Annotated in this window: 97 protein-coding genes, 1 pseudogene and 1 riboswitch (2 of these 99 running past the window's edge); of the genes and pseudogenes, 60 read left to right on the forward strand and 38 right to left on the reverse strand. The window is 69.0% G+C overall.

Translation table 11 applies throughout. From position 1 onward, the window contains the following. The 10 genes from ACZ5PP_RS05735 to ACZ5PP_RS05780 all read right to left on the reverse strand — a co-directional run. On the reverse strand, positions 1-68 hold the 5' end (the start) of the coding sequence (locus ACZ5PP_RS05735) for a hypothetical protein (protein WP_004300505.1). The gene continues 184 nt to the left of window position 1, outside the view; only the first 68 of its 252 coding nucleotides appear in the window; its start codon is at positions 66-68; the stop codon falls past the left edge of the window. Positions 69-93: 25 nt separating this feature from the next. After that, positions 94-828, reverse strand: coding sequence for an ABC transporter ATP-binding protein (locus ACZ5PP_RS05740; protein ID WP_004300504.1), 735 nt, complete (start codon positions 826-828; stop codon positions 94-96). Positions 829-836: 8 nt separating this feature from the next. Continuing rightward, entirely contained in the window at positions 837-1,541 is a 705-nt protein-coding gene (locus ACZ5PP_RS05745) for an ABC transporter permease (protein WP_012585674.1), read from the reverse strand. 113 nt (positions 1,542-1,654) lie between these two features. Next, a complete protein-coding gene (locus ACZ5PP_RS05750) occupies positions 1,655-1,942 on the reverse strand; it encodes a DUF1330 domain-containing protein (RefSeq protein ID WP_004300502.1) in 288 nt (95 codons plus the stop codon). Between the two features lie 33 nt (positions 1,943-1,975). Continuing rightward, positions 1,976-2,284: a hypothetical protein gene (locus tag ACZ5PP_RS05755; RefSeq protein ID WP_004300501.1), complete on the reverse strand. Its 309-nt coding sequence runs from the start codon at positions 2,282-2,284 to the stop codon at positions 1,976-1,978. A gap of 3 nt (positions 2,285-2,287) precedes the next feature. Then, complete coding sequence (gene thiS / locus ACZ5PP_RS05760) at positions 2,288-2,545, reverse strand: sulfur carrier protein ThiS (RefSeq protein WP_004300500.1); 258 nt, start codon at positions 2,543-2,545, stop codon at positions 2,288-2,290. 22 nt (positions 2,546-2,567) lie between these two features. Continuing rightward, positions 2,568-3,857 carry an NAD(P)/FAD-dependent oxidoreductase gene (locus ACZ5PP_RS05765; RefSeq protein WP_464826860.1) on the reverse strand — a complete coding sequence of 430 codons (1,290 nt, stop codon included), beginning with the start codon at positions 3,855-3,857 and terminating at the stop codon, positions 2,568-2,570. 231 nt (positions 3,858-4,088) lie between these two features. Continuing rightward, a complete protein-coding gene (locus ACZ5PP_RS05770; protein ID WP_004300498.1) occupies positions 4,089-5,936 on the reverse strand; it encodes an aldehyde ferredoxin oxidoreductase family protein in 1,848 nt (615 codons plus the stop codon). A 12-nt stretch (positions 5,937-5,948) separates the two neighbouring features. Next, positions 5,949-6,428: a 4Fe-4S dicluster domain-containing protein gene (locus tag ACZ5PP_RS05775; RefSeq protein WP_004300497.1), complete on the reverse strand. Its 480-nt coding sequence runs from the start codon at positions 6,426-6,428 to the stop codon at positions 5,949-5,951. 130 nt (positions 6,429-6,558) lie between these two features. Further along, a complete protein-coding gene (locus tag ACZ5PP_RS05780) occupies positions 6,559-8,658 on the reverse strand; it encodes a sigma-54-dependent Fis family transcriptional regulator (RefSeq protein WP_464826861.1) in 2,100 nt (699 codons plus the stop codon). Positions 8,659-8,946: 288 nt separating this feature from the next. Here ACZ5PP_RS05780 and pedF point away from each other — a divergent pair, with 288 nt between their 5' ends. Then, complete coding sequence (gene pedF / locus ACZ5PP_RS05785; protein WP_012585679.1) at positions 8,947-9,396, forward strand: cytochrome c-550 PedF; 450 nt, start codon at positions 8,947-8,949, stop codon at positions 9,394-9,396. Continuing rightward, a complete protein-coding gene (locus ACZ5PP_RS05790; RefSeq protein ID WP_004324239.1) occupies positions 9,386-10,231 on the forward strand; it encodes a substrate-binding periplasmic protein in 846 nt (281 codons plus the stop codon). The genes pedF and ACZ5PP_RS05790 overlap by 11 nt, the downstream gene beginning before the upstream one ends. Before the next feature lie 164 nt (positions 10,232-10,395). Here the strand turns inward: ACZ5PP_RS05790 and ACZ5PP_RS05795 are convergent, their stop codons facing one another. Beyond that, positions 10,396-11,253, reverse strand: a complete 858-nt coding sequence (locus ACZ5PP_RS05795; RefSeq protein ID WP_004324241.1) for a cache domain-containing protein — start codon at positions 11,251-11,253, stop codon at positions 10,396-10,398. 166 nt (positions 11,254-11,419) lie between these two features. After that, the gene (locus tag ACZ5PP_RS05800; RefSeq protein WP_004324243.1) at positions 11,420-13,228 is read right to left on the reverse strand and encodes a methanol/ethanol family PQQ-dependent dehydrogenase; all 1,809 of its coding nucleotides are present in this window, start codon (positions 13,226-13,228) and stop codon (positions 11,420-11,422) included. 332 nt (positions 13,229-13,560) lie between these two features. On the opposite strand from ACZ5PP_RS05800, the gene ACZ5PP_RS05805 reads away from it, so the two are divergent. Next, positions 13,561-14,376, forward strand: coding sequence for a quinoprotein dehydrogenase-associated SoxYZ-like carrier (locus ACZ5PP_RS05805; protein WP_012585680.1), 816 nt, complete (start codon positions 13,561-13,563; stop codon positions 14,374-14,376). Next, positions 14,373-15,401: a quinoprotein relay system zinc metallohydrolase 1 gene (locus ACZ5PP_RS05810; RefSeq protein WP_012585681.1), complete on the forward strand. Its 1,029-nt coding sequence runs from the start codon at positions 14,373-14,375 to the stop codon at positions 15,399-15,401. The genes ACZ5PP_RS05805 and ACZ5PP_RS05810 overlap by 4 nt, the downstream gene beginning before the upstream one ends. Positions 15,402-15,492: 91 nt before the next feature. Here the strand turns inward: ACZ5PP_RS05810 and ACZ5PP_RS05815 are convergent, their stop codons facing one another. Beyond that, positions 15,493-15,966, reverse strand: coding sequence for a tetratricopeptide repeat protein (locus tag ACZ5PP_RS05815; protein WP_012585682.1), 474 nt, complete (start codon positions 15,964-15,966; stop codon positions 15,493-15,495). 155 nt (positions 15,967-16,121) lie between these two features. Here ACZ5PP_RS05815 and ACZ5PP_RS05820 point away from each other — a divergent pair, with 155 nt between their 5' ends. The 7 genes from ACZ5PP_RS05820 (at position 16,122) to ACZ5PP_RS05850 (ending at position 28,648) form a co-directional block, all read left to right on the forward strand. Further along, positions 16,122-16,616 carry a hypothetical protein gene (locus tag ACZ5PP_RS05820; protein WP_043746320.1) on the forward strand — a complete coding sequence of 165 codons (495 nt, stop codon included), beginning with the start codon at positions 16,122-16,124 and terminating at the stop codon, positions 16,614-16,616. Positions 16,617-16,649: 33 nt separating this feature from the next. Next, the gene (locus ACZ5PP_RS05825) at positions 16,650-18,401 is read left to right on the forward strand and encodes an NAD(P)H-dependent oxidoreductase subunit E (RefSeq protein ID WP_464826862.1); all 1,752 of its coding nucleotides are present in this window, start codon (positions 16,650-16,652) and stop codon (positions 18,399-18,401) included. Continuing rightward, positions 18,398-21,247: a formate dehydrogenase subunit alpha gene (gene fdhF / locus ACZ5PP_RS05830; RefSeq protein WP_464826863.1), complete on the forward strand. Its 2,850-nt coding sequence runs from the start codon at positions 18,398-18,400 to the stop codon at positions 21,245-21,247. Before ACZ5PP_RS05825 ends, fdhF begins: the two co-directional genes overlap by 4 nt. 177 nt (positions 21,248-21,424) lie before the next feature. Beyond that, on the forward strand, positions 21,425-25,153 hold the full coding sequence (locus ACZ5PP_RS05835) for a patatin-like phospholipase family protein (protein ID WP_464826864.1): 3,729 nt from the start codon (positions 21,425-21,427) through the stop codon (positions 25,151-25,153). A gap of 393 nt (positions 25,154-25,546) precedes the next feature. Then, positions 25,547-26,707 carry an efflux RND transporter periplasmic adaptor subunit gene (locus ACZ5PP_RS05840; protein ID WP_464826865.1) on the forward strand — a complete coding sequence of 387 codons (1,161 nt, stop codon included), beginning with the start codon at positions 25,547-25,549 and terminating at the stop codon, positions 26,705-26,707. An 8-nt stretch (positions 26,708-26,715) separates the two neighbouring features. Continuing rightward, entirely contained in the window at positions 26,716-27,924 is a 1,209-nt protein-coding gene (locus tag ACZ5PP_RS05845) for an ABC transporter permease (protein WP_051021759.1), read from the forward strand. Next, entirely contained in the window at positions 27,917-28,648 is a 732-nt protein-coding gene (locus ACZ5PP_RS05850) for an ABC transporter ATP-binding protein (protein ID WP_004319054.1), read from the forward strand. The genes ACZ5PP_RS05845 and ACZ5PP_RS05850 overlap by 8 nt, the downstream gene beginning before the upstream one ends. Before the next feature lie 20 nt (positions 28,649-28,668). Here ACZ5PP_RS05850 and ACZ5PP_RS05855 read toward each other — a convergent pair whose 3' ends face one another. The 5 genes from ACZ5PP_RS05855 to ACZ5PP_RS05875 all read right to left on the reverse strand — a co-directional run bounded on the left by ACZ5PP_RS05855 (position 28,669) and on the right by ACZ5PP_RS05875 (position 37,878). Beyond that, complete coding sequence (locus ACZ5PP_RS05855) at positions 28,669-29,421, reverse strand: SDR family NAD(P)-dependent oxidoreductase (RefSeq protein WP_004319055.1); 753 nt, start codon at positions 29,419-29,421, stop codon at positions 28,669-28,671. 170 nt (positions 29,422-29,591) lie between these two features. Then, entirely contained in the window at positions 29,592-30,323 is a 732-nt protein-coding gene (locus ACZ5PP_RS05860) for a PEP-CTERM sorting domain-containing protein (protein ID WP_464826866.1), read from the reverse strand. A 99-nt stretch (positions 30,324-30,422) separates the two neighbouring features. Continuing rightward, entirely contained in the window at positions 30,423-34,646 is a 4,224-nt protein-coding gene (locus ACZ5PP_RS05865; RefSeq protein WP_464826867.1) for a PAS domain S-box protein, read from the reverse strand. After that, entirely contained in the window at positions 34,643-36,784 is a 2,142-nt protein-coding gene (locus ACZ5PP_RS05870) for a PAS domain S-box protein (protein WP_287472242.1), read from the reverse strand. The genes ACZ5PP_RS05865 and ACZ5PP_RS05870 overlap by 4 nt, the downstream gene beginning before the upstream one ends. 5 nt (positions 36,785-36,789) lie before the next feature. Then, on the reverse strand, positions 36,790-37,878 hold the full coding sequence (locus ACZ5PP_RS05875) for a two-component system response regulator (RefSeq protein ID WP_287472241.1): 1,089 nt from the start codon (positions 37,876-37,878) through the stop codon (positions 36,790-36,792). A gap of 270 nt (positions 37,879-38,148) precedes the next feature. On the opposite strand from ACZ5PP_RS05875, the gene pqqA reads away from it, so the two are divergent. The 10 genes from pqqA (at position 38,149) to ACZ5PP_RS05925 (ending at position 45,337) form a co-directional block, all read left to right on the forward strand. Beyond that, complete coding sequence (gene pqqA / locus ACZ5PP_RS05880; RefSeq protein ID WP_464826868.1) at positions 38,149-38,292, forward strand: pyrroloquinoline quinone precursor peptide PqqA; 144 nt, start codon at positions 38,149-38,151, stop codon at positions 38,290-38,292. After that, the gene (locus ACZ5PP_RS05885; protein WP_004265463.1) at positions 38,289-39,326 is read left to right on the forward strand and encodes an IS5 family transposase; all 1,038 of its coding nucleotides are present in this window, start codon (positions 38,289-38,291) and stop codon (positions 39,324-39,326) included. Before pqqA ends, ACZ5PP_RS05885 begins: the two co-directional genes overlap by 4 nt. Positions 39,327-39,569: 243 nt before the next feature. After that, entirely contained in the window at positions 39,570-39,857 is a 288-nt protein-coding gene (gene pqqD / locus ACZ5PP_RS05890; protein WP_276659265.1) for a pyrroloquinoline quinone biosynthesis peptide chaperone PqqD, read from the forward strand. Beyond that, a complete protein-coding gene (locus tag ACZ5PP_RS05895) occupies positions 39,857-40,870 on the forward strand; it encodes an alpha/beta fold hydrolase (RefSeq protein WP_464826869.1) in 1,014 nt (337 codons plus the stop codon). Before pqqD ends, ACZ5PP_RS05895 begins: the two co-directional genes overlap by 1 nt. Before the next feature lie 92 nt (positions 40,871-40,962). Beyond that, positions 40,963-42,108, forward strand: coding sequence for a pyrroloquinoline quinone biosynthesis protein PqqE (gene pqqE / locus ACZ5PP_RS05900; protein WP_004326941.1), 1,146 nt, complete (start codon positions 40,963-40,965; stop codon positions 42,106-42,108). Positions 42,109-42,210: 102 nt separating this feature from the next. Further along, positions 42,211-42,711: a urate hydroxylase PuuD gene (locus ACZ5PP_RS05905; RefSeq protein ID WP_464826870.1), complete on the forward strand. Its 501-nt coding sequence runs from the start codon at positions 42,211-42,213 to the stop codon at positions 42,709-42,711. Between the two features lie 5 nt (positions 42,712-42,716). Continuing rightward, on the forward strand, positions 42,717-43,808 hold the full coding sequence (gene serC, locus ACZ5PP_RS05910) for a 3-phosphoserine/phosphohydroxythreonine transaminase (RefSeq protein ID WP_464826871.1): 1,092 nt from the start codon (positions 42,717-42,719) through the stop codon (positions 43,806-43,808). Beyond that, a complete protein-coding gene (locus tag ACZ5PP_RS05915) occupies positions 43,805-44,551 on the forward strand; it encodes a hypothetical protein (protein WP_464826872.1) in 747 nt (248 codons plus the stop codon). Before serC ends, ACZ5PP_RS05915 begins: the two co-directional genes overlap by 4 nt. 148 nt (positions 44,552-44,699) lie before the next feature. Further along, complete coding sequence (locus ACZ5PP_RS05920) at positions 44,700-44,945, forward strand: FitA-like ribbon-helix-helix domain-containing protein (RefSeq protein WP_004327583.1); 246 nt, start codon at positions 44,700-44,702, stop codon at positions 44,943-44,945. After that, positions 44,942-45,337 (forward strand): type II toxin-antitoxin system VapC family toxin, encoded by a 396-nt coding sequence (locus tag ACZ5PP_RS05925; protein WP_004327581.1) that lies wholly within the window; start codon positions 44,942-44,944, stop codon positions 45,335-45,337. Before ACZ5PP_RS05920 ends, ACZ5PP_RS05925 begins: the two co-directional genes overlap by 4 nt. Positions 45,338-45,450: 113 nt before the next feature. On the opposite strand, the gene ACZ5PP_RS05930 is transcribed toward ACZ5PP_RS05925, so the two are convergent. The 10 genes from ACZ5PP_RS05930 to ACZ5PP_RS05975 form a co-directional block, all read right to left on the reverse strand. Then, positions 45,451-45,966 (reverse strand): GNAT family N-acetyltransferase, encoded by a 516-nt coding sequence (locus ACZ5PP_RS05930; protein ID WP_004327579.1) that lies wholly within the window; start codon positions 45,964-45,966, stop codon positions 45,451-45,453. 157 nt (positions 45,967-46,123) lie between these two features. Next, positions 46,124-46,330: riboswitch (cobalamin riboswitch) on the reverse strand. Between the two features lie 106 nt (positions 46,331-46,436). Further along, positions 46,437-48,461: a chorismate-binding protein gene (locus ACZ5PP_RS05935; protein WP_464826873.1), complete on the reverse strand. Its 2,025-nt coding sequence runs from the start codon at positions 48,459-48,461 to the stop codon at positions 46,437-46,439. A 66-nt stretch (positions 48,462-48,527) separates the two neighbouring features. Continuing rightward, the gene (locus ACZ5PP_RS05940; protein ID WP_043746361.1) at positions 48,528-49,337 is read right to left on the reverse strand and encodes an ABC transporter permease; all 810 of its coding nucleotides are present in this window, start codon (positions 49,335-49,337) and stop codon (positions 48,528-48,530) included. Between the two features lie 57 nt (positions 49,338-49,394). Further along, the gene (locus ACZ5PP_RS05945) at positions 49,395-50,579 is read right to left on the reverse strand and encodes a type 1 periplasmic-binding domain-containing protein (RefSeq protein ID WP_464826874.1); all 1,185 of its coding nucleotides are present in this window, start codon (positions 50,577-50,579) and stop codon (positions 49,395-49,397) included. A gap of 54 nt (positions 50,580-50,633) precedes the next feature. Then, the gene (locus ACZ5PP_RS05950) at positions 50,634-51,362 is read right to left on the reverse strand and encodes a hypothetical protein (RefSeq protein WP_464826875.1); all 729 of its coding nucleotides are present in this window, start codon (positions 51,360-51,362) and stop codon (positions 50,634-50,636) included. 449 nt (positions 51,363-51,811) lie between these two features. Next, positions 51,812-52,801 (reverse strand): PQQ-dependent catabolism-associated beta-propeller protein, encoded by a 990-nt coding sequence (locus ACZ5PP_RS05955; protein WP_464826876.1) that lies wholly within the window; start codon positions 52,799-52,801, stop codon positions 51,812-51,814. 77 nt (positions 52,802-52,878) lie between these two features. Then, the gene (locus tag ACZ5PP_RS05960; protein ID WP_464826877.1) at positions 52,879-53,634 is read right to left on the reverse strand and encodes an ATP-binding cassette domain-containing protein; all 756 of its coding nucleotides are present in this window, start codon (positions 53,632-53,634) and stop codon (positions 52,879-52,881) included. Then, the gene (locus tag ACZ5PP_RS05965) at positions 53,627-54,394 is read right to left on the reverse strand and encodes an ABC transporter ATP-binding protein (protein WP_276660375.1); all 768 of its coding nucleotides are present in this window, start codon (positions 54,392-54,394) and stop codon (positions 53,627-53,629) included. Before ACZ5PP_RS05965 ends, ACZ5PP_RS05960 begins: the two co-directional genes overlap by 8 nt. Positions 54,395-54,397: 3 nt before the next feature. Next, positions 54,398-55,255 (reverse strand): ABC transporter permease, encoded by an 858-nt coding sequence (locus ACZ5PP_RS05970; RefSeq protein WP_464826878.1) that lies wholly within the window; start codon positions 55,253-55,255, stop codon positions 54,398-54,400. Next, complete coding sequence (locus tag ACZ5PP_RS05975; protein WP_464826879.1) at positions 55,252-56,241, reverse strand: ABC transporter substrate-binding protein; 990 nt, start codon at positions 56,239-56,241, stop codon at positions 55,252-55,254. Before ACZ5PP_RS05975 ends, ACZ5PP_RS05970 begins: the two co-directional genes overlap by 4 nt. A 312-nt stretch (positions 56,242-56,553) precedes the next feature. Between ACZ5PP_RS05975 and ACZ5PP_RS05980 the strand changes: the two genes are divergently transcribed. The 4 genes from ACZ5PP_RS05980 (at position 56,554) to ACZ5PP_RS05995 (ending at position 60,154) form a co-directional block, all read left to right on the forward strand. Then, positions 56,554-57,291: a Fis family transcriptional regulator gene (locus ACZ5PP_RS05980; RefSeq protein ID WP_464826880.1), complete on the forward strand. Its 738-nt coding sequence runs from the start codon at positions 56,554-56,556 to the stop codon at positions 57,289-57,291. Beyond that, entirely contained in the window at positions 57,288-58,694 is a 1,407-nt protein-coding gene (locus ACZ5PP_RS05985; protein ID WP_464826881.1) for an ATP-binding protein, read from the forward strand. Before ACZ5PP_RS05980 ends, ACZ5PP_RS05985 begins: the two co-directional genes overlap by 4 nt. Continuing rightward, positions 58,691-59,344: a response regulator gene (locus tag ACZ5PP_RS05990; protein ID WP_012585710.1), complete on the forward strand. Its 654-nt coding sequence runs from the start codon at positions 58,691-58,693 to the stop codon at positions 59,342-59,344. Before ACZ5PP_RS05985 ends, ACZ5PP_RS05990 begins: the two co-directional genes overlap by 4 nt. A gap of 129 nt (positions 59,345-59,473) precedes the next feature. Further along, a complete protein-coding gene (locus tag ACZ5PP_RS05995; RefSeq protein ID WP_004306447.1) occupies positions 59,474-60,154 on the forward strand; it encodes a transglutaminase-like domain-containing protein in 681 nt (226 codons plus the stop codon). 81 nt (positions 60,155-60,235) lie between these two features. On the opposite strand, the gene ACZ5PP_RS06000 is transcribed toward ACZ5PP_RS05995, so the two are convergent. After that, entirely contained in the window at positions 60,236-60,778 is a 543-nt protein-coding gene (locus ACZ5PP_RS06000; RefSeq protein ID WP_464826882.1) for a class I SAM-dependent methyltransferase, read from the reverse strand. A 111-nt stretch (positions 60,779-60,889) separates the two neighbouring features. Between ACZ5PP_RS06000 and ACZ5PP_RS06005 the strand changes: the two genes are divergently transcribed. From ACZ5PP_RS06005 to ACZ5PP_RS06020, 4 genes and pseudogenes are all read left to right on the forward strand, one after another. Further along, on the forward strand, positions 60,890-61,801 hold the full coding sequence (locus tag ACZ5PP_RS06005; RefSeq protein ID WP_464826883.1) for a DUF808 domain-containing protein: 912 nt from the start codon (positions 60,890-60,892) through the stop codon (positions 61,799-61,801). 488 nt (positions 61,802-62,289) lie between these two features. Further along, positions 62,290-62,484, forward strand: a pseudogene (locus ACZ5PP_RS06010) (AAA family ATPase); the annotation flags it as partial. A gap of 12 nt (positions 62,485-62,496) precedes the next feature. After that, positions 62,497-64,401 carry an ATP-dependent nuclease gene (locus ACZ5PP_RS06015; RefSeq protein WP_464827048.1) on the forward strand — a complete coding sequence of 635 codons (1,905 nt, stop codon included), beginning with the start codon at positions 62,497-62,499 and terminating at the stop codon, positions 64,399-64,401. 34 nt (positions 64,402-64,435) lie between these two features. Continuing rightward, complete coding sequence (locus ACZ5PP_RS06020) at positions 64,436-66,700, forward strand: nSTAND3 domain-containing NTPase (protein ID WP_464826884.1); 2,265 nt, start codon at positions 64,436-64,438, stop codon at positions 66,698-66,700. Positions 66,701-67,147: 447 nt separating this feature from the next. Here ACZ5PP_RS06020 and ACZ5PP_RS06025 read toward each other — a convergent pair whose 3' ends face one another. Continuing rightward, positions 67,148-67,705 carry an exopolysaccharide biosynthesis protein gene (locus ACZ5PP_RS06025; protein WP_464826885.1) on the reverse strand — a complete coding sequence of 186 codons (558 nt, stop codon included), beginning with the start codon at positions 67,703-67,705 and terminating at the stop codon, positions 67,148-67,150. Between the two features lie 386 nt (positions 67,706-68,091). Between ACZ5PP_RS06025 and ACZ5PP_RS06030 the strand changes: the two genes are divergently transcribed. The 3 genes from ACZ5PP_RS06030 to ACZ5PP_RS06040 all read left to right on the forward strand — a co-directional run bounded on the left by ACZ5PP_RS06030 (position 68,092) and on the right by ACZ5PP_RS06040 (position 72,334). Continuing rightward, on the forward strand, positions 68,092-69,123 hold the full coding sequence (locus ACZ5PP_RS06030) for a diacylglycerol/lipid kinase family protein (protein ID WP_464826886.1): 1,032 nt from the start codon (positions 68,092-68,094) through the stop codon (positions 69,121-69,123). A gap of 10 nt (positions 69,124-69,133) precedes the next feature. Next, entirely contained in the window at positions 69,134-69,967 is an 834-nt protein-coding gene (locus tag ACZ5PP_RS06035) for a metallophosphoesterase family protein (protein WP_464826887.1), read from the forward strand. A 147-nt stretch (positions 69,968-70,114) separates the two neighbouring features. Beyond that, the gene (locus tag ACZ5PP_RS06040) at positions 70,115-72,334 is read left to right on the forward strand and encodes a TonB-dependent receptor family protein (RefSeq protein ID WP_464826888.1); all 2,220 of its coding nucleotides are present in this window, start codon (positions 70,115-70,117) and stop codon (positions 72,332-72,334) included. Positions 72,335-72,738: 404 nt separating this feature from the next. Here ACZ5PP_RS06040 and ACZ5PP_RS06045 read toward each other — a convergent pair whose 3' ends face one another. The 4 genes from ACZ5PP_RS06045 to ACZ5PP_RS06060 all read right to left on the reverse strand — a co-directional run bounded on the left by ACZ5PP_RS06045 (position 72,739) and on the right by ACZ5PP_RS06060 (position 78,427). Next, positions 72,739-74,763: a sigma-54-dependent Fis family transcriptional regulator gene (locus ACZ5PP_RS06045; protein ID WP_464826889.1), complete on the reverse strand. Its 2,025-nt coding sequence runs from the start codon at positions 74,761-74,763 to the stop codon at positions 72,739-72,741. A gap of 186 nt (positions 74,764-74,949) precedes the next feature. Continuing rightward, complete coding sequence (locus tag ACZ5PP_RS06050) at positions 74,950-75,330, reverse strand: DUF779 domain-containing protein (protein WP_043746412.1); 381 nt, start codon at positions 75,328-75,330, stop codon at positions 74,950-74,952. 91 nt (positions 75,331-75,421) lie between these two features. Further along, a complete protein-coding gene (gene adh, locus ACZ5PP_RS06055; RefSeq protein WP_020687653.1) occupies positions 75,422-76,942 on the reverse strand; it encodes an aldehyde dehydrogenase in 1,521 nt (506 codons plus the stop codon). A gap of 285 nt (positions 76,943-77,227) precedes the next feature. Next, entirely contained in the window at positions 77,228-78,427 is a 1,200-nt protein-coding gene (locus ACZ5PP_RS06060) for a porin (protein ID WP_464826890.1), read from the reverse strand. A gap of 263 nt (positions 78,428-78,690) precedes the next feature. Here ACZ5PP_RS06060 and ACZ5PP_RS06065 point away from each other — a divergent pair, with 263 nt between their 5' ends. The 8 genes from ACZ5PP_RS06065 (at position 78,691) to ACZ5PP_RS06100 (ending at position 88,094) form a co-directional block, all read left to right on the forward strand. After that, positions 78,691-79,701 (forward strand): ketopantoate reductase family protein, encoded by a 1,011-nt coding sequence (locus ACZ5PP_RS06065; protein ID WP_464826891.1) that lies wholly within the window; start codon positions 78,691-78,693, stop codon positions 79,699-79,701. A gap of 198 nt (positions 79,702-79,899) precedes the next feature. Next, on the forward strand, positions 79,900-80,673 hold the full coding sequence (gene rfbF, locus ACZ5PP_RS06070) for a glucose-1-phosphate cytidylyltransferase (protein ID WP_004305667.1): 774 nt from the start codon (positions 79,900-79,902) through the stop codon (positions 80,671-80,673). Beyond that, positions 80,658-81,725 carry a CDP-glucose 4,6-dehydratase gene (rfbG, locus tag ACZ5PP_RS06075; protein WP_276658054.1) on the forward strand — a complete coding sequence of 356 codons (1,068 nt, stop codon included), beginning with the start codon at positions 80,658-80,660 and terminating at the stop codon, positions 81,723-81,725. Before rfbF ends, rfbG begins: the two co-directional genes overlap by 16 nt. Beyond that, positions 81,722-83,086 carry a lipopolysaccharide biosynthesis protein RfbH gene (rfbH, locus tag ACZ5PP_RS06080; protein ID WP_012585729.1) on the forward strand — a complete coding sequence of 455 codons (1,365 nt, stop codon included), beginning with the start codon at positions 81,722-81,724 and terminating at the stop codon, positions 83,084-83,086. Before rfbG ends, rfbH begins: the two co-directional genes overlap by 4 nt. Further along, the gene (locus tag ACZ5PP_RS06085) at positions 83,083-84,576 is read left to right on the forward strand and encodes an N-acetylneuraminate synthase family protein (RefSeq protein ID WP_464826892.1); all 1,494 of its coding nucleotides are present in this window, start codon (positions 83,083-83,085) and stop codon (positions 84,574-84,576) included. Before rfbH ends, ACZ5PP_RS06085 begins: the two co-directional genes overlap by 4 nt. 4 nt (positions 84,577-84,580) lie before the next feature. Then, the gene (locus ACZ5PP_RS06090; RefSeq protein WP_464826893.1) at positions 84,581-86,404 is read left to right on the forward strand and encodes a thiamine pyrophosphate-binding protein; all 1,824 of its coding nucleotides are present in this window, start codon (positions 84,581-84,583) and stop codon (positions 86,402-86,404) included. Positions 86,405-86,406: 2 nt separating this feature from the next. Next, positions 86,407-87,558: a class I SAM-dependent methyltransferase gene (locus ACZ5PP_RS06095; protein ID WP_273423345.1), complete on the forward strand. Its 1,152-nt coding sequence runs from the start codon at positions 86,407-86,409 to the stop codon at positions 87,556-87,558. Beyond that, entirely contained in the window at positions 87,555-88,094 is a 540-nt protein-coding gene (locus ACZ5PP_RS06100) for an NUDIX hydrolase (RefSeq protein WP_004305657.1), read from the forward strand. Before ACZ5PP_RS06095 ends, ACZ5PP_RS06100 begins: the two co-directional genes overlap by 4 nt. Here the strand turns inward: ACZ5PP_RS06100 and ACZ5PP_RS06105 are convergent. Then, positions 88,058-89,173, reverse strand: a complete 1,116-nt coding sequence (locus ACZ5PP_RS06105) for an NAD-dependent epimerase/dehydratase family protein (RefSeq protein WP_040828855.1) — start codon at positions 89,171-89,173, stop codon at positions 88,058-88,060. The genes ACZ5PP_RS06100 and ACZ5PP_RS06105 overlap by 37 nt on opposite strands. Positions 89,174-89,578: 405 nt before the next feature. On the opposite strand from ACZ5PP_RS06105, the gene ACZ5PP_RS06110 reads away from it, so the two are divergent. From ACZ5PP_RS06110 to ACZ5PP_RS06170, 13 genes are all read left to right on the forward strand, one after another. Further along, a complete protein-coding gene (locus tag ACZ5PP_RS06110; protein ID WP_464826894.1) occupies positions 89,579-90,508 on the forward strand; it encodes an FkbM family methyltransferase in 930 nt (309 codons plus the stop codon). A 17-nt stretch (positions 90,509-90,525) separates the two neighbouring features. Beyond that, the gene (locus tag ACZ5PP_RS06115; protein ID WP_004305652.1) at positions 90,526-91,638 is read left to right on the forward strand and encodes a radical SAM/SPASM domain-containing protein; all 1,113 of its coding nucleotides are present in this window, start codon (positions 90,526-90,528) and stop codon (positions 91,636-91,638) included. A 3-nt stretch (positions 91,639-91,641) separates the two neighbouring features. Beyond that, positions 91,642-92,433 (forward strand): hypothetical protein, encoded by a 792-nt coding sequence (locus ACZ5PP_RS06120; protein ID WP_004305651.1) that lies wholly within the window; start codon positions 91,642-91,644, stop codon positions 92,431-92,433. 40 nt (positions 92,434-92,473) lie between these two features. Beyond that, positions 92,474-96,115 (forward strand): glycosyltransferase, encoded by a 3,642-nt coding sequence (locus tag ACZ5PP_RS06125; protein ID WP_464826895.1) that lies wholly within the window; start codon positions 92,474-92,476, stop codon positions 96,113-96,115. A gap of 228 nt (positions 96,116-96,343) precedes the next feature. Continuing rightward, complete coding sequence (locus ACZ5PP_RS06130; protein WP_004305649.1) at positions 96,344-97,180, forward strand: flagellin N-terminal helical domain-containing protein; 837 nt, start codon at positions 96,344-96,346, stop codon at positions 97,178-97,180. A gap of 79 nt (positions 97,181-97,259) precedes the next feature. Continuing rightward, positions 97,260-97,670 (forward strand): flagellar protein FlaG, encoded by a 411-nt coding sequence (locus ACZ5PP_RS06135; protein ID WP_004305648.1) that lies wholly within the window; start codon positions 97,260-97,262, stop codon positions 97,668-97,670. Between the two features lie 19 nt (positions 97,671-97,689). Then, positions 97,690-99,033, forward strand: coding sequence for a flagellar filament capping protein FliD (gene fliD / locus ACZ5PP_RS06140; protein ID WP_012585736.1), 1,344 nt, complete (start codon positions 97,690-97,692; stop codon positions 99,031-99,033). 41 nt (positions 99,034-99,074) lie between these two features. Continuing rightward, positions 99,075-99,485 (forward strand): flagellar export chaperone FliS, encoded by a 411-nt coding sequence (gene fliS, locus ACZ5PP_RS06145; RefSeq protein WP_004305645.1) that lies wholly within the window; start codon positions 99,075-99,077, stop codon positions 99,483-99,485. Positions 99,486-99,746: 261 nt separating this feature from the next. Continuing rightward, positions 99,747-100,094, forward strand: a complete 348-nt coding sequence (locus ACZ5PP_RS06150; protein WP_464826896.1) for a flagellar protein FliT — start codon at positions 99,747-99,749, stop codon at positions 100,092-100,094. 43 nt (positions 100,095-100,137) lie between these two features. Then, entirely contained in the window at positions 100,138-101,409 is a 1,272-nt protein-coding gene (gene fliK, locus ACZ5PP_RS06155; RefSeq protein ID WP_464826897.1) for a flagellar hook-length control protein FliK, read from the forward strand. Between the two features lie 62 nt (positions 101,410-101,471). Continuing rightward, a complete protein-coding gene (locus ACZ5PP_RS06160; RefSeq protein ID WP_004321904.1) occupies positions 101,472-101,816 on the forward strand; it encodes an EscU/YscU/HrcU family type III secretion system export apparatus switch protein in 345 nt (114 codons plus the stop codon). A 277-nt stretch (positions 101,817-102,093) separates the two neighbouring features. Further along, the gene (locus ACZ5PP_RS06165; RefSeq protein ID WP_004321903.1) at positions 102,094-102,873 is read left to right on the forward strand and encodes a flagellar brake protein; all 780 of its coding nucleotides are present in this window, start codon (positions 102,094-102,096) and stop codon (positions 102,871-102,873) included. A 53-nt stretch (positions 102,874-102,926) separates the two neighbouring features. Beyond that, positions 102,927-103,718: a flagellar brake protein gene (locus ACZ5PP_RS06170; RefSeq protein ID WP_043746450.1), complete on the forward strand. Its 792-nt coding sequence runs from the start codon at positions 102,927-102,929 to the stop codon at positions 103,716-103,718. A gap of 178 nt (positions 103,719-103,896) precedes the next feature. Here the strand turns inward: ACZ5PP_RS06170 and fliE are convergent, their stop codons facing one another. From fliE to ACZ5PP_RS06185, 3 genes are all read right to left on the reverse strand, one after another. Then, positions 103,897-104,220: a flagellar hook-basal body complex protein FliE gene (fliE, locus tag ACZ5PP_RS06175; protein WP_004321899.1), complete on the reverse strand. Its 324-nt coding sequence runs from the start codon at positions 104,218-104,220 to the stop codon at positions 103,897-103,899. A gap of 318 nt (positions 104,221-104,538) precedes the next feature. Beyond that, positions 104,539-105,960: a sigma-54-dependent transcriptional regulator gene (locus ACZ5PP_RS06180; RefSeq protein ID WP_004321897.1), complete on the reverse strand. Its 1,422-nt coding sequence runs from the start codon at positions 105,958-105,960 to the stop codon at positions 104,539-104,541. Further along, the gene (locus ACZ5PP_RS06185; RefSeq protein ID WP_004321896.1) at positions 105,957-107,117 is read right to left on the reverse strand and encodes a sensor histidine kinase; all 1,161 of its coding nucleotides are present in this window, start codon (positions 107,115-107,117) and stop codon (positions 105,957-105,959) included. Before ACZ5PP_RS06185 ends, ACZ5PP_RS06180 begins: the two co-directional genes overlap by 4 nt. Before the next feature lie 203 nt (positions 107,118-107,320). Here ACZ5PP_RS06185 and fliF point away from each other — a divergent pair, with 203 nt between their 5' ends. From fliF to ACZ5PP_RS06220, 7 genes are all read left to right on the forward strand, one after another. Continuing rightward, positions 107,321-109,036 carry a flagellar basal-body MS-ring/collar protein FliF gene (fliF, locus tag ACZ5PP_RS06190; RefSeq protein WP_043746453.1) on the forward strand — a complete coding sequence of 572 codons (1,716 nt, stop codon included), beginning with the start codon at positions 107,321-107,323 and terminating at the stop codon, positions 109,034-109,036. Further along, a complete protein-coding gene (fliG, locus tag ACZ5PP_RS06195) occupies positions 109,033-110,034 on the forward strand; it encodes a flagellar motor switch protein FliG (protein ID WP_004321893.1) in 1,002 nt (333 codons plus the stop codon). The genes fliF and fliG overlap by 4 nt, the downstream gene beginning before the upstream one ends. Before the next feature lie 114 nt (positions 110,035-110,148). Then, positions 110,149-111,027 (forward strand): flagellar assembly protein FliH, encoded by an 879-nt coding sequence (locus tag ACZ5PP_RS06200; protein ID WP_043746455.1) that lies wholly within the window; start codon positions 110,149-110,151, stop codon positions 111,025-111,027. Beyond that, positions 111,024-112,418, forward strand: coding sequence for a flagellar protein export ATPase FliI (fliI, locus tag ACZ5PP_RS06205; protein WP_012585740.1), 1,395 nt, complete (start codon positions 111,024-111,026; stop codon positions 112,416-112,418). Before ACZ5PP_RS06200 ends, fliI begins: the two co-directional genes overlap by 4 nt. A 244-nt stretch (positions 112,419-112,662) precedes the next feature. Continuing rightward, positions 112,663-113,103 carry a flagellar export protein FliJ gene (fliJ, locus tag ACZ5PP_RS06210; protein WP_004328705.1) on the forward strand — a complete coding sequence of 147 codons (441 nt, stop codon included), beginning with the start codon at positions 112,663-112,665 and terminating at the stop codon, positions 113,101-113,103. A gap of 119 nt (positions 113,104-113,222) precedes the next feature. Further along, a complete protein-coding gene (locus tag ACZ5PP_RS06215; RefSeq protein WP_012585741.1) occupies positions 113,223-114,659 on the forward strand; it encodes a flagellar hook-length control protein FliK in 1,437 nt (478 codons plus the stop codon). A gap of 93 nt (positions 114,660-114,752) precedes the next feature. Then, positions 114,753-114,874, forward strand: partial view of a flagellar basal body-associated FliL family protein gene (locus ACZ5PP_RS06220; protein ID WP_004305560.1) — the 5' end (the start) only. Its footprint extends 451 nt past the window's final position; only the first 122 of its 573 coding nucleotides appear in the window; the start codon lies at positions 114,753-114,755; its stop codon lies off the right edge, out of view.

Here is a 114,874-nt window from a genome sequence, read left to right on the forward strand (position 1 = left end):
AGCGACACGGCTGCGAGCCCGAACAGGGCAAGCGCGACGAGCGGCAGACGGGCGGCCACCGGACTCATCGCGCCGCCTCCCGCAGCGTCGATCTCATGCTCCCTGAAAACGCATCCGCCATGGCAATTCTCCCTGGATGAAGAGGCGCGCCTCCTCCGAGCGCGGACGGGCGAAGAAGGCGCGCACCGGGGTGTGCTCGCACACCCGGCCGCCCGCCATGAAGACGATGTCGTCGCCCAGGCGAGTCGCCTGACCGAGGTTGTGAGTGACCATGAGGATGCGCGTGCCGTCGGTGCGGATCTCGCGGATGATGCGCTCGACCGCCGCGCTCGCCGAGGGGTCGAGGCTGGCGGTGGGCTCGTCGAGCAGCAGCAGGCGCGGCCTGGTCAGCCAGGCGCGCGCGAGCGCGAGACGCTGCTGCTCGCCGCCGGAGAGCTGGCGCGCACTGTCGCCGGCGCGGTCGGCGAGGCCGACCCGCTCCAGCATCTCCAGGCCGCGCCGGCGCCGCTCCGCCCCCGCCACGCCGAGCGGCTTGAGCCCGAGGACGACGTTGTCGAGCACGGCCATGCGCAGCATCATCGGGCGCTGGAAGACCATCATCACGCCCTGCTGCGGCCGCGTACCGCCGGCCCCGCCCCAGGCCATGCTGCCCGAGCTCGGCTCGATCAGCCCGCAGATCGTGCGCAGCAGCACGCTCTTGCCTGCGCCGTTGGGGCCGAGCACCAGGGTGATGCCCTCCTCGCTCAGTTCCAGATCCACGCCCGCGAGCACCTCCCGCCCGTTGGGCGCGAAGCGCAGGTCGTGGATGGAGAGGGGGAAGATGGGCATCGCGGACCTCACCCGAAGCGACGCATCGCCCACTGCCGCAGCACGTAGGCGAGCGCGTTGAGCGCGAGGATGATCACGATCAGCACCATGCCGAGCGCGATCGCCAGCGCCAGATCGCCCTTGCTGGTCTCGAGCGCGATCGCCGTGGTCATGACCCGGGTGGCGCCGTCGATGTTGCCGCCGACGATCATTACCGCGCCCACCTCGCTCATCGCCCGTCCGAGGCCCGCGAGCACCGCCACCACCAGCGAGTGGCGGCAGTCGTGCAGCAGCGTGGTGACGCTGTCCCACCACGAAAAGCGCATCACCTGCAGCTCCTCGGCGTAGCGCGCCCACACGTCCTCGACCACCTGGCGGGTGATCGCCGCCATCAACGGCACCACCAGCAGGGTCTGCGCCACCACCATCGCCGCCGGCGAATACAGCATGCCGAGCGCGCCGAAGGGCCCCGAGCGCGACAGGATCAGGTACACCACCACGCCCACCACCACCGAGGGCAGGCCCATCATGCCGTTGATCAGCACCGACAGCGTGGTCTTGCCCGGAAAGCGCCCGACCGCGATGCAGGCCCCGAGCGGCAGGCCGATCAGCGTGCCGAGCACCACCGCCGCGCCGCTGACCTGCAGCGACAGCGCGACGATCTCGAGCACCGTGTGGTCGAAATGGGCAAGCAGCGACAGCGCATCGGAGAAGGTGGCGGCGAAGGCGGACATCGGCGGGGAGGATAACCGAAAGCCGACGCCGGCCGGAACGCCGGGAGCGGCTTCAGCCGGGCGCCGCCGCGGCGCGCGCTGGTGTCGGAGGCCGGTGCGAAAGGCGCCCGCGGCTAGCTTTCGTAGGACAGCAGGAGCACGTCCGCCGCCTGCTCCCGGAGCGGGATCAGGGCCTGATAGGCTGGCGACGAGAACCAGTCGTTCACCGCCGCGACGCTGGGAAAGCGGATCACGACGATGTCCGGGTGGGGGCTTTCGCCCGCGAGCGCGGCCACCTGCCGGCCGCGAAACACCAGCTCCGCGCCCCAGGGGGCCAAGGTCTGCGGAACCTTGCTGCGGTATTCGGCCCACATCTCCGCGTTCTTCACCGTGATATGGCCGACGACGTATGCTTCACTCATGGACGGGCTTCCAGAAATCGATTGTGCTGCAGATCAACCGCCGCCCTTCTGCATCGCGCGATCGAGCCGCGCCAGCAAGGCGCGGCGCGCGGCTTCCTCGCCCGGACCGAAGCCGTAGCGCACGATCAGTTGCGGCAGCTCGAACAGACCCAGGCGGCGCACGCCGGCAGGCTCGATGTCGATGACCAGGCGCTGCGCGCCGTCCTGCAGGCGGAAGCGCAGGCTTGCCGCGCCGCCCTCCACCCCCGGCCAGGCCTGGCGCAGGTCGCGCTCGAACTCGCGCGCGGTGGCGGTGACCCGGCGCTCGAAGGACTCGGGCACCGGGCCATTGATGAACGCCACTGCTCAACCGCCCGCGATCGGCGGCCAGATGGCGAGCTCGTCGCCCTCGGCGAGGCGCTTGCGGGCGCGCTCCGAGGGCGGCACGAAGTGTCCGTTCACCAGCACCAGATGCGCGCTGCGCTCGGGCACGTTGTAGCGCCGGATCATCTCCGCCACCGTGGTGCCCTCGTCCACCTCGAGTTCGAGGCGGTTGCCACGGTGGCCGTCGGGCAGATAGTCCGACAGCGAGGCGAAGAGCTTGAAGGCGATGCGGATCGTCACGCGAGTCTCCAGGATCGTCCCCTCAGCGCGCCAGCGCCATCGGCTGCTGGCTGCGCGCGACGTAGGCATCGACGAAGGCGAGCGGGTTGGCGAGCAGGCGCTCCTTCCAGTCGCCCAGCTTCACCTGGCCGTGGATCAGCCCGCGCAGCGCGCCCACATGCTGGGTGAGCCCGATCGAGGTGGCGCCGACCAGCACGTCGTCCGTGAACTGCAGGCTCAGGTAGCGGTAGCGCGCCTCGTCCACCATCTCGACCCCGCTGCCGCCGGCCTCGGGCTTTTCGCCCCACCACTGGCCGAAGGACGAGGAGATCAAGCCGAGCGTGTCGAGCACATTGATGGCCAGCACGCCGTTGAGGCGCGACTCGTGGACGCGGTCGCGCGCCATGTTGGTGGCGGCGATGCGCGCCTGGTCGGCGGCGTTGGGCTGGATCGCCGACACCAGGTGCGCGCCGGTGAACAGGTCGGGCGCCTCGGCCACGTCGCCGGCCGCGAAGATGCCGGGCACGCTGGTCTCCATGTGGTCGTCGACCAGCACGCCCTTGGCCACATGCACCGGCGTCTCGTCGAGAAAGCCGACGTTGGGCGCCACGCCCGCGGCGACGATCACCAGGTCGCAGTCGAGGCGGTCGCCGGTGGACAGGCTCACCACCAGCGGCGCATCGGAACCGGCCTCGCTGCCGCGGTCGATGCGCTGCACGCCCGCCGAGGTGAGCACGCGGATGCCCTTCTCCTCGACCCAGCGCTTGATCATGCCGCCAGCCTTCGGCGTCATCATGCGTGGCACCATGCGGTCGCCCATCTCCACCACGGTGAGCTGCACGCCGCACTTGGCGAGCGCTTCCATGATGATGCAGCCGATGAAGCCGGCGCCCAGTTGCAGCACGCGCGCGCCGGGTCTGGCATGGGCGGCGATCGCGCGCGCGTCGGCGAGCGTCCAGCAGGTGTGCACCGAGGGCAGGTCCACGCCGGGGATGGGCGGGCGCACCGGATGCGAGCCGGTGGCGATCAGCAGGCGGTCGTAGTGCTCGAAGTGGCCGTCGTCGAACAGCACCTTGCGCTTGTCGGCGTCGAGCGCGACCGCGCGGCCGCGCAGCTGGCGGATGCGCAGGCGCTCGAAGTGGCCGGGGTCCTTGCGCAGCCAGGTGCCCGACTCGTCGATGTTGCCTTCGAGCAGGTAGGGAATCGCCATGCGCGAATACGGCGGCGCGTCCTCGTGGCCGACCATCAGGATGTCGTCGGCCGGCGCCACCTTGCGCAGGGTTTCGGCAGCAACGACGCCCGCGGGGCCGTTGCCGAGAATCAGGTGTTTCATTGCAGCGTCCTCTAGCGAACCGCGGCGTGGAAGACAGGCCGCGGCAAGGCGATCGCAGGTAATCCGGGTGATCCGGGCCCCGTAGGAGCGGCGCAAGCCGCGCGCCCTTCGGATCGGGCCGAGCGTGCGCGGCGCCAACCGCGCCCGTTCAAACCTCGCGGCTGGCTCCGCTCCTGCAGGGCAATCCAGCGCCATGGGCGCCCGCGGGGGCGTCCATGGGCGTTTGCTGAATCACAGGCCCAGGCGTGCCCGTGTCTCCGCGGTCGGCTCGCCACCCGGCGTCCATCCGCGCACCTGATAGTACTCGGGCAGCATCTTCGCTAGGCCGTTGACCAGGCCCTTGGCCGGGCCGGTCTTGGCCGGTTCCTGGGTGAGGCGCGGCGGCAGGTTGTCATCCTTGGCGGTGAAGCCGGCGGCGTTGTTGAACATGCGCTCCATGTTCCAGATGCGCTCGCCCACCTCGTTGAGCTTCTCCATGCTCCAGTCGCCCTCGCACGCGGCCGCGACCTGCGGCTGCACGTCGGCCAGGGTCCACGCGAAGCTGGTGAACACGCAGATCCCGGCGGAGTCGAACACCGCGGTGGCGTCCTGGAAGGCCTTCACCAGCTCGGGCTTGCCCTCGGTGGTGAGCGGGTCGGTCTTGACCGGGATGCCGAGCACCTCCGACGCCACGGTATAGCCGCGCAGGTGGCAGGCGCCGCGGTTGGAGGTGGCGTAGGCCAGGCCCATGCCCTGGATGCCGCGCGAGTCGTAGGCGGGGAATTCCTGCCCCTTCACGCTCATCGACAGCTCGGGGCGGCCGTACTTTTCGCACAGGCGCTTGCTGCCCAGGCCGAGCTCCTTGCCGAAACCCTCGCCGAGCGCGGTCATCTCGACCATCTTCGCCAGCGCCTCGGCCGAGCCGAAGGGCGCCGCCATGCCGATCTTCTCGTCGGTAAGGATCCCCAGCTCGTAGAGCTCCATCGCCGCACCGACGGTGGCGCCGAAGGAGATCGGGTCCATGCCCTGCTCGTTGCAGATCAGGTTGGCGTACTGCAGCGCCTCGAGGTCGCCCACCCCGTTGGCCGCGCCAAGCGCCCACGCCGCTTCGTACTCCAAACCGCCGGAGGCGCCCCAGTACTTCGGGCTGTTCTTGACCGTGAAGTGGGTCTTGTCGATCTCGGAGATGCGCCCGCAGGCGATCGTGCACCCGAAGCAGGCGGCGTTGGTGACGAGGTGGGTCTTGCCGTCGGACGCGCGCTTCTCGTGCATGGCCTCGGCGGAGATCTTCGAGGCGTCCTCGAACTGCACGTCGCGGTGGTTGCGCGTGGGCAGCGCGCCGATCTCGTTGATCACGTTCATCAGCACCTGGGTGCCGTACTTGGGCAGGCCCTGGCCGGTGACCGCGTTGTCGGCGAGCACTTTCTTGGCGTCGTTCGTGGCCTTCAGGAAGGCGCCGAAGTCCTTGATGCCGGAGACGCCCTTGGTGCCGCGGATCGCCACCGCCTTGAGGTTCTTCGAGCCCATCACCGCACCCACGCCGGAGCGCCCGGCGGCACGGTGCAGGTCATTGACGATGCAGGAATAGAGCACCTGGTTCTCGCCCGAGACGCCGATCGAGGAGATGCGCACCAGCGGGTCCTGGAGTTGCTCCTTGATCTTCTCCTCGGTTTCCCAGCAGCTCCTGCCCCACAGGCCGGAAGCGTCACGCAGCTCGGCCTTGTCGTTCTCGATGTAGAGCCATACCGGCTTGGCCGACTTGCCCTCGAAGATCACCATGTCCCAGCCGGCGAACTTCATCTCGGCGCCGAAGAAGCCGCCCGAGTTCGAGCACGCGATGGCGCCGGTCAGCGGCCCCTTGGTGACCACGGTGTAGCGGCCACCGGTCGAGGCCATGGTGCCGGTGAGCGGCCCGGTGGCCATGATCATCTTGTTGTCGGGCGACAGCGGGTCGACCCTGGGGTCGATCTCGGACACCAGGTACTTGGTGGCCAGCCCGCGCGAGCCGAGGTATTCGTCGGCCCACTGCATGTTCAGCGCTTCTTCGGTACAGGTCCCTGCGGTGAGGTTCACGCGCAGGACTTTGCGATTCCATCCCATGACGCATCCTCCTCAGGCAGCGGCCGAAGCCGGGGTGTTGGCCTTCGCGGCCCAGGCGCGCATCTTGTCGATGCCGGTCCAGTCGGCGTCCACATAGGTGATCGCCCCGGTCGGACAGGCGCTGGCGCAGGCGGGGTTGCCCTCGCACAGATCGCACTTCTGCACCTTGCCGCTGTCCTGGTTGTAGTTGATGGTGCCGAACGGACAGGCGATCGTGCACACCTTGCAGCCGACGCAGGTGTCCTCGAACACCATCTTGGCGCCGGTCGACAGGTCGATGCGGATCGCATCCACCGGACAGGAGTTCAGGCACCAGGCCTCGGTGCACTGCGTGCAGGTGTAGGGCACCTTGCGGCCCTCGTGCTCGAAGTTGAACACCTTGATGCGCGACTTGCTCGGATTGATGACCCCGGTGTGCTCGTAGGAACAGGCCATCTCGCATTGCAGACAGCCGGTGCACTTCGCGGGATCAATGTGCAGTGCTTTCCACATCGATCGTCTCCTTGTCGTTTATCGATTCCTGCGCTCGGTCACAGTGCTGCGGGCAGTACGCCCCACTGCTCACCTATGCAAGTACAAGCATAAGTCATACCTGCCCGCGGGCAAGGCGGGATTACCCCACTCAGGACACCCCGCCGGCGCGGCCGAGCTTGCGATAGAGGCGGTTGCGGCTGACCCCGAGCGTGCGCGCCGCCGCCGACAGGTTGCCGCCGACCTCGCGCATGACGCGCTCGATCAACTCGATCTCGAGCTGGTCCAGGCGTTTCGCGGCGGAAATCGGCGGCGCGTCGGCCGCCAGCGGCAGCGCGGCGCTCGCCGCCGCCACGAGCGGCCCCGCGTGGGCCGCCGGCGGCGTCTTGCCGCCGTCGACCGGATCGGCGAGGAAGAGGTCCTCGGGCAGATGCTCGGGCCGGATCTCGCGCTCGCCCTCGTCGAGCAGCGCGACCGCGACGCGGATCACGTTCTGCAGCTGGCGCACGTTCCCCGGCCAGCCGTGGCGCTCGACGAAGCGCATGACCTCGTCGCCGATCCATACGCCCTGCAGCCCGGCCTCGCGGCACTCCGCGGCCAGGATGCGCTCGACGATGCAGCGGATGTCGCTGCGCTCGCGCAGCGCGGGCAGGGTCACGGTGAGGCTGTTGACCCGGTAGTAGAGGTCCTCGCGAAACTCGCCGCGCGCTACCGCATCGCGCAGCACGCGGTGGGTCGCGCACACCAGCGAGATGTCGACCGGGATTGACTTGACCGAGCCCACCGGCGTCACGCAGCGCTCCTGCAGCACGCGCAGCAGGCGCGCCTGCATGCCGAGCGGCATGTCGCCGATCTCGTCGAGGAAGAGCGTGCCACCGTTGGCCTGCTGGATCTTGCCGAGCGCGCCTTCCTTGCGCGCGCCGGTGAAGGCGCCGCCGACGTAGCCGAAGAGCTCCGACTCGATCAGGGTCTCCGGCACCGCGGCGCAGTTGAGCGCGACGAAGGTCTTGTCGGCGCGCGGCCCGCTGTTGTGGAAGGCCTGGGCGAAGAGCTCCTTGCCCACGCCCGACTCGCCCTGGATCAGCAGCGGAATGTCCTTGCCCAGGATGCGCCGCGCACGATCGACCGCCCGCCCGATACCCGCGTCCCCGGTGGCGAGATCGTGGAGCGTGATCGGCCCGTGCGGCGCCGACACAGGCGCCGGCGCCGACACCGGGGGTGCGGAGCCGACCGCCGCCGGGCTGGATTCCGCGGCAAACGTGCGCATGCCCTCCCCGGCCTGGGCCGAGCCGAAGGCGGTGAAGCGCGGGCGCAGCGAGCGCAGCTGAACGTGGATCTCGGAACCATCGCGCAGTCCCAGCCGGATCAGCGCGTCGCTCGAACTCATCGCCCGGTCGACCACCTTTCCGAGCCCCTGGCGGAACAGCTCCGCGAACGAGGCCCCACCTCCGCACTCGACGCGACGCCCGATCCACTCGCGCGCGATCGAGTTGGCACCGGCCAGGTGGCCCTCAGGCGTCACCGCAACCAGTCCTTCCTGCAGGCTGCCGACGTACTCCGGGCGCTCGTGGAAGGCGACCAGGATGTGGTTGGCGAACTCGGCCTCGAAGAGGCGCTTCTCGATCAGCTGCACGGACAAGCGTACCAGTCCGAGCGAGTGACGCTGGTGCATGCGCTGCTCGCAGGACACGTCGAGCACGCCGGCGAGCGCGCCGCGCGGATCGCGGATCGGCGCGGCCGTGCAGGACAGGAAGCCGTTGCGGTCGAGGTAGTGCTCGCCGCCGAGCACCACGGTGGGGGCTTCGGTCACGATCGCCGTGCCGATGGCGTTGGTGCCGCGCGCCGCCTCGCTCCAGCACGCGCCCGGCTGCAGCGCCACCCGGCTCGCCCGATCGACGAACTCCGCGTCGCCCAGGCTGTGCAGGATCATGCCCTGCGGGTCGGACAGGATCACCAGGCTGCCCGAGGCACGGATCTGCTCGAACACGTGTTCCATGACCCCACTGGCGTAATCGAGCAGGCTGCGGTTGCCTTCGCGCGCCTCCGCCAGCTGCAGGCGACCCGCGTTCTCGGCCGCCACGCGGCTGGCGGTGTCCAGGCCCAAATCCCGGCAGCGCAGCCAGGACTCCAGGATGGCCGGCGACACGCCGGCCTCGGGCTGCCGCCCCTCGGCGAAGAACCGGCTGCGCGCCAGATCGATCGTCCGCTCTCCGACGGCCCGTGCCGCCGGTGCATTCTGCTTCGCTTCCATGTCTCCTCCGGGCCGCCGTGCAGGGTGTCGCCCTGCCGGCCGCCTCTTGTCGATCTCGAACTTCGATTCAAAACGTAGCAGCTGATGCGGATCGAAACAAATCCGTTGCTCCGTCGGCGGGGAAGTAAGCAGGAATCCTGCCAGCGCTTTCGCAAGGCCATGGCCGGAAGCCCGGGCCGATCGCCCCGGCGCAGGCGCGCAACGCATGGCACAGGGATTGCAGTAGGACTCCCATCCGGGGTGAACCGGAGCGGATCCAAACACCACCACATCGAAGAGGAAGACAAGGTGAACACTCGTACCATCAAGGAGAACCTGCGCAAGCGCCTGGCCATCACCGCGACCGGGATCGCCCTTGCAGCCGCCAGCGCGCTGGCCCATGCCCACGGCGACGTCACGCCGCAGGCGGTCGACACGTCCTCGCTCAAGCAGCTCGGCGGGACCTGGGTCACGGTGAACCCCTACCGCGGCAACAAGGAGGCGATCCGCATCGGCGACTCCGCCTTCAATCAGAACTGCGCGCGCTGCCACGGCCTCGGCGCGGTCTCCGGCGGCATCGCCCCCGACCTGCGCCTGCTCGACGTCGCCGACGACGGCACCGACGAGTTCTTCATCGGCAAGGTGCGCAACGGTGTCACCCGCAACGGCGCGGTCTATATGCCGCCCTTCGAGGGCATGCTGACCCAGGAGGCCATGTGGGCCATCCGCGCCTGGCTGGAGACCGTCCATGAAAACTGATCGCCGCCGTTTCCTGCTCGCCGCCGGCGCGCTCGCCGTCCTTGCCGCCAGCCCGGCGCGGGCGGCCGCGGCCGAACTCGAGCTGCAGCAGCCGGGCACGCTGCGCGTCGCGGTCTATGCCAACTTCGCGCCCTGGTCGACCGCCGGCAAGGGCATCGATATCGCACTCGGGCGCGCGCTCGCCGAGCGCCTCGGCCTGCAGCCGCAGGTCGTGGAGTTTCCCGCCGACGAGAACATGAACGACGACCTGCGCAACATGGTCTGGCGCGGCCACTACCTCGGCCACAAGCCGGGCGACGTCATGCTGCACGTGCCCGTCGACCCGCGCTTCGCAGCACTCAACAAGCAGGTGAAGATCTTCGGCCCCTACCACCTCGAGACCATCGCGCTCGCCCGCCTGCCCGAGCGCGTGCCCGCACCGGGGGGCTCGGCCGACGCCAGCTTCGCGGTGTTCGAGCAGGAACGCATCGGCGCCGAGCTCGACTCGCATGCGAGCGACTTCCTGCGCCACATCCTGGGCGGGCGCCTGCAGCCCAACGTCGCGCACTTCCGCAACGTGGGCGAGGCGGTGGCGGCGATGAAGCGCGGCGAGATCGCCGCGGTGATGGGCGCGCGCTCCGAGCTGGAGACGGCGATCGGCGGCGACGCCGCGATCGCGCTCGACACCCTGTCGATGCCCGAGCTGCGCGTCGCCTCCTGGCCGCTCGGCATGGCCGTCAAGGCGGAGCACAGCGGCCTGGAGCAGGCCTTGTCGGGGGCGATCGCCGAGCTGCAGCGCTCCGGCGAGCTGGGCAGGATCTTCGCCGCGCACGGGGTCAGACAGCGCACCCCCTGATCCTTCGGGGCAGCCGGGCTCGCACGCCCACGCCGCCCCAGCCGCGCAGATTCGCTCCGACAATCCACCCGCCAATGAAGAGGGCCCGCATCGCGGGCCCTTTTTTCTGCTCCATATTGCTCCACCACGGAGCATGTGCTCCATGGTGGAGCAACACCCTGCACTTACTCGAGATAGTGCCCCACGCCGACCAGGGACTTGCCCACCTTGCGGACGTAGGATCGCTTGTGCTCCACCGCGTTGGTGACCGGATTGCGCCACACGTAATCGACGGTGGCCTCGTCCGCCTGCTGCAGCCGGGCGATCATCTCGGCGATCAGGGGATTGCCGGCGGCGTCGCGCAGGCCGAGCGCGTCGGTGTCCGAGAGCGCGGGGTTCATGCCCATCGCCTCGAAGCGGCCGCTCTCCATGTTCACCATGAACACGTAGAGGTCGTCCTTGACGAAGTCGCCACGGCGGTCGTTGAAGCGCGCCGCGGCCCGCGCGCCACCCTCGCCGCGCGCCACCGCGACCGCACGCTCGAGCATCGCGCGCGCATCGTCCGCGCTCGCGCGTGGCGCCGAGTAGCCCACCCCGACCACGTACTGCCCGACCTTGCGCACATAGCTGACCTTGGGCTCGACCTTGTTGCTCGCGCGGTTCAGCCACACGTAGCGCACCGTCGCCTCCTGGCTGACGCGGGTGGCGTCGATCATCTCGCGGAACAGCGGATTGCCCGCCGCGTCGGTGGTGTCGAGCACCTTCAGCCCGACCAGCGCCTCGGGCGCCGCGCCGCTGGCTTGATACACACCCTTGTCGTCGATCGCGAAGACATAGAGGTCCTTGCGCACGAACCCGCCCTGGCGATCGTTGAAGGCCGCGAACGCGCGCTCGGGGCCGTTCTCCTCCATGTAGCGCACGGCCTGCTCGAACATCGTGCGCGCCTCGCGCGGTGTCGCGCGCTCAGCCGCATGCGCGGCCGTACCGACGCCGACCGCGAGTACGACCGCGGTGGCGAAGCTGGATAGCTGTAACTTTGTCATCGGAAATGCTCCATGTTGCCGAAAAACCTGCCTCTTTCTCGCGGCGCGACCGCAGCCACGCATGCGGCGTCCCGACACGACACGGCCCGGGCGCCATCGCGTCCGGGCCGCGGGGAGTGCGGCGCCGCGGCCTGCGGCCCCCCGGAGGGCGCCGCAGGCAACGCGATCAGCTCTTGTGCAGCTTGAACACCCACACGGTGCCGCCCTGCTCGAGGAAGTTCACCCGCTTGGCGACGTCGCCGCCCCACAGCGGTACCGCCCCGCCCCAGCCCGACACCACCGCGACGTACTGCTCGCCGTCGGCTTCCCAGGTCACCGGCGGCGCGATCACGCCCGAGCCGGTCTGGAATTTCCACGCCTCCTCGCCGGTCTTCGCGTTGACCGCCTTCAGGTAGCCCTCGGGCGTGCCATAGAACACCAGGTTGCCGGCGGTGCTGAGCACCCCGCCCCACAGCGGCGCGTTGTTCTTGACCTCCCAGACGATCTTGCCGCTCACCGGGTCGATCGCGCGCATCGCGCCGATGTAGTCCTCGTACAGCGGCTTGATGGTGAAGCCCGCGCCCAGGTAGGCCGCGCCGCGCTTGTAGCTCACCGGCTCGTTCCAGATGTCCATGCCCCACTCGTTGGCGGGCACGTAGAACAGGCCGGTGTCCGGGCTGTAGCCCATCGGCATCTGGTTCTTGCCGCCGAGGAAGGACGGCGCGGCGAACACCGGCTTGCCCTTGCCGCCCTCGCCGGCCGCGCCCTCGGCAAACGGATTGGGCGGACGCTTGTCGTCGTTGGTGATCGGACGACCGGTCTCGAGGTCGTAGCCCTTGGCCCAGTCGATGCGGGTCAGGAAGGGGTAGGCGGCGAGCAGCTTGCCGTTGGTCCGGTCATTGACGAAGAAGAAGCCGTTGCGGTCGGCCTTGGCGCCCGCCTTGACGAGCTTGCCGCTCTTCGGGTCCTTGTACTCGAAGGCGATGAATTCGTTCACCCCGTCGAAGTCCCAGCCGTCGTGCGGCGTGTTCTGGTAGTGCCAGACGATCTTGCCGGTGTCCGGGTCGACCGCGACCGTGGACGACGAGTACAGGTTGTCGCCCGGACGCAGCCAGGAGTTCCACGGCGCCGGGTTGCCGGTGCCCATGAAGATCAGGTTCACGTCCGGATCGTAGTAGGCGGTCTGCCAGGTCGCGGCGCCGCCGGTCTTCCACAGGTCGCCCGGCCAGGTGGCGTTGGTCGTGCCCGAGATGCCGTTCTCGATCTCCTTGCCGTCCTTGTCGTACTTGTAGCCCATGTGGCCTTCGACCACCGGGCGCACCCAGACCTTCTTGCCGGTCTTGGCGTCGCGCGCCTCGACGCGGCCGACGACGCCGAACTCGCCGCCCGACACCCCGGTGATCACCATGCCCTTGACGATCTGCGGCGCGGCGGTCATCGAGTAGCCGGCCTTGTAGTCGTCGATCTTCTCGCGCCACACCACCTTGCCGGTGTCGCGGTTGAGCGCGACGAGCTGCGCGTCCAGGGTGCCGAAGATCACCAGGTCGCCGTAGAGCGCGGCGCCGCGGTTGATCACGTCGCAGCACGGCATGATGCCCTCGGGCAGGCGGTGCTCGTACTTCCACAGCTTCTGGCCGGTCTTGGCGTCGAGCGCGTAGATGCGGCTGTAGGACGCGGTCACGAACATCTTGCCGTCGTGGATCAACGGCTGCGACTGCTGGCCGCGCTGCTTCTCGCCGCCGAAGGAGAAGGCCCACACCGGGACGAGGTCCTTCACGGTGTCGACATTGACCTTGGCGAGCGGGCTGTAGCGCTGACCCTTGGTGCCGAGGCCGTTGGTGACGACCTGATGCGTCGTCTCGGCATCCTTCAGGATGTCCTCGTCGCTCACGCTCGCGGCCTGCGCCGTGGCGCCCATGCCCGCCGCGGCCAGCGCGACCGTCAGGGCGGTCAGCATCGCCGGCAGGGTGCGCGCGCGTCTGTCGTTCTTCATCATCGACTCCTCCTTGGATTTCTTTCTAAGCTTTTCCGGGTGGTGTGACTTCCGGCACCAACTCGTGCCGGACCACGACCCCACCGCAAAGCCCGTGCCAGGGCCACGAACCCATGCGCTCGCGCCCGCGCTGCTCCAACGCGGGCGCATTGCGGACGGACACTGTGGCGGCGGAGCACAGGATGTTGCGGATCGGAACACCCGGGATCCGGGCGCAATGCTCCGCGGCTGCGCAGGTCCGCGTCCGTGGCCCGCTCGCGGAATTGGCATGTGGCTTGCATCCACGCTCCGGCACACGCAGGCGCACGCACCGCGCCCGGCCCACAGGAGCACCGATGAGACCGTCCGCCCGCCCCGCCCTCGCCTGGATCGCCGCGGCCCTGACCGCGCTGGCCAGCCCGGCAGCGCTCGCCGCAGCCCCCCGCACGGGCGCCCCCTCCCCCCCCGCCGCGCACACCGACCCGCTCGACTCGCCACGCTGGGAAGACATGCGCAAGAGCTTCTTCGCGGACGTCGCGGTGGTGTTCGACGAGCGCGTCAAGGTGAGCGGCCCGGCGGTCGCGGAGGATTCGCTCAACGTCCCGGTCAATGTCGATGCGAGCGCCCTCCCCGGGGTGGAGGAGCTGATCGTGTTCGCCGACTTCAACCCGATCGTCAAGGCGCTGCGCTTCGAGCCCGGCGCCGCCCAGCCGCGCCTGGGCTTCCGCATCAAGCTGCAGCAGTCCTCGCCGGTGCGCGCCGCCGCGCGCACGGCCGACGGCGTATGGCACGTCGGCGGCGCCTGGATCACGGCCACCGGCGGCGGCTGCACGCTGCCCTCGGTGGGCTCGGGCTCGCCGGAATGGCAGGAGCGCCTCAACGAGGTCAACGGCAAGCTGTGGCCCCGGGTCGACGGTGGCGAGCGCCTGCGCATGCGCATCATCCATCCGATGGACACCGGCCTGGCCGCCGGCATCCCCGCCTTCCACATCGAGGACATCGTGATCGCCGACGCCGAAGGCCGCACGCTGAGCCGCATCCAGCCCCTCGAGCCGGTCTCCGAGAACCCCAGCTTCACGCTCGACCTGCGCGCGGCCGCGCCCGGCGCGCGCCTGCACGTGGCCGGGCGCGACAACAACGGCAACCGCATCGACGCATGGGTGACCCGATGAGCCGACCCGCCTCTTGCGCTCCGGCGCTCCAGCGCCGTCCTGCCGCCCGCGCGCTGCGGACCCTGCTCGCGGGGCTGCTGGTCGCGCTGTGCGCCCTGCTCCTCACCGCCCTGCCGGCGCACGCCGAGGACTTCGCCGGGGACTTCAACTACCGCCTGCAGCCGCGCGAGCTCGCCCCCGGCGCCTGGGTCGTGGTCGGCCTGAAGGAGGACTTCTCCTTCGCCAACGGCGGCAACATCGTCAATACGGGCTTCATCGTCGGCCGCGAGGGGGTGATCGTCATCGACACCGGCTCGTCGAAGCGCTACGGCGAGCAGATGCTCGCCGCCATCCGCCGCGTCACTCCCTTGCCGATCGTGCTGACGGTGAACACCCACCACCACCCCGACCACTTCCTCGGCAACCAGGCCTTCCCGCGCGCGACGCTCGCCGCGCTGCCGGAGACCATCGCCGCGCTCCGCAGCGAGGGCGAAGGCTTCAACGCCAACATGTACCGCCTCAACGGCGACTGGATGCGCGACACCGAGGTCGTCGTCCCCGAGCGCGCACTCGCCGCCGGGCGCCAGCGCATCGGCGGGCGCGACGTGGAGCTGGTCGCGCTCGGCGGCCACACCGTCGCCGACCTGGTGGTGATCGACCACGACAGCGGCACCGTGTACGCCGCCGACCTGCTCTTCAACGGCCGCGCGCCCACCACGCCGCACGCGGACATCGCGCGCTGGCTCGCCGCGCTCGACACGCTGGAAGGCCTGCCCGCGCGGCGCTGGGTGCCCGGCCACGGCGAGCCCGCGACCGACCTCGCCCCGCTGCGCCAGACCCGCGACTATCTCGGCTGGCTGGCGCAGGCCATCCGCACCGGCGCCGAGTCGGGCCAGGACATGACCGAGCTGTTCCAGACGCCGATCCCGCAGCGCTTCGCCGGCCTGGCGCTGGTGGAGGCGGAGTTCCGCCGCTCGGTGGTGCACCTCTTCCCCGCGGCGGAGCAGGCCGTGCTCGAAGCCGCGCGCAACAAGGCGTCGCGCTGAGCGCGGCGCGATCACGCCGAGGGTGCGGCGGGACGGTCGCCGGCGCGGCCACGCGAGCGTCCCGCGCGCGGGTGCGCGCCGGCTTGCGCGCTCAGCGCGCGGCGGGGATCGACGCGGGCAACGTGGCGAGCCGGCGTGCGGCCTCCTCGTCGCCGTTGGCAGCGGCCACCGCCAGCCAGTAGCGCGCCTGCACCGGATCGGCCGGCACCAGGCGGCCCTCGAGATGGAGCAGGCCGAGCCGGTACTGCGCCTTGCTGGAGCCGGCCTCGCCGCCGCGGCGGTAGCGCTCCAGCGCCGCGGCGGCGTCGCGCGGCTCGCCCAGGCCATCCTCGGCGAGGATGCCGAGGTGGAACCAGGCCTCCGCCACGCCGGCCTGCGCGAGCGCGCTCCAGATCTCGCGCGCGCTGCCGTAGCGCGCCATCTTGAATTCGGCGTAGGCCTTGTAGAGGCCGATGCTGGGCCGCGCCACCAGCGCGTCGAGCTCCTCGGGTTCGAGCGCGTGCGCCGCGCCGGGCGCCTGTGCAATGATCCAGGCGGTCAACAATCGTGCAACGAGAGGGCGCATGGCGTTGCGGCTCCGGTCGAGGTGAGGACATGAACGAAGCAACAAGCGGGCCCGTAGCGCGACGCGACGTCGCACGCGGCCGCGCACGGACGGATCCGCGGCCGGCGCGCACAGCTACGCACACCAGCACGCCAGCGGCGTCCCCGGCCCACGCCGTGCCGCGACGACTGCTGCGCGCCCTGCGCCTGGCCGCGATCTGCTGTGCGCTCGCGCTCGCTCCGGCGACCAGCTCCAGCGCGCGGGCCGAAGGCATCGCGGTCGAGCACTTCCCCGGCGTGCCCTTCGCCGACCTGCGCGAGGCCCTCGCCGACGCGATCGCCGACGAGGGCCTGAGCGCGCCGGTGGTCAGCCGCTTCGGCGCCATGCTCGAACGCACCGCACCCGATCTCGGCCACGACCCCGCGCTCTACGGCGACGCCGAGGTACTCAGCTTCTGCAGTGCCGGCGTCGCCGCCCGTCTGGTCGCCGAGGCGCGCGAACACATCGCGCTGTGCCCGCTATCGATCGCGGTGTACAGTCTGCCGCACACCCCGCGCGACGCCACCCTCGCCTGGCGCCCGCCGACGCTCGACTCCCCCGGCGGAGACGCCGTGCGCGCGTTGATGGCGCGCATCGTGACCGGCGCCGCGCGGCTCGTCGGGCGACGCTGAGCCCGCGCCCGCAGCACCCCGGATCCGATCGCCATGCCTTCTCCCTCCCCCTCCCCCTCCGCCTCCCAAGCCGCAGGCCGGCACACCCGCCCCGGCCTGCGCGGACGCCAGACCGATCCCGCCGCGCTCGCCGAGATCGAGGCCCTGCTCGGCGCTGCCCGCCGCGAGCGCGACGAGCTGATCGAGCACCTGCATGCGCTGCAGGACCGCTTCGGCCACCTCTCGCTGCGCCACCTGCGCGCGCTCGCCGACTGGATGCGGATGCCGATGGCCGAGGTGTACGAGACCGCCACCTTCTACGCCCACTTCGACGTCGTGCGCGAGGACGAGCCGGTGCCACCCGCGCTCACCGTGCGCGTGTGCGACTCCCTGCCCTGCCAGCTCGCCGGTGCGCAGGCGCTGCGCGCGGCGCTCGACGCCGCGCTCGATCCGGCGCGCATCCGCGTGCTGCGCGCGCCCTGCATGGGACGCTGCGACCAGGCCCCGGTCGCCCAGCTCGGCCGCCGTCACCTGAGCCGCGCGACCCCGGCCGCGGTCCTGGCCGCACTCGCCCGCGGAGCGCTCGACCCCGAACCGATCGCCTGGCAGCGCCTCGCCGACTATCGCGCCGCAGGCGGCTACACCCTGCTGGAGCGCCTGCGGAGCGGCGAGACCGGCGTTGCCGCGCTCGAGGCCCGGCTCGCCGAAGCCGGCCTGCGCGGCCTCGGCGGTGCCGGCTTCCCGACCGCGCGCAAGTGGCAGGCGGTGCGCGCCGGCGCCGCGCCGCGCTACCTGGTCGTCAATGCCGACGAAGGCGAGCCGGGCACCTTCAAGGACCGCCACTACCTGGAAACGGCGCCGCACCGGGTGCTCGAGGGCGCGCTGGCGAGCGCGCTCGCGGTGGGCGCGGCGGCGATCTACGTCTACCTGCGCGACGAATACCCCGGCCTGCACGCGGTGCTGCGCGAGGCGATCGCCGAACTGGAGGCCGCCGGCCTCGTCGCACCCGGCTTCATCGTGTTGCGCCGCGGCGCCGGCGCCTACATCTGCGGCGAGGAGTCGGCGCTGATCGAATCGCTCGAAGGCAAGCCGGGCAAGCCGCGCCATCGCCCGCCCTTCGTCGCCGAGGCCGGGCTCTTCGGCCGGCCGACGCTGGTGAACAACGTCGAGACCCTGTACTGGATCCCGCTGCTTGCCGCCGGCGCCGCCTTCGCCGGCGAGGGGCGGCGCCGGCGCAGCGGCCTGCGCAGCTTCTCGGTGTCTGGCCGGGTGAACAAGCCGGGCGTGCACCTGGCCCCCGCCGGCATCACCCTGCGCGAGCTGGTGGACGAGCACTGCGGCGGCCTGCAGCCCGGCCACCGCCTGCTCGCCTACCTGCCCGGCGGCGCCTCGGGCGGCATCCTGCCCGCCGCGCTCGCCGACCTGCCGCTCGACTTCGACACCTTGCAGCCCCATGGCTGCTTCATCGGCTCGGCGGCGATCATCGTGCTCTCGGACCAGGACGATCTGCGCGCCGTCGCCGACAATCTGCTCGCCTTCTTCGCCGACGAATCCTGCGGCCAATGCACGCCCTGCCGCCTCGGCACCGAAAAGCTGCTCGCGCTGCTGCGCACGGACGACTGGGACGTGGCGCGCCTGCAGGCCCTCGCGCAGACCCTGCGCGACGCCTCGATCTGCGGCCTCGGCCAGGCCGCGCCCAACCCGGTGAGCAGCCTGCTGCGCTTCTTCCCGGCCGAGCTCGCGCGCGCCGGGGTGAGGCTGCATGCCGGGCCTCCTGCCCGCGATGCCGGGGAGCTGCAGCCATGAGCCGGCACGATCGCGAGGACCGCAGCCCCACGCCCCAGCCCCCCGGCCTGGCGACCGCGCCGGATCGTGCGGCAGCACACGACGCGCTCGACCAGCGTGCGGACGCTTTCGAGATCCTCCTCGACGGCGTCGCGGCGCAGGCTTTCCCCGGCGAGACGCTGTGGCAGGTCGCACTGCGCGCCGGCGAGCGCATCCCCCACCTGTGCTTCAAGGACGCTCCCGGCTACCGCGCCGACGGCAACTGCCGCGCCTGCATGGTCGAGATCGAGGGCGAGCGCGTGCTCGCCGCCTCCTGCATCCGCGCGGCGCAGCCGGGCATGGTGGTACGCAGCGCCAGCTCGACGCGGGCACGACAGGCGCGCGAGGGCGTGCTCGAACTGCTGCTCGAACAGCAGCCGGCACGCACGCACAGCCCCGACCGCTCCAGCCATTTCTGGGAGCTGGTCGAGCACATGCGTTTGCCCGCCGCCGACCGCGGCCCCGCAGCGCAGCAGCCGGACCGCACCCACCCCGCGATCCACGTGAACCTGGACGCCTGCATCACCTGCGGCCTGTGCGTGCGCGCCTGCCGCGAGGTGCAGGTGAACGAGGTCATCGGCCTCGCACACCGCGGTGCACGCGCGAAGATCGTCTTCGACTTCGACGATGCGCTCGGCGACAGCAGCTGCGTGGCCTGCGGCGAGTGCGTGCAGGCCTGTCCCACCGGCGCGCTGATGCCCGCCACCCTGGTCGATGCGCAGGGCCGCGGCGACTCGGCCTGCGCCGAGCGCAAGGTGGATTCGGTGTGCCCCTACTGCGGCGTGGGCTGCCAGCTCACCTACCACGTCCGGGACGAGCGCATCCTCTTCGTCGAGGGCCGCAACGGCCCGGCCAACGAGAACCGCCTGTGCGTGAAGGGCCGCTTCGGCTTCGATTACCCCAACCACCGCGGCCGCCTCACGACGCCGCTGATCCGCCGCGCGGGCGTGCCCAAGGGCGTGGATCCCGCCTTCGATCCGGCGAATCCGCTCAGCCACTTCCGCCCGGCGAGCTGGGACGAGGCGCTCGACTTCGCCGCCGCCGGCCTGCGCCGCCTGCTCGACGCCCACGGCCCCGGCGTGCTCGCCGGCTTCGGCAGCGCCAAGTGCTCGAACGAGGAGGCCTGGCTGTTCCAGAAGCTGGTGCGCACGGGCTTCGGCTCCAACAACGTGGACCACTGCACCCGGCTGTGCCACGCCAGCTCGGTCGCCGCGCTGATGGAGTGCATCGGCTCGGGCGCGGTCACGGCCTCCTTCATGCAGGCCGCGCACGCGGACGTGGTCATCCTCACCGGCTGCAACCCGACGGTGAACCACCCGGTCGCCGCCACGTACTTCAAGCAGGCCGCCAAGCGCGGCACCAGGCTGATCGTGCTCGACCCGCGCGGCCTGGTGCTCGGCCACCACGCCCACCGCATGGTGCGCTTCACGCCGGGCAGCGACGTCGCGCTCTTCAACGCCATGCTCAACGTCATCGTCGGCGAGGGCCTGTGCGACCGCGACTTCATCGCCGCGCGCACCGAGGGCTTCGAGGCGCTCGCCGCCCACGTCGCACCGCTCACGCCCGAGGCCATGGCGCCGCTGTGCGGGGTGGCGCCGGACGAGATTCGCGCCATCGCCCGCCTCTACGCCACCGCCGAGCGCGCGATGATCTTCTGGGGCATGGGCATCTCGCAGCATGTGCACGGCACCGACAACGCGCGCTGCCTGATCGCGCTCGCGCTCGCCACCGGCCATGTCGGCCGCCCCGGCACCGGCCTGCATCCGCTGCGCGGGCAGAACAACGTGCAGGGGGCGTCCGACGCCGGCCTCATCCCCATGGTGCTGCCCGACTACCGCCCGGTGGGCGACGCGCAGTACCGCGCCGCCTTCGAGGAACTGTGGGCGACGCCGCTCCCCGCCGAGCCCGGCCTCACGGTCGTCGAGACCATGGACGCGATCGCCGCAGGCCGGGTGCGCGGCATGTACATCCTCGGCGAGAACCCGGCGATGTCCGACCCCGACCTGCACCACACCCGCGCCGCGCTCGCCAGGCTCGAGCACCTCGTCGTGCAGGACCTCTTCGTCACCGAGACCGCGCAGTTCGCCGACGTGATCCTGCCCGCCTCGGCCTGGCCCGAGAAGGACGGCACCGTCACCAACACCAACCGCCAGATCCAGCTCGGCCGCGCCGCCGTGCCGCTGCCCGGCGAGGCGCGGCCCGACTGGTGGATCCTCCAGCAGCTCGCCCGCCGCCTCGGCCTCGACTGGCAGTACGCGCACCCGCGCGAAGTCTTCGCCGAGATGAAGCGGGCGATGCGCTCGCTCGACCACATCGACTGGGCGCGTCTGGAGCGCGAGGGAGCGGTCACAACCCCTTGCCCGGCCGAGGACGCCCCGGGCAAGGACGTGGTCTTCGACGACCGCTTCCCCACCGCGAGCGGACGCGCGCGCTTCCGCCCCACCGTGCCGCTGCCGCCCGACGAGCCGGTCGACGCCGCCTGGCCCACGGTGCTGATCACCGGCCGCCAGCTCGAACACTGGCACACCGGCGCGATGACGCGGCGCAGCGCGGTGCTCGACGCGCTCGAACCGGCCGCGGTGGCGACGCTGGCCCCGGCCGAACTCACCCGACTCGGCCTCGCCCCCGGCGCCGCGCTGAGCATCGAGACCCGCCGCGGCCGCATCACGCTCGCCGCCCGCGCCGATCCGCTGATGCCCGCGGGCATGGTTTTCGTGCCCTTCTGCTACGTCGAAGCCGCAGCCAACCTGCTCACCAACCCGGCCCTCGATCCGTACGGAAAGATTCCGGAGTTCAAGTACGCTGCGTGCCGGCTCGCGCCCGCATGAACCTGCCGGGCGGCGCACTCTGCGCGCGCCGCCGTCCCGAACGCGGGGCGCCGGGTCCGCGCGGCACCGCCGCGGCCGTCCTTGATGCTGTCATGCGCAGAGTTCGGGTGCTATAGAGACACTGTGCGCGCGAAACGGTGTTCGCGGCTTCGCACCAGCGGCGGGGAGGACGGTGCCATGAGCGAGAAGATCGACCAACTGGTGGGCGAACGGCGCGCGGCCCTCGGGCGCAAGGACGGCGTCGCGGACAAATGGGGCCTGGCCCTGTCGGGCGGCGGCATCCGCAGCGCGACCTTCTGCTTCGGCCTGCTCGGCGTGCTCGCGCGCAACCGCCTGCTTGAACGCTTCGACCTGCTGTCGACCGTGTCCGGCGGCGGCTACATCGGCGGCATGCTCGGCCGCCTGCTGCACGGCGCACGCTCCGCGGACGACACCCGCGCCATCTTCGCGGCCTTCGGCTCCCAGGAGCCACGCTGGTTTCGCTGGTGGCTGCGCGCCAACGGCCGCTACCTGGTGCCGCGCGGACCGGCCGACAAGACCTTCGCGCTCGCCGTCTTCCTGCGCAACCTGCTCGCGATCCACCTCGAGCTCGGCGCGCTGGCCCTCGCGCTCGGCGTGGTGCTGGCGGCGGTCGATGTGGGCGTGTGGGCGGCGATCGCGCACTGGGTGACGGACGGGTGGGTGACGGGCGAGCGCATAGAGGCCCTGCGCCGGCTGCCCCCCTGGCTGCCCACGCTGTGGCCGGTCGCGATCCCGGTGCTGGCCGTGCTCGGCGGCCTGGCGACCGCGGCGTACTGGGTCGTGCCCTGGGTGGCGTCGGCCGGGCGGCCGGGATGGCGGCCCGGCTTCGTCGCCGTGCAATGCGTGATCCTGACGATCGTCCTGGGCCTGTTGGTGCATTACGGCGACGCCATCATCGGTCCGCAGTGGCAGCCCGGTCATGCGATCCGGATGGCGCTGGCCTGGGGTGCGATCGGCCTGGCCGTCGCCTGGCTGATCGCGATCCCGTGGGCGCGCTTCCTGTTGCGCCACCTCTTCGACGAGACCGAGCGCGATGCGCTGCGGCTCCGCGAGGAGGCGGTGCGGCGTTGGCTGGCCGACTGGCAATCCCTGTGCATGAAGGCGATCGCGGTCGTGCTGCTGCTCGGACTGGTGGACCGGGTGGCGTGGTTCCTCGCCTTCGAGTTCAAGGCGCAGGCCAATACCGCGCTCGCCCTGGCGGTGGCCGCCGCCGTGCTGCGGGCGGCGATGCCGGCGCTGGGTGGCGGCCCCCAAGGCGGAATCAGCGGCAAGCTGCTGCTGAGCCTGGGCCAGCTCTCCGGCTACATACTCAGCTTCCTGCTGTGCGCGTGGTGGGTATCGCTTGTGCACGCGGCGGCGCTGGGGCCGATGTTCGCGACCGAGGGCACGGTGGACTTCGGCACGCCCTGGCTCCGGCTGCTCGCGATCGGTACTGCGGCCGGCGGCTACGTGCTCGCCACCGGGCGGAATTTCGAGTTCCTCAACCTGTCCTCGCTGCACACCTTCTACCGCGCGCGCCTGGTGCGCAGCTACCTGGGCGCGGCCAATCCGGCCCGCTTCGGCCAGCAGGACACACTCGGGCCGACCGCCGTCGTGTCCGAGCGCGGCGCCGCACACCTCGCCCACAAGAGCGTGTTCGACCCCGACCCCGACGATGACCTCGCGCTGGAAGCCTACGCGCCGCATCGGCAAGGCGGCCCGGTGCATCTGATCGGGGTCTGCATCAATCAGACGCACGACCCGCGCGGCGGACTGTTCAACCGCGACCGCCGCGGCCTGCCGCTGACGGTGGGCCCCGAAGGCTGGGTGCGGGTGGGCCAGGAACCGTGGTTCCAGGTGACCGGTGCGGGCGCCCTCGGCCTGGGTTCGTGGGTGGCGATCTCGGGCGCCGCGGTGTCGCCCGGCCTGGGCAGCCAGACGCGCGGCGGCATCTCGGCGCTGCTGGCCTTCGCCGGCATTCGCCTCGGCTACTGGTGGACGCGCGCTGCACGGGAGAACCTGCAGCGCCCGAAACGCCGCCTCGCGGCCAAGTCACGCGGCCTGCTCAGCGAGGTGTTCTGCAACTTCAAGGGCAGCAGCGGACCCGACTGGTTCCTCAGCGATGGCGGCCACTTCGAGAACACGGCCGCCTACGCCCTGCTCGCCGAACGCTGCCGCATGATCGTGCTCGCCGACTGCGGCGCCGACCCGGACTACCGCTTCGGCGACCTGGAGAACCTGGTGCGCAAGGCGCGCATCGACCTCGGCGCGGAGATCGAATTCCTGCGCCCGCGTCCCCGCGCAGCGGGCGAGAACGATCGACCGCCCGGGGTCGAGCTGTTCGGCTCGCTCAACGATCTGGCCTCGCGCAAGAGCAACGCCTGCCTCGCGCTCGCCCGTGTGCGCTACGTCGGCGCGACCGAGCCGGGCTGGCTGGTGCTGGTCAAGCCCAACATCAGCGCCGGGCTGCCGGTCGACCTGATCAACTTCGCCGCCAGCAACCCGGCCTTCCCGCAGCAGACCACCGCCGACCAGTTCTTCGACGAGGCGCAGTGGGAGAGCTACTACCAGCTCGGCTTCAATCTCGGCGACGTGCTCGACAGCGACTTGCTGGAGGCGCTGCGCAGTCGCCATGCGACGCTGTTCGAGTCCGACACCGGCGCCCTCACCGCCGCGACGCCCCGGGCCTCCGTTACCCCGGCGACGGTGCCGGCGGGCGCGGGCGCGGCCGCCGCGGCCGCCGCCGAGGCCGCGGCCAGCCGGCTGCCCGAGCGCATCCGCAACAGCGCGGTGAGCGCCTCGATCGGCATCGGCGCGGTGGCCACCGTGCTGGTGTCCTCATGGCAGGCGATCGACGGCGCGATCGGCGCCCTGGCCGAGGAACGCAAGACCGAACGCGCCGCGATCCTGAAGATCACCGAGGACTGGGCCGCCCTGCCCGGACGCGACCGCTGCTCGACGACACTCATGAGCGAGGAGCATCCGAAGCTCACCGCGCTGGCAGGCAGCTTCCTGCACCATGCGGACGCGTTGTGCGCCCGACGGGAGGCCGACTGGCTCGCGGAATCCAGCCTGGTGCAGGAGATCTTCGACGAGGTTGCCGAGCGCTGCGGCCTGGTCGAGACGCGCATGCGCAGCCGCGCGTGCGCCGCGCTCCTCGTCGCCAACACCCGCCCGGACGCCGGGGGCGCCGAATGGCCACAGATCTGCTTCGCCGGGCGCCCGGCCGCACCGGCCAAGACCAGGCTGCCGACTTACTGGGCCTACCGCTACGGCTTCGAGGCACAGCGGGGCAAGTCCGCACACCCGGCCGACTCCTTCGCCGAGGCACGCGAGTTCGCCCGGGAGGAACACAACGCCGCGCTGGCCTGCCCCACCGTGGCGCTCGCCGGCGAACAGCCGACCCCACCGACCGCGCAGTCCCCGACGGCGAAGCCGCCCCCTCCACCCACCGCTCCGCCCCCACGACCGGCGCCCGTGCCGCCCGTCGCGCCTGCGCCTGCGCCCGCGCCTGCGCCCGCGCCCACTGCGCCCGCCGCGGTGGAGGCGAACTCGAAGATCTGCGCCGGCACGACCATCTACCTGCAGATCTTCGGCCCTACGCAACGCGACACGGTTCGCGACTACCGGGACGCCTGGCGCAAGCTCGGCGCCTCGGTGCCGCCGATCGAAGACGTCGAGGCCACGGCGCGCGCGGCGCAGCGCACGCCGCCGCGCCAGGTCGCGCTGACCACCGTGCGCCATCACGATCCCGCCTCGAAGCGCTGCGCCGAAGAGCTGGGCAAGGCGGTCGGTTTCGGGAACTGGAAGGTCGAGCCGCTCGCGGCATCGCTCAAGCCGACCCGCGGCGTGATCGAGGTCTGGATCGGCCGCGAGATCCCCGCCAGGCAGGGCGAAGCCAAGTAAGTCGACGCCGTCATGCGCATCGCGGGCGAGTGCGCGCCTCCGCGGCGGTGACGCGATCGAAGCTCAGCCCCGGCGCTTGTCGGCGACCGCGCCGGGCGGCGACAATGCGGGTCCCGCCGGCTCGTGGGCGTTCCCGCCGCGTCCGCCCTGCCTTGCCCCGACCTCCGAGCCCCGTCCGCGGAACCCCGCCGGACCTGCCCGAGCCGGTCGGCGCCGGCCGGGCGGCACGACGCGGCCCTCGTACCCGCAGCAGCAAACCCAGCCCGCGGCATCGACAGCGGAGCCACGATCATCCTGAACACACCCGGCAAGACCCCCGACGATCCTCTCCGCGCCGGCCGCCCCTCCACCCTGCGACGCCTGCTCGGCTCGCGCGCGGGCGTCGGCGCGGGCGTGCTGGCGATCTCCGCGCTCGCCTTCGCCACCTTCCACCACGAGACGGTGAACGTGGCCCTCGTCGAGGAGGGACCGCTGCGCCAGGCGATCGTGGCGAGCGGGCGGGTGCGCACGCCCGAGCGCATCGTGGTATCGGCGCAGATCGCCGGGCGCGTGCAGGCGGTGGAGGCGCGCGAGGGCGACACGCTGGCGCCGGGCCAGGCGCTGCTGCGCCTGGACGAGCGCGAGTGGGGGGCGGCCGTCGCCCAGGCCGGCGCCGCCGTGGTGCAGGGCGAGGCGCGCCTGCGCCAGCTGCGCGAGCTCGGCCTGCCGGTGGCCGAACAGGCGCTGCGCCAGGCCGAGGCCACGGCGCTGCAGGCGCAGCGGCACCATCGGCGCGTGCAGGAGCTCGTCGCGCGCGGCTTCTACAGCCAGGCACAGCTCGACGAGGCGCGCCGGGCGCTCGACGTGGCCGACAGCCAGGTCCGCAGCGCCCGCCTGCAGCGCGCCAGCCAGCAGCCTGGCGGCAGCGAGATCGAGCTCGCGCGCAGCGCCCTGGAACAGGCGCGCGCGGCGCTGGCCGCGGCGGAGACCCGGCTGAGCTACGCGACCCTGCGCGCCCCGGTCGCGGGGACCGTGCTGACCCGCAACGTCGAGGCCGGCGACACCGTGCAGCCAGGCACGCCGCTGATGACGATCGCCCCGGCCGGCGCCACCGAGCTCACCGTGCAGATCGACGAGAAGAACCTCGCCCTGCTTCACCCCGGCCAGGCCGCGCTGGCCTCGGCCGATGCCTACCCGGGCGAGCGCTTCGCCGCCGTGCTCGCCTACATCGCCCCCTCGGTGGACGCCCAGCGCGGCTCGGTGGAGGTCCGCCTGCGCGTACCCGAGCCGCCGCCCTACCTGCGCCACGAGATGACGGTATCGCTCGACATCGAGGCGGCGCGGCGCGAGCGCACGCTGGCCGTGCCCGCCGCGGCGGTACGCGAGTCCGGCGGGGCGCAGCCCTGGGTGCTGGTGGTGCGCGACGCCCGTACCGCACGCCAGCCGGTGCGGCTGGGCATCCGCGGCGCCGGCAGGGTGGAGGTGCTCGAGGGCCTCGCCGCCGGCGAGGCCGTGGTGCCGGCGCCGGCCGACGTGCCCGCAGGGCGGGCGGTGCGGACGCGCGTGCAGCCATGAAGTCGTGGATGCCCTTCGAATGGATCGCCGCGCTGCGCTTCCTGCAGGAGGGACGCATGCAGTCGCTGCTGATCATCGTCGGCGTCGGCGTCGGCGTGGCGGTGATCGTGTTCATGTCGGCGCTGCTGTCCGGTCTGCAGGCCAACCTGGTGCGCCGCACGCTCAGTTCGCAGGCGCACATCGTGCTGCTGCCGGCCGAGGAGGTGGCGCGCCCGCAGGCCTCGAGCGGGCACGACGCGATCCGCCTGCAGAAGCAGGCGCAGCGGCTGCGCTCGATCGACCAGTGGCAACTGCTGCGCGACCGCCTCGAGGCCTGGCCCGAGATCGCCGCGGTGTCGCCGGCCGCCTCCGGCCCGGCGTTCGCGGTGCGTGGCGACGCCAGCAAGGCGGTGACCCTGCTCGGCATCGAACCCGCGCGCTACCAGCAGGTCATCGACCTCGGCGGACGCATCACCGCCGGCGAGCTGCGCGTCGGCGCCGGCGAGGCGGTGATCGGCATCGAGCTGGCCAAGGACCTCGGCGCCGACGTCGGCGACAAGCTGCGCATCCGCGGCGCGCAGGGCGAGGCCGAGACGCTGACCGTGACCGGGCTGTTCGATCTCGGCAACAAGGGCGTCAATGCACGCAACGTCTATGTCGGCCTGCGCACCGGTCAGACCCTGCTCGACCTGGTCGGCGGCGTCTCCAACATCGACCTCGCCCTCCACGACCTCGACCTCGCGGAGGACGTGGCGCAGCGCATCGCCGCCGAGTCCGGCCTGATCGCCGACAGCTGGATCCGCACCAACGCGCAGTTCGTCACCGCGCTCACCTCGCAGCGGGTGTCGAGCAACGTGATCCGCTTCTTCATCGCGCTCTCGGTGTCCTTCGGCATCGCCAGCGTGCTGGTGGTGTCGGTGGTCCAGCGCAGCAAGGAGATCGGCATCCTGCGCGCGATGGGCGCCACGCAGGCGCAGATGCGGCGCATCTTCCTGCTGCAGGGCGGCATCGTGGGTTTCCTCGGATCCTTCCTGGGCTCGGCGCTGGCGTGGGCCTTCCTGATGCTGTGGCGGATGCTCGCGCGCAACCCGGACGGCACGCCGCTGTTCGACATCGGCGTCGAGCCCGCGCTGGTGGCGATCGCCGCGGGCGGCGCCAGCGTGGTCGGCATCCTCGCGGCGCTGCTGCCGGCACGGCGTGCGGCAGGGCTCGACCCGGTGGTGGCGATCCGTGGCTGACGCGGTCCTGAAACTCGAAGGCCTGCGCAAGGCCTACGCCGGCGCGGACACGGAGTACGAAGTCCTGCACGGCATCGACCTGCGCCTCGGGCGCGGCGAGTTCGCTGCCCTGATCGGCCCCTCCGGCTCGGGCAAGAGCACGCTGCTCAATCTGATCGGCCTGCTCGACCGCCCCAGCAGCGGCCGCCTCGTCATCGATGGCGAGGAGACCGCGACGCTCGACGACACCGCCCTCACCCGCCTGCGCGGCGAACGCATCGGCTTCGTGTTCCAGCACCACCACCTGATCCCCGCCTTCACCGCCGAGGAGAACGTCGCCATGCCGCTGCTGATCGCGCGCGGGCGGCCGGACGCGGCGATGTTCGCGCGCGCCGGCGAGCTGCTCGACCGCGTCGGCCTGGCCCGGCAGCGGCGCCAGCTCGCCAACCGGCTCTCCGGCGGCCAGCAGCAGCGCGTCGCCATCGCCCGTGCGCTGGCGATGTCGCCCGCGCTGGTGCTCGCCGACGAACCCACCGGCAACCTCGACACGCACTCGGCGGACGAGGTCTTCGCGCTGCTGCGCGAGGTCAATCGGCAACTCGGCACGAGCTTCCTGATCGTCACCCACGACCCCCGCCTCGCCCGCCGCTGCGACCGCATCATCGAACTCGTGGACGGGGTCGTCGTCTCCGACCGGCCCAACAACGCCGCGTCGCCGGACTCTGGCCCGGTCGACGGCTCATGAGGCCGCGAGCGCGACGAAGCTCATCCGACCGTGTAGCCGCCATCCACGACGATTTCCTGGCCGTAGATGTTCCTGGCGCTGTCCGACGCGAGGAACACCGAGAGCTCGGCGATATCCTCCGGCTGACCGAATGCGCCAGGCATGAGCCGGGACGTGATCTTCTCCGCGACGGCCCCCAGGATCTCGGGCGGCAGCCCGACCGTGCCCCACAGCGGCGTCCCGATCGGGCCGGGGGCGATCGAGTTGACCCGGATGCCCAGGGGGGCGAGCTCGGCCGCCAGGGTCTGGGACAGGGACTTCAACGCAGCCTTGCTGGCGCTGTAGATGGCCAGCCCGGGAAAGCCGACCTGGGTCAGGAAGGTCGTGATGAACTGGATCGAGCCCCCCTTGCGGATGTGGGGAACGAAGAGACGCGCGGTTTCCGCCGCACCGAAGAGATTGACCGAGAACTGCGTATGGAAGGCTTCGGCGGTGCTGTCCGCGAAAGACACGACGCGCGCGATGCCGGCATTGGGCACGACGACATCCACACCGCCATGGACGCGGACGGCTTCATCGACCAGGCGCTGCAGGTCCTCGGCCCTGGTCACGTCACCCGCCACGGCCCGGACTTGCCCGGGCCACGCGGTCTCGAGTGCCTTCAAGGCGTCGAGATTGCGCGCGAACGCCACCACCCGGGCGCCTTCCTGCGCATAGCTTTCGACGATCGATTTGCCGATCCCGCTGCTGGCGCCCGTGACGACGGCCACCTTGCCTTCAAGCTTTCTCACCATGTCTCGCTCCTGAAATACGATGGGGTCAGGTCTTCCATTTGCTCATCCATCTCCAGACAGCTCATCAGGCCCCCTTTGCGTCGCGCTCACGCTCTTCGCCCACAAGACGGGAGCAGGCGCGCATTTCGAATGCGCGCCCCTGATGAACACCCTTGGCCCACTGAATCCTTTCATCTCCTTGCCCGGCGCTCCGTTCTGCTCACGCCGATCAGCGCCATGCCAAGTCCGAGCAGGATGAGCGATGTCGGCTCCGGCACGACGAACGCCGTCGAGGTTCCAGTCTTGCCCAGTCCAATGATATCCGTATTGGCGATATCCCAATTTTCGGCACCGAGCCTCGTGAAGTCGCCCGCCGTTCGCATATCGTTGGCGCTGACGCAAGAGACGCCCGGGTCGCCGCATCGTTGGTTGTTGGGGTTGAGCGTGAAGAAATCCGAATCGAGCGCGGCGCTCCAATAGCCCATCACACCGCTACCGACACTCAGATAACTCGAGAAGTTCTGCGTCCCTGCCGGAGAGATCATCGTATTGACCTGGCTATTGACATCGGCACCAGAGGTGAAGTCGAAACGCGCAAGAAAATAGCAGCCGGCATTATTGTTCGCTGCGCAGCTCACCCCCTGATAGGCGCCCTCGGCGTTGCCGCTCCGACTGCCCCCCTGGCCACGCCTGGCGAGATCGGCGGCACTGAACGGCGAGCTGATGTTCTGATTGTTGTCGTCCCACCAATAGAAGTCGAGCACCCCACCCTGGGTCGTATCCGGCGCAGTCCCGGGGTTATTGATGTGGGGGACATTCGGATCACTGCCGGATTGCAGCAGCTCGATTGGCTGCCTGTGGATGGATCCGTCGATCCTCCGCGCCTTGCCAGCCTGACCCACCCTGCCGGCTTGATCCTTCACTCTAGACGGTGGCAAGTGACAGGCAAGGGAAATGATGCGGCGGCGCGGAACCGAGCCCGCCGTCGTCCTCTTGCAGACGCTGAAACCGGCGTGCCGACGCTACTTGCTCGCCAAGGCCGCAAGCGCCGCGCGCACGCTTTCCAATGCCCCCGGAAAGTCGAACACCTCGATCTGGCGTCGAACCTCTTCAAAGTCCATCAGCAAGGTCTCGCGCAGGGCCTGCCGATTCTCCGCAAGGAAGCTGATCGCCGTCGTGTCGTCCCCGGTCAGCAAGGCCTCGAGTCGCACCAGCACGCTGGTGTCCACCCGTCTTGCAGGCATCTCCTGCACCATTACCCGATTCGCACGCACCAGAGCATCCTGTAGCGCGGCAATCAGCCTGGGCAGACGTTCGGTCAGCGGCACCAGCGCCGCCTGCACCTCCGCACGGTCGCCGCGCTTGAGCGCGTCCTCGAGGTCGCCGGCGAGTCGATGGACGATCGTGGCGCCGACCGTGCCGGCCGCACCCTTCAGCGCGTGAGCCAGGCGCCTCGCGCCGGCAATATCGTCTTGCTGGATCTGTTCGGCGAGTTTGCGTGCATCGTCGCCATGGTATTCGGCGAAGAGCCCCAGGATAGGCGGGTAATCCAGCCACGAACCGCCCAAGGTGCGCAGGCCACTTTCCAGATCCAGATCGCCAATCGCCGACAGCCGCGTGCGCAGCTCGGCATCGGCGGCCTCCGCAGGCGCTGCGGCCAGCGGAGCCAGGTCGGCCTGCGGCGCCATCACGCCAGCACCTGCAACGCTGCACGGGTGGTCGCCTTCATCAAGTGCGAAGTCCGACTCGTCGGACGCCGACGGCGGCAACTTCCCGGTTCGCCCCGGCAGCCACTTGTGCAGGGTGGCGTAGAGCCGCTCCGGCTCCACGGGCTTGGCGATGAAATCGTTCATGCCGGCCTCCACGCAGGTGCGGCGATCGTCATCGAAGGCATTGGCGGTCATTGCCAGAATCGGCTTGTCGCGCCAGCCCGGCAGGGCGCGGATGGCGCGGGTCGCGTCCAGGCCATCCATCACCGGCATCTGCATGTCCATCAGGATCAGCGCGTAGTCGGCGGCCTTGACCCGCTCCAGGGCCTCGGCGCCGTCCTCGGCCGTCTCCACCGTCAAACCGACGGCATGCAGCAGCTCCAATGCCACCAGCCGGTTGATGGGGTTGTCTTCCACCAGCAACACCCGCGTGCCCGCCTGCTCATGGCGCAGCGCCCGCTCGGCATCGGCGCGCCGCGCCGTTGGCGCGGGCATGATGCCGTGGCCGCGCTGCAACAGCACCGTAAACCAGAAGGTGCTGCCCTCGCCCGGGATGCTATCCATCCCCGCCTCGCCGCCCATCATCTGCGCCAGGTTGCGCGTCAGCGCCAGACCGAGACCGGTGCCGCCGTATTTGCGCGTGGTGCCGACTTCGGCCTGCTGGAACACGTGGAACAGGCGCTGCCCCTGCGCCGGCGTCACGCCAATCCCCGTGTCCTCGACTTCAAAGCGCACCTGCAAGCCCTCCGCGCCATCCTTCAGCAGCTTGGCACGCAGGACGATGCTGCCCCTTTCGGTAAACTTGACCGCATTGCCAGCCAGGTTGAACAGACATTGGCGCAGGCGCATCGGGTCGCCACGCAACCACGTCGGCACGGCGTCGCCGTCGAGCTCGATGTGCAAGCCCTTGGATTGGGCGGACGGGCGAATCAACGAGGCGACGTGGTCGAGCACCGCCGAGAGGTGAAAATCTTCCAGCGCCAGATCGAGTTTGCCGGCCTCGATCTTGGAGAGGTCGAGGATGTCGTTGATCAGGCCGAGCAGATGCCGGCCCGATGCCTCGATCTGCTCCAGCCGCCCGTCCTGCTGCGGAGTGACACCATCCTTTCGCAGCAGATGAGTCAGTCCGATGATGGCGTTCATCGGCGTGCGGATCTCGTGGCTCATGTTGGCCAGGAAGGCGCTCTTGGCCTGACTGGCGGCCTCGGCCTGCTGTCGCGCTTGCGCCAGTTCGGCGGTGCGCTGCGTCACCAGGTCTTCGAGGTGGTGGCGGTGGCGATCCAGTTCCTCGCCGAGGCGCTTCTTCTCGGTGATGTCCTCCTTCACCGCGACGTAATGGCTGATACGGCCATCCGGCTGCCGTAGCGGTGCGATATGGGCGAACTCGACATAGTACTCGCCGCTGGCCTTGCGGTTGACCAGTTCGCCCTTCCACGTCTGCTCGGCCGTGAGCGCCGCCCAGATCGCGTCGTAGGTCGCGCGCGGCGTCCTGCCGGATTGCAGAATGCGCGGGTTCCTGCCGATGACCTGCTCGCGCGTGTAGCCTGTGGTGGCCAGAAACGCGGCATTGACGTATTCGATCTCGGCCGAGAGGTTCGTGATGACAATGCTCTCCGGGCTCTGCTCCACCGCCAGCGCCAGCTGGCGCAGCGAAGTTTCCGCGCGGCGCTGGTCCTGCAGCACGCTCAGCAGTGCCTGGCGTCCACGTTCCAGTTCCCGCGCGTGTTGCGCCACGGAGGCCTCGGCCCGCTTGCGCTCGGTGATGTCGGTATGGGTGCCGAGCATCCTGAGGGGCTTTCCGGCATCGTCGAATGCGACGATCTTGCCGAGCGAAAGAATCCACTTCCAGTCCCCGTCGCGCGTTTTCTGACGGAATTCCACCCGATACTGCGCAGTTCTTCCCGCCACGTAGTCCGCGTAGGCGCGTGCCGTGATCTCCCTGTCGTCCGGATGAATGCGCTCGATCCAGGCTGCATTGGTTTCGACAAAGGTTTCGGGGGCATACCCCAGCATCGCGGCGTACTCCGCGTTGACGAGTGCCTCGCCGGACTGGACGTTCAGGTCATACAGGCCGAGGTTCGTGGCCTGCAAGGCGAGCCGCAGTCTTTCTTCGCTTTCGGCGAGTGCCGATTCCGCCCGCTTCTGGCCGGAAACGTCGATGCAGTATTCCACGCACCTGTTCTCGTCGAGCGCGCTGCCGGCAAACACGAACCATTGCCGCGAGCCATCCTTGCGCAAGTATTCCTTCTCGTACGGGCCGACGCGGCCGTTCGCCCGGAACGACTCCATCTCCGCGATGCTCGTCTCGATGTATTCCGGCGGCGTGAACGTTTGCCAGGTCAACTGGTGCGCGTCCACCTCCTGCCGGCTGTAACCCATGATCTTCAGAAAGGTGTCGTTGGCATCGATCAGGGTGCCGGAGGTCACGTCCCAGAACATCACGCCCACGTTCTGGACATCCAGAGCCTTCCTCAACCGGTTTTCGCTTTCGCGCAGCACGGCGGCCGCCTGCTGTGCGCTCACCAGCCGCTGCTGGCGCCACAGCAGAGCGACCCCGAGGCTGGCCAGCAGCATCAGCAGAACGCTCAGCAGCCCGGTGGTCCAGGCCTGCCGACGCACCGGCGCATGGATCTCGTCCTCATCCACCTTGGCGACCATGAACCAGGGCGTGTTCATGACCCTGCGAACGACGGCGAGCACGGGGGTGCCGCGATAGTCCACGCCTTCGACCACGCCCTGCACCCCTTGCACCGCCATCGCCGCCGGAAGGAGCGGGTTTGTCGCGATCGGCAGCCGCAGCCTGAGCGCCGAATCGGCGCGGTGGCGCAGGTCGTTCAGAGAAACCAGCTCGTCGCCTTCGCGCCGGATGAGAATGGTTTCCGCGCTGGCGCTGGGGGTGGGCCAGCGCTGGATCAGGGGGTACAGAAAGCGGCGCGGGTCGATGACGACCAACAGCATGCCGATTGCCGGCTCCCCCGCCTGGGATGACAAGCCGACCGGCGCGGCGAAGATCATCTGGATGGACTGGTCGGGCAGGCGATGCAGGTCGCTGAAGGAGACCTCGCGCGCCAACCGATTGCGCCGAACATGCTCGCGGCCATGCGCAAGGTTCGCGGCATCGCCGCAATACGTTTCCGGAACCGCCAGGCACCGCTCGCCGGCCGCATCGAACAAGGCCACCGCGCGGTAACCGTGACGCTGCTGGATTCCGCTCATCCATGCCTGCACACTCTCGAGGGCCTGGGCGTCGTCCGGCCTCTGCAGGTAGCGGGCCGCCTGCGGCACATCCTGCATGGCCTCGGCATCGGCGTACCGTTCCGTCATCCATTGGGCGATCTGCTCGACCTTCGTGTCTGCGATCTGGCTGAGCGTTTCCGCGGCAAAGTGGCGGGCCTCGGCCTGCTGGTTGTGGTAATGCCAGCGGCCGCCGGCGCCGATCAGCGCCACCGACAGCGCCAGCACGAGCAGCAGCCGCGCGCCGAAAGAGCGGCCCATCGGGCTTGCGGGGGGAGTCGGGCTCGAGGTCGGGGTGCTCATTCGGCGATCCCGCCCTCTTGCGGAAGATCTGCCAGATCCTCGGCATAGCGCCGCGGTTCATCCAGCCGCTGGCGCAGGGCGTCAGCCTCGCGCTTGAGTTCGAGGATGCGCCCCTCGCGGCCCAGCATCACCTCGTACCACTGCTGCAGTTCGGCGAGCTTTTGCCGAAGTTCGGCTTGCTGGCGCTTCTTGCTGACGATGCGCCAGATGGATTCACCGAGCAGACGAACCGTTTCCACGTCGGCGCCCGAATAAGGCTCGGGCTTGTTGCCGACCCCGGTGAGCATGCGCACCCGCCCGTCTTCGATCACCGGCACGCTGATCAGCCGCTCCAGGCCCGCATCGCCTTGCGGCAATCCATGCTTGTCCGGCGCATTGGCGTAGTCGTTGAAAACCACGGGCGCACGAAGACGCAGGGCATCCGCCCAGACGCCGGCCTGGCTGACCGGGCAATGCTTGTCGCGGGTGGCGCGGCAATCCTGTTCCAGCGTGGCACGCGGCCAGGTGACCCGCTCGATGGTCTCCTGGTCGTCGTCGACGAGATGAATGACGGCGATCCGGCTACCGGTCAGTTCCTCGGCGAGTTCCTGCCCACGCTGCATGAACGCGGCTTCGTCGAGCGCCTCGGCGGCCTCCGGCAGGTTCAGCAGGGCTTGGTCACGGCGGGCTGCGAGCGCAAGCGCAAGCTCGCCCCTCTTGCGCTCGGTGACGTCCGTCAAGGTGCCGCGAACCGTCATGCCGCTCCCGTCCGGACCGCGCTCGACCACCTGACCGACCACACTCAGCCAATGGATGCTCTGGTCGGGGTGGATGACACGAAAATCGAACGCATAGTGGTCGGGGCCGCCGGGCGCCAACGACTGCCGGATCGTCTCGTGTGCGCGTGCGCGGTCGTCGGGGTGGGTTACGTCGAGGAAGGTGCCGAACTCCCAGTCGTCCTGCCAGGGCAGTCCGTAGAGGGAGTCGTGGTTCTTCGAGCGCGACATGCGGTCGGTCGGCACGCGATAGTCCCAAACGGCTACCTGGGCCAGCTCGGTGGACAGACGCAGGCGTTCCTCGCTCTCGCGCAAGCGCTCCTCCGCCTGCCGACGCGCCGTGATGTCGTGCGCCAGCACCAGTTCGCACTCCCGTCTGTCGAACTCCAGCACGTGCGAGGTGATCTCGACTTCGATCACACTGCCGTCTTTCTTCAAGTGCCGCCAGACGCCCGCCTGATCGAGGCCCCCTGCGGGCAACTCGCCCAGATTCTCGTAAAGGCGCGGCAGATCCTCGGGCGGGCGAATGTCCTTGATCGTCATGGAGAGGAATTCGTCCCGCGAATAGCCGTAGTGGCTGACTGCCGCATCGTTCACGGCCAGGAAGCGCAGTGTCGCGAGATCAAAGACCCACATGGGGTTCGGGTTCGCATGAAAGAGATGGCGGTAGAGGGCGTCGCTCTCGCGCAATTCCGCCTCGGCGCGCTTGATCCGGCGAATGGCCAGGACAAGGACCAGGGTCAGCACCGCGGCGACCGACAATCCTGCCAGCAACGCGATAACGGCACGATGGCGCGCTTCGGCCTCTGCCGTGCGCGCCGCCACCAACTCTTCCAGCCGCTGCTGGTAGTGCCACATCCCCTCTTCGAGACTGCGTCCGGGGGTGATGTCATGAATCATCGACAGCAGCAGAGGACGTCCATCGAATTCGAAGGGATGGGAATACACCTCGACGGTACGGAGCTCGCCACTCGCCAGTCGATGGCGGAAGATGAAGTAGTTGCGGTTTTCCTTTTCGGCAAGGGCGCGCTCGGCCGCCACCAGCTCCGCGCTGAAGGTGTTGATCTGCGCGATGGTCATGGACCGCAGTGCATCGCGTCCGTAACCATAGAAGTCCGCCGCGGCCGGGTTGGCATCGACGATCTGCCCGGAGGCCGGGTCGATCAGCAGCATCACGACGCCGTGATCGTCGAACACCTGGCGGAAATCGGGCACCTGTGCGAACAAGGTGGAGGGAATCAGCGCCAGCCACAGCGCGGCGAGGATGTGACGCAGGGAGATGGGCGGCGCGCTCGCGGCGCGCGGCCACGACGCCGGCCGCCCGGCGCGCCGATATTCCATGGCGGAGGCTGCGGCGATGTCGGCTGTGCTCGGCGTCATCATGGCACTCAAGCGGCGGGGTCGCTGTGGCGCTCGGCGATGCGGACGAATTCGGCGTAGTTCGTCAGGAAGGCATCGACCACGTCCGGGTCGAAATGCCGGCCCCGGCCGGCCAGGATGACTTCCCGCGCCTCCTCGTAGGACATGGCTGGCTTGTACACGCGCACCGAAATCAGTGCGTCGAAGACATCGGCCAGCGCCATGAGGCGAGCCGAGAGCGGAATGGCCTCTGCCGCGAGTCCGTCGGGGTAACCGCTGCCATCCCATTTTTCGTGATGCCAGTGGGCGATCTCCTTGGCCAGGACAAGGAAATCGACCGTCGTCTCGATGTCGGCCTCGGCGCGATCGATGGCTTCGGCGCCGATCTCTGCGTGTGTCTTCATGACCGCCCATTCCTCGGGCGTGAGCGGGCCGGGCTTCTGCAGGATGGCGTCGGGGATGCCCACCTTGCCGATATCGTGCAGCGGCGCCGACTTGGTCAGGAGATCGATGTAGCGCGATGTGAGCACATCGCTGAAGCGCGGGTGCCGCTGCAGCGCCGTGGCGAGCTGGTGGACATAGCCCTGAGTGCGCAGGATGTGGTTGCCCGTCTCGGGGTCGCGCGTTTCGGCGAGATGGGCCAAGGCGCGAATGCTGACCAGTTGGGTGAGTTCGTTCTCGCGCATGCGCCGAGCGACCTCCGCATCGAGCAGGGCATTCTGGTCGCGCAAGAAGTCGCGGCCCCGCTTGGCTTCGAGCTGGGTGCGCACACGGGCCAGCAGCACGCCGGGGCGAATCGGCTTGGTGAGATAGTCGGCGGCACCTCGGGCCAGCCCGCTCTCCTCGTTGAGGTCGTCATCGAGTGCAGTGACGAAGAGCACCGGGATGTCGCTCGTCGCGGGATCGGCACGGAGCCGGGCCAGGACTTCGTAGCCATCCATCTCCGGCATCATCACGTCGAGCAGGATCAGATCCGGCTTCAGCGGCGGCCGCACCGCCGCGAGGCAGCGGCGGCCGGAATTGACCGCACGCACGCGGTAGTAGGGCTGCAACAGGTGCGTCAGCACCGCCAGATTGGCCGGCTCGTCATCCACGATCAGAAGGGTGTGTTCAAGCACGGGAGCTCCAGCACGAAAACCACGGCTGCAGTTTACGAGTATTTGCGGCGCGCGTTTGCGGGATCTTTCCGCTCCGCAAGCACCGCCCTACAGGCAGATCCTCGAGCAGACCAGCAGCATGAATGATGGCGTCCATCTCACCCGCACCCGCCAGCTCATGATTTTCGCGAGCCCGTGTTCGCGATTCGCCGCTGGTCTGCGCCGTGTCCGCCGGAGAACAATGCGTCGTGGGGGCAGCACGGTGCCGCCCCGTCTCACAAGGAACGCGCCATGAACTGGGAAACCCCCGCCTACTGCGAAATCCGTCTCGGCTTCGAAGTCACGGCTTACGTATACGGGCGCCTCGAAAAACCTCCGTCCCGCCCGCCCTTGCTAAAATTACGACGTCCTGAACCCAGCAACCTGCACCGATGAAACCGCGTAGCGCTATCAAGACTGACCTGTTCGCTGACGAACACCACCGCAAGAAGCTCGACTCGCTGGGCGACCCGCTGGTCGAGATCGAGTCGCACATCGACTTTGCGGCGTTGGCGGCCGAGGTGGATGAGGTTGCGCCGCGCCCGGTGAGCGCGCAGGGCGGGCGCCCGCCGTACCCGACCGAGACCATGGTACGGATCCTGGTGCTCAAGCGCCTGTACAACCTGTCCGACGAGCAGATGGAGTACCAGTTGCTCGACCGGATGAGCTACAAGCGCTTCTGCGGACTGGCGAACGCGACCAATGTCCCGGACCGCACTACCGTATGGACCTTCGAGAACCGGATCGGTGAAGCCGGTGCCAAGGCGCTCTTTGACGGCGTCTCGGCGCAGCTGCTCAGGAAGGGTTTCATCGCGCGCGGCGGTCAAATCATCGACGCCACCTTGGTCCCCGCCCCCAAGCAGCACAACAGCCGAGGCGAGAAGGAACTGATCGAGCAAGGTGCGATGCCCGCCGATTGGAAGCCTGCGAAGCGGCGGCAGAGGGACATCGACGCCACCTGGACCAAGAAGCACGGCAAGAGCCACTTCGGCTACAAGCTCTCGATCAACGTCGACAAGAAATACAAGATCATTCGCCGAATCGAGACCGACACGGCGAGTACGCACGACAGCCAGCACTTCGACAACGTCTTCGATGCGGGCAACACGAGTCGGGACGTCTATGCCGACCGGGGCTACCCGTCCGAGGCGCGTGAAGCCTGGCTCAAAGAGAAGGGCTTCCGGAATCAGATCCAGAGGAAGGGCAAGCGTAACAAGCCGCTGTCCGAGTGCCAGCAGCGGCGTAACCAGCGCATCGCCAAAACGCGCGCCCGAGTCGAGCATGTGTTTGCCGCCATCGAGCAGATGGGTGGCAAGTTGCTGCGCACCATCGGCCAGGCGCGGGCGAGCTTCGCGATGACGATGATGGCCGCCTGCTACAACCTGAAGCGGCTGACGTATTTCCAGAAGGCCGGAATCCAGGCCTTCTGACACCCGAAGTGGGCCAAATCGCCGATGCCTGGGGCGATTCGAGGCAAAAACGGGGCAACCCCGCCGAGAAAGACGGTGGGTTGCCAGAGAAATTGGACCGAACTCGGTCGCGGTCATCATTGCGCGGCGGGATTCACTGAAAACCTCGGGTTATTCGAGGTGCCCATACGTACGTTGAGCGTATGCAGCGCGCGGCCGCGGCGGCGGAGACGGATCGCCGCCGCCGCGGCCGCCCCGACGACCATGGACGCCCTCCCCCTGCCCGCCGACGCCCGCCCGCGGCTGTCGCCCCACTACGTCTTCCGCTGGGAAGAGAGCCAGTCGGCTTTCATCCTGCTCTACCCGGAAGGTCTGATCAAACTCAACGCCTCGGCCGGCGCGGTCCTCGCACGCTGCGACGGTGCGCGCACGGTCGCGACGATCATCGCCGAACTACAGGCGAGCTTTCCCGCGCAGGGCGCGGAGATCGCCGACGGCGTGCGCGCCTTCGTGGATCTCGCCTGCGACAAGGGCTGGCTGCGCGCCGCCTGATGGACGCCGCCCCGGCGCCCTCGCGCGGCGCGCCGCCGCTGTGGGCCGAGGCGGCGCCGTTCTGCACGCACCGCCTCGCAGTGGGGAGCGGTCACGTGCTGCACGTGGAGGAATGCGGCCGCGCCGACGGCATCCCGGTGGTCTTCCTGCACGGTGGCCCGGGCAGCGGCTGCAGCCCACGCCAGCGCGGGCTGTTCGACCCCGCACGATTTCGCGCCGTGCTCTTCGACCAGCGCGGCGGCGGTCGCAGCACGCCGCTCGGCGGCCTGCGCGCCAATACCACCGCCCACCTCGTCGCCGACATCGAGCGCATCCGCACAGCGCTGGCGATCGAGCGCTGGATCGTGTTCGGCGGCTCCTGGGGCAGCCTGCTCGCGCTCGAATACGCCGGCGCGCACCCGCATCGCGTCGCGGGTCTGGTGCTGCGCGGCATCTTCCTCGGCTCGCCGGCGGAACTGCGTACCTACACCGAGCGCATTCCTCCACGCGCACCCGGGCTGCGCCAGCGCCTCGCGGAGGAAGCGCTCATCCGCTTGCCCCGGGCCCGATCCCGGCACGCGGAAGACGATCTGCTCGCCACCTGGTGCCGCCGCATGCTCGCCGGCCGCCCCGAGACGAGGTGCGCCGCCGCGCGCCACTGGCTGGACCACGAGCGCGCGCTGATGGGCGAGCCGCCGCTCGCCGCCCCGCCCGACGCCCGCGAACTCGCCAAGGCGCGCATCCAGGCGCATTACCTCGCCCACGGCTGCTTCACCGACGCCGCACGCCTGCTCGCCACCTGCGCGGCCTTGCGCCACCTGCCGGCGGCGATCGTGCATGGCGCCGACGATCCGGTGTGCCCGCCCGCCACTGCGCGCGCGCTGCACCGCGCATGGCCGGCGGCGGAATACACCGAGGTCGCCGGCGCGGGCCACTCCGGGCTGGATGCGGCGATCGCCGCCGCCTGCGTCGCCGCACTCGACCGTGTCGCAGAGTGCGCCCACCGCGGCGCCCACCCCCGCCGCAGCCGCTAAAGAAAATCGCCAGCCCGCATCGCAGAGCATCAGGACGCCACGCCCCCGGACGACGGGCAACATGGCCGCATCGACACCGGAGGATGCACGCCATGCCCAAGGAAACCCACGGACTCAGCCTCGACGGCCAGGGCAAGCCCTTGTGGCTGTCGCTGGAGCTGACCTATCGCTGCCCGCTCAAGTGCACCTGGTGCAACAACCCGCTCGACTTCGAGGACTACGCCGCGAAGGAGCTGTCGACCGAGGAGTGGAAGCAGGTGCTGCGGGACGCACGCGCGATCGGCGCGCTGCAGCTCGGCTTCACCGGCGGCGAGCCACTGCAGCGCGCCGACCTGGAAGAGCTGGTCGCGCACGCCGACGGGCTGGGCTTCTACACCAACCTGATCACCTCGGGCATCGGCCTGAGCGAAGAACGCCTGCTCGCCCTCAAGGCCGCCGGCCTCAAGCAGATCCAGCTCTCGCTGCAGTCGACCCGCCCCGGGCTCACCGACGCGCTGGTGGGCGCGCGCGCCCACGCGCACAAGCTCGAGGCCGCGCGCCTGATCAAGGCGCACGGCTTCCCGATGGTGCTCAACATGCCGGTGTTCCGCCACAACATCGAGCTGATCGGCGAGATGATCGAGTGGGCCGCCGGGCTCGGCGTCGAGTACATCGAGTTCGCCAACATCCAGTACTACAACTGGGCGCTGATGAACCGCGACGAACTGATGCCCACCCTCGAGCAGGTGCGCGAGGCCGAACGCGTGGTCAATGAATGGCGCGCGAAGCTCGGCAAGGCGATGACGATCTACTTCGTGATCCCCGACTACTACGAGGGCCGCCCCAAGGCGTGCATGAACGGCTGGGGCGCGATCCACCTCACGATCGCGCCCGACGGCGTCGCCATGCCCTGCCAGGAGGCGCGCGTGATCCCCGGGCTGGCGTTCGAGTCGGTGCGCGACCGACCGCTTGGCTGGATCTGGCACGAGTCGCCGCTGTTCCGCAAGTACCGCGGCCTGGACTGGCTGCCCGAGCCCTGCGGGTCCTGTGCGGAGAAGGAGAAGGACTTCGGCGGCTGCCGCTGCCAGGCCTTCCTGCTCACCGGCGACGCCGCCAACACCGACCCGGCGTGCAGCCGCTCGCCGCACCATCACCTGGTGCAGCAGGCGGTGGCCGGGGTGGCGGCGCCGCTGCGCTTCCGCAAGCCGCTCGTCAAGCGCGCCGCCGGCGCCGTATCCACCGCCTTCATGGAGGACTGAATGCGCCATCCCTACGACACCGCCACCGGCACGATCGCGCTCGGGCTGCTGCTCACCGCGGTGCTCGCCCTCCTGCTGCCACTCGTCGCCGGCTGAAGCGCCATGGACCCGCTGTTCGATCTCGCACTGCGCTGGACGCACTTCATCGCAGGCATCCTCTGGGTCGGCCACAACTACTCCAGCGTGGTGCAGCGTCCGGGCTGGCGGCCGCTCGCCGCCACCGACCTCACCGACGACACCAGCCCGCGCTTCCAGTCCCTGCTCAACCGCGAGCACGGCTTCTTCCGTTGGGCCTCGGTGGTGGCGTGGAGCGCCGGCCTGCTGATGCTGTGGCAGCGCGGCTGGCTGCCTGGCGCGCTCATGCTCGACGGCGCGCTGGCGCCGATCGGGCTGGGCACCTGGATCGGCACTTTCATGATGCTCAACGTCTGGTTCGTGCTGTGGCCGCACCAGCAGAAGGTGCTCGGCCTGGTGCCGGCGAGCGTGGACGAGCGCCTGCGCTGCTCGCGCATCACCCACCTGTCCTCGCGCACCAACACCATGCTGTCGATCCCGCTGCTGTTCTTCATGGCGGCGAGCAGCCACGGCGGCCTGGCGGGCTGAACGCGATGAATCCCGCCACCGCCTGGAACTTCGCCGCCGGCCCGGCGCGCCTGCCCGACGCGGTGCTCGAGCGCGCGCGCGACGGCCTGTTCGTGCGCGGCGCGGACGGCGCCTCGGCGCTCGAGCGGCCGTTCACCGGCGCGGACTTCCGCGCGACGCTGCGCCAGGCGCGCGAGCGCCTGGCGCAGCTCCTCGAACTGCCCGTGAACTACCGCATCCTGTTCTTCGCCGGCGGTGCGATGCAGCAGTTCGCGCTGGTGCCGATGAACCTGCTCGGCCACGCGCGGCGCGCGGCCTACGCCGACTCCGGCTACTGGGCGCAGCGCGCGATCGCCGAGGCGCGGCGCTACTGCGAGGTGGTCGCCGCGCCCGGCTTTGCGGGAGCCGCGCCGCTCGCCGCGCCACCGGCGGGACCTTGGGACCTGCCCGGCGACTGCGCCTACTGCCACATCACCCCCAACGAAACGGTCGACGGCCTGGCCTACCCGGCCCTGCCCGACACCGGCGACGTCCCGCTGGTGGCCGACGCCACCTCGTGCCTGCTCACCGCGCCGCTCGACCTCGCCCGCTTCGGCCTGCTCTACGCCAGCGCGCAGAAGAACCTCGGCGTCGCTGGGCTGTGCGTACTGGTGGTGCGCGCGGACCTGCTCGAGCGCGCCGCGCCCGCGGTGCCCGCGGCGCTGAGCTACCGCCGCCAGGTCGAGGCCGACAGCTGCCTCAATACCCCGCCGACACTGGCGATCCACCTCGCCGGCCTGGTCTTCGACTGGATCGCCGAATCCGGCGGGCTGGCCGCGATGGGCGCCGCCAACCGGCGCAAGGCGGCCACGCTGTACGCGGCGATCGACGGCAGCGGCGGCTTCTATCGCGCGCCGGTGGCCGCGGCGCACCGCTCGCCGGTGAATGTCCGCTTCCACCTCGCCGACGAAGCACTCGTCGAGCCCTTCCTCGCCGAAGCCGCCACCCACGGCCTGCACAACCTGCGCGGCCATCGCCAGGTGGGCGGACTGCGTGCCAGCCTCTACAACGCCATGCCACAGGCCGGCGCGGACGCGCTGGCCGGCTTCATGGCGGACTTCGCCCGCCGTCGCGGATGAGCCGGGCGACCTCCCCCTGGCACGCCCGCCCGGGTCTGGCCGGCGGCATCGACAAGGACGCCACGCGCGCCGCCGAGCTGCTCGGCCTCGGCTTCGGCAGCGTGGAGTTCGGCACCGTCGCGGTCGGGCCGCGGGCAGGCGCGGAGCTGGCCGCGCTGCGCGCCCGGCTCGCCGCCCTGCCCGCGCGTGCGCCCGGCGCGGCCGCGATCGGCATCGGCCTCGGCCAGCCCGCCGACGCAGCGCCCCGGACGCTCGCCGCGTGCTGGATCGCCGGGCTCTACGGCGCCTGGGACGTGGCGGACTACCTCAGCTTCAACCTGTCCGCGCGCGCCTGCGCGCCGCTGCTGGCGCCTGCAAGGCTGCCGCTCGTCGAGGCCGCGCTGCGCGCGGTGGCGGCGGCGCGCGCCGGGCTGCCGCGCCGGGTTCCGCTCGCGCTCAAGTTCAGGCTCGGCGGGGCGAACTGGGCGAATGAGGCGCCGCCGGCGGTCGCCCTCGCCGCCGCGGCAGCAGGCTTCGACCTGCTGACGGCCGTGCTGCCGGACGACGACCCGAAGCGCCTCTCGCGCCTGCACGTTCTGATCACCGCAGTGTCCGACGGTCCGGCCGTGGTGGCAGTGGGCGGCATCCGCAAGGCAAGCGACGTCGCCGAAGTCCGCGCGAGCGGCGCTGCGGGCGTGCAGGTTCACCGCGCATTCTCCGAATCGGGGGCGACCTGTCTGGCGCAGTTGCTGGGCAGCGCCTAGCAAGCTGGCGGACTACCTCTGCCGCCCTCGTTGCAGGATTGGCTGCCCGAATCGCACCTGGCGCGCGATGTGGTCGATATGGTGGACGTATCGGCTTGACGCACTGGCCTCAAGAACCATTATGGTTCCACTTTGGAAGGAGCCTGCCATGCCCACTACGCTGACCCTGAAGAATATTCCAGATGAGATATACCAACGTCTGAAGGCGTCGGCGGTAACGCACAGGCGCAGCCTGAACAGCGAAGCGATCGTGTGCCTGGAGACCGTGTTGCTGCCGGGCAGGATCGCCCCGAGTGAGCGACTGGCCCGTGCCCGCGCATTGCGAGCTGCACTGCCAGCGTCGAAGTTCAGGGCGCACGACATCGACGCCTTGAAGCGCGAGGACCGCCTGTGATCGTGGTGGATACCAATGTCCTGGCGTACCTGTACCTGCCGACCGAGTTCACTACACATGCCGAGGCGCTGCTGGAGCATGACCCGGAGTGGGTGGCGCCGGTGCTGTGGCGCAGCGAGTTCCGCAGCATTCTCGCGGGTTACCTGCGACGAAAGACCCTGGCTTTCGATGATGCGCGCGCCTTGCAGGCCGAGGCGGAGAGCCTGCTTGCGGGGAACGAGCATAAAGTCGACTCTCAGCGGGTACTGGAGCTCGTGCGCGACACCGATTGTTCTGCGTATGACTGCGAGTTTGCCGCGCTGGCCCTGCGCCTGGACGTGAAACTGGTGACGATGGAAGCCAGGCTGCTCAGGGCATTCCCGAAGTTCGCGGTGCCGCTCACTGCGGCGTGAGCCCTGGATTCAGCGGTTTGGCGCACCTTCTCGCTGAAGCTCCGCCGAAATGGCTTCCCTCGCGTCGCCGGAGCCGGCTGAAAAACCGGTCGAGTGCTCCGGTAGCCGAGGCGTCAGCCGACTGGAATGTCCAGCACCAGGGGCGCGGCCGGATTGCCGCCCACGCGGCGAAAACCGCTGGCGCCGGCCATGTGCAGCACCGCGGGGCTGATGCTGTGGCACAGCACGCGCTGCGCGCGCAGCAGGGGTGCGAGCTCGACGACGTGGGCGAACAGGGTCCGGCCCCAGCCGCGGCGGCGCCAGGCGGGTGCCACGCTGAGACCGAAATCGACCTCGCCATCGCGGACGGCCATGTGCGCGAGCGCCACGACCCTTCCGCCCGCGTCGGTCAGGCCGTGGACGTGGTCGCGCGCGAAGTCGATGCGGGCGACGTAGCGGGCGATCCCCTCGTCACCGATGCCGTAGCCGAAGCGAAGGAAGCGATCGTCGACATCGAGCGCCACGAGGTGGGCGAGGATGCGCTCGGCATCCGCCGGCGCGAACCCGAGCAGCGGGCCGGGAGGGCGGTGCCGCTTGCGATCATCCGCAGCGAGGGAACTGGGCGAGACTGGACTGGCGACGACGGACATGGCGGAGACCCCGGGCAGGCGGGCGGGATCTCCGGCGGACGCGTCCCAGCCTCCCCGGCGCCGCGAAGGGCGCAGGGAACTGCCGGATCATCTGCGAGACGAGCAAGTGAAATGGTATGGACCATGCCTCTTGTCAGGGACACCCCGCCCTAAACGAATGAAGGTGATGTCCATGGCAGGTCTCCTGGCTTGCGGGTCCTCGCCTCGTGCCAGCCTTCCCGGAGAGACTCCAGTGGCCAGATGGGCACGCGACTCGTCGCATACAGTTGCGGGGGCAGCTCCGGCTTGCACGCGCGGGCGTGTTACCGGATTCCCTTTTCATGCCGGCCGGTGAGGGCAGGCAACCATGAAACGCGGCCGAGGTTAGCCGCGCGCCTCCAGCCTGTCAAACCACTCCCGGGATCCGCCCGCGGATGCCGGCCGCACGCTGGCGAGCCACCCTGGGTCGGACCCGAGCACTCGCCGCCGGCTCAGCGACCGCCGACGGCGCGCTCCAGCCTCGCCTCCACCACCCCGCGCAGCGCGTTCGTCAGCACGATGCGCTGCGCGCGCAGCAGGTCCTCCACGCGCAGCTCGGCCTCGCGCGCGGCCCAGGACGGATCCTCCAGCAGCGCGGCGCGCATCGTGCCGGGCAGCACGCCGCGGCCGGCGGGCGGGGTGCGCCACTCGCCGTCGAGGAGCAGGAAGACGTTGCTGCGCGCGCCCTCGGTGAGGCGGCCCGCCGAGTCGAAGAACAGCGTGTCGAAGGCGCCCGCGGCCAGCGCGGCGCGGAGGCCCTCGTCGTAGCGCGCGCGCAGCGTGGTCTTGTGCGCGCCGAGGCCCTGCGGGTCGTCGAGCGGGCGCTCGGCGAGCAGCACCGTGACCGCGCCGGGCGGCAGCGCGTCGAGCGCGGCGGCGGCGAGCTCGAGGCGGCCGTCCTTGTGCAGCGCCAGGCGCAGGCGCGACGGCGTGGCCGGCGGCAGCGCGGCGAGCTGGCGGGCGAGTTCGGTCGCGATCGCCGCGCGCGGGAAGGCGAAGTCCAGCGCGGCGGCGCTGGCTTCGAGGCGGGCGAGGTGGCGCTGGAGATTGCGCACGCCCGCCTCGCGGGTCGCATACATCGTCTCGAAGAGCGCGAAGCCCGGGTCGAGCGCGGTGAGGAAGTGCGCCTTGAGCCGGCACTCCGCGTACTCGTCGGCGGCACGGCTGTCGATCACGATGCCTGCGCCCACGCCCATGCGCCCGCGGTGGAGCGGCCCCGCGAGCGTCGCGGCACCAGCGGCCCCTGCCGCGGTCAGCGTCAGCGTGCGGATCGCCACCGACAGGCAGAAGTCGCCGCAGGCGCGCCCCGCTGGCGGTGCGTCGATCCAGCCGAGGCTGCCGGTGTAGAGGCCGCGCGGCGTGCTCTCGAGGCCGTCGATGAGCTGCATCGTGCGGTGCTTGGGCGCGCCGGTGATCGAGCCGCAGGGAAACAGCGCGCGCAGCAGCGCGGGAAATTCGGTGGCGTCGGACAGCTCGGCCTCGACCGTGGAGGTCATCTGCAGCACGGTCGGGTAGCGCTCGACCTCGAACAGCGCCGGCACGCGCACGCTGCCGGTGGTCGCGACGCGGCCGAGGTCGTTGCGCAGCAGGTCGACGATCATGAGGTTCTCGGCGCGGTTCTTGGCGTCGGCGGCGAGCCGGCGCGCGGCGAGCGCATCGGCCGCGTCGTCGCCGCTGCGCGCCGCGGTGCCCTTCATCGGGCGCGCCTGCAGCACGCCGTCGTGGTGGCGCAGGAAGAGCTCCGGCGAGCACGACAGCACCCAGTCCGGGCCGCCCTCGTCGGCGTCGGCGGGCAGGCGGATCAGCGCGCCGAAGGCCACCGGCTGGCGCGCACGCAGGCGGCGGTAGAGCGCGAGCGGCGAGCCGAAGGTGTCGAAATCCAGGCGGTAGCTGTAGTTGACCTGGTAGGTCTCGCCCTCGGCGATGGCGGCGTGGATGCGCGCGATCGCGTCCTCGAAGGCCGCGCGATCGACCGAGGCGCGCAGGCCGAGCACGCCGGCGGGAGCCGGACCGGTGTCGGGATCGGGCGCCGTCGCCGATGTGCCGATCGCAGGCCGGCGCTGGCGCTGCGCCTCACACACCTCGAGCTTGCCCGTCTCGCTCCCGCCGGCCTCGGCCGCCGCCAGCCAGGCCTCGACCGCGACGGCCGAAAGGTGCTGCAGCGTGGCGAACATCAGCACGGCCAAGCGGCCGCAAGCCTCCGGCGCCCTACTCTCCCGCCCGACGTCCTCCTGCCCGACGCCATTCAGCCGCACGCCCCACTCGTAGTCGGCCAGCACCACCGCGTGCAGGCCGGCGCGCAGGTCGGCGTCCACCGCGGCCCACGTCGCCTCCAGCGCGGACGGGTCCGCGCAGCGATGCGCGCGCACCAGGCCACGATAAAGGCGGCTGGACGGCGAAGCGCCGGTGGCATGGCAGTCGTCGAGCAGCGCGAAGCAGGCGGGGTCGAGCGGCGGGACGGCGGGCGGAGCGGACATGGGCGAGACAGGACGAAACGGGCCGCGGATTGTATCCCGCGGCCCGCTCCTTGCCCCGGCGAGCGCTCAGCCCGGCTTGCCGGTGCGCCGCAAGAGGCCGCGCTGCGGGTCGTAGCCCCAGGCGGCGAGCAGGAAGAAGCCTGCGAGGCAGCCGGCGACGATCGCCAGCGAGTGCACGGCGAGCTGGCCGTGGAGCGCGAAGCGGATGGCCTCGACCGCGTGGGTGAAGGGGTTCCAGGTGGCGAGGAAGTGGATGACGGTGGCGCCCGACTCCTCCAGCTTCCATAGCGGATACAAAGCCGGCGACAGGAAGAACATCGGGAAGATGACGAAGTTCATCGTGCCCGCGAAGTTCTCCAGCTGGCGGATGTTCACCGACAGCAGCAGGCCGAGCGCGCCCAGCATCATGCCGGCCAGCACCAGCACCGGCAGCGCGTACAGCCAGCCCGACCACGGCACGCCGACGTCGAACAGCGCCGCGACGGCGAGGAAGACGTAGGCCTGCAGCACCGACAGCAGCGTGCCGGCGAGCAGCTTGCACAGCAGCAGGTAGCCGCGCGGCAGCGGCGCGGTGAGCAGCAGGCGCATCATGCCCATCTCGCGGTCATAGACCATCGCCAGCGAGGACTGCATGCCGTTGAACAGCAGCACCATGCCGAGCAGGCCGGGCACGATGTAGGTCTGGTAGGGGATGTAGGTGTCGTAGGGCGGGATGATCGACACCCCGAACACGTTCTGGAAGCCGGCGGCGAACACCACCAGCCACAGCAGCGGCCGCACCAGCGCCGAGGCCAGGCGCCCGCCCTGGCGGACGAACTTGGCGAGCTCGCGGCTGGCGACCGCCTGCAGCGCGAGCAGGGCGTGGGCAGGTCTCATCGGAATCCTCGCGAAGCGGACGGGGTGGGCGAAGGCAGGTTCATGATCCGGTCGGGCTCAGGGCTTGCAGCGACTGTCGCGGCGGTCGAAGCCGAGCGTGTCCAGGTTGTTGGTCTGGTGGAGGAAGCCCTGGATGGGGGCGCGCTCGATCACCGCGTTGTGCGTGGCGAGCAGCAGCGGCTGGCGCAGCTGGCGGTCCCAGTCGCGGAAGTACAGGCGGTTGCCCTTGAAGCCGTCGATGGTGATCTCCTCGCCGCCGAGGTAGGCGACCCGCTTGTCGAAGGGCGCGTTGCCGGTGCGCACCACGGCCTCGACCACCGCCTTCACCGCCACCCAGGCGGCCCAGTCGGCACTGCCCATGTGGCGCCCCGCCTGCTTGTCGAAGCGGCTGACGAGCTGCGGCGCGCCGTGGCGCGACCAGGCCCAGTGCCAGGCCTCGGCGACCAGCCCCTCGGCGCCCACCACCGGGCGCGGGCGCACGGTGTCGTAGGGCACGCTGCGCGCGAACTCGCCGTCGCTGTCGGCGACGAAGACGACGTCGTGGTCGTCGCCCGCGGTGAGCAGGCCGACGTTGCCGAGCTCGCGCTGGCGCGGGTCGTTGCCGAGCACGAAGTCCTTCTTGTCGACGATCTTCAAGCCGAGCCGGCGCGCGGAGTTCTCGAAGGCGGCGCCGATCAGCCTGTCGTCGTCGCGCGGCCCCTGCAGCAGCAGCACCTTGCGCCACTTCTTCGCCACCAGGAACTGCGCGAGCGCGTCGGTCTGCATGCCGTGGTTGGGGATCGTGTGGTAGAGGTGGGCCTGGCACTGCGCCTGGCGCAGCGCGTCGTCCGGCGCCGAGACGTTGAACAGCAGCAATTCGCGGCCGCGCGTGGCGGCGGCGACTTCGGCCACCACCTTGCCCGGGGCGTCGATCAGGAAGTGACGCACGCCCTCGGCGTGCAGCTTGTCGAGCTCGGCCACCAGCGCGCGCGCGTCGGCACCGCGCGCGCGCACAAGGTCGAAGCTCACCCCGATCGCCTCGCCGACGAAGCGCGACTCGCGCAAGGCCACCTCGGCACCGGCGAAGGGCGCACCGAGCGGGCGCGACAGGGTGCGGAAGAAGGCCTTGCGCTCGTCGTAGCGCGGATCGTCGGCGAGCTCGAGATAGCCGAAGCGGATCACCTCCGCCGCCCCGGCGGCGAGCGCGAAGAACAGCAGCGAGGCCGCCAGGGCGAATTGCGTCAGCGCACGGAAAATCATCATCTGGAACACCCCATCGATCGTTCGAGCATCACAACCCCGGATCCGCACCGTTCGTCACAGTCCGCGCTGCGCTTCCTGCACCGCCTTGATCGCGACTTGCGTCGCTCCTACACGGTGGCATCCCGGGCGCCCGGGGTTCTCGTAGGAGCGACGCGAGTCGCGATTGCAGCCATCCAGCCCGCGCCGTGCTTCCTGCACCGCCTTGATCGCGACTTGCGTCGCTCCTACAGGGTGCCACCCCGGGCGCCAAGCGTTCTTGTAGGAGCGACGCGAGTCGCGATTGCAGCCCTCCAGCCCGCGCCGCGCTTCCTGCACCGCCTTGATCGCGACTTGCGTCGCTCCTACAGGGTGCCACCCCGAGCGCCCGGGGTTCTCGTAGGAGCGACGCGAGTCGCGATTGCAGCCCTCCAGTCCGCGCCGTGCTTCCTGCACCGCCTTGATCGCGACTTGCGTCGCTCCTACACGGTGCCACCCCGGGCGCCCGGGGTTCTCGTAGGAGCGACGCGAGTCGCGATTGCAGCCCTCCAGCCCGCGCCGCGCTTCCTGCACCGCCTTGATCGCGACTTGCGTCGCTCCTACGCGGTGCCATCCCGGGCGCCCGGCGTTCTTGTAGGAGCGACGCGAGTCGCGATTGCTGCCCTCCAGCCCGCGCCGTGCTTCCTGCACCGCCTTGATCGCGACTTGCGTCGCTCCTACGCGGTGCCACCCCGGGCGCCCGGGGTTCTCGTAGGAGCGACGCGAGTCGCGATTGCAGCCCTCCAGCCCGCGCCGCGCTTCCTGCACCGCCTTGATCGCGACTTGCGTCGCTCCTACACGGTGCCGCCCCGGGCGCCCGGGGTTCGTAGGAGCGACGCGAGTCGCGATTGCAGCCCTCCAGCCAGCGCCACGCTTCCTGCACCGCCTTGATCGCGACTTGCGTCGCTCCTACGCGGTGCCACCCCGGGCGCCCGGGGTTCTCGTAGGAGCGACGCGAGTCGCGATTGCAGCCCTCCAGCCCGCGCCGTGCTTCCTGCACCGCCTTGATCGCGACTTGCGTCGCTCCTACGCGGTGCCATCCCGGGCGCCCGGGGTTCTCGTAGGAGCGACGCGAGTCGCGATTGCAGCGTCCCAGCCCGCGCTGCGCTTCCTGCACCGCCTTGATCGCGACTTGCGTCGCTCCTACAGGGTGCCAGCCCGGGCGCCAAGCGTTCTTGTAGGAGCGACGCGAGTCGCGATTGCGGGGGGCCTGGGGCTCAATCGTCGATCACCGCGGTGTGCGGCACGCGGCCGACCGGGACCGAGCGCAGCACCTTGTTGGTCCTGGTGTCGACCAGCGAGATGTCGTCCGACAGGCCATTGACCACCACCAGCATCGATTCGTCGCGGTTCAGCGTCGCGCCCCAGGCGCGATTGCCCACCAGCACGTAGTCGCGCACCTTGCGGGTGGCGACGTCGACCACCGCGACGTGGTTGGCGCGCCCCAGGGTCACATAGGCGGTCTTGCCGTCGCGCGTCATGGCGATGCCGACCGGGGTCACGTCGTCGCTGCGAAAGCCCTTCGGCGCAAACGTGACCGTCTCCTTCACCACGTTGGTCTTCGCGTCGAGCACGGTCACCGAGGCGCCGAGTTCGTTGGTGACCCACACCTCGCCGCCGTCCGGCGTGTCGGCGAAGCGGCGCGGACGGTTGCCGACCACCACGTTGGCGAGGATCGCGTTGCTGGCGGTGTCGATCACATGGACCATGTTGGCCACCTCCGAGGTCACGTAGAGCCGGCTGCCGTCCTTGCCGACGAGCACGCCCTCGGGCTCCTCGCCCACCTCGATCTTCGCCAGCACCTTGTTGGCGGCCACGTCGATCACCGAGACCTGGGCGTCTTCCTCGTTGGAGACGTAGAGGCGGCTGCCGTCCTTGCCGAAGGCGAACATCTCCGGGTCCTCGCCGACGTCGATGCTGCGCACGACCGCCAGCCTGGCGATGTCGATCACGTCCACGCGCTCGCTGTTGCTGGCGATCACGAAGACCTGGCTGCGGTCGGCCGACAGCTTCATGTCGCGCGGGCGCTCGCCGGTGGCGATGGTCTTGACCACCTGGAAGCTCTTGCCGTCGAGCACGGTCACCGCGTTGTCGTTCTCGCTGCTGACGAACAGGTAGCCGGTGTCCCTGGCGAGCGCGGCGCCGGCACACAGGCCGAGACACAGGGCTGCGGCGAGTGCGCGGATCGGGGTCATGGGTCGGGTCATGCGGATCGTCTCCTTGTTGTCGTGGCCGCGCGGGGAGTTCGCTGCGGTCTGGTGCGGCGGGATGCCGGTTGTCGAAATCATTCGCGATCGGCCGCCTGCGGCGTGCCGGTGAGCTTCAGGAAGGCCTCCGACAGGCTGGCGCAGCGCGCGGCGGCGGTCAGGGCGGCAGGCGCGTCGGCCGCAAGCAGCTCGCCACGGTGCAGCACCAGCACGCGATCGGCGGCCTCGGCCTCATCGACCAGGTGGGTGGCCCACAGCACGCCGACACCCGCGGCGCGCAACGCCAGCACCTCGTCGAGGAGGTGGCGGCGCGACGCCGGGTCGAGGCCGACGGTGGCCTCGTCCATCAGCAGCACCGCCGGGCGGTGCAGCAGGGCGCGCGCGAGCTCGACCTTGCGCCGGTTGCCGCCGGAGAGCTCGCGCACGCGGTCGGCGCGGCGCTCGGCAAGGCCGACGCGCGCGAGCACGTCGGCGATGCGCGCGCGCGACGCGGCCCCGCCGATGCCGTGCAGGCGCGCATGGAACACGAGGTTGGCCTCCACGCTGAGGTCGAGGTCCAGCGTCATCTGCTGGAACACCACGCCGATGCGGCCGAGCGCGCGCACCGGCGTGCGCCGCATGTCCTCGCCGCACACCCGCAGCTCGCCGGCGTCGGCGTCGAACAGGCCGGTCAGCAACTGGAACAGCGTGCTCTTGCCGGCGCCGTTGGGCCCGAGCAGGGCGACGAACTCGCCGGCGCGCACCGCCAGGTCCACGCCCTTCAGGGCCGGGCGCGCGCCGTAGGCCTTGCGCACCCCTCGCGCCTCGAGGAGCACTTCGCGCGCCTCAGTCATGGGCCGCCTCCTCGCGCGCCGCCGGCAGGCCGGCGAGCAGCTCGGGATGGCGGGCGAGCAGCTGCGCGTGCAGCCCGTCGAGCTGCGCGCCGGACGGATCGCGCGGGCGCGGCAGATCGACCGCCAACTCGAACACCACCCGCCCCGGCGACGGCGACAGGAAGCAGATGCGGTCCGCAAGCGCAAGCGCCTCGCGCAGGTCGTGGGTGACGAAGAGCACGCTCGCGCCGCAGCGCCGCCACTGCGCGAGCAGCATCGCGCGCAGGCGGTTCGCGGTCGGGCTGTCGAGCGACACGAAGGGCTCGTCCATCAGCAGCAGCGCGGGCTCGTTGACGAAGGCGCGGGCGAGCGCGACGCGGCGCATCATGCCGCCCGAGAGGCGCCCGGGGTAGGCGTCGAGCACGTCGCCGAGCTCCATCGCGCGCAGCAGCTCCAGCGCCCGCGGCCGCGCCTGCGCGCGCACGCCGTCGGGCACCACCAGCAGCACGTTGTCGAGCACGCTCATCCAGGGCATCAGGCGCGGCTCCTGGAACATGAAGCCGAGATCGGCCGGCGCGGCGCCGTCCATGCTCACCGCGCCCGCGCAGGCGCGGTCGAGCCCGCCGACGATGCCGAGCAGCGTGCTCTTGCCGCAGCCCGAAGGCCCCACCACGCAGACGAACTCGCCGCGCGCGACCTGCATGTGCAGCCCCGACAAGGCCAGGTGCGGACGCCCGCCGCGGTCGGGGAAACGCTTGGTGTCGATGCGGATGTCGAGCATCGCTCAGGCCCTCCAGGCGCCGAGCCGGCGCTCGAGCGGACGCAACAGCCAGCCCTCGGCGGCAAGCACCACGCCGGCGAAGACCAGGGTGTAGGCGAGGATGCCGGTGATGTCGAAGAACTGGAAGAAGACGTTGAGCTGGAAGCCGACGCCCTCGCTGCGCCCGAGCAGCTCGACCACCAGCACGATCTTCCAGATCAGCGACAGCCCGGAGCGCGCCGCGGCGATCAGCCAGGGCGCGAGCTGCGGCAGATAGACGAGCAGGAAGGTGGTGCGCCGGCCGAGCCGGTAGGCGCGCGCGACCTCGAGCAGCCTGGGGTCGACCGCGCGCGCGCCCTCGCGCACGGTGACGATGACGGTGGGGATCTTGTTGATCGCCACCGCCAGGATCGCCGCCCAGTCGTTGAGGCCGAACCACACGTAGCACAGGATGATGGTGACCAGCGCCGGGATGTTGAGGCCGAGCACCAGCCAGGCATCGAGGAAGGCATCCACCTTGCGCCAGCGCCCCATGGCCATGCCGACCAGCGCGCCCACCAGCATCGCCACCGCGAAGGCGACCGCGACCCGGCCGAGGGTCACCGCCAGATGCCCCGGCAGCGCGAGCGAGGCCGTCTCGGCGCCGATGCGCGCCAGCACGGCGAGCGGATCGGGCAGCGTGCGGCTGTCGGCGAGGCTGGCGCCGAGCTGCCAGAGCAGCACGAAGACGAACAGCGAGGCGAGGCGCAGGCGGCGCTCGTCGCGTCGCGCGATTTCCCCCTGCCGCGCAGCGACGGCCAGCGCGTGCGGGGAGTTCGTCGAAGGCACCGGGGTACGCGCAGGCACGGCGGGCGCAGGCGGGGCGAGGCGCTGCGCGCTCACCGCGCACCGCCCCCATGCCAGAAGGTGCCCGGCGCGAGCTCGCGGGCGCGTCCGACCAGCGCCTCGCCGCCCTCGGCGGCGAGGATCGCGAAGGCGCGCGCGGCGGCGCGCTCGCCCTCCTCGTCGGCAGCCTGCGGGATGCCGGCGCGGAATCCATCGCGCAGCGCGACGAAGGTCGCCTCGTCCTCGACGCGCATCGACGGGCGCAGTTCCTCCCAGGCCGCGTCGGACTCGCGCAGCAGCACCTTGGCCGCCGTGGAGGCGCGCAGGAAGCCCCGGATCGCGGCCGGGTTCGCCCCCGCCCAGCGCTCGCCGAACACCCAGCCCACCAGCGGCATCTCGTCGCCGATGCCGAGCGTGGCGAGGATCCGCTTCATGCCCAGCACCTCGGGCAGGCCGGCGGCGGCGAGGCGGGCGCCGTAATGCCAGAAGTTCATCGCCGCCGGCAGCTCGCCGCGCGTCACCAGCTCGTTGAGCAGCGGCGGCGCGGCGAACTGCGGGCGCAGGAAGCTCGCGGCGTCCTCGCCCACGGTCCGGCGGGCATACGCGCGCAGCAGCAGCCAGCTCTTGTCGAGCGCGCCGCCCGCCACGCCGAGGCGCTGGCCACGCAGGTCGGCGAAACCGGCGATGCCCGCGTCCGGGCGCGCATGGATGCCGCCGACCGCCTGCGAGAAGGGCACGAAGACGAAGTCCGCCCCCTCCGAGCGCATGCGCGCCACCCACAGCCAGTCATTGACGATGACATCGACCTCGCCGCCCTGGAGGGCGACGTTGGCGGCGTCCTTGAGCGCGAGCGGGACGATGCGGATGTCCACCCCCTCGCGCTCGAGCAGGCCGTGGCGCTGCATGGTCTCGAGCTCCCAGCCCACCGTGCCGAACTGCAGCACGCCGACGCGGACCAGCGGGCGGTCGGCGGCGAGCGCGGCGCCCCCCGCGGCGAGCGCCAGCAGGACGATGCCGATCAGGCGGGCGAACAGCTGCAGCATGGGGTCTCCTCCGTTGTCTTGCATGGCCCGGGAACGGGCGCAGGCCTTTTGTGCCGATTCCCCAGCAGGTTCCGTGCCAGCGATCGACATCGCGCCCCCCTGCACGCGGCTGCCCGCGGCGCAGCAGCGCTGGCGCAGCGGCGACTGTTCCGTTTGGGAGCAAGCTTGCTCGGGGACGCAACAACTATGCGCCGGTATCTGCGTGCAAGCAGGTCCCGCCGCGGCCCGCACCCCCTCGTCATCCTCGGCACGAATCCTGCATGGGTGGCCACGGGCGGCCTCGGCCGCAGCGACTCCAGGACCACCACAGCGATGTCCAGCCTACCGACTCCCGCAGCTTCCCCCGCCCCGCCTCCCCCCCGGGGCACGCCGACGACGCGCACGGTCGGGCACCCCATCGGCGACGCGGCGCGCGATCGCCGCGTCGCCGACGTGGCCCTCGACCACGAGCGCCTGCTCGCGCTGTCGGCGCCGGCGATGGAGGATCTCCACCGCCAGCTCGACAGCCCCACGATCACCGTGCTGCTCGCCGACAGCGCGGGCGGCGTGCTGCGCGCGATCGGCTCGCGCGCGCTCCCGGCCGCCCCCGCCGTGCCGCCCGGCCAGCTCGGCATCGCGGTGCCGATCCTGCCCCCGGCCGGCGCCCTGCTCGGCTTCCTCGACGCCGACGCCGCCCCGCTGGAATGGCTGAGCCACGCCAACGCGCTGCTCCACACCGCCGCCTGCCTCATCGAGCACCGCCTCATCGAGACCGAGCCGCAGGGCTTCCTGCTGCTGCGCTTCCACCGCTACGCGAGCGTGCTCGGCACGCCGCTCGAGGCGCTGGTGCTGTTCGACGCCGGAGGCGCGGTCCTGCTCGCCAACCACACCGCGCGCGCCCTGCTCGCCCCCTGCGCCTTCGGTGCGGGCGGCGCCGCGGCCTGCTTCGCCACCCAGTGGTGCGGCATCGTCGGCTACGCCGCGCTCGGCCTGCGTCAGCCCTTCGTGCTGCGCGACCGCCGCGGCGGCGGCTTCTCCGCGCAGGCCAGCCTGCGCCGGCACGCATCATGAACGCCGTGCGCACGCCCAGCCTGCAGGCCCGCCTGAGCCTGGTGCTCACCGTGCTGATCGCGGTGCTGATGAGCGCGGGCGCGGCGGTGTGGATGCGCGAGACGCGCCAGGCCATCCACGAAGAGGTCGAGGCGGCGACCCGGGTCGCACAGCAGTGGCTGGTCGTCGTGCTGGCGGAGCCGCGCGAGGGCGACACGCAGGCGCGCGAGCGGCTGCTGAGCCGACTCGCCGCGGTCGGGCGCATCCGCGCCAACCGCCTGGAGGTCTTCGGCGCGGGCGGGGAGCGGCTCTACGTGTCGCCCGAATCGCCCTACAAGGCCGGTCGCGACGCGCCGGCCTGGTTCGCGCAGCACGTCGCGCCCGAGCTCGGCGCGCGCCGGCTCGACGCCGGCGCGCTGGAGGTGGTGCTGACGCCCGACACCTCGCGCGCGGTGCTCGACGCCTGGGACCATCTCGTCGCCGCGCTCGGCTGGGCGTGCGCGCTGCTGCTCGCGCTCTGGCTCGCCACCCGCATGGCGATCCGGCGCGCGCTCGCGCCGCTGCAGCAGATCCACGTCGCGCTCGAGCACGGCGCCCGCGGCCGCTTCGACCAGCGCCTGCCGGAATACGCCACCCGCGAGCTCGCGCTCCTCGCGCGCAGCTACAACCGCCTCGCCGACCGCCTGGACGAGTCGCGCGCCACCAATGCCCGCCTCGAGGCCGACCAGAGCCTCGCGCGCACCATCCAGGCCCGCCTGGAGCAGGAGCGCCGCGCGATCGCGCGCGAGCTGCACGACGAGCTCGGCCAGAGCATCACCGCGGTGCGCTCGATCGCCGGCGCCATCCTGCAGCGCAGCGCCGAACAGCCCGGCATCCACGGCAGCGCGCAGGCCATCCTCGCCATGACCGGCCACATGCAGGACGGCGTGCACGCGATCCTGCAGCGCCTGCGCCGCGACGCACCGGCCGCACGCGAGCGCATCGAGGACACGCTGCAGGCCTACTGCGCGCTGTGGGCCAGCCATCACGAAGGCATCGCGCTGCGTTGCCAGATCGAGCCCCTCGGCGAGGCTCGCGACGAGCCGCTCGACGACGGCGTCGGCCTCGCCGTGCTGCGCGTGCTGCAGGAGAGCCTCACCAACGTCGCCCGCCACGCTCGCGCGCGCTCGGTCGAGGTGCGCGTCGGCCTGCGCCGCGAGGGCGGCGGTCGCGACGGACAGGCGGAGATCGAGGTCGAGGTCCGCGACGACGGCCGCGGCCTGGGCCCGCAGCCCACCCCCGGCCGCCACGGCCTCGCCGGCATGCGCGAGCGCCTCGCCGAACTCCACGGCCGGCTCGAACTGCACAGCCCGCCCACCGGCGGCCTGTGCGTGCGCGCCCGTCTCCCGCAGGCTCTGCGGCAACCCCTACCGGTCACGCAATGATGAAGCCCCCTTCCCTCCACGCCCTGCGCATCCTGCTCGCCGACGATCATGCGGTGGTGCGCATGGGCTTCCGCCTGCTGCTCGAAGGCGCCGGTGCCGAGGTCGTCGGCGAGGCCGATTGCGGCGAGGCGGCCGTGCAGGCCTTCGGCCAGCTGCACCCCGATGTGCTGCTGATGGACGTGTCGATGCCGGGCATCGGCGGACTCGGCGCGCTCGAGCGCGTGCTCGCCCACCACCCCGCGGCGCGCGTGCTGATGCTGTCGGCGCACGACGACGCGCAGATCCCCGCGCGCGCGCTGCGTGCCGGCGCGGGCGGCTACCTGTCCAAGCGCGCCCATCCGGACGAGCTGCTGCACGCGGTGGCCACCGTCGCGCGCGGCCAGCGCTACATCGACCCGGCGATCGCGCCCGCCCTCGCGCTCGCGCAGTTCGCCGGCGGCGGCGACCCGGTCGCGGCACTCACCGAGAAGGAATTCGCCGTCTTCCTGCAGCTCGCGCGCGGGCGCAGCGTGGCCGAGATCGCCGAGACCCACAGCCTGAGCCCGAGCACGGTGGGCACCCACCTGTATCACATCAAGCAGAAGCTCGAAGTGTCGAACGCCGCCGAGCTCGCGCTCGTCGCGGTGCGCTGCGGCCTCATCGAAGTCTAGCGACAGGCGCGTCGGCGCCCGCGGAGCAGACATCGCGGCGACCCGTGCGGCGCAAATAATATTGACGCGAACGTCAACTTCCCCTTATACATTCCCGAGACAACGCAGGCACACCGAGGAGAACCGGGAATGAGCAAGGAGAAGGATCCGCAGGACTTTCTGGCACCGACTTATTACTTCGACCACGAGCATCCGCGCGTGCGCGCCTTCATCGAGGAGAGCGTGGGCGACGCGGTCGATGCGGTCGAGCGCGCGGTGAAGCTGTACTACGCGGTGCGCGACGGCATCCGCTACGACCCCTACCGCTTCTACATGCGCAAGGAGTACTTCACCGCCAGCCGCACGCTGATCGAGGGCGCCGCCTACTGCGTGCCCAAGGCCAACCTGCTCACCGCCGTCGCACGCGGCGCGGGCATCCCGGCGCGGGTGGGCTTCGCCGACGTGCGCAACCACCTCAGCACCGAGCGCCTGCGCCAGCTCGTCGGTGGCGACGTGTATCGCTGGCACGGCTACGTCGCCATGCACCTGGAAGGCCGCTGGGTGAAGGCGACGCCGGCGTTCAACCTGCAGATGTGCGAGCGCTTCGACGTCCATCCGCTCGAATTCGACGGCCGCAACGACTCGCTGATGCACCCCTACAACGCGCGCGACGAACGCCACATGGAGTACGTGAAGGAGCGCGGGACCTTCGACGACTTCCCCTTCGAGGCGCTCGTCGCCGACATGTGGGAGCACCACCCGGGTCTGGTCGAAGCGGCCGAGGCCGACCTGAAGGGCGACTTCGAGCACGAGGCCATGGTCGACCGCTGAGCGGCCACCGCGCGAGCACCGCCGGGCGGCGGCGTGGCGGACACGGCACGGCTTCGCGGGTGACTTGCCGCCGCGAAGGACTCAGCGCACCGCCTGCAGCTCCCACACCCCCGCCGGCGGCGTGTTGCGCCACACCACCGCGCGGCGCTGCCAGCGCAGCTGCCGCGGCACGGCGAACGGCGCGCGCGGCTGGTAGGTGAACTGCACGAGCTTGCGCTCGCCGTCGTGGGCGAGGAAACGACAGAGGCTGTCGACCGTCTCCGCCGCGACCTCCTTGGGCAGGGAGCGGAAAGGCAGGCTGGAGACCAGCACCAGGCGGCCGGGGCGCTCGATGAGGCCATCGACGACCTCCTTCGCCGCCGCCTGGCGCACATCGACCGTCGGAAAGCGCGCCTGCAGCCGCCGCGCCAGCGCGGGCTGGAGCTCGACCGCGATCAGCGGCACGCCGGGCAGGCGGCGCAGCAAGGCCTCGGTCACCGGGCCGGTGCCGGCGCCGAGCTCGATTACGGTCTCGGCGCCGAGCGCCGCGCCCGCCATCGCATTGGCCAGCGTGCGCGAGGAAGGCAGCACCGCGCCGGTCGATGCGGGGTTGCGCAGCATGGCGAACAGCAGATCGACCGGCATCGGCCCCCCTTCTCGAACTCGCAAGGCGCCCATGGTAGCGCCATGCGGACCTGCCCGGCACCCGGCGGATTTCTGTCACCATCACGCCTTTCCTCCCCACAACGGTAGATCATGGCCGGAACCACCCTGCTCGCACTCATCGACGACATCGCCACCCTCCTGGACGACGTCGCCACCATGACCAAAGTCGCCGCCAAGAAGACCGCCGGCGTGCTCGGCGACGACCTCGCCCTCAACGCCCAGCAGGTCACCGGCGTGCAGGCCAGCCGCGAGCTGCCGGTGGTGTGGGCGGTGGCCAAGGGCTCGCTGGTGAACAAGGCCATCCTGGTGCCGGCGGCGCTGCTGATCAGCTGGCTGGCGCCGTGGCTGATCACCCCGCTGCTGATGCTCGGCGGCGCCTTCCTGTGCTTCGAGGGCTTCGAGAAGCTCGCGCACAAGTTCCTGCACTCGAAGGCGGAGGACGAGGCCGAGCACCGCGAGACCCTGGAGGCGGTGGCCGACCCCAACGTAGACCTGGTCGCCTACGAGAAGGAGAAGATCAAGGGCGCGGTGCGCACCGACTTCATCCTGTCGGCCGAGATCGTGGTGATCACCCTCGGCACCGTGGCCGCCGCCTCGCTCGGCCAGCGCGTGACGGTGCTGGTCGGCATCTCGCTGGTGATGACGGTGGGCGTGTATGGCCTGGTGGCCGGCATCGTCAAGCTCGACGACCTCGGCCTGCACCTGCAGCGCAGCGCCTCGGCCTTCACCCGCCGCATCGGCGGCGCCATCCTGGGCTTCGCACCGTGGCTGATGAAGACACTGTCGGTGGTCGGCACCGCGGCGATGTTCATGGTCGGCGGCGGCATCCTGCTGCACGGCTGGCCGACGGCGGCGCACGCGGTGGAGCATTTCGCCGCGGGTTTCGGCGGCGTGGGCGGCGCATTGATCAACACCGGCGCGGGCGCGGGGGTCGGCATCGTCGCCGGTGCGATCGTGCTCGCGGCGGTGATGGTGGTGCAGAAGCTGCGCGGCGCGCACTGAGCGGCTGCCGCGGCAAGGTGCCGGGCTCCGTGGGGCGCGATCTCCTGGGGATCGACGAGAACCATGAGAGGGCTCCGGTGGCCCGGTGGTCGTCGGCCTGCGCGGTCGCTCGGGGAGCAACTGCGTCCGCAATCAATGGCTGCTATGCGCAGGCGGTTTCCGATAGCGGATTGCGACCACGGCGAGGCACGGAGGTCGCGAAAGATGGATGAGTGTGAGGGGCGGATAAGCGCTCGGGAACTTGTTGCTCGGCGGTGTTGGGCGTCGGTCAGGTCGTCGGCCTTTGCGGACGTTCATGCCAATAAGCTAGAATGACTGCTTCAAGTCATAAAGGCGTCGTCTGTATTCGTAAGGCGGATTAGCGTTTTGGGCTGAACTGCGACGTTCAATACTGACTCAGCGAGTCACTGCGCCCGCAGCGAGCTAATGACCGTGTTCGAGCGGGCTCCGGATTCCGCCGTGGCTCGGAGGAGTTAGGGGAAGAGAAGATGCGGTTGCACCGACTATCGATTAAGAACTTCAAAAGTCTGAGGAACCAAATCTTTGAGCCCACCCGGTTCAGTTGTTTAGTTGGGGAGAACAACGCCGGGAAGTCGTCGGTTCTGCAGGCCGTCGCCACGGCGCTTAATCGACAGGCGCAGCTTGCTGCCTCGCACTATTACGATCCACATAGTCCAGTCGAGTTTGAGTTCTGCTTGGCTGACGTTGACGATCGCGACCTCGATCGTATCGCCGTTGAAAACCGGGAAAGGATCGCCAACCTGTGCGTCGATCGCACGCTCACCTTTTGTGCCCGCTACGTCTTGGGCGAGAAGGTGAGCTTCACGGCCAAGCGGTTGATGCCAGCGGACCCACGCTACCGCCCTGAGGCCATTGAGGTAGCCTTTGAAGGCTGCAGAGGTTTGGCCGCTATTCGGAGTGTTTTTGACAACTCATTCCCAGAATTCGCGGACCATCTCCCCGATCCAGGATTCACTACACAGAGGGATGCCAAGGCGTTCCTGTATGAACAAATTGCCCGCCTGCCACGCGAGAAACTGGTACTTGATGAGTGCCCGCTTCCGTCAGGAATCAGCGCTTCGATCACGGCCCTACTGCCTGAGCCGATCTACATCCCGGCAGTCAAGAACTTAAGCGACGAACTGAAGACCACGCAGTCGACGTCCTTTGGCCGCCTACTTGGCCTACTCCTAGACGACATGGCGCCCGATCTGGGCAACATCAGCGAATCGCTCTCGGCACTCAACGCAATGTTCAATCGAGTCGTCGAGGGCGAGGCAGTGATCGATCGCCGGCACGAGAAGGTGCGAGCACTCGAAAGCCGGGTCGAAGCCTATCTTGGCGAGAATTTCCCAAGCGCAAAAGTGCAACTACACATCCCGCCGCCGGAGCTCAAGACGATCCTCAACGCCGCGCAAATCTTCATTGACGATGGTTCGCGCGATCTGGTGGACAGCAAGGGCGACGGGATAAAGCGATCACTGACATTTGCTCTGCTCCAGGCTTTCGTTCACCACATGGATGAGCAGGCCGCCAACGCAGAGCAGAATGGCATTACGCCTCGCCCACTACTCTTTTTGTTCGAAGAGCCCGAGTTGTATCTACACCCTAAGTCGCAGCGCGTACTCTTCGCGACGTTGGGTAGGATCTCACAGACCCACCAAGTGGTCGTCACCACTCATTCGCCGTTATTCTTCGAGCCAGGAGTTACCGCGTCTTTCGTACGGGTAGCCAAGCGCGCCGCAGATCCTAAGCCAGAGGGCGTTCTATACCCTGTGAATTTCGAACTAAGCCAGCAGAGTGCCGAAACCTTTCGGCTGGCGCGGTTCGAACATGCGGATGCGGCATTCTTCAGTCAGCGCATAGTGCTTTTCGAAGGAGAATCCGACGACGCCTATTTCAGGCATGTTGCGAAGCTACTAAACCCCGAATGGGACTTCGCACGTCGCAACATTGCGCTCGTACGCGTCTCCGGCAAGGGTAACTTCAAGAAATTCAGATCCTTCTTCGAGTCGTTTGGAACAGAGGTTAAGATCGTCGCCGACCTAGACGCCCTATTTGATGGATACCAGCATCTGGGGGCGAGTCCGGTGTCAGCCGATATCAGGAGTGGCGTACTGCAACAGCTTGATTTGCGCGTACAGGCGCTGAGCATCCGGGCCGAGCCCTCGGCCAGCCAAGTTCAAAGGCACGTGCAGCACGCTACTTGGCGAGCTCGTTACGAGACCGCCAAGAAAGCTCTACGTGAGGTGGAGCGAACTGGCCAAGCTGCACCAGAAGTAATCGCCTTGATCGACGGCCTCTTCACTTGGGAGCAGGACATCTCGCGCCTGAAGGTGTGCAACGAAGACCCGCAGGCGGCGCAAGCATTGGTGCCACTGCTCGATTCTTTGCGCGCTCAGGGAATTTGCGTTCTGGCTAAGGGGGCAATCGAGGACTACTATCCAGCCGGCGCGCCCGGCGCAGGCCCAAAACCGGATCGGGCACTGGCCGCTTGTTCACTTCTGCAAACAACGGAGGCTGCGCTTGCCCTATCGGCACCCCTTGGACCCCAGCGGCGCGGGGAACTCGAAGAGATCCTCGAAGAACTGCTTCGCTAGATGAGCCCATGCTTGAGGCATGAACGAGGCGCCGATGTTCAACTTGCACACCATGGGATGGCACAGCTTTCAGCAATTGTGTCTATCTATCCTGCGCGAATGCCTCGGGCAAACCGTTGAGGCCTTTCTTGATGTTAACGACGCAGGCAGAGATGGTGCCTTTGGGGGCACTTGGCAGTGCCGTGGAGGCGAGGCGCTCACAGGGCGATTCGTCGTTCAGTGCAAATTTACCAAGCGCCCTGGTTATGCGCTCACTCCCTCTGACTTATCCGAAGAGGTCGCGAAAGTACAAAGGTTAGTTGGACAAGGGCGCTGCGACGTATATGTCCTTCTAACTAACGCGGGCGTCTCTGGCGAGACGGATTTAAAGATAAAGCGTATGTTTGCGTCGGTCGGTGTCGCCAATATGCTCACGCTAGGACTCACCTGGATTGAGCAACAAATCCGAGAGAGCAAGCGTCTGCGCATGATGGTCCCTCGCGTCTACGGACTCGGTGACCTCAGTCAAATCCTTGATGAACGCGCATACGCCCAAGCGACTGCGGTGCTCGAATCAATGCGTGAAGATCTCGCTAAGGTGGTGGTAACTGAATCTTATCGCCGGGCAGTCCACGCCTTGGACGAGTATGGTTTTGTCTTGCTAATTGGGGAGCCGGCCGCCGGCAAAACCACGATCGCCTCAATGCTTGCAATGGCGTCGGTTGACCAATGGGGTGCGTCCCTACTCAAGCTAGATCATCCCAAGGCTGTTGTGGACCATTGGAATCCGCATGAGCAGTCGCAGTTCTTCTGGATCGATGACGCCTTCGGGGTTACGCAATACGAGAGCGGCCTAGTTATGGGCTGGAATCATGTCCTGCCCCAAGTTAAGAGCCTGTTGCGGCAGGGCTGCCGCGTTGTGATGACCTCACGCGACTACATCTACAACCGTGCACGACAAGACCTGAAAGAAGGAGCTTTCCCCCTATTTCGTGAGAGTCAGGTCGTGATCGATGTTCATGATCTTGGCCCCGAAGAACGGCGCCAGATTCTTTACAACCATCTGGTCCTCGGCAAGCAACCACGAGAGTTCCGAACTGCGGTGAAGCCGCACCTCGAAATGATTGCCGACCACCAGCGGTTCATTCCAGAGACTGCACGGCGATTGGCTGAGCCGTTCTTTACTAGGCACGTGGATGTCGATGCACGAAGTCTTGAGCGTTTTGTCGACCGCCGCGAGCAGTTTCTGGTCGATGTCTGCAATGGGCTCGACACCGATAGCCGGGCAGCGCTCGCGTTGGTTTACATGCGCAACGGCCGCCTGGTGAGCCCAATAGTGTTAGCACCGGAGGAGGCTGAAGGGCTACAGCGCATGGATAGCTCACTTGGTGCGTGTTCAACGGCGCTCAAAGCACTCAGGGGGAGCCTGTTGGTTTACGACTCAACCGAAGGGGAAGGCTGCTGGGTATTTCGACATCCGACTGTAGGGGATGCCTACGCGACGATCCTGCGCAGCAATCCCGAACTACTTGGTATCTACCTTCGCGGTACCCATATCGACAAACTTATGGACCAGGTCGTATGTGGTGACACGCAAATACAGGGAGCCGTGATTGTCCCGCGGTCCTTGTTCCCCCTGATGATTGAACGTTTGAGCGACTACAAGAATTCTTCCTCATATAAGACCGGGAGGCTGTCCACTTGGGGAGCTGAACGGCAATTGTTGAGGTTCCTAGCCAGCCGATGTAGCAGAGAGTTTCTGGAGCTATTCTTGCCGCGGGCACCCCACGTGGCGGAGTCAATCGCTCAGCCGGGTCTTTATCTGGACTACTCTCCGGCAGTCGACCTTGCCATTAAGCTCTTCAAGCTCGGCCTGCTGCCGGAGGCAATCCGAATTAGCTTCACGCAGAGAGTTACAAGGTACGCGCTTGACGGTGCGGATGCTCGTGTCCTGCATGACTCAGATGTCCGGGCTATGTTGAGCGCTGACGAACTCGAAGCGTTGAGGCAAGGTCTTCTACACGAACTGGTGCCACGGTTGACTGAGGTGCGCTTGGATACACAAGCGAATCTCAATGGCGGCGACGACCCGGAAGATCACATGCATTACTTCGTCAGGCTTCTCGAAGCCCTTGAGGAGGAGTTTCCTGACGATGCCAGCCTGAAGGCACTAGTCGCAGACGAAAGGTCGCACACGAATTCTTGGATTGAAGAGAACGAAGGCGAGTCGGCATCGGTCGAGGAACGGCAGTTGGCGGTCGCCGAAGCAGAGGAAAGACGCGTCAGTGCCCGAAGTATCTTCGACGATGTTGACGAGTGAGCCCCGCGGAGGGCACCACCTGCGCGCTCAGACCTTGAGCTCAGCTGAGCGACCGCAGCGTAGAGCGGTTACTTGCATCTCTTTCGCGAACGACCGCGATGATCTGGAATACTCGTTTATGGATTGGAAAGCTACCGCTCATTGCTGTCCGCGGTTGACTGGCCGGTAACCGGTGCATTGCTGACCGACCAGGGCAGCTGGTCGAATGACCGCTCAGGCCGAGCACGAGCCTGCCGCCCTTAAGAACCGGCTGAGCCTCGGAAGACCAGATAGCCGCCTTAGCGCTTGCAAACATCCTCGGGCAGCGCCCGCGCGTCCCCGGTCGCGAACAGATGCGCAAATGAAACGCGAGCCGCTCGACCGCGCGGCAGGCCTTCCGCGATGCCGGACGGGCGGAGGATGAAGTGGTGCCGAGTGCTTCCCGGTCCCCCGCTCCGCCTCCCGCGATCAGCCCCCGGAAGCGAGCCCCGCCCACGACAGCAATTCGGCGACGGCGGCGGCGCCTCCCCACCACAGCAGCAGCACCGAGGCCGCCGCCGCGAGCGTGACCAGGTAGCCGGCCAGGAGCATCAGGCCGTCGCGGAGACGCAACCCCCAGGAGATGAGCACGATGGCCAGCGCGGGCAGCACATTGTCGAAGCTGATGATGGGGACGGGCGTCATCATCGACAGTCCGGCGATGGAGAGCATCGACGCGTTGAGCACGCGCACGCGGCGGGCGCTCAGGCGCAGCAGGCGGGGGCGACCGAGGGACGCGACGATGCCGACGACGCGGCCGAACATCCGCTGCAGCAGCGCCCTGGCACGACCGTCGATCTCTCGCCTGGCGAGCCAGCGCGGCAAGGGCACGGGCTGGCCGATGCACAGGCCGAACGCGATCAGCAGGCAGAAGGCGCCGACCACCGAGGCCATGCCGGGGAGCGCGACCGGGAAAAGGAGCGGCATCGCCAGCAAGGACAGCCACACCAGCCGTTGCCGGTTGCTGCGGCCGAGGGCATCCGCCATCGTGCCGTCCATGGACGCAAGATGCGCCCCGGCAATCCGTTGCACGGTCGCGCGGCGCTTCTCGCTGGGGTATTCGGCTCGACGACGTGGTGCGCGGGGGTCCTGGTCTTCCATGACGGTCCGGAGATGATCGATCGGAACGGGACACGACGGTGTCTTCGCTTGTGCGGGAACGCGTGCTTCACGTTTTTCCTGTGGGGTCGGACCAGTCCCGGCGTCCGCCGGTTCCCCCGCGTCGCGACCCGCCGCGGAGCCGGCCTGCACTCCCCGTGCGAGCCGCTTGCGGGCCGCGATCACGAGAACGTTTTGGTGGTACGGTTGGGGTCCCCTCGCCCGCAGCCCGCCCGCTGCGGGGCTCTCCTCCACGTTCGCCGACCTGGTGCAGCATGAGCGATGGTTTCCAGCCCGCGTCGATCGACGCCGACGGCGCACGGCGCTCCGCGATGCCGATCCCGCGTCTCGACCCGGAGTCCGCCCTGGTGTTCGTGATCAACGCTTCCGCGGGCGCGCACGACGTCGACGCCAAGCGTGCCGTGATCGAATCGACCCTCGCCGCCCACGGCCGCAGGGGCGAACTGCTGGTCTGCGGCCCGGACGAGCTGGCACGCGTGGCCACCGCGGCCGCAGCGGCGGCGCTGGCGCGCGGCACGGCGGTGGTCGCCGTGGGCGGCGACGGCAGCCTCGGCACGGTCGCCCAGGCCGCGCACGCGGCGGGCTGCCCGATGGGCGTCATCCCGTACGGGACCTTCAACTACTTCGCGAGGACGCACGGCATCCCCACCGAGCCCGCGGCCGCGGCGCGGCAGTTGCTGGATGCGCGCCCGCGGCCGGTGCAGGTGGGGGCCATCAACGACCGCGTCTTCCTGGTCAATGCCAGCCTGGGCGTCTATCCCGAACTCCTGCAGGATCGCGAGGCGTACAAGGCCCGCTTCGGCCGCAGCCGCTGGGTGGCGTTCGTCGCGGGCTGCGCGACGCTGCTGCGTGCGCAGCGCCGGCTGCGCCTGCACATCGAGACGGGCTCCACCGTTCGCGACGTGCAGACGCTGACCCTCTTCGTCGGCAACAACCGGCTGCAGCTGCAGCAGTTCGGCGCGGAGCCCGCGGACACCCTCGCCGGCACGCCCGGCGATGGCTGCCTGGCCGCGCTGATGCTGCGGCCCATCGGCACCCTGTCGATGCTCGGGCTGATGCTTCATGGGGCGATGGGCCGGCTGGGTGAAGCTGCCGGCGTGGAGAGCTTCGAGTTCACCCACATGGTGGTGAAGCCCAGGCTGGCGCCCGGTCGCAGGGAGGTCGTGGTGGCCTTCGACGGCGAGGTGGCGCGGATGCGCGCGCCCATCGAGATCCGCGTGCTCGACAAGCCCTTGTACCTGCTCCAGGCCCCTGACCCGGCAGGCACGCCCGAGGCCGGGCCATGAGGGCTGCGGCATGAGCGTCCTGCTGCACATCGCCGACACCCACTTCGGCACCGAGCAGCCGCCGGTGGTCGAGGCCCTGGTCGCCCTCGCAGCGCAGCAGCGGCCGGACCTGGTGGTGCTCGCGGGCGACATCACGCAGCGCGCGCGACCCGCCCAGTTCCGCGCGGCGAGGGCCTTCGTCGACCGACTGGGGGCGCCGGTCCTGGCGGTGCCCGGCAACCACGACATCGCCTTGTTCGATCTCTGGGCGCGCCTGACCCGCCCGTACGCGCGCTTCACCGAGGTGTTCGGCGCCGACCTCGAGCCGGTTCACGCGTCGGCGGACCTGCTGGTCGTCGGGGTCAACACCACGCGCGCCTGGCGGCACAAGAACGGGGAAGTGTCGGCCGCGCAGGTCGACCGTGTGGCAGGCCTGCTGGCCTCGGCGAGTCCGCAGCAGTTGCGCGTGGTCGTGGTGCATCAGCCCGCGGCGGTGTCCTGTCCGGGGGACCGGGCCGACCTGGTGCGCGGCCACCAGGCCGCCCTGCGGGCGTGGTCGGTCGCCGGGGCCGATCTCGTCCTCGGCGGACACATCCATCTGCCCTACACGCTGGCACCGCCCGGTCTTGCACGGCGGCTATGGGTACTCCAGGCCGGCACCGCGGTCTCGTGGCGCACGCGTGCGGAGGTGCCCAATTCGGTGAACATCCTGCGCTGGGGCGAGGCCGCCGGGGCGCGCGAGCACCCGGCGCAGTGCGGCGCGGCGGAGGGTGCAAGCTGCCTCGTCGAGCAGTGGGACTTCGTGCGCAAGGATCGACGCTTCGTCCGCAAGGCGGTCACGCGCGTGCACCCGGAACGCCCCTGATCGCGAGGCCCCTGCGGGCGCCGCGTGGGGCCACGGGCGCAGGACTCATGATTTTCTGTAGGGTGCGCTGGAGCTTGCGTCGAGGCGGGCAGCGTCGACGATCGGTGACAATCCTCCGGAAAGTCACGCCCGCCGAGGAGTCTCACCGTGAAACCCGAGCACCGCGCAGTCCCTGCCGCCCCCATCGCCCCCATCGCCGGCCGCATGCCGCCGCGCGCGAAGAAGCTCGCCTCCCTGCTCCACCTCGGCGTTCCGGGTGCGCTGGCCGGCTTCGCCTGCCTCGCCGGCGCGCAGCAGGCCGCGCCGGCGGCCGCGGAGGCGGTGACGCTCAATCCGGTGGTGGTCACCGGCGCACCCACCGCCACCGAGAGCTTCGACCTGCCCTACTCGGTCGATTCGGTGGACATGCGCGCCAACCAGGCAGGGAACCTCGGCGTGAATGCCTCCGAGGCGCTCGCCGGCGTGCCCGGCCTGGTGATCCAGAATCGCCAGAACTACGCCCAGGACCTGCAGATCTCGGTGCGCGGCTTCGGCGCGCGCGCGGCCTTCGGCGTGCGCGGCGTCAAGCTCATCGCCGACGGCATCCCCGCCACCAACCCGGACGGCCAGGGCCAGGCCGCCACCTTCAACCTCGACACCGCCGAACGCATCGAGGTCATGCGCGGGCCCTTCTCCACCGTCTATGGCAACCACGCCGGCGGGGTCATCCAGCTCTTCTCGCGCACCGGTGAAGGCGCGCCGCGCGTGCGCGCGAGCGCGCTCGGCGGCAGCTGGGGCACGACCAAGTTCGGCCTCGGCGCCGAAGGCGAGAAGGACGGCATCGGCTTCGTGCTCGACGCCTCGCGCTTCGACACCGACGGCTACCGCGACCACAGCAAGACCCGCCGCGACCAGGGCTTCGCCAAGCTGACGCTGAACCCGGACGAGGACAGCACGCTGACCCTGGTGGCCAACGGGCTGCGCCAGCCGGAGACGCTGGATCCGCTGGGGGTGACCTGGGAGACCTACGAGCGCGATCCGCAGTCGCTCACGATCGATCCGCTCGACCCCGCCACGCCGAAGCGCTCCTACGCGGACCGCTACAACACGCGCAAGAGCATCCACCACGTGCAGGGCGGGGCCACCTACGAGCGCCGCCTCGGCGAGGATCGCCTGCAGGTGTCGGCCTACGCGGGCAGCCGCGCGGTCACCCAGTACCAGTCCTTCTCCAGGGGTTTCCAGTCCAGCCCGCGCCATGCGGGCGGCGTGGTCGACTTCGACCGCGACTTCCACGGCATGGGCCTGCGCTGGATTTCGCAACGCGCGCTGGGGAGCGGCGAGCTCACCCTGACCGCCGGCATCGACTACGATCGCTCCGAGGACGATCGGCGCGGCTACGAGAACTTCGTCGGCAGCACGCTCGGGGTAAAGGGAGCGCTGCGCCGCGACGAGCTCGACACCATCACCAGCATCGATCCCTATGTCCAGGCGCTGTGGAAGAGCGGACCGTGGCAGTGGTCGCTCGGCGCCCGCCATTCGCGCGTTTCGTTCAAGGTGGAAGACCGCTACATCAAGACCGACAACCCCGACGACAGCGGCAGCGTGCGCTTCAGCAAGACCACCCCGGCGCTCGGGGTGAGCTATGCGCTGAGCCCCGCGACCAACCTCTACGCCAGCGTGGGTGCAGGCTACGAGACGCCCACGCTCAACGAGCTGTCGTACGCGACCCCGACCACCGGCTTCAATTTCGGGCTGCGTCCGAGCACCAGCCGCCAGGCCGAGATCGGCATCAAGACCTTCGTGAGCGACAACGCGCGGATCAACGCCGCGCTGTTCCGCATCGAGACCGACGACGAGATCGTCGTCCTGGCCTCGGAGGACGGCCGGACCAGCTACCAGAACGCCGGGCGCACGCTGCGCCAGGGGCTCGAGCTGGCCGCCCAGGCCGAGCTGACCCGCACGCTGACGGCGCGGGCCTCGCTGACCTGGATGCAGGCCGAGTACGACGAGGCGTTCAGCAGCCGCGGGACCACCGTGGCGGCCGGAAACCGCATTCCGGGTGTTCCGCGCATCGCGGCCTTCGCCGAGCTGGCCTGGGAAGCCACGCCGGGCGTGACGCTCGCGGGCGAGGTGCTGCATCGCGGAGAGGTCGAGGTCAGCGACCTCAACAACGACCACGTCGCACCGGCCTACACGCTCGTCAATCTGCGCCTGTCCGCCGAGCAACGCCAGGGGCCGTGGACCTTCGGCCAGTTGCTGCGGGTGGACAACGTGCTCGATCGCGAATACATCGGCTCGGTGATCGTCGGCGACAGCAACAAGCGCTATTACGAGCCCGGCCCCGAGCGCAGCGTGTATGCCGGGGTGAGCGCAAGCTACCGGTTCTGAGCGACGGCCGGCGCGGACTCCTGACGATCCGCCGCCATCGCGGATCGGCGGCGGATCGCGACTTGCGTCGCTCCCACGAAAACCCGCGCGGCTGCGGCACTGTAGGAGCGACGCGAGTCGCGATCCTCCGTGATACGAGAACCCGCGCGCTTGCGGCGCCGTGGGAGCGACGCGAGTCGCGATTGCAGCCGCGATACAGGCAGGGCAGCGGCGGAAGCACGACGCGGACCGGAACGCCGCCGATCGCGACTTGCGTCGCTCCCACGAAAACCCGCGCGGCTACGGCGCTGTAGGAGCGACGCAAGTCGCGATCGGCCGTGATACGAGAACCCGCACTTGCGGTGCCGTAGGAGCGACGCGAGTCGCGATCGGCTTCGCGCCCTGCACCGCGCGCAATACGCCGCTCAGAACGGCCGTCCCATCCGCCGATAGAGCGTGTTGCGCGCGACGCCAAGGTGACGGGCGGCGGCGGAGAGGTTGCCGTCGAAGCGCTCGATCGCGGCGCGGATGGCGTCGTCGTCGAGCGCGCGCGCGCGCCGCAGCGGTAGCGGCAGCGGGTCGGGATCGTCGGCGGGCCGCGCGGAACGCGGCTCGCCGCGTTCGGTCCATGGCGACGGGGCGAGCGCCGGCGCATCGCCGACCGCCTGCAGCACTTCCTCGGGCAGATGCACCGGCAGGATGCGCGTCTCGCCCTCGTCGAGCAACGCGAGCGCGACCTCGAGCACGTTCTGCAGCTGGCGGATGTTCCCCGGCCAGGGGTAGGCCGCGAGGATCGCCATCGTCTCCGGCGCGACGTCGACGCGCGCGGGCTCGGGGTGGTGGCTGCTGCCGTCGAGCAGGCGGCGCACGATGCGCTGCAGGTCGCTGCGCGCGCGCAGTGGCGGCAACTGCACGCCGAGGCCGTTGACCCGGTAGTAGAGATCCTCGCGGAAGCGCCCGGCCTTGACCTGCTCGCCGAGCTGGCGGTGGGTCGCGCACAGCAGCGCGATATCGACCGGTACCGCGGAGCCCGCGCCCACCGGCTGCACGCAGCGCTCCTGCAGCACGCGCAGCAGCCGCGCCTGCATCGCCAGCGGCATGTCGCCGATCTCGTCGAGGAAGAGCGTGCCGCCATGGGCCTGCTGGATGCGGCCGATCGCCCCCTCCTTGCGCGCGCCGGTGAAGGCGCCGCCGACGTAGCCGAAGAGCTCGGACTCGATCAGGTTCTCGGGGATGGCCGCGCAGTTGACCGCGACGAAGGGGCCGTCCGCGCGCGGACCGCTGTTGTGGCAGGCGCGCGCGAGGAGTTCCTTGCCGGAGCCGGACTCGCCCTGGATCAGGATCGGGATGCTGCGCCCGACGATGCGCGCACAGCGGTCGAGCACGAACTGCAGCGCGGGGTCGCCGGTGGACAGGGTCTCGAGGGTGGTCCTGTGGCGCGCCGAGCGCGAGGGATCGGGGGCGGCGGCAACGCGGGCCGTGCCGGCCGGGGCCGACTGCGCGCCGGCCTGCCAGGCCGGGCTCAGCCGCAGGCGCGCGTGGATGCGTGCGCCCGAACGCAGCTCGAGTTCGACCAGCGCGGCCGGATCGCGCGCCGCGCGCCCGATCAGCGTGCCGAAGCCGCCCCGGAACAGGCTGGAGAAATTTCCCAGGCCCGCCACCCGGCGCTCGTCGACGCCGAGCAGCGCGCGCGCCTGGCGGTCGGCGGCGATGATCTCGCCATCCGCATCGATCGCCAGCAGACCCTCCTGCAGGCCGCCGACGCCCTCGGGACGCGGATGGAAGGAGAGCAGCGCATGGCGCGCATGCTCGCTCTCGAACAAGCGGCGTTCGACCAGGCGCACCCCCATGCGCGCGAGCCCGAGCGTATGGGGCTGGTGGCTGCGGTGGTCGCCCGAGATATCCAGCGCGCCGAGCAGTTCGCCGCGCCAGTCGAAGATCGGCGCCGCGCTGCAGGTGAGCACGCCGTTGCAGTCGAGGTAGTGCTCGGCGCCGAGCACCTCGACCGGCGCACGCTCGATCAGGGTGGCGCCGATCGCGTTGGTGCCGCGCTCGCATTCGCTCCAGTTCGCGCCCGCCTGCAGCGCGACGCGGTTGGCGCGGTCGACGAAGGCGGGGTCGCCGATGCCGTGCAGGATCATCCCGCTGGCGTCGGCGAGCAGCACCATGCTGCCCGAGGAACGGATCTGTTCGTGCAGGTGCTCCATGACGCCGCTGGCGTGCGCGAGCAAGGCCGCGCTGCGCTCGCGCGCCACCATCAGGTCGCCCCGCGTGGTGCTGGGCGGGCGCACGCGCTCGCCCATGTCCAATCCCAGGCGCTGGCAGCGCGCCCAGGAGCGCAGCACCGGCACCGGCAGGCCCGCGTCGGGCACCTGGCCGGAGGCGGAAAACTGCCTGCGCAGCGACTCGACCACCGCCGCCTGCGCGGCACGCATCGTGTTATCGACCATCGTCTCCTCTCCACCTGCGGCCGCGGTGCGGCGGCGTTCGGCACGCCTCGCCCGGGCTCTTCCATCGTCGTCGAGGCCGCTCCGGGGGTCGGACAGCGGCCGTCAAACGACTGAAGCAAGCATCATGCCGCAAGCACGGCACCCGAGGCGGCCGGCCATGGAGAAAAGTACGAGGATCGCGGAATCCTATCGCCCGAGGGCGCGATCCTCCGCCTCCACCGCCGCCATCTCGGCGTCGTCGTACAGGCGCGAGCGGGTGTGGAAGGCCTTGCCGGTGCCCCCCTCGAGCGAGAAGGTGCCGCCGTTGCCATCGACGACGTCGATGATGAGCTGGGTGTGCTTCCAGTATTCGTATTGCGACGCGCTGATGTAGAAGGGCACGCCGCCGATCTCGCCCAGGTGCACGTCGTGGGGGCCGATGGTCAGGTCGGTGGGCAGGTAGCAGTTGGCGGCGCTGTTGTCGCAACAGCCGCCGGACTGATGGAACATCAGGTCGGGACCGTGCTCGGCCTTGAGCTGCTCGATGAGTGCGAGTGTCGCAGGGGTGGCGATGACGCGTTCGACCATGTCGCGTGCCTCCGGAACGAAAAAGCGGGGGCGGTCGCCCGCCCCCGCGAAGGTCGCCCGCGGTGCGGGCGAGGGAGGGAGAACGCCGTGATCAGAAGAAGCCGAGCTTGTTCTCGCTGTAGCTCACGAGCAGGTTCTTCGTCTGCTGGTAGTGGTCGAGCATGACCTTGTGCGTCTCGCGGCCGATGCCCGACTCCTTGTAGCCGCCGAAGGCCGCGTGCGCCGGGTAGGCGTGGTAGCAGTTGGTCCACACGCGCCCGGCCTGGATGGCGCGGCCCATGCGGTAGGCGACGTTGCCGTTGCGGCTCCACACGCCGGCGCCCAGGCCGTACAGGGTGTCGTTGGCGATCGCCAGGGCCTCGGCCTCGTCCTTGAAGGTGGTCACCGCGAGCACCGGCCCGAAGATCTCCTCCTGGAAGATGCGCATCTTGTTGTGGCCCTTGAACAGCGTCGGCTGGATGTAATAGCCGTCGGCCAGGTCGCCGTCGAGCTGGGCGCGCGCACCGCCGATCAGCACCTGGGCGCCCTCTTCCTTGCCGAGCTGCAGGTAGGACTGGATCTTGCTCATCTGCTCGGAGGAGGCCTGCGCGCCCATCATGGTGTCGGTGTCGAGCGGGCTGCCCTGCTTGATCGCGGCGACGCGCTTCACCGCGCGCTCGATGAAGCGGTCGTAGATCGACTCCTGGATCAGCGCGCGGCTCGGGCAGGTGCACACCTCGCCCTGGTTGAAGGCGAACAGCACCAGGCCCTCGATCGCCTTGTCGAGGAAGGCGTCGTCCTTGTCCATGACGTCGGCGAAGAAGATGTTGGGCGACTTGCCGCCCAGCTCGAGCGTGGCCGGGATCAGGTTGTTGGCGGCAGCCTGGGCGATCACGCGGCCGGTGGAGGTGGAGCCGGTGAAGGCGATCTTGGCGATGCGCTTGCTGGTGGCGAGCGGCATGCCGGCCTCGCGGCCGTAGCCGTTGACGATGTTGAGCACGCCCGGGGGCAGCAGGTCGGCGATCAGCTCCATCAGCACCAGGATCGAGATCGGGGTCGACTCGGCGGGCTTGAGCACCACGCAGTTGCCCGCACCCAGCGCCGGCGCCAGCTTCCAGGCGGCCATCAGGATGGGGAAGTTCCACGGGATGATCTGGCCGACCACGCCCAGCGGCTCGTGGATGTGGTAGGCCATGGTGTTCTCGTCGATCTCCGAGATGCCGCCTTCCTGCGAGCGCAGGCAGCCGGCGAAGTAGCGGAAGTGGTCGACGGCGAGCGGGATGTCGGCGTTGAGCGTCTCGCGGATCGGCTTGCCGTTATCGACGGTCTCGGCGTAGGCGAGCAGCTCGAGGTTGGCCTCGAGGCGATCGGCGATCTTGAGCAGGATGTTGGAGCGCGTGGTGGCGTCGGCCTTGCCCCACTTCGGGAAGGCGGCGTGCGCGGCGTCGAGCGCGAGCTCGATGTCCTCGGCGGTGGAGCGCGCGGCCTGGGTGTACTTCTGGCCGGTGATCGGCGTGACCACGTCGAAATACTGGCCCTTGACCGGAGCCACCCACTGGCCACCGATGAAGTTGTCGTAGCGGGCCTTGTACTGGATCTTGGCGTCGGCCTGTCCGGGCAGTGCATACAGCATGGTGTCGTCTCCTCGTGTGGTTTCGGTTGCGGGCGGTTTCGCCACACGGCGATTACGCATCCTTCGTGCCAGCAGGATCGAATGCCTATGAAACAACGACTTGGCCCCTGTTCTCGACGATCCGGGCGCTCCGCGGCGACTTCTGGAGCAGCGCCGGTTCGCTCCATCTGCTCCATTTGCTCCAGTTGCTCCAAGCGCCGTGCCCGCAGGGCGGCATCCCGAAACGACACGGGGCAGCACGACCGCCGTCGCACTGCCCCGCCGCGTGCGCGCGTCGCGCAGGTGTCAGAACATCAGGATGCCGCCCACCGAGATCGTGCGCGTCTCCAGGTCGCCGGCGAAGAGGTCGCCGCCTTCGCCCTTCTCCTGGTTGTATTCGCCCACGAGGGTGATGTACTTGTTGAGGCTGTGATAGACCCCCACCGTGGCCGAGCGGAAGGTGTTCGTGTCGGCCAGCGCGCCGCCGCGGTCGCGGTTCTCGCCGAAGTTGATGCCGAACTTGGTCTTGCCCACGGTGTAGGTGCCCTGCACGAAGTAGCCCTTGCCGTCGGTCTTGCCGAAGGGCGACAGGTACAGCGCGCCGACGGTCGACAGGCCCAGCCCGCTGGCGTCGAAGCCGTAGGCGACCGCCTCGAAGGCGCCGATGCCGACCTTGGCGCCGAGTTCGAAACCGTTGGCGTCGAAGCTGCCCGCCCCGCTGGTGCGCTGGTGGACCGCCCCCGCCCACACCGAGCCCTTGGCGGTACCCGCCTTCCAGTCGTAGTTCGCCATGGCCTGGAAGCCGGGGTCCTTGGTCTCGTCACCGGCGAACTTGTTGGGATCGAAGATCCCCGCCGACGCCGAGAAGCCGTCGAAGGCCGGCGTGGTGTAGGTGATCTGGGGCTGGAAGCCGGTGTACATGTAGCCGTGGCCGATCATGCCGAAGGTGGTGTTGAAGGGCGTCGACGCGTAGCTGTTGCCGCCGAGGCCGAGGAGCGTCATGTCGGACAGGATGATCTTCTGCCCGAAGAGGCCGATGTCGCGGCCGAACTTGACCGTGCCCCACTCGGTGTTGCCGAACTGGAAATACAGGTTGCGGGTGTCGATCTGGGTGAAGGGGCTGTCGCAGCCGGTGGAACCGCCACAGCTGGGGTCGCTGGGCAGGCCCACCACGTCCGACTTGTCGTTGATGCCGGGCGCGAAGCCGACGTGAGCCTTGATGTCCAGGCCCTCCACCTTGGTGGTGAACACGAAGTTGATCCAGCCCGGCAGCAAGCCGTTGGTGAGCGCGGAGTCGGTGGTCTTGACGCCCGCGCGCTCCTCGGTCCGATGAGAATAGAAGCCGTTGACCGTGCCGTTGATGTCGAGCGTGGCGTCGCCCTGCGAAAACCCGATCGCCTGGGCCGGCGTGGCGGCGAGCGCGAGCAGCGCGGCGCCGAGCGCCGACGGCAGCAGGGCGGTGGTGGCGGGTCGGGTGCGGCGGTGGCTGGAAAGCTTGTTTTGCATGGATGTCCCCTCGGATGGTGTGGATGCCTTCGATCCGCCCGCCCGGCGGCCGGATCGAAGGCGGGCTGCGCAAACGCTGTGCCACCCCCCCAAAACGCGGCCTGTTCCGGGCATTTGTGCGCAACGCAGGCGCACAGTCCGCTCCGGATGCTCCACAATCCCTGCCCGCCCTGCTTCGGAATGGCACCTCCGGAGCAGGCGCCGGCCGCAGGCGAGCGATGCCCCTGCGGCCTGCAAGACTCCCTGCCAGGATCTCCGCTGCGATGAAAGAGCCCCCCTCTCCGCCGGTCGCGCCCTCCCCGCCGGTCGCCCCCTCTCCCTTCCAGGCGCACGCCGAGGCGCGATCCAGCGCGGTCGCGCGCCCGGCAACCGGCCGCTTTCCGCTCGCGATCATCGGCCCCGGCGCGCTCGGCCTGCACTTCGCTGCGCGCCTCGACGGCATTGCGCCGGTCGCGCTGATCGCGCGCGACGCCGCCGGAGCCGCGCGCCTGAACGCCGGCGTCGAGGTGGGCGGACACCTCTTCCATCCGAACGCCTTCGCCGCCGAGCGGGCCCCGGAGGCGGACTGGGTGATCGTGCTGGTGAAGGCGGGCGACACCGCCGCCGCCGCGTCCACCGCCGCGCGCATGCGTCCGCTGGGTGTGCTCTCGCTGCAGAACGGCCTCACCGGCGAGCTGCTGCGCGCGCACTGCGCGGCGCGCCACGTCGACCAGGGCATCACCACCGACGGCGCCTACCGCGAGCAGGGCGACCACGGCGAGCGGGTGCACCCCGCGGGTGCGGGCGAGACCCTGGTGCCCCCCGGCTTCGAGGCGGTCGCCGAGCTGCTCGTGCGCGCGGGCCTGCGTGCGCGCGTCGAACCCGACATCGCGCATGCCCGCCTCGCCAAGCTGCTGGTCAATGTCGCCATCAACCCGCTCGCGGCGCTCTTCCGCGTACCCAACGGCGCCCTGCTCGAGCCGCCGCACCGCGTGCTGCTCGACACCCTGGTGCGCGAAGCCCTGCCGGTGCTGCGCGCGCACGGCCTCGAGCTCGACGAGGCCGCCGCCCTCGCACGCGTGCACGCGGTCGCCCGCGCCACCGCGGCCAACCGGGCGAGCATGCTGCAGGACCTGCTCGCCGGCCGGCGCACCGAGATCGACGCGATCACCGGCGCACTGCTGCGCATGGCCGCGCGGACGGGAACAGAACTGCCCACGCATCGGGCGGTGGAGGTTCTGGTGCGGGCGCTGGAATCACGGAACGCGGAAAGGACGGATCGGGTGGGGTGCTGACGGGTGGGAAATCATGTGCGCGCAAATGAAAGCCTTGCCCCCAACCACTCAACCCCGCTTTCTCCGTCATCGCTTGTCGAGAACCGACTGTGGTCGATGCACTTCACCAGAACAGACCGCGCGGACCCCCTCTATTCGGGGCGATCAGTCTCGACTCGGGCGGTATCATGCGACCGGATCCAACACGAAGAACCTCTGATGAAAGCCGTGATCCTCGCGGGTGGCTTGGGCACCCGAATCAGCGAAGAAACCGTCAATCGCCCCAAACCGATGGTGAATATCGGCGGCCGTCCGATCCTCTGGCACATCATGAAGTCCTATTCCAGCCACGGAATCCATGACTTCGTGATCTGCTGCGGCTACATGGGCTATGTCATCAAGGAATACTTCGCCAATTACTTCCTCCACATGTCGGATGTGACCTTCGACATGTCCGACAACAGCATGGAGATTCACGAGCGCCATGCCGAGCCTTGGCGCGTGACGCTCGTGGACACCGGCGAGAACACGCAGACAGGCGGACGGCTGGCCCGCGTCGCCAAGTACCTGCGGAACGAGGAGGCGTTCTGCTTCACGTATGGCGACGGCGTGGCAGACATCGACCTCGGCGCGGAGATCGACTTCCACAAGGCCCACGGCAAGCTGGCCACGGTCGCGGCCGTACAGCCACCCGGCCGCTTCGGCGCACTGGAGTTGAAAGGCGACGACGTCGACGCTTTCGTCGAAAAACCTCTGGGCGACGGCGGCTTTATCAATGGCGGGTACTTCGTCCTCTCGCCCGAGGTGCTCGACTACATCACCGAGGGCGACCAGACGGTTTTCGAAGGATCCGTGCTCAAGAAGCTGATCGCCGATCAGCAACTTGCAGCCTACCGGCATACCGGTTTCTGGCGACCGATGGACAACCTGCGCGACAAGATCATGCTCGAGGATCTTTGGCAGCGCGGCGAGGCACCATGGAAAACCTGGTGAGCCCTGCTTTCTGGCGGGGGCGCCGCGTCTTCGTCACGGGTCATACCGGCTTCAAGGGCGGTTGGCTCAGCCTGTGGCTGCAGAGCATGGGGGCGGATGTTTGCGGCTTCGCATTGCCGCCCGCCGCCGCGCCGGCCTTGTTCCATGTCGCAGATGTCGAGCGCGGCATGCACTCCGTGCTCGGCGATGTGCGGGACTATGAAAGGTTGAGACAGGCACTCGCGGCAGCAAGGCCGGAAATCGTGCTTCATCTCGCCGCGCAACCGCTCGTGCCCTACTCGTACGCCGAACCTGTCGAGACCTTCTCGACCAACGCCATGGGCACCGTGAATCTGCTCGAGGCCTGTCGGCACCAGCCCGACCTGAAAGCCGTCGTCGTGGTCAGCAGCGACAAGTGCTACGAAAACCGGGAGCAACTCTGGGGCTATCGTGAGACGGATCCGATGGGCGGACACGACCCGTATTCGGCCAGCAAGGGCTGCACTGAACTCGTCGTCGCGTCGTACCGTCGCTCCTTCCTCGCCGCTCGCGGCGTGGCCCTCGCCAGCGCGCGGGCCGGCAACGTGATCGGAGGCGGAGACTGGACCCCCAGCCGTCTGGTGCCCGACGTCCTGGCGGCCTTTGCACGCAACGAAGCCGTTGTTCTGCGCAATCCTGACGCGATCCGGCCCTGGCAACACGTGCTGGAGCCCTTGGCGGGTTATCTGCTCTTGGCCCAGCACCTCGTCGAGCATGGAGAGGCCTTCGCCGAGGGCTGGAACTTTGGGCCCGACGAAACCGACGCGCGTACAGTCGCGTGGATCGTGGAGATGCTTGCCGCCGGCTGGGGCGCCGGTGCCGCCTGGCAGCCATCCGGCGAGCCGCGGATCCATGAGGCGCACACCCTCAAGCTGGACTGCACCAAGGCCCGCGTCCGGCTGGGCTGGCGGCCTCGCTGGCAAGCCGAAGACGCAGTCACCCGCAGCCTCGCCTGGTATCAAGCCTGGCGTGCCGGTGCCGATATGCATCGATACACTCTCGACGAAATCTCCGCATTCACAGCCAGCTCATGAGCCTGATCCGCAAGACCCTCACGCCCGATGCTGACGGCAAGCTATTGCTCGACCTGCCCGATCTGGCCGGTCAGCCACTCGAAGTCATCGTCCGCCCAGCCCGCCCGACAAACGCCGCGCAGGCCTGGCGCGCGGGCATCGACCCCGTCCCCGCATCGGGCAAGGTCGTCGGCGACGCCGAGAAGGACGCGATGATCGACGCCGCGCTCGACGCCTGGCTGACCACCGGTCGCTTCAACGACGCCTTCGAGAAACGCCTGGCAAGCTTCGTCGGCACGCGCTTCGCCCTCACCGTAAATTCCGGATCCTCGGCTAACCTGGTGGCATTCTCAGCCCTCACCTCGCCCACGCTCGGCGATCGGGCAATCCGCCCCGGAGACGAGGTGATCACGGTGGCGGCGGGCTTTCCCACTACGGTGAATCCGATCCTGCAGAACGGCGCCGTTCCCGTCTTCGTCGATGTATGCCTGCCAACCTACAACATCGACGTGACGATGCTCGAAGCCGCCCTGTCGCCGCGGACCAAGGCCATCATGATCGCCCACACGCTGGGCAATCCTATCGACCTCGATGCAGTGTGCGCGTTCGCCGAGCAGCATGGGCTATGGCTGATCGAGGACTGCTGCGATGCGCTCGGCTCCACCTGGAAGGGTCGCAAGGTCGGCACCTTCGGCCACCTCGCCACGCTTTCCTTCTACCCGGCGCACCATATCACCATGGGCGAAGGCGGCGCGGTGCTCACCAATGACCCGCAGCTGCGGCAGATCGCCGAATCCTTTCGCGACTGGGGCCGCGACTGCTGGTGCAAGCCCGGTTGCGACAACACCTGCGGCAAGCGCTTCGGCTGGCAACTTGGCAGCCTGCCGGCCGGCTACGACCACAAATACACCTACAGCCACATCGGCTACAACCTCAAGATCACCGACATGCAGGCCGCCTGCGGGCTGGCCCAGCTCGATCGGCTGGAAGGCTTCATCGAAGCACGCAAGCGCAACTTCGCGCATCTGAGCGCGGCGTTGGCGGACGTTGAGGATTTCCTGATCCTGCCGGAGGCTAGCTCCGGGAGCGATCCATCCTGGTTCGGGTTTCCGGTGACCCTGCGAGAGGAAGCCGGCATCAACCGGGTGGATCTGCTCGAATACCTCGATCAGCACAAGATCGGCACGCGATTGCTGTTCGCAGGCAATCTCGTCCGCCAACCCTCAATGAGCGGGCGCGACGTCCGTGTCGTCGGCGACCTGCCGGTGGCCGACCGCATCATGCGGGATACCTTCTGGATTGGGGTGTGGCCTGGCCTCACCGAAACCCAGCTCGACTACGCCGCCAGCCACATCCGCACCTTCCTCGGAGTCGACCTATGACCAAGCCCCTGATGGTCTTCGAAATGGCCAACAACCACATGGGCGACCTACCCCACGGCATCGCCACCATCCGAGCGATCCGCGAGGCCTGCCACGGCTTCGAAGACGACTTCGATTTCGCCTTCAAGCTCCAGTACCGCGACCTGGACACCTTCATCCACGCATCCGCCCGCGGCCATGACGACATCAAATATGTCAAACGCTTCGAGGAAACCCGACTATCCGACGACGCCTTCCGCGCCTTGGTGGCCGAGATGGAGGCCCAAGGCTTCATCACCGTATGCACGCCCTTCGATGAGGCCTCCGTGGCCCGCATCGAGGAGCACGGCATCCACACCATCAAGATCGCCAGCTGTTCCTTCACCGACTGGCCGCTGCTCGAACGCATTGCCCAGGCCGACAAGCCAGTGATCGCCTCCACTGCAGGTGCCACGCTCGACGAGATCGACAACGTGACGAGCTTCTTCCTGCACCGGGGCAAGGACCTCACCTTGATGCACTGCGTCGCCGAATATCCCACACCCGACGAGTCCCTGCAGGTCAACCAGATCGAGCTGCTGCGCACCCGCTATCCCGACGTACGGGTCGGCTATTCCACCCACGAGTCACCAGACAATACCTTCGCCGTGGGCCTCGCCCTCGCCAAGGGCGCCAGCGTTTTCGAGAAGCATGTGGTGCTGCCCACCGACAGGTACGCCGCCAACGCGTACTCGGCCAACCCGGCGCAGATCCGCGCCTGGCTAGAAGCCTGCCGCCGCGCCCAGGCCATCTGCGGCAGCCGCGAACGCTACCAGCCCTCCGCCAGCGAGCGGAGCAGCCTGCATTCCCTTCGCCGTGGCGTGTTCACCACCCGCGACGTGCCCGCCGCCACCGAGCTTTCCGCCGACATGGTCGAGTTCGCCTTCCCGCCGGTGGAGGGCCAAGTCACCGCCAACGAGTGGTCGAAGTACGCCCGCTTCGTCACCCGCGAGGCCATCCCTGCCGGCCAGCCGGTGCGCCACTCGCAGGTGGGCGAGACCCAACTGCGCGGCCAGGTGCTGGAGATCGTCACCGCCGTCAAGGCGCTGCTCAAGGCCGGCAACGTCGTCGTGCCAGGCAAGTCCGATCTGGAAATTTCCCACCACTACGGGCTGGAGCGCTTCGATGAGTTCGGCCTGACGATGGTCACCGTCGTCAATCGCGAATACTGCAAGAAGCTGTTGGTGATGCTCCCCGGCCAGACCCACCCCGAGCAGTACCATCAGAAGAAGGAAGAAACCTTCGTCGTCCTGCACGGCAGCCTCACGATCTGGCTCGACGGCGAAGCCCGCGACGCCAGGGCCGGTGACGTGATCACCGTGGGGCGCGGCGTGAAGCACACCTTCAAGACCACCGAAGGTGTGGTGTTCGAGGAAATCTCCTCCACCCACGACAAGTACGACTCTTACTACACGGACCCGGCGATCGCGGCCAACGTCAGCCGCAAGACCTGGCTCACCTACTGGATGTAAGCAGATGACCATCCGCGTTGCCGACTGGCTGCTCGCCCGCCTTGCCGACGAGGGCATCCACCACATCTTCATGCTGCCCGGCGGCGGTGCCATGTACCTCAACGACGCCCTCGCCTGTGAACCCCGCGTGAACGCCGTGCCCTGCCACCATGAGCAGGCTGCCGCCATCGCCGCTGAAGCCGCCGGCCGGACCGGCAACGCCGGCAACCCGGGCTTCGGCGTGGCGATGGTTACCACCGGCCCCGGCGCCACCAATGCCATCACCCCGGTGGCCGGCGCGTGGATCGACTCGGTGCCGATGCTGGTGCTCTCCGGCCAGGCCAAGCGCCCCGACCGCCTGGGCGGCCGCCCGATCCGCCAGGGCGGCGTGCAGGAGGTGGACATCGTCCCCATCGTCAGTCCGATCACCAAGTACGCCGTGACGCTGGACGACCCACAGTCGGTGCGCGTCCATCTCGAAAAAGCCCTGCACCTCATGAAGACCGGCCGCCCCGGCCCGGTGTGGATCGACGTGCCCCTCGACGTGCAGGCCGCGCCCATCGACCCGGCCACCCTGCCCGGCTGGACGCCGCCGGCCGACGCCACCGCACCGATGCCCGATCTCGCCCCGGTGCTGACGATGCTCGCCGAGGCCAAGCGCCCGCTCATTCTCGCCGGCCACGGCGTGCGCCTCGCCGGTGCCGCCGACGCCTTCCGCCAACTCGTAGATCACCTCCAGGTGCCCGCCGTGCTCACCTGGAACGCGCTCGACCTGCTGCCCTACGATCATCCGCTCAACATCGGTCGCCCCGGCGTGGTCGCCGCCCGCGCTGCGAACTTCGCGGTGCAGAACTGCGACCTGCTGATCAGCATCGGCGCCCGCCTCGACATGATCGTCACCGCCTACAACCCCAAGGGCTTCGCCCGCGCCGCGCGCAAGGTGGTGGTGGACGTGGACGCCAACGAGCTGGCCGACAAGACCGCGATGGCCATCGACCAACCCCTGGCGATGGACGCCGGCGACTTCATCCAAACCCTGCTGGCCGCCGCCATACCCGGCGACACCACCGACTGGCGCGCCCGCTGCACCCGCTGGAAGGCCCGCTACACGCAGAACGAGGGCCGCGTCTTCCCGCCTTCCGGCCCCATCGGCCACGCCCACTTCGTCGAGGCCCTGTCAGATGCTGCGCCGGCCGACACTCTTATTGCCACCGGCAGCTCCGGCCTGGCAGTGGAGTTCTTCTACGCTGGTTTTCGCAACAAACGGGGCCAGCGCACCTTCCTCACCTCCGGCCTCGGCGCGATGGGCTACGGTCTGCCGGCAGCGATCGGCGCCTGCCTCGGCAACGACCGCAAGCCCATGCTGGCCGTGGAATCGGATGGCAGTCTGCAGCTCAACCTGCAGGAGCTTGCCACCCTCACCGGTCTGCAGCTGCCGATCTGCCTGTTCATCATGAACAACGGCGGCTACGCCTCCATTCGCAACACCCAGCGCAACTACTTCAATGGGCGCTACGTGGGCAGCGGCCCGGCCTCGGGGCTATTCATGCCCGATCTCGAAAAACTCGCCACAGTGTATGGTCTGCCGTACCTGCGCATCGACGACTGCGCCGAACTCGCCGCCGCGCTGGCCCGCGCCCAGGCGCTGCCGCGCCCCTGCCTCATCGACGTACGCCTGATTCCGGAAGAGAGCCTGCAGCCCAAGTGCGCCGCCATTCCCCGGGCGGACGGCTCCATCATTTCAATGCCGCTGGAGGACATGAGCCCCCTGCTGCCCCTGGAAACCCTCGAGGCCGAGATGATCGTGCCGCTCCTGCCTGCTTCGCTCGACGCCCCGCGGCCCGCCTGACAATGCCCGCCCTCTGCCGCCTGTGCGGCCAAGCCCTCTTCGCGCAGCCCCTGCTCGTCCAGCACGACATGCCGGCCGCCGCCCAAGGGCTGCCCACCCCCGATCAGCTCGCCACGGACCGGGGCGTGACGCTGGCGCTCCACCAGTGCAGCGGCTGCGGCACGGTCCAGCTCGCCACCGAGCCCGTGCCCTACTGGCGCGACGTGATCCGCGCCGCCGGCATCTCGGCCGGGATGCGCGCCTATCGGCTCGCCCAGTTCGGCCGCTGGCTGCGCCAGCACGACCTCACCGACCGCAAGGTGCTCGAGGTGGGCTGCGGCCGCGGCGAATACCTCAGCCTGCTGCGCGATGCCGGCGCCGACGCCACCGGCATCGAACACCTGCCCGCCTCGGTGGACGCCTGCCGCGCCGCCGGCCTGCGGGTAAATGAAGGCTTCATCGACGGCCCGGACACCCGGCTCGCCGACGGCCCCTTCGACGGTTTCGCGATCCTCAACTTCCTCGAGCACATCCCGACGGCCCACCTCACCCTTCGTGGCATCGTCGCCAATCTCAAGCCGGGCGCCATCGGTCTGGTCGAGGTCCCCGATTTCGAAATGATCCTGCGCATGCGTCTATTCGCAGAGTTCATTCCCGACCACCTTTACTATTTCACCCGGCAGAGCCTGACACACCTGTTGGAAGGTAATGGCCTCGAAGTCCTCGAATGCAGCTCGGAATGGCATGGCTACGTTCTTTCCGCCACGGTGAGAAAGCGCTCTCCGCTCGATCTGTCCGCGCTGCACCATGCCCGGGCCGACCTCCAAGCCTCCTTTGACGCATTCCTGGATCGCTTCGACACGGGGCGCGTCGCGATTTGGGGTGCCGGCCACCAGGCCCTGGCCCTGATCAGCCTGCTGGGCATTGCTCCGCGAATCCGCTACGTGCTGGACTCCGCGCCCTTCAAGCAGGGGCGCTTCACGCCCGCCACTCACCTGCCCATCGTGGCGCCAGAGCGTCTCGACGAAGGCGAGGTCGATGCCGTGATTGTCCTCGCCGCCAGCTACTCGGACGAAGTTGCCAAGCTCATCGCCGAGCGCTTCGGTACCCGCTTCGAAGTGGCGGTATTGCGGGACTCCGGCCTCTGCGCGGTGGCACGAGATCTCACCCCATGAGTCACCCTGCCGTCTCCCCCGAAGCCCTCCAGGTCGCCATCACGACGATCCGCGAGTCCCTCGACTCAGCCAGCCGGGACCTGCCCGAGGACCTGTTCCTGCTGGTCAGCAGCCTTACCCCCATGATCAACGTTGATCTGCTGATCAAGGACTCAGCCGGTCGAAATCTCTTGACCTGGCGACACGATCGTTTCTATGGCCCTGGTTGGCATCTCCCGGGCGGGATCATCCGCTTCAAGGAGAGTATTGGCAGTCGCATTGCCGCCGTTGCATTGGGCGAACTGGGAGTGGAGGTGGACTTCGAGCCCGTGCCGCTTCACATGGCGGAAATCACCCATCCAACCCGGGACATCCGCGGCCATTTCATTTCGCTGCTGTATGCGTGCACCCTACGAATCCCTCTCGACGAGGCAGGGCGATTCAAACCTGAGGCGCCCCGCGCTGGCGACTGGCAGTGGCACATCGGAGCGCCCCACGATCTGATCCTGCAGCACCGGATCTACAGCCGCTTCTTGGAAGCTCCCTGCCCAGCCTGAACCCTGCGTGGATCATCATGGACACGCTCTCTCCCGAACAGACTCCGATAGCTGCGGGCCAACGCTTCCTCCACACTCGTGCGGGACTGCCAGCCCAGAGCCTGCAGCCGACGAGTGTCGGGCAAGCCACGGGACGTCTTGGCAGGCAAGTAGGCCTGGGGATCGGCCTCTCCGAAGGTCAGGGCTAGTGGTGGGTCGATCAGCCGTGACGCCAGGGTGGCGAAATCCCGGATCGACAACTCGTTTGTGGGATTTCCCACGTTGTAGGCGCTCGCTCCGTCTCCCTTCAGCAAGATGTGGAGGAGCCCCGATACGGTGTCGGCAAGATAGCAGAAGGCGCGCAACGCACTGCCGTCGCTGGTCAAAACAATAGGCTGACGATCTCGTGCAGCTTTCAACACATCCGAGAAAATGCGTCCATCTGCCAGATTCAAACCCGGCCCAAACGTATGGAAGATCCGCCCGATCCCAAACTCGAGGCCATATTGGACCCTCCAGCAGGCCAGCAGAGTCTCCGCCAGTCGCTTGCTCTCGATGTAACAGTTGCGGGGATCGAGCGTGGGGACGGCACCGAAGCTCTCCTCGTGCACCGCCCCCTCATTCTCGGTGGAACCGTACACGGCAGAGCCCAGCATCAGGAAGGCAATGGGACGATCTCGCCCGAATCGATCCAGCAAGGCCAGGGTGCCCACCGCATTGGCCCGGATCACGCCCACCGGATCGGTTGCGTAATCGCGTGGTGACGCGGGACTCGCAGCGTGGATCACTACGTCGGGCACGCCGAAGCGCGGCATGGGCAGCGCGTTCAAGTCGCCTTCGAGAATCTCGCAGCGGGCCGGATCGAGAACTGAACCCAGGCGCGCTCGCAGGCGCGCCGCGTCTCTGGCCAGCAGGCTTAGCTTGGGCGGATCGTCGAGCTTCCGATGCAAAGCGGCGAGGCTCAGCGTCAGGTATCCCCCCAACATGCCGCTGGCGCCGGTCACGAACACATGACGCCCTGCCAGGCGCTCCCAGGGCAAGCGCTCGGCAAGGATGGCATGGATGTCTTCGCGAACAACCGGATGGGAAGGGTCGAACATGATGGAGTGACCGCACAATCGGCAACGGACGAGGCACGTCGTGGATCCCGGCCAGGACCCTGCATGCGACGGCTGCGACGATACCACGGCCCTGCCCAGGTCGCCGGCAAACGGGGCGAGATCCTAGCCGAGAGCAGACGGCCTACAATGCGCAAGCCCCGCGGAAAGCCCACTGCGGCTCTTCTCAAGAGAGCGTCTTTTGTGCCGCTATTGCCAATAACTTCAGATCGAATGGCCCATGTTTCGACAACCTCATGAGCACACTCCACACCGCTTCGCGTTCATCTCGCAAGCAGGCAGGAATGCCCGCGCATCGATGACGGGAATCGTCAGCAGCACCGGCTTTCCAGGTCACCGGGACGGTGCAGCACACCCCGCCGAACAGCCCCTCGGGAGTCGCCCGCAGTGACCAGCATCATTCAGCTCAGGAATGCCTACCAGGCTGGCACCCTGCCAAAGCCCTATTTCCTCGGTGCCGTGTATGCCCTTACGCAGTCCCTCGTCGAGTTCCAGGACGCCCTGAAGGGTACCCAGATCCGGGAAATCATCGTGGGCACGGACGGGCTGCGCATCCGGACTGTCGACCACGACCTCGAGTTGATGCTTTATCCGGAGGAAGCCAACTCTCTCGGCACCGGGATCCTGGCCTTCGGGGATGCCGAGCGGTTGGAACGCAGGGCTTTGCTCGCCGCCGCCCAGCAATCGCGGGTTATCCTCGACATCGGCGCCAACGTGGGCTGGTACAGCCTGCACTTCGCACGCGTGGCCGGCGAAGCCCGGATCTACGCCTTCGAACCCGCGGCGCGCATCCATGCCCGCCTGTTGGCCAACCTGGCCCTGAACGGTATCACCAGCGTGGTCACTGAGCAGTTGGCCCTGCAGGACCAAGAGGGTACCGACACCCTGTATTTCCACCCCGTCGAAACCGGCGCCAGCTCTGTGCGTGACAACCGGGGCTTCACCGGTGTGCAACCGGAAGAAATCCGGTGCACCACTCTCGATCTGTACTGCAGCCGCCAAGGTATCCGCCCTGATCTCATCAAATGCGATGTGGAAGGCGGAGAGCTCTCGGTGGTCCGGGGTGCCTTGGCCACCCTGCAGGAATGCCAGCCTGTCGTATTCCTCGAACTGCTCCGCAAATGGAGCGCCAACTTCGGTTACCACCCGAACGAGGTGCTCGAGATCATGCAGGAACTCCGCTACCAGGCTTGGGCCATCGAATCATCGGGCCTCCACCCCTGCACGGAAATCACCGGCGACACCGTGGCGACCAACTTCCTGTTCACTTGCGAAGGCAAGCACGACGCGCTGATCCAGCAGTTGGCTCGCCTTTGAACCCTACGAGTCTCATCATGACCATTCCCGAAGCCGAGCCCAGCGGGCTCACGGCCAGCGAGGCCGCCAAGCGTAACGACCTCGCCACTCGAAAGCCCTACATCGCCGAGAAACTGCGCAACATCGCAGCCATGGAGGAGCGGGGAGAGATCAGCCCCATCATCAGGCTCGAGAAGAGCTACCTCTGCAACTTCCAGTGCACACACTGCTCTGCCGAGTACTACATGGACCGGCACATCGAGAAAGTCTTCAAGATCAAGGACGAGCGTCGCAAGATCGATCTGGAAGACATTCGTCGCCTGTCTCGGGAAGCCGACGAACTGGGCTTGGCGCGCTTCGTGATCACCGGCGGGGAACCCCTGGTCATGAAGGATTTCGATGAAGTCGTGGCCGCCATCGATCCGGACCGCCATTACATCATCACCGACACCAACGGGTGGTTCCTCGACCTCGAGCGCGCCCGCCACCTGAAATCCATCGGTGTGGAAAAGGTTCAGTTGTCCCTGGACAGCATGATCGAGGCAGAGCACGACACCTTCCGCAACAAGCCCGGCTCCTACAAGCGAGTCATGCGCGCCATAGATGCCTCGCTCGAGGCGGGCCTGAACCTCATCCTGTCCACCGTTCTGGTCCGTGGGCGCGGCAGGACCGAAGAGTTCCGGTCCATGTGCGAGTTCGCCAAGCGCAAAGGAATCGGCCTCTATGTGTCCTACGCCAAACCCACAGGCTCCTGCACCGAGCATCCCGAATTCGTCATCACCAAGGAAGACGCGGACATCGTGCGGGAACTCGAAAAGGATTACCCGGTTTTCACGCATATGACACCCTCGTATGGCTCATACAAGGGCTGCATCACCGTCAAAGGCATCATCACGGTAACCTCAACAGCGGAGGTCACACCCTGCCCGTATATCGACTTCTCCTTGGGTAATCTACGTGAGACGCCACTCAAGGAAGTATTGGCCCGTGGCATGCGAAATCCCTGGCTTGGCCCACATCGTCCAGACTGCCTGATCGGGGAGGACCCCAAATTCATCCGGATTCACACGGAAAAGACCAAGGGGGTTACCCATCTGCCCCTACCGTGGGGGCAAGGCTTCTCCGATAACGACTCTCTGCTGGACGACTAGATCATGGCCGAAGTATCCGACATGCCCCTCTTCGACGACTTCGGGCGCTGCGTGCCGGGCGCTGCCCGGTCTCCAGCCCATCCGCGCAGCCGCCGCTACTTCACCCTGCTGCAGCCCAAAATCGACTACGTCGCCAGCCACGCCCGGCTGCTTTCGTGTCTCGGAGCCGGAACAACGCTGGACGCCGCCGCCTTCGAGGCTCGTGCGGCGAGCATTCTGAGCCGCCTGGAATCCGATCCACGAACGGCGGCAATTGCCCACGGTGTAGCGGTACCCTTCATCCTGCCGCGCCTCACCATCGACGACATGGGACAAAGCCTGGATCACCGATTCCTTCCCGCGGTCCGTGAAGCCTTTGAAGGCACCTACCCGGACTACCGCTTCGCCAATCACCACCGTGGTGGCCTGGAAGGGCGCACGGGAATCCAGCCGGAATCTCGGCATGCGCGTTTGGTGGCTGCCATGAGCCGGAGCGAGTTGGTCGGGATCTACTTTCCCGCCCTTTCCGAATACTCACTGCCAGCAGCCCTCGAGCAGGTCACAGCCCTGCCCGAGCAGTTCCTGCTGGCGGGTGGCGTGGACACCTGCGCGGCCCTGATCAGTGCCCCCGGGCTACTGCTCCGCACCGACTCCTACCCGCCGCTGCTCTGGCTAGGCGCACTCAGTTCCGAGCAGCCCGCGATGGGTTACCACTTCGAAGCCTACGGCTTCAACCTCACCTTCAATCGGCGCCCTCACCTCGGCCTCGCCGCCGAGTACTGGAGCTGCGGCTTGACCGTGCTCGAGGACGGCTGAACTGGCTTCACAAGACTGCGCATACAGCGAGACATCACTCATGCCCACCGTCAGGCACATTCCGGGGCTATACGCCAAACGGCTCCACCCTTATTACATCGTCTCCCCCAGCTATGACCGCAAATCGTCCGGCATCCGCGTCATGCATCAGCTCTGCGCAAGCCTCAACAAGCTGGGAGCCGAGGCCTATATCCGGACGCCTCTCCGCAGCCATGCGCTACACACCCCGCAGCTAACGCCAGACATCCAGAACGAACACCTCGAGGCCGGCCTCAACCCCATCGCCATTTACCCGGAAATCGTCGGCTCCAATCCCTTGGACTGCAACGTGGTGGTCCGCTACATCCTGAACCGACCTGGGTTGCTGGGTGAAAGGCCGAACTACAGCCCGGACGACCTTTACTGGCTCCATAACGCAGAGGTAGCCGAAGCCGTTCCCCATCATGAGGGCGTACTGCACATGCCGGCAGTGGACACCTCGATTTTCAACAACGTGGACAATCCCCACGACAACAACCGGCAAGGCGCGTGCATCTACTTTGGCCGCTACGTCGAAGGAGCCAAAGCTTTTCCCGAACTGACGGACCGGTGCACCGTAATCACCAAGGATTTTCCAACCAGTCACGAGGAACTCGCTGCACTGTTTCGACGCAGCACCCACGTCTACTGCTTCGAGAACACGTCCATCTCGATGGAGGCTCGTCTTTGCGGATGCCCAGTCGTCCAACTGCCCAGTCCCTATGCCGATCCGGACAAACCCTTCGCCGACAGCCTCGGACTCTCGGACGCACTGGTCACCTCCGACGATGCGGAAACACTCGCCGAAGCCCGTCGCCTATTGCCCTCGCTCACCCAGAAGTACAGACGTCTCGAGGCAGCGTACTGGGAAGAACTGGAACGCCTGCTAGACAAGACCCAAGCCGTCGCCGAAAGCCGCCCCAAGACCCACAAGAGCCCGACCAAGGACAATACCCTCCAGCTACATTATTCGAATTGGCGCGCCCGCACGGCATTCGCCGAAATCGATGCGGAGATACTCGCCGAACGCATGATGCTCAAATGGACGAAACGTCCAGGCATTCACCTGCTCATGACCCTCCATGGCAGCGAGGAGGCTCTGCTCGCCGACACACTCGACAGTCTGGCCACGCAGCTATACCCGGACTGGCTGCTTACGGTCGTGACCGACCTGCCCCAACCCGAAGGCCTGGATGAGTCAGCGAACCTGCAGTGGCTTTCTCTGCAGGACGCCGTTCATATCAACTACGTGATCGACGAAGTTGCAGCGGCCTCGCCCGGCTCATGGCTTGCCCGGATCGATCCGGGCCTGAGCCTGGAGCCCCAGGCTCTGCAAGTATTCGCCGATTACATCAATTCTCGGCCGATGTGGCATCTGATTTATTGTGACGAGGACACACGAGAGGCGGATGGGAGCTTGAGCCAACCGCTGTTCAAGCCGGACTTCGATCTCGACCTTTTCAGGGCACAAAATTATATCGGCGCATTCGCCCTGATCAACAAGGAGGCATTCCTGGTTGCCGGGCGCTATGGGGAACACCGTGGCGCCGAGATATACGACCTGAGTCTTCGCATATCAGACCACGTTGGACCACGGGCTATCGGTCATATAAGCCAGATGCTCGTTCATCTCCCCCGCGAGTCGACTCGGGCAATCGCCCCCGAGGCAGAGAAGGCGGCAGTAATCGATCACCTGGAACGCCAAGGAGTACCGGCGAAGGTGAGCGACGGGATCGTTTACGGCACCCGCCGCATCGACTATCTCTGGCCCGAAAATCCGTTGGTCAGCATCGTCATCCAGACCAGGGATCGCGAAGAATATTTGCGCCCCCTGCTCGAAAGCATGCATGAGCTCACGCAATACACCAACTACGAGCTCGTGATCGTCGACAACGAAACCAGCGACCCCGATGCGCTTGAATGGTTGAAGGCTCTGCCGAGCGATCCGCGCTGGCATGGCCGCATGACGGTAATTGAAAGAAAGGGCAAGTTCAACTGGTCCGCGGGAGCAAACATCGGCGCGGGAGCAGCCAGTGGAAAATATCTGCTGTTCCTGGACAACGATATTCACGTTGTTCAGAAGGAGTGGCTGGGCAGGATGCTAGGCATCGCGCAGCGCCCGGAGGTCGGTATTGTCGGACCACGCCTTGCTTTCGCCGAGACCGCGAAGATTCAGGATGGCGGCTGGATCCTCGGGCTGAATGGCCTCGCGGCGACCCCTTGGAACTGCGAAATGGAATTGACTGAGCCCGGGTACATGGGTCGTGCAGTCTGTGATCAGCACGTGGGGGCGGTGAGCGGCTCCGCATTGCTCGTTCGTGCATCCCTTTTCGACGACTTATGCGGCTTCAACGAAACCGATTTTCCGCAATTCAACGGAGCGCTTGACCTCTGCCTTCGTGTTTCGGAAAGAGGCCTCCAGATCGTGTGGACACCCTACTCGATGCTTGTACACTACGGAGGCGTATCGACCCACGAGCGTCGGAAAGACATAGCCAGTGCGCTAGAAGACGTCATTGCAGGCAAGGTCGAGCGTGAAGGCATTCTGCAAAGATGGCTCCCCGTGCTCGCCAGCGACCCCGGGTACAATAAGAATCTCAGCCTCGTCGAGACATTCAAGCCGGATCACATCGCGCCGATCGTGTGGGACACCAATTTCCACGATCGCTCGCGGATCCTGGGCATCCCATTGAGCGGCGGGGCTGGCGAGTACCGTCTTCGCGCGCCCTTGCGCATCATCGCGCGTGCCGGGTTGGCGCAGACCGCGATCTGCGAGCCTCCCGCTCATCTGAGCGTCCGAGTCCTCTCACCTATCGAGATCGCCCGGACCGCACCGGATTCGATCATTTTCCATCAACCGGTCGACGACCATCAGACGAACACACTACAGAGTCTGGCCAATCTCCTCCCTCGGGTACGTCGGATCATCACAATCGATGACTTGTTCACCGCGGTCCCCAAGAAGAACTCGTTCTACAAGTTTCAATACAAGGATGCCCGCCCCCGCCTGCGGAGAACGCTGGGCTTGGCCGACAAACTGGTCGTCAGCACCCAGCCGCTTGCAGACTTCTGCTCGAGCATGATCGAAGACATCCGTATCATGCCCAACTGCCTCGAGAGAGCGATCTGGGACGGAGCCCGGCCGCCAGCGCTCCCACGACGCAAACCCCGGGTGGGATGGGCGGGTGCCCAGCAGCACCTTGGCGATCTCGAGATCATCTATCCGGTCGTCGAGGCCCTTTCGGAAGAAGTGGATTGGATCTTCATGGGGATGTGCCCCGACCCTCTCCGTCCTTTCGTGCGAGAGTTTCATGACTTCGTTCGAGACTTCGAAGCCTATCCCGCGGCACTCGCCAAGCTCGACCTGGATCTCGCGATCGCGCCACTCGAGCTGAATGCCTTCAACGAGGCGAAGAGCAACCTGCGACTGCTCGAGTATGGCTTCATGGGTTGGCCGGTGATCTGCACCGACATCTTCCCTTATCAGGATGCGCCGGTGACCCGCCTGCCGAACGAGCCCCAGAGGTGGATTTCCGCGATCCGCGAGCACTTGGCCGAACCCGAAGCCATGCGAGCTGCCGGCAAGGCACTACAGGAATGGGTCCTCGCCAACTTCATCCTTGAGGATCACGCGACCGACTGGCTCGAGGCCTACGGTCCCTGAGCCTTTGCGCGCCCCGGACGGCGCGCAGGATCGGCCCACGACCGACCCCGCGCGCCGAAGACATCGGCGGATCCAGCGCACGACAGTCGGAAGATCGAAAAAGCACTCAAGAAGCAGAGCACCGTTGCCGTAACAGCATTCAAGAGCACGACAAACGCTCCGCACCCGACGAGGCAACCGACGCAACCTGCGGGTGAATGACCAACCTGATATCCCAGGAGAAAAATCATGACCCAGACGATCAACACCAACGTCGCCTCGCTCAACGCGCAGCGTAACCTCACCTCCTCCCAGAGCTCGCTGGGCACGACCCTGCAGCGCCTCTCCTCCGGCCTCCGGGTGAATAGCGCCAAGGACGACGCTGCCGGTCTCGCGATCGCCGAACGCATGAACTCCCAGGTGCGCGGCATGAACGTCGCAATCCGCAACTCCAGCGACGCCATCTCGCTCTCTCAGACGGCCGAAGGTGCGCTGGGCAAGATCGGTGATTCCCTGCAACGCATGCGCGACCTCGCTGTCCAGTCGGCAAACGGGACCAACACTTCCGGCGACCGTGACAACCTGCAACTCGAATTCCGGCAGCTTCAGGATGAGATCCTTCGTGTGACCAAAGACACGAAGTTCAACAACCAGGCGGTCCTTGCCGGCACGAACTTCACCTTCCAGGTCGGGGCAAACACGGGTGAAACCATTGGCGTCTCCGCGACTGCGGTCTCGGCGACGAACATCCAGAGCGCAGCGATGACCGGCGCCAGTGCGATCGCGGTCAGTGGCACAAACGCTGACGCAGCAGTCTCGGCCATCGCAGCGATCGACCTCGCAATTTCCGAGGTGGTCAAACAACGCGCAACCTTTGGTGCAGCGCAGACTCGCTTCGAGTCCGTGATCTCGAACCTCCAGGTCGCCTCCGAGAACCAGGCTGCCGCCCGCGGCCGCATCATGGACGCCGACTTCGCCGCCGAAACCGCGAACCTGTCGCGCACCCAGATCCTTCAGCAGGCCGGTACCGCGATGCTGGCGCAGGCGAACTCGCTGCCGCAGAACGTGCTGTCCCTGCTCCGCTGATTCTCGGCAAGCGTCATGAACCGATCGGCGCGGAGCGTAGAATACGCTTCGCGCCGTTGGCCCATCAGGAGGTCGAATCATGTCAATCCAACCCATCAACAACGCGTCGATGTCGATGCAGGCGATGACCGCCGCGCCGGTTCGCGATGCCCAAGCGGCACGCAACCAGGCCGATGCGCCCGCCGGCGGCTCCCGTGCCGCGGAAGCACGCGGAGAGATCATCCAGCAGAACATCAGTCCACAGGACCAGAATCCGCGCACTCCCGACATCGGCGAGGTGCAAAAGGCCCTCGAGGAGGTCGAGAAGGCGGTCGCGCCCATGGCGCAGAGCCTGCAGTTCTCGCTCGACAAGGATTCCGGCAGGACCGTGGTCAAGGTCATGGACACCGACACCAACGAGGTCATCCGCCAGATTCCGTCCGAAGAAGTGCTCGCCATCTCGAAGGCGGTCGATAAGCTGAAGGGTCTGCTCCTCAAGCAGCAGGCCTGAGCGGCAGGAGGGTAGCAACATGGCAATCAGCGCAGCAGGGGTCGGCTCGGGGCTGGACGTCGGCAGCATCCTCAACCAGTTGATGGCGGTCGAACGCCAGCCGCTGAGTCGCCTGCAGGAGCAGCAGAAGAGCTATCAATCCAAGCTCTCGGCGTTCGGGCAACTGCAGAGCGCCATGTCCAAGCTGCAGGACGCCGCAACGGCGCTGACCAAGTCGAGCACCTTCTCGGCCACGACGGCGAGCGCGGGCGACACCAAGGCGTTCACGGTCAGCTCGACCGCCTCGGCGCAGACGGGCAGCTACAACATCGAAGTCAGCCAGCTCGCCCGCGCGCAGCGCACTGCCACGAGCGCCACAACCGCACCCGATCTCAGTGGTGGTGGCTCGATCGACATTACCCTCGGCACAGGCACGCCGAAGACGGTCAATCTCGCGGCTGGGGGTACGCTGCAGGACCTGCGCGATGCGATCAATGCCGCCGATGCCGGGGTCAGTGCTCAAATCGTCAATAACGGCACGGTCAATCAGCTCGTCATCAGCAGCAAGGAAACCGGGGCAGCCAGCGCCTTCAAGCTCGAGGGCTTCGGCGGATTGAGCGAATTCAGCTTCGACCCCGCGGCACCCGCTGGCGACATGGTCTCGGTCCAGCAGGCCAAGGACGCGAAGCTCAGCATCGACGGTCTTGCGATCACTCGTTCCAGCAACACGGTGAGCGATGCGATCGAGGGCGTGACGCTAACACTCGCCAAGCCGACCGAAAGCGAAACCACCATGACCGTGGCCCGCAACGACGAGACGGCCAAGAAGGCGATCGACGATTTCGCCAAGGCGTACAACGAGCTCAATTCGCTGATCCGCAGTCAGACCAGCTACAACGCCGAGACCAAGAAGGCCGGCACCTTGAACGGCGACACCGGCGTACGGTCGATCCAGAGCCAGCTTCGCGGCGTCTTCGCAAATCCGATCTCGGGCCTGAGTGGCGCGACCATGCTGTCCGATGCCGGGATCAGCATCAGGACGGACGGGAGCATGTCGGTCGACAGCACCAAGCTTGCTTCAGCCCTTGCCGACCCCTCGAAGAAGATCGCTGAGCTCTTTGCCGGCAACGGCACCGTGGATGGCTTTGCCAAGACCTTGGAAACCCGCATCAAGGACATGCTTGCGACGGATGGCCTGCTGACGTCACGAACCGACGGCATCAATCGCACGATCAAGTCCTTCGATTCCCGCATTGAAGCATTCGAGTTGCGGCTCGAAAAGGTGCAGGCGCGCTACAGCGCGCAGTTCACCGCACTCGATGCCGCCATGTCGAGCATGAGCACAACCAGCGCTTACCTGACCCAGCAACTCGCCAACCTCTAAGCCGCACACTTCGGACGAGCGTTTCCAGGAGAGAAGAAAAAATGTTTGGAGGTTTCGGTAACCGCGCCGCCGCCTACGCAAAGGTCAGCGTCGAAACCGGCGTCAATACCGCCGACCCGCACAAGCTGATCCTGATGCTGTTCGACGGCGCCCTGCTGCAGGTGCGCACCGCCGGCATCGCGATCGGCAACCAGGACATTCCCGGCAAGGGCACGGCGATCTCCAAGGCGATCGAGATCATCATCAACGGCCTCAAGGTCAGCCTCGACATGAATGCCGGCGGCGAGCTCGCGCAGCGCCTCGCCGCGCTCTACGACTACATGAGCGAGCGCCTGCTCTACGCCAACCTGCACAACAGCCAGCCCGCGCTCGACGAAGTGGCGGGTTTGCTGGCGACGCTGCGCGAGGCCTGGGCGGAGATCCGCAGCCAGGTGCAGCCGAGCGCGGCGTGAGGCTGCGGCCGGGCGCATTTCTTGCATCGGCATTTGTTGCTTCTTGCTTTTCGTAGGAGCGACGCAAGTCGCGAAGCAACCGCAATCCCGATCGCCGCTACCCGTGCGATAGACGAGCCGGGCGAAGGATCGCCGCCGGTGGTGGTGGTGGGCGAGGAGTGCATTTCGTGACGGGGGTGATCGCGACTTGTGTCGCTCCTACAGGTGCGTGCTGCGCTGTTGTCGATAATCGAACCGCTTCCCGATGAGTCCTCTTCCGCCATGCTGACCCTGCCCACCCTCGCCGCCCTGCTCGAGCGCTACGAAGCGATGGCCGAGGCGGCGCGTGCGAACGACTGGGAGCGCCTTTCGGCGCTCGAACGCGAGGCCGCGGCGCTGCGCGAGGCGGCGCGAGGGAATACGTCGGGCGCAATGGACGACGCAGCCGCGCTGGCCAAGCTGCCGCCGGCTGACGCCGCCGAGCTGCGCGAGGGCATCGCGCGCCTGCTGGCGCTCGACGCCGAGATCCGCAGCCACACCGATCCCTTCCTCTCCAGCGTGCGCAAGCTGCTCTCCGCCGGGCGCCACGAGCGCGCGCTGCGCGACGCCTACGGCGCGTCCTCGCGCTGAGGCCGACGCGCCCTGACCGGCCGGGCCCGATGGAGCGCATGCGATGATCCCCTCCGACCTCGCCGCCCGCCTGCGCACGCTCACCGAAGCGAGCTTCTTCGAGACCGAGCCGCCGGTCCCCGGCCTGCAGCGCGCACGCGAGATCCAGGCGCGCCTGCCCGAGCTCGTGCCCGGCCAGCGCTTCCTGGCCACCCTGCAGCGCACCCTGCCCGACGGCAGCTTCCGCGCCGTGGTGGCCGGGCAGCAGATGACGCTGGCGCTCGACGGCTCGGCCAAGGCCGGCGACACGCTCGAGCTCGAGGTCACCCAGCTCACCCCGCGCACGGTGTTCGCGCGCGTGGTGGGCGGCGAGGCGGCCACGACCGCCGGCGCCTCGGCGCAACCGGCGCTGAGCCAGACCGGGCGCCTGATCAGCTTTCTGCTCACCGGCCAGCCGGTGCCCTCGGCGGCAAGCCTTGCCGGCAACCGCCCGCTGCTCGACGCTCCTCCCACCGCCGGCAGCCAGCTCGTGCCGGTGCTGCGCCAGGCGCTCGGGCAGAGCGGGCTGTTCTACGAATCGCACCAGGTGCAGTGGGTGCTCGGCAAGCTCGACACCGCCGCGCTGCTGCGCGAGCCACAGGGGCAGGCGGGCGGGGCGAACACGGCGGGAGGCGGAGCGGGTGCGAGCGCGGGAGGCGCGGCGGCGGCTGCAGCAGGCGGGGCTGCTGCGAGCGGACCCGGCGCGACAGCTGCCGCCGCTGCGGGCCCGGCCACCGCGACCGCAGGCCAGGCCGCCGGCACCACGGCCGAAACGGCCTCGCGCACGACGGAAGCCGCCTCAAGCCGCAGCGCCGCCGACACCGAGGCCAACCGCAGCGCCTCCACCACCGCACGTGCCGCCCTCGACGAGACCGCAGCCCCCCGCCCCGGCGCCATTCCCGAGCGCCTGATGCCGGTGGTGCACCAGCAGCTCGACGCGCTCGCCACCCAGCAATATGTCTGGCAGGGCCAGGCCTGGCCGGGGCAGAACTTCGAGTGGTGGATCGAGGATCCGCAGCATGAGGGCGAGCACGCCGGCGACGAGCCCGAGAACACCTGGAACACGACGCTGCGCCTCACCCTGCCACGGCTCGGCGGCGTCGAAGCCCGGCTCCACCTCACCCCCGCCGGTGTCGCCCTGCGCCTGGTCGCCGACGACCGCGCCACCCTGCAGACCCTGGACGGCGGCGCCGCCGCGCTCGCCTCGGCCCTCGAAGCCGCCAACCTCAAGCTCACCGGGCTGGTGATCGAGCCGCGCGCAGTGGCGCCGAATAGGGAGGTGGCGAGCGATGCCTGACAAGTACATCCTGCGACGCAACCAGGCCGCCGCCTGTACCAGCGGGCACCGAGCCGCCGCCCATGCCTGACACCCGCCCACCGCTGCGCAACGAGGCCGTCGCCCTCGCCTACACCGCCGGCGAGGCCGCGCCGCGCGTGGTCGCAAAGGGCAAGGGCGTGGTGGCGCGCGAGATCCTCGAGCGCGCGCGCGAGGCCGGGGTGTTCGTGCATGAGTCGCCGGAGCTGGTCGCGCTGCTGATGCAGGTCGACCTCGACGCCCGCATCCCGCCCCAGCTCTACGTCGCGGTCGCCGAGCTGCTCGCCTGGCTCTACCGCCTCGAACAAGGCGCCGAAGCCGGTGCCGCGCCGGTCGCCCGCGATCTGCCGGAGTCGCTGCGCCCGCGCCCGTCTTCTGCCGAACCATGAGACTGCCGCGCCGATCGCGACTTGGGTCGCTCCTACATCCCACCCCGGGCACCGCGGGCCTGCCGTAGGAGCGACGCCAGTCGCGATTCTGCCGGCAAGGACAGGCGCCGTTCGATTTCCACGCCCCGATGATCGCGACTTGCATCGCACCTGCGGGGCCTCCCGGACGCCGCGGCCTCGCGGGGCGCGCTACCACGCCCCCGGGGCGTGTCTCGTGATATAAGAAAACGAGTTTGTGCAGCAGCCGTGCGCTACCTCAAGCGACGAGCCCCAAGGCATGACGATCGACCAAGAAGACACCCGCATCGAACTCATCCACGCCGACGACGAGGCGAAGTACGTGCTGCGCGACGCGCGCGAGATCCTCGCCATCGTGCGCAACCTGCTCGGTGCGCGGGCGCTCGTGAGCGCACGGCTGGCGCCGGGCAACGAATCCGTGCTGTCCACCCTGGTCGCGGTCGCGGAAGACGGCACCAGCCTGCTGCTCGACGGCAGCGCCGACCCGCTGCAGAACCAGCGCATGGAGCGCGCCGACGCGCTCGACTGCGTGACCCAGCTCGACAAGGTGCGTATCCAGTTCCTGCTGCGCGGCCAGCGCCTCGTCGAGGACGGCGGCAGCCCGGGCTTCCGCGCGCCGCTGCCGGAAGCCCTGCTGCGCCTGCAGCGACGCGAGTTCTACCGCCTGCAGACGCCGATCTCGGAGGGGGTGAGCTGCACGCTGGCCCTCCCCCGTGTCGACGGCAGCCGGCGCGAGGCCGAGCTGCGCATCCTCGACATCAGCGGCGGCGGCGTGGCGATCGCGGTGCCGCCGGTGGGCGTGCACTTCGAGCCCGGAACCGAGTTCCCCGACAGCCTGCTGCGCCTGCCCGACACCGCACCGATTTCCGCGCGCCTGGTGGTGCGCAACCTCTTCCGCATCACCCGGCGCGGCGGCGCCGAGGTGCTGCGTGCCGGCTGCGAGTTCGCCGACCTGCCGCGCGGCGCCGAGGACGCGATCCAGCGCTACATCCTGCGCGCCGAGCGCACCCGCAACGCGCGCGAGCGCGGCCGCTTGTGAACCCGCGGCACCCCACCCGCCTCCCGACCCTGCCCAAGACACGATAGCCCCGCATGGCCGAACTCAGCACCCCAAGCCCCGCCAGCCCGGCACCGCTCGACGGCGGACGCGGCGACGAGCTCGAGAAATTCACCCTGCGCGGCGCGCGCCAGATCCTGCAGCTGCTGCAGGATCTCATCACCCACCGCGGCTTGATCACCGCCCACACCGGCGGCGGCCACTCCTTCATGACCGCGGTGCTGAAGGTGGACGAAGAGCGCGGGCGCGTGGTGCTCGACCCCAGCCCCGACCCCCAGGCCAACCGCCGTGCGCTCGCCGCGCCGCGCCTGACCTGCGTGACCCAGCTCGACGGCATCCGCATCCAGTTCCCGCTCGTCGGCCTCGGCGAAGGCCAGGACAAGGGCCGCCCCGCCCTCTTCGCACCCCTGCCCGCCGAGATGCTGCGCCTGCAGCGGCGCGAGTTCTACCGCCTGCAGGTACCGCTCGCGCACGAGCTGAGCTGCCTGTTGAAAGCGGAGGACCTCGCCCGCAAGCCGGTGGAGGTGAGCGCACGCGTGATCGACATCGGTGCCGGAGGGGTGGCGGTGGTGGTGCCCGCGGGGGCGGCGGAATTCGTCATCGGCGGCACACTGCCGGCCTGCCGCCTCGCGCTGCCGGACGGCGAGCCGATCGAACTCGACCTCGAGGTGAGAAACCTCAACCGCCAGACGCAGCGCAACGGCACCGAACAACTGCGGGTGGGCCTGCGCTTCGCCGCCCTGCCGCGCGCTGCGGACACCCGCATCCAGCGCTACATCTTCAAGACGGAACGCGCGCTCAACGCCAAGGCACGCGGAGGCCTGTAGGCTTGATGCCAAGCCTTTCCGCAGCGCCCCGGTCGCGACTTGCGTCACCTGCATCCCACCCGAGACGCCGGGGGTCTTCGTAGGAGCGACGCAAGTCGCGATTCCGGCGCTCGAAATGCGCGACAACGCCCCGGTCGCGACTTGCGTCGCTCCTACGGGAGAACCGCGGCGAAGCCGGTCAGACCGGCATGTTCATAATGTCCTGATACGCCGTGACCAAGCGGTTGCGGACCTGGACCATCTGCTGGAAGGACATGCTGGCCTTTTGCAGGTTGACCATGACGTCCTGCAGATTGACGTTGGGGTCGCCGGCGGAGAAGTTTTGCGCCATCGCGCGCGCCTCGCCCTGGGCGGCGCTGACGTCTTTCAAGGCGGTGTTGAGCACGTCGGCGAAGTTGACGCCTCCCGCGGGCGCGTCCGCGGCGGGTGCGGCCTTGCCTTGCGCGGCCTGCGACACCGAGCGCAGTTCGCTCAGCATCTGGTCGATTCCACGGGTGTCCATAGCGTAATCCCCCGGCTTCAGGGTGGTCGGTGACGTCAGTGTAGCAGAGCAAATCGCGTGCCAGAGCCGCCGGGGACGCGCGGTCGTTGCGGTTTTCGTAGGAGCGACGCAAGTCGCGACGACGGCGTCGGCACTGATTCCATGCGCCCGATCGCGACTTGCGTCGCTCCCACAGGCGCCTTCGGAAGAGGGTTGACTTGCCGTAGGAGCGACGCAAGTCGCGAGCGGGCGATCGTGCAATCCGGTGGCCGATGGGCGGCCGGAAAGGGCTGCGGGGCCGGGATCGCGACTCGCGTCGCTCCCACAGGGCGCCCGGTCTCACACGTCGTGGCCCTCCTCGCGGTATTGCTGCAGCTTGTAGCGCAGGGTGCGCTCGGAGATGCCGAGCTTTTCCACGGTCTTCTTGCGCGAGCCGCCGAACTCGCGCAGCGTGGCGAGGATGTGCTCGCGCTCGAGGTCTTTCATGTTGGTCGGGCGCTCGGGAGCCGGACCGGCCGTGCCGGCCCCGGCGGCCTGCCCGCTACCCGACTGCACGGCCGCGACACCCCCCTGCATCCCGGGAGAAGCGGCAAGCCCTGCCGCCCCGCCGGCAGAATTTGCCGGCTCCGGCTTCCATTGTGGCAAGCACAGGCGGATCGTCTCGGCGCTCACCTCGTCGCCCTGGGTCAGGATCAGCACGCGGTGCATGATGTTTTCCAGCTCGCGCACGTTGCCCGGCCAGGCGTACTGCGGCAGCAGCGCCTCGGCGGCGGGCGAGAAGCGCACCTGGCGCTGCTGGCGGGCGGCGTGGCGGGCGAGGAAGTGGCGCGCCAGCGGCACGATGTCGCCCGGGCGCTCGCGCAGCGCGGGGATGGCGATCGGGAACACGTTGAGGCGGTAATACAGATCCTCGCGGAAGTGCCCGGCGGCGACCTCGCCGAGCATGTCGCGGTTGCTGGTGGCGAGCACGCGGATGTCGAGGGCCACCGGCTTCTTGCCGCCGACGCGCTCGACCTCGCGCTCCTGCAGCACGCGCAGCAGCTTGGCCTGCAGGCCGAGCGGCATCTCGGAGATCTCGTCGAGCAGGATGGTGCCGCCCTGGGCCTGCTCGAACTTGCCCGGCTGCGCCGCCTGCGCACCGGTGAAGGCGCCCTTCTCGTAGCCGAAGAGCGTGGCCTCGAGCAGGTTCTCGGGGATGGCCGCACAGTTGATCGCGATGAAGGGGCCCTTGGCGCGCGGCGAATGCTGGTGGATGTAACGCGCGAAGACCTCCTTGCCGGTGCCGGACTCGCCCGAGAGCATCACCGTCGCATCCGACTCGGCCACGCGCGCAGCGAGCGCGAGCAGGCCGCGGGTGTGGGGGTCCTCGGCGATGGTGTCCTCGCCCGCGGGCTGCACCGCGGCGTAGCGGCGCACGCTCTCGAGCAGCACCTCGGGCTCGAAGGGCTTCATCAGGAAGTCGCAGGCGCCGCCGCGCATCGCCGCCACCGCCTTGTCGACGTCGCCATAGGCGGTCATCAGCAGCACCGGCGTCTGCGGCCGGCGCGCGCGCACCTCGTGCAGCACCTGCAGGCCGTCCATGGGCTGCATGCGCAGGTCGGTGACGACCAGGTTGAAGTGCTCGCGCTCGATCGCCGCGAGCGCCGCCGCGCCGCCATCGACGCCGACGACGCGGTGGTGCGCCATCTCCAGCGTGAAACAGACCGCGTCGCGCAGCGCGGCGTCGTCCTCGACGACGAGGATGTTGAGGGTCTCGATCATGGGTTCTCTTGTGCGCCAATGGGCGCCGCCGCCAGCGGCACGACGAGGGTGAATTCCGCGCCCTGCCCGGGCGCGGAGCGCAGGGTGATGTCGCCGCCATGGGCGCGCGCGACGCCGCGGGCGATCGCCAGGCCCAGCCCGGTGCCTTCGGCGCGGGTGGTGAAGAAGGGCTCGAAGAGGCGCTCCTGCAGCTCGGGGGCGATGCCGCGGCCGCTGTCGCGCACCGTGAAGCGCACCGCGGGCGCGCCCACGCCGGCGTCGGCGGCGCCGACCAGCACGGCCTCGCAGCGCAGCGTGCCGCCCGCCTCGCAGGCCTGGATGCCATTCTCCAGCAGGTTGGTGAGCGCGCCGCCGAGCGCCTTGCGGTCGCCGACCAGTTCGGCCGCGCCGCAGGCGCAGTCGGCCGCGAACGCCACCTGGCGCGCGCGCGCCACCGGTTCCAGCGTGTGCGCGAGCTCGGCGAGCAGCTCGCACACCGCGAAGCGCTGACGTCCGGCGCTGTCGCCGCGCGCGAACAGCAGCATGTCGCGGATGAGGCGCTCGAGGTAGCGCAGGCGTTCGAGCGCGCGGTCGGCCACCATGGCGCGCTGCGCCGGGTCGAGCTCGGGCTGGCGCAGGTTGCCGGTGTATAGCAGCGCGGCGGCGAGCGGCGTGCGCAACTGGTGGGCGAGCCCGGCGACCATCTCGCCCATCGCCGCAAGGCGCTCGTTGCGCTCGGCGGTCAGGCGCATGCGATGGGTGTCGGTGACGTCGTGAACGAGCAGGATGCGCTCGGCACCGGAGTCGAGCTCGGACTCGGACAGGGCCAAGCGGCGCGGGTCGCCATCGACCGCGGCGGGGTCGCGGCGCAGCACGAATTCGCCCGGGGTGCCGCTATCTTCGAGGCGGGCGGCGAGCTCCGCCCACGCCACCCCGGCAAGCCCGCCTCCGAACAAGCTCTCGGCAGCGCGGTTGGCCTGCACCACGGTGCCGGCACGATCGACCACCAGCACCCCGGCGGGCAGTGCCCCCATCAGCACCGACAGGCGTTCGCTGAGCTGGCCGACCTGGGCCTGCAGCGCGGCGTAGGCGGTGGAGAGCTCCTCGGAGGCGCGGCTGAAGAGCGCGAAGGCCTCGGCGAGCTGGGCGGCGTCGAGCACCGGCGCCGCGGCGGGCATGCTCCCTGCTTGATCGGAGGCGACGACTGCGGCCCGCATGGGAAGGTCCGAATCCGTTTTCACGGGATGCACTCTAAATACACAGGCCGCCATGGTAGCCGGCAAACAGGCGGCAAAAAATGCCGCTTTTCACGCCACGAGGCTTGCACGCGCGGACGCACAATGCCGCCATCCGCCAAAGCGTATGCAACAGGACCGCCATCATGGCCGCAGCAGAAAACACCGCCGACCTGCCTCCGGGCGCCGCCCCCGCCGATGCGCAGGCGACGACGCGGATGCAGCAGGCGCTGCAGAACCTCGCCGCGCTCAGCACGCGCCAGAAGATCGCCGGCGCGGTCGCCATCGCGCTGGCGATCGCGCTCGTGGCCGGTTCCCTGCTGTGGAACCGCGCCCCGGAGTACGCGGTGCTGTTCTCCAACCTCGACGAGCGCGACGGCGGACAGATCATCGCCGAGCTGCAGCAGCGCAACATCCCCTACAGGATGTCGCCCACCGGCCACGCCATCCTGGTGCCGCAGGCGCAGGTGCATGAGACGCGGCTGCGTCTGGCGGCCGACGGCCTGCCCAAGGGCAGCCTCGCCGGCTTCGAGCTGATGGACGGCCAGAAGCTCGGCATCTCGCAGTTCAACGAGCAGGTGAACTACCAGCGCGCGCTCGAAGGCGAGCTGACCCGCACCGTGCAGGCGATCGACGCGGTGGCCAGCGCCCGGGTGCACCTGGCGATGCCCAAGCAGACCGCCTTCCTGCGCGACGACCAGCGCCCCACCGCCTCGGTGATGGTGAACCTGCGCGGCGGCCGCATCCTCTCGCCCGACCAGGTCGCCGGCATCGTGCACCTGGTGTCGTCGAGCGTGCCACGCATGCACGCCGAGGGCGTGAAGATCGTGGACCAGAACGGCAAGCTGCTCACCGAGCAGGCCGACCCGCTGCTGCGCGCCGGGCTCGACGCCACCCAGCTCGAATACGTCCGCCTGCTCGAGCAGGGCTTCATCGAGCGCATCGACAAGATCCTCGCGCCCCTGGTGGGCAAGGGCAACTACGGCGCCCAGGTGGCGGCCGACGTGGACTTCAACCAGGTCGAGCAGACCGCCGAGACCTACAAGCCCAACCCCACACCCGACCAGGCGATCCGCAGCCAGCAGACCAGCGAGGCCTTCAACCCGCAGCCGGGCGCGCAGGGCGTGCCCGGCGCGCTCACCAACCAGCCCCCGGTGCCGGCCACCGCGCCGATCACCAACCCGCAGGTGGCCGGCGGCGGCGGCGCGCAGGGCCTGGCGAGCGGCAACCGCAGCGCGGTGCTCAACTACGAGCTCGACCGCAACATCCAGCACGTCAAGCAGGCGGTCGGGCAGATCAAGCGCCTGTCGGTCGCGGTGGTGGTGAATAATCGCACCCTCCCCGGGCCCGACGGCACGCCCACCAACGTGCCGCTGCCCGACGAGGAGATCGCGCGCATCACCAACCTGGTGCGCGAGGCGGTGGGCTACAACGCCGACCGCGGCGACACCATCAACGTCGCCAGCGGCGCCTTCGCCGATGACGGCAGCGGAGCCGCACCGCCGCCGTGGAAGGATCCGGAGATCGTCGCGCTCGGCAAGGAAGGCCTGAACTGGCTGCTGGTTCTGATCGCGATCCTGTTCGCCTACTTCGGCGTGATCCGCCCGCTGCTGCGCACCGTGGTGCCGCCCAAGCCGAAGGAAGAGAAGAAGGGCGCCGCCGCGGGCGAGGAAGGCGCGGAAGGCGAAGAGGGCGAGGAAGGCGTGCGCGTCACCCTGTCCGGCGAGACCGGCGAGGGTGAAGAGACGGAGACCTTCGAGCAGCGCCTCGAGCGTGCCCGCGCCGCGGCGCGCAACGATCCCAAGATGGTCGCCAACCTGATCAAGGACTGGATGGGCATGAACGAGGAGGCGCGCAAGTGACGACACCCGAGGAAGGCCTGGAGAAGGCGGCGCTGCTGCTGATGACCCTCGGCCCCGACGCCGCCGCCGGAGTGCTGCGCCAGCTCGGCCCGCGCGAGGTGCAGAAGCTGACCATGAAGATGGCCTCGATGACGCCGCAGTCGCGCGAGACCGTGGAGCCGGTGCTGATCGAGGTGAACGAGCACTTCGGCAAGGGCTCGATGATCCAGTCCGACGACGACCAGCTGCGCGAGATGCTCACCAAGGCGCTCGGCGACGACCGCGCCAACCAGCTGCTGTCGCGCATGATGAGCGGCTCGGAGACCGCCGGCATCGAGAGCCTGAAGTGGATGGACGCGGCCACCGCCGCCGACCTGATCAAGGGCGAGCACCCGCAGATCATCGCCACCATCCTGGTGCACCTCGAGTACGACCAGGCCGGCGAGATCCTCAAGCATTTCGACGACCGCCTGCGCAACGACGTGGTGCTGCGCATCGCCACGCTCGACGGCGTGCAGCCGACCGCGCTGAAGGAGCTCAACGACGCCCTCACGCGCATGCTCTCGGGCGCGACCACGGTGAAGAAGGCGGCCATGGGCGGGGTACGCCACGCCGCCGAGATCCTCAACTTCGTCGGTTCGGGCGCCGAGACCGCGGTCATCGACAACGTGCGCGAATACGACCCGGAGCTGGCGCAGAAGATCCTCGACGAGATGTTCGTGTTCGAGAACCTGCTCGACATCGACGACCGCGGCATCCAGTCCATCCTGCGCGAGGTGCAGTCCGACTCGCTGATCATCGCGCTCAAGGGCGCCCCGCCCGAGCTGCGCGAGAAGATCTTCAAGAACATGTCCTCGCGCGCCGCCGAGATGCTGCGCGAGGACCTCGAGGCGCGCGGCCCGGTGCGACTGTCCGAGGTCGAGGCCGAGCAGAAGGAGATCCTCAAGACGGTGCGCCGCCTGGCCGAGGAAGGCCAGGTCATGCTCGGCGGCAAGGGCGGGGACGATGGCTTCGTGTGATCCCCGCGCCGCCCGCATGCGGAGTTCGCCCGCGGCGCACCCGTGCGGCCGCGCGGGAGGAAGCGCGTGGCGCGGCCCAGGGTGGAACCCGCGTGGAGACAGGAGGATCGTGCCGTGAGCATCTCGCGCCACCAGGCGGTCGGCGCCTACCGGCGCTGGGAACCGGAGGACTTCGATGCCCCCGCCGGCAAGGGCTCGGCACCGCCGCCGGAAGCCTTCGCGCCCGCGGATCTCGCAGGCCTCGTGCAAGCGGCGCCCGCGCCCTCCACAGCCTCGCCGCCCATTGCCCCCCCCGCGCCGGAGCCCGCCCCGTCCCCGCCCGCAGCCGACTCCGTCGCCGCGCTGCCGCCCGATTTCCACCTGCCCACCGCGGAGGAGATCGAGCGCATGCACGACGACATGCGCCGCGCCGGCTTCGAGGAAGGCCGCGCGGCCGGCCACGCCGAGGGGCTGGAAGCCGGGCGTGCCGAAGGCTACACCGAGGGTCGTGCACGGGCCGAGGCCGAGGCTGCGCGCCTGGCCGGGCTCGCCGACAGCCTGGACGAGGCCTTGCGCGAGCTCGACGGCGAGATCGCCGAGCAGCTGATGGCGCTGGCGATCGAGATGGCGCGGCGGATGGTGAAGCTCACCCTTGCCGAGCACCCCGAGGCCATCCTCGGGACGGTGCGCAGCGCGCTGCTCCAGCTGCCTCAGGGCCACGCCCACATCCAGCTCCACCCCGACGACCTCGCCCTGGTGCGCGAGCACCTTGGCGAACAGCTCGCCCACGCCGGCCACCGCCTGCAGGAGGACGCCCGCCTCGAACGCGGCGAGTGCCGCATCGACGGCCAGGGCGCGCAGGTGGATGCGACGCTGGAGACGCGCTGGCGGCGGGTGCTCGAATCCATCGGCCACGAGCGCGCGCGCTGGCACGTTGCGGAGGAAGCGGAGGCGGGCGACGCGACCGGCCCGGTTGCCGACACCGCCCCGCCCGCGCCGGAGCCGCCGGCATGAACCGTCACCAGGCGCTGTGGCGCGACTTCCTCGGCGACGGCCGCCGCCTGGTCGAGGGCTGCAACCCGCTCGAGGTCTCCGGCCGCCTCACCCGCATCAACGGCCTGGTCATGGAAGCGGCCGGCATCAAGCTGCCGCTCGGGTCGGGCTGCCGCATCCTGGTGCCCGGCGGCGGCGCGGTCGAGGCCGAGGTGGTCGGCTTCAACGGCGACAAGCTCTACATGATGCCCACCGACGACGTCTTCGGCCTGGCGCCCGGCGCGCGCGTGCTGCCGATGGAAGTCGGTGTGCCGCGCCTGGTCCCGGGCAAGCGCATCGGCCCGCGCCGGCGCGCCGCCGACCGCGCCAAGCACCTGCCGGTGGGCGACGCCCTGCTCGGCCGCGTGGTCGACGGCGCCGGCCGCCCGCTCGACGGCCAGGGCCCGCTGCACACCCAGGAGACGCGCTCGCTGCAGGGGCGTGCCATCAACCCGCTCGCACGCGCGCCGATCGCACAGCCGCTCGACGTCGGCGTGCGCGCGATCAACGCGCTGCTCACCGTCGGCCGCGGCCAGCGCCTCGGCCTGTTCGCCGGTTCCGGCGTGGGCAAGTCGGTGCTGATCGGCATGATGGCGCGCTACACCGAGGCCGAGGTCATCGTCGTCGGGCTGATCGGCGAGCGCGGCCGCGAGGTCAAGGAGTTCATCGACCACAGCCTGGGCCCCGAGGGCCTGGCGCGCTCGGTGGTGGTGGCGGCGCCCGCCGACACCAGCCCGCTGATGCGCATGCAGGGCGCGGCCTATGCCACCACGGTGGCGGAGTACTTCCGCGACCAGGGCAAGCAGGTGCTGCTGATCATGGACTCGCTGACGCGCTATGCGATGGCGCAGCGCGAGATCGCGCTCGCGATCGGCGAACCGCCGGTCACCCGCGGCTACCCGCCGAGCGTGTTCGCCCGCCTGCCCGCGCTGGTCGAGCGCGCTGGCAACGGCCCCGAGGGCGGTGGCTCGATCACCGCCTTCTACACCGTGCTCGCCGAGGGCGACGACCAGCAGGACCCGATCGCCGACGCGGCGCGCGCCATCCTCGACGGCCACTTCGTGCTCTCGCGCAATCTCGCCGACCAGGGCCACTACCCGGCGATCGACATCGAGCAGTCGATCTCGCGCGCGATGCACAACCTCGTCGGCGACGACCACTTCAACGTGGTGCGCCAGTTCAAGCAGTTCTTCTCGCGCTACCAGCGTTCTCGCGACCTGATCGCCGTCGGCGCCTACCAGCCCGGCGGCGATCCCCTGCTCGACATGGCCGTCAAGCTCTACCCCAGGCTCGAAGCCTTCCTGCAACAAGGCATCCAGGAACACGAAACCTACGAGGGTGCCCTGCAGAAGCTGGCGCAGGTGTTCGGGTGAGAAAGGCACGAGGCGCAAGCGCTCCCGCTCGCCCGTAGGAGCGAAGCCAGCCGCGATCGGGCGGCGAAGCTGCGCCGCCGCGGGGCCGAAGCGCCGCGATCGCGACTGGCGTCGCTCCTGCACCCGCGACATCGATCGCGAGCATTTCGTCACGGTCGAGGACGAGCCGACCGAAATATGCCCACCTCGGGCATCCGGCGAACGGCTAGAATGCTGTTTGCAACGCCCCCGTGACACGACGCCGATGCCCGCCTCCTTCCACCTCCAGCCCCTGCTCGACCTCGCCAGCACCCGCACCGACGAGGCTGCGCGTCGCCTGGGCGAACTCGTCGCCGCCGAACGCGACGTGGAACAGAAGCTGAAGATGCTCGAGGACTATCGCACGGAATATCACGAGCGCTTCGTGCAGGCCGCGCGCGACGGCCTGAGCGCGGACGCATGGCGCAACTATGGCGCCTTCATCGCCAAGCTCGACGACGCGATCGCCGCGCAGCGCAAGGTGGTCGAGCAATCGCGCGCGCGCACCGTCGAGGGCCAGCAGGCCTGGCTCGCCCAGCGCACCAAGCTCAAGGCCTTCGACACCCTCGCCCAGCGCCACCAGCACGCGGTCGCGCGCAGCGAGGCGCGCCAGGAGCAGAAGCAGTCGGACGAGCACGCCGCCCGACGCGGTGGCGAGGACGCCTGACGCGGGAAGCCGCGGCAGCCGCCCGACCCGGTGACACACCCATGGCATGAGGCTTGCTTTTGATGGGCTGTCGGATCGTCCGCGATCCATCGCATCCAGCCCACGAGAGGCCCGCAACCATGTCCGCACCGTTCTCCCCCTCCAGTCTCGGCAACGTCGCGCAGCTTCGCCTCGGCGCGCAGCAGGCCCGCATCGGCATCTCCGCCCTGGACGGCCTGGGCGCGCAGCCCGACAGCTTCTCGCGCACGCTCGAGAACCGCATGAACACGCCCGAGCCGGCGCCGCGCAAGCCCGAGTCGCCCCCCCCGGCCCCGCGACCGCCCGAGCGCACGGCCTCCGCCGAACCCGCACGCGAGCCCGAGCGCCCTGCCGGCAGCGGCCCCGCCGCGGGTGACCGCAGCGCCGGGCCCGCCACACAGGCGGACGCAGGCAAGGCCGCCGCTTCCGGTACGTCCGCACCTGACAAGGGCGCTACGGACGCTCGCACCGGCGGGGCGGGCGCCGCCGCCGACGAGGACGCCGCCACCGCGCAGGCGGACGCCGCCGGCGAAGCAGCCGATGCCGCCGCTTCGCCGCAGGCCGTCGCGAGCCAGGCGGGCCACGCCGCGCGCCTCGCCGCCCTGGCCGCGGGCGCCGTGGTCGATGCCGACGCAACATCTGCCGATACGGTCACCGCGACGGCAAGCTCGCCCACCGACCCGGCAGCCCTTGCCGGCCTGCCGGCAGCGATTGCCGCACTGCTCGCCGGTCGCGCCGAAGCCCCCTCCGGCGCGGATGCGACCGGCTCCGAAGCGGGCACGCTGCAGCTGGTTGCGGACGGCGGGCGCAAGTCGCTTCAGAATTCCGCACTGCTGCCGAAAACCGATCTGTCGGCCACGGCTGGCGGCAACACCGGTCCCGATGGCAACGCCACGCCGGCCTTCCTGCTCCAGGGCCGCGAGTTCGCCGCCGCAACCATGGCGGCTCGCGGCGCGAGCGGCGCCGGTGCAGGCGGCACCGCGGCGGATGGCCTCGAGGTGCCGGGCACGAGCAACGCGAACGGCAACCTGCCGGCCGGCCTGGCGCACACGCATGGCGCGACACATCTGCTGCGCCAGGCGTCCTCCGCGCACGCCGCATCGCCGCAGCTGCCGGTGGCGACCCCGGCCGGCGAGCAGGGCTGGGCGGAAGACGTCGGCAATCAGGTGCGCTGGATGCTCGGCCGTGCCGAGAGCAAGGCCGAACTCGTGCTGACGCCGCCGAACATGGGCAAGCTCGAGGTGTCGATCAACCTCGCCGGCGACCAGACGACGGCGCAGTTCATCGCCTCGAGCCAGGCCGCGCGCGACGCGCTCGAACGCGCGCTGCCGCAGCTGCGCGAGGCGCTGCAGCAGGCCGGCATCCTGCTGGGCGACGCCAACGTGAGCACCTCCGGCCAGGGCCGCGAGGGCGATGGACGCGAAGGCAGCGGCGGTCGTGGCGAGCGCGGCGAGGCGGGCGCGAGTGGCCACGCCGGCACCGGCGGTGCCGGGGTGTGGCTGAAACAGCAACAGGGGATGGTCGACACCTTCGCCTGAAGCGCGCGAATTGGGGCGGGCTTGCCCCACTAATCGGCGCTTTGGCGGGTGCGGACCTCCCGGATAATTCAATCCGTACTACAGGAGATTCGCATGGCCAAGGCGCCGGCAAAGACCGAGGAAGGCGACGAGACCCCCAAGAAGAAGGGCAAGCTCGGCCTGATCCTCATCATCGTGCTCGTGGTGATCGTGCTCGTGCTCGGCGCGCTCGTCGC

Source organism: Thauera sp. DNT-1, assembly GCF_055393985.1.

Coding starts and splice junctions, on each gene's coding strand:
- ACZ5PP_RS06000 (WP_464826882.1), bottom strand. CDS start 60,778: ATGCCGGTCGATCTGCTGTTCGCCATGCTGCGCAACCCCGCATCGACC.
- ACZ5PP_RS05975 (WP_464826879.1), bottom strand. CDS start 56,241: ATGCTGCAGCTGTTCGCCCGCCTGATCGGCATCGTCCTGCTGGCGCTC.
- ACZ5PP_RS05805 (WP_012585680.1), top strand. CDS start 13,561: ATGAGACCGTCCGCCCGCCCCGCCCTCGCCTGGATCGCCGCGGCCCTG.
- ACZ5PP_RS05750 (WP_004300502.1), bottom strand. CDS start 1,942: ATGAGTGAAGCATACGTCGTCGGCCATATCACGGTGAAGAACGCGGAG.
- ACZ5PP_RS06180 (WP_004321897.1), bottom strand. CDS start 105,960: ATGATCGAGACCCTCAACATCCTCGTCGTCGAGGACGACGCCGCGCTG.
- ACZ5PP_RS06170 (WP_043746450.1), top strand. CDS start 102,927: ATGGCCGAACTCAGCACCCCAAGCCCCGCCAGCCCGGCACCGCTCGAC.
- ACZ5PP_RS06125 (WP_464826895.1), top strand. CDS start 92,474: ATGCCCACCGTCAGGCACATTCCGGGGCTATACGCCAAACGGCTCCAC.
- ACZ5PP_RS06130 (WP_004305649.1), top strand. CDS start 96,344: ATGACCCAGACGATCAACACCAACGTCGCCTCGCTCAACGCGCAGCGT.
- ACZ5PP_RS05795 (WP_004324241.1), bottom strand. CDS start 11,253: ATGACAAAGTTACAGCTATCCAGCTTCGCCACCGCGGTCGTACTCGCG.
- ACZ5PP_RS05915 (WP_464826872.1), top strand. CDS start 43,805: ATGAGCCGGGCGACCTCCCCCTGGCACGCCCGCCCGGGTCTGGCCGGC.
- adh (WP_020687653.1), bottom strand. CDS start 76,942: ATGCTGTATGCACTGCCCGGACAGGCCGACGCCAAGATCCAGTACAAG.
- ACZ5PP_RS05895 (WP_464826869.1), top strand. CDS start 39,857: ATGGACGCCGCCCCGGCGCCCTCGCGCGGCGCGCCGCCGCTGTGGGCC.
- ACZ5PP_RS05935 (WP_464826873.1), bottom strand. CDS start 48,461: ATGTCCGCTCCGCCCGCCGTCCCGCCGCTCGACCCCGCCTGCTTCGCG.
- ACZ5PP_RS05780 (WP_464826861.1), bottom strand. CDS start 8,658: ATGGAAGCGAAGCAGAATGCACCGGCGGCACGGGCCGTCGGAGAGCGG.
- ACZ5PP_RS06100 (WP_004305657.1), top strand. CDS start 87,555: ATGAGTCACCCTGCCGTCTCCCCCGAAGCCCTCCAGGTCGCCATCACG.
- fliS (WP_004305645.1), top strand. CDS start 99,075: ATGTTTGGAGGTTTCGGTAACCGCGCCGCCGCCTACGCAAAGGTCAGC.
- ACZ5PP_RS06085 (WP_464826892.1), top strand. CDS start 83,083: ATGACCAAGCCCCTGATGGTCTTCGAAATGGCCAACAACCACATGGGC.
- ACZ5PP_RS05775 (WP_004300497.1), bottom strand. CDS start 6,428: ATGTGGAAAGCACTGCACATTGATCCCGCGAAGTGCACCGGCTGTCTG.
- ACZ5PP_RS05810 (WP_012585681.1), top strand. CDS start 14,373: ATGAGCCGACCCGCCTCTTGCGCTCCGGCGCTCCAGCGCCGTCCTGCC.
- ACZ5PP_RS05960 (WP_464826877.1), bottom strand. CDS start 53,634: ATGACTGAGGCGCGCGAAGTGCTCCTCGAGGCGCGAGGGGTGCGCAAG.
- ACZ5PP_RS05790 (WP_004324239.1), top strand. CDS start 9,386: ATGAAAACTGATCGCCGCCGTTTCCTGCTCGCCGCCGGCGCGCTCGCC.
- ACZ5PP_RS06060 (WP_464826890.1), bottom strand. CDS start 78,427: ATGCAAAACAAGCTTTCCAGCCACCGCCGCACCCGACCCGCCACCACC.
- ACZ5PP_RS06185 (WP_004321896.1), bottom strand. CDS start 107,117: ATGCCCGCCGCGGCGCCGGTGCTCGACGCCGCCCAGCTCGCCGAGGCC.
- fliI (WP_012585740.1), top strand. CDS start 111,024: ATGAACCGTCACCAGGCGCTGTGGCGCGACTTCCTCGGCGACGGCCGC.
- ACZ5PP_RS05920 (WP_004327583.1), top strand. CDS start 44,700: ATGCCCACTACGCTGACCCTGAAGAATATTCCAGATGAGATATACCAA.
- ACZ5PP_RS05995 (WP_004306447.1), top strand. CDS start 59,474: ATGAGCAAGGAGAAGGATCCGCAGGACTTTCTGGCACCGACTTATTAC.
- ACZ5PP_RS06005 (WP_464826883.1), top strand. CDS start 60,890: ATGGCCGGAACCACCCTGCTCGCACTCATCGACGACATCGCCACCCTC.
- ACZ5PP_RS05865 (WP_464826867.1), bottom strand. CDS start 34,646: ATGAGCACCCCGACCTCGAGCCCGACTCCCCCCGCAAGCCCGATGGGC.
- rfbF (WP_004305667.1), top strand. CDS start 79,900: ATGAAAGCCGTGATCCTCGCGGGTGGCTTGGGCACCCGAATCAGCGAA.
- ACZ5PP_RS06050 (WP_043746412.1), bottom strand. CDS start 75,330: ATGGTCGAACGCGTCATCGCCACCCCTGCGACACTCGCACTCATCGAG.
- ACZ5PP_RS05930 (WP_004327579.1), bottom strand. CDS start 45,966: ATGTCCGTCGTCGCCAGTCCAGTCTCGCCCAGTTCCCTCGCTGCGGAT.
- fliJ (WP_004328705.1), top strand. CDS start 112,663: ATGCCCGCCTCCTTCCACCTCCAGCCCCTGCTCGACCTCGCCAGCACC.
- ACZ5PP_RS05745 (WP_012585674.1), bottom strand. CDS start 1,541: ATGTCCGCCTTCGCCGCCACCTTCTCCGATGCGCTGTCGCTGCTTGCC.
- ACZ5PP_RS05945 (WP_464826874.1), bottom strand. CDS start 50,579: ATGATGATTTTCCGTGCGCTGACGCAATTCGCCCTGGCGGCCTCGCTG.
- ACZ5PP_RS06035 (WP_464826887.1), top strand. CDS start 69,134: ATGAGCGTCCTGCTGCACATCGCCGACACCCACTTCGGCACCGAGCAG.
- ACZ5PP_RS05870 (WP_287472242.1), bottom strand. CDS start 36,784: ATGATGACGCCGAGCACAGCCGACATCGCCGCAGCCTCCGCCATGGAA.
- ACZ5PP_RS05815 (WP_012585682.1), bottom strand. CDS start 15,966: ATGCGCCCTCTCGTTGCACGATTGTTGACCGCCTGGATCATTGCACAG.
- ACZ5PP_RS06065 (WP_464826891.1), top strand. CDS start 78,691: ATGAAAGAGCCCCCCTCTCCGCCGGTCGCGCCCTCCCCGCCGGTCGCC.
- ACZ5PP_RS06025 (WP_464826885.1), bottom strand. CDS start 67,705: ATGGCGGATGCCCTCGGCCGCAGCAACCGGCAACGGCTGGTGTGGCTG.
- ACZ5PP_RS05940 (WP_043746361.1), bottom strand. CDS start 49,337: ATGAGACCTGCCCACGCCCTGCTCGCGCTGCAGGCGGTCGCCAGCCGC.
- ACZ5PP_RS05765 (WP_464826860.1), bottom strand. CDS start 3,857: ATGAAACACCTGATTCTCGGCAACGGCCCCGCGGGCGTCGTTGCTGCC.
- fliD (WP_012585736.1), top strand. CDS start 97,690: ATGGCAATCAGCGCAGCAGGGGTCGGCTCGGGGCTGGACGTCGGCAGC.
- ACZ5PP_RS05990 (WP_012585710.1), top strand. CDS start 58,691: ATGATGAAGCCCCCTTCCCTCCACGCCCTGCGCATCCTGCTCGCCGAC.
- ACZ5PP_RS06115 (WP_004305652.1), top strand. CDS start 90,526: ATGACCATTCCCGAAGCCGAGCCCAGCGGGCTCACGGCCAGCGAGGCC.
- pqqD (WP_276659265.1), top strand. CDS start 39,570: ATGGACGCCCTCCCCCTGCCCGCCGACGCCCGCCCGCGGCTGTCGCCC.
- ACZ5PP_RS06020 (WP_464826884.1), top strand. CDS start 64,436: ATGTTCAACTTGCACACCATGGGATGGCACAGCTTTCAGCAATTGTGT.
- serC (WP_464826871.1), top strand. CDS start 42,717: ATGAATCCCGCCACCGCCTGGAACTTCGCCGCCGGCCCGGCGCGCCTG.
- ACZ5PP_RS06160 (WP_004321904.1), top strand. CDS start 101,472: ATGCCTGACACCCGCCCACCGCTGCGCAACGAGGCCGTCGCCCTCGCC.
- ACZ5PP_RS05955 (WP_464826876.1), bottom strand. CDS start 52,801: ATGACCCGACCCATGACCCCGATCCGCGCACTCGCCGCAGCCCTGTGT.
- fliK (WP_464826897.1), top strand. CDS start 100,138: ATGATCCCCTCCGACCTCGCCGCCCGCCTGCGCACGCTCACCGAAGCG.
- ACZ5PP_RS05825 (WP_464826862.1), top strand. CDS start 16,650: ATGCCTTCTCCCTCCCCCTCCCCCTCCGCCTCCCAAGCCGCAGGCCGG.
- ACZ5PP_RS05740 (WP_004300504.1), bottom strand. CDS start 828: ATGCCCATCTTCCCCCTCTCCATCCACGACCTGCGCTTCGCGCCCAAC.
- ACZ5PP_RS06135 (WP_004305648.1), top strand. CDS start 97,260: ATGTCAATCCAACCCATCAACAACGCGTCGATGTCGATGCAGGCGATG.
- pqqE (WP_004326941.1), top strand. CDS start 40,963: ATGCCCAAGGAAACCCACGGACTCAGCCTCGACGGCCAGGGCAAGCCC.
- ACZ5PP_RS05885 (WP_004265463.1), top strand. CDS start 38,289: ATGAAACCGCGTAGCGCTATCAAGACTGACCTGTTCGCTGACGAACAC.
- ACZ5PP_RS06045 (WP_464826889.1), bottom strand. CDS start 74,763: ATGGTCGATAACACGATGCGTGCCGCGCAGGCGGCGGTGGTCGAGTCG.
- ACZ5PP_RS06150 (WP_464826896.1), top strand. CDS start 99,747: ATGCTGACCCTGCCCACCCTCGCCGCCCTGCTCGAGCGCTACGAAGCG.
- ACZ5PP_RS06105 (WP_040828855.1), bottom strand. CDS start 89,173: ATGTTCGACCCTTCCCATCCGGTTGTTCGCGAAGACATCCATGCCATC.
- ACZ5PP_RS05980 (WP_464826880.1), top strand. CDS start 56,554: ATGTCCAGCCTACCGACTCCCGCAGCTTCCCCCGCCCCGCCTCCCCCC.
- ACZ5PP_RS06165 (WP_004321903.1), top strand. CDS start 102,094: ATGACGATCGACCAAGAAGACACCCGCATCGAACTCATCCACGCCGAC.
- ACZ5PP_RS06095 (WP_273423345.1), top strand. CDS start 86,407: ATGCCCGCCCTCTGCCGCCTGTGCGGCCAAGCCCTCTTCGCGCAGCCC.
- ACZ5PP_RS05855 (WP_004319055.1), bottom strand. CDS start 29,421: ATGGTGAGAAAGCTTGAAGGCAAGGTGGCCGTCGTCACGGGCGCCAGC.
- rfbG (WP_276658054.1), top strand. CDS start 80,658: ATGGAAAACCTGGTGAGCCCTGCTTTCTGGCGGGGGCGCCGCGTCTTC.
- ACZ5PP_RS06215 (WP_012585741.1), top strand. CDS start 113,223: ATGTCCGCACCGTTCTCCCCCTCCAGTCTCGGCAACGTCGCGCAGCTT.
- ACZ5PP_RS06030 (WP_464826886.1), top strand. CDS start 68,092: ATGAGCGATGGTTTCCAGCCCGCGTCGATCGACGCCGACGGCGCACGG.
- ACZ5PP_RS05845 (WP_051021759.1), top strand. CDS start 26,716: ATGCCCTTCGAATGGATCGCCGCGCTGCGCTTCCTGCAGGAGGGACGC.
- ACZ5PP_RS06090 (WP_464826893.1), top strand. CDS start 84,581: ATGACCATCCGCGTTGCCGACTGGCTGCTCGCCCGCCTTGCCGACGAG.
- rfbH (WP_012585729.1), top strand. CDS start 81,722: ATGAGCCTGATCCGCAAGACCCTCACGCCCGATGCTGACGGCAAGCTA.
- ACZ5PP_RS05905 (WP_464826870.1), top strand. CDS start 42,211: ATGGACCCGCTGTTCGATCTCGCACTGCGCTGGACGCACTTCATCGCA.
- ACZ5PP_RS06120 (WP_004305651.1), top strand. CDS start 91,642: ATGGCCGAAGTATCCGACATGCCCCTCTTCGACGACTTCGGGCGCTGC.
- ACZ5PP_RS05800 (WP_004324243.1), bottom strand. CDS start 13,228: ATGATGAAGAACGACAGACGCGCGCGCACCCTGCCGGCGATGCTGACC.
- fliE (WP_004321899.1), bottom strand. CDS start 104,220: ATGGACACCCGTGGAATCGACCAGATGCTGAGCGAACTGCGCTCGGTG.
- ACZ5PP_RS05835 (WP_464826864.1), top strand. CDS start 21,425: ATGAGCGAGAAGATCGACCAACTGGTGGGCGAACGGCGCGCGGCCCTC.
- ACZ5PP_RS05965 (WP_276660375.1), bottom strand. CDS start 54,394: ATGCTCGACATCCGCATCGACACCAAGCGTTTCCCCGACCGCGGCGGG.
- fliF (WP_043746453.1), top strand. CDS start 107,321: ATGGCCGCAGCAGAAAACACCGCCGACCTGCCTCCGGGCGCCGCCCCC.
- pqqA (WP_464826868.1), top strand. CDS start 38,149: ATGAACTGGGAAACCCCCGCCTACTGCGAAATCCGTCTCGGCTTCGAA.
- ACZ5PP_RS05985 (WP_464826881.1), top strand. CDS start 57,288: ATGAACGCCGTGCGCACGCCCAGCCTGCAGGCCCGCCTGAGCCTGGTG.
- ACZ5PP_RS05770 (WP_004300498.1), bottom strand. CDS start 5,936: ATGGGATGGAATCGCAAAGTCCTGCGCGTGAACCTCACCGCAGGGACC.
- fdhF (WP_464826863.1), top strand. CDS start 18,398: ATGAGCCGGCACGATCGCGAGGACCGCAGCCCCACGCCCCAGCCCCCC.